This window comes from Microbacterium sp. W1-4-2, assembly GCF_058349885.2.
This window is the reverse complement of sequence record NZ_JBYRJC020000001.1, coordinates 799985-913519: the sequence shown is the minus strand read 5'-3', so window position 1 is coordinate 913519 and position 113535 is coordinate 799985. Positions and strand designations below refer to the sequence as shown.

The 113535-nt window shown below is 71.2% G+C and carries 103 protein-coding genes, 1 tRNA gene and 2 riboswitches (2 of these 106 only partly in view); of the genes, 40 read left to right on the top strand and 64 right to left on the bottom strand.

The window, feature by feature from the left end; genetic code table 11:
* Both AC3RX0_RS04070 and AC3RX0_RS04065 read right to left on the bottom strand, forming a co-directional pair.
* Window positions 1-802: the 5' portion of a CDP-glycerol glycerophosphotransferase family protein gene (locus AC3RX0_RS04070; protein WP_491504652.1), read on the bottom strand. The gene continues 491 nt to the left of window position 1, outside the view; only the first 802 of its 1293 coding nucleotides appear in the window; it begins with the start codon at window positions 800-802; its stop codon lies beyond the left edge, outside the window.
* A gap of 40 nt (window positions 803-842) precedes the next feature.
* On the bottom strand, window positions 843-2312 hold the full coding sequence (locus tag AC3RX0_RS04065; protein WP_491504651.1) for a S1C family serine protease: 1470 nt from the start codon (window positions 2310-2312) through the stop codon (window positions 843-845).
* A gap of 117 nt (window positions 2313-2429) precedes the next feature.
* On the opposite strand from AC3RX0_RS04065, the gene AC3RX0_RS04060 reads away from it, so the two are divergent.
* On the top strand, window positions 2430-3650 hold the full coding sequence (locus AC3RX0_RS04060) for a pyridoxal phosphate-dependent aminotransferase (RefSeq protein ID WP_491504650.1): 1221 nt from the start codon (window positions 2430-2432) through the stop codon (window positions 3648-3650).
* Here the strand turns inward: AC3RX0_RS04060 and AC3RX0_RS04055 are convergent.
* Window positions 3629-4447 carry a carbon-nitrogen hydrolase family protein gene (locus tag AC3RX0_RS04055; protein WP_491504649.1) on the bottom strand — a complete coding sequence of 273 codons (819 nt, stop codon included), beginning with the start codon at window positions 4445-4447 and terminating at the stop codon, window positions 3629-3631. The genes AC3RX0_RS04060 and AC3RX0_RS04055 overlap by 22 nt on opposite strands.
* An 84-nt stretch (window positions 4448-4531) precedes the next feature.
* On the opposite strand from AC3RX0_RS04055, the gene AC3RX0_RS04050 reads away from it, so the two are divergent.
* Complete coding sequence (locus AC3RX0_RS04050) at window positions 4532-4879, top strand: carboxymuconolactone decarboxylase family protein (RefSeq protein ID WP_491504648.1); 348 nt, start codon at window positions 4532-4534, stop codon at window positions 4877-4879.
* A complete protein-coding gene (locus AC3RX0_RS04045; RefSeq protein WP_491504647.1) occupies window positions 4879-5436 on the top strand; it encodes a flavin reductase family protein in 558 nt (185 codons plus the stop codon). Before AC3RX0_RS04050 ends, AC3RX0_RS04045 begins: the two co-directional genes overlap by 1 nt.
* A gap of 51 nt (window positions 5437-5487) precedes the next feature.
* On the opposite strand, the gene AC3RX0_RS04040 is transcribed toward AC3RX0_RS04045, so the two are convergent.
* From AC3RX0_RS04040 to AC3RX0_RS04030, 3 genes are all read right to left on the bottom strand, one after another.
* Window positions 5488-5564 (bottom strand) — tRNA-Met (locus AC3RX0_RS04040).
* Between the two features lie 159 nt (window positions 5565-5723).
* Window positions 5724-8627, bottom strand: coding sequence for a UPF0182 family membrane protein (locus tag AC3RX0_RS04035; protein WP_491504646.1), 2904 nt, complete (start codon window positions 8625-8627; stop codon window positions 5724-5726).
* A 45-nt stretch (window positions 8628-8672) separates the two neighbouring features.
* Complete coding sequence (locus tag AC3RX0_RS04030; RefSeq protein WP_491504645.1) at window positions 8673-9797, bottom strand: YlbL family protein; 1125 nt, start codon at window positions 9795-9797, stop codon at window positions 8673-8675.
* A 122-nt stretch (window positions 9798-9919) separates the two neighbouring features.
* On the opposite strand from AC3RX0_RS04030, the gene AC3RX0_RS04025 reads away from it, so the two are divergent.
* Window positions 9920-11320, top strand: a complete 1401-nt coding sequence (locus tag AC3RX0_RS04025; RefSeq protein WP_491504644.1) for a zinc-dependent metalloprotease — start codon at window positions 9920-9922, stop codon at window positions 11318-11320.
* Between the two features lie 750 nt (window positions 11321-12070).
* Here AC3RX0_RS04025 and AC3RX0_RS04020 read toward each other — a convergent pair.
* Both AC3RX0_RS04020 and nudC read right to left on the bottom strand, forming a co-directional pair.
* Complete coding sequence (locus AC3RX0_RS04020; protein WP_491504643.1) at window positions 12071-13858, bottom strand: ATP-dependent helicase; 1788 nt, start codon at window positions 13856-13858, stop codon at window positions 12071-12073.
* Window positions 13855-14811: an NAD(+) diphosphatase gene (gene nudC / locus AC3RX0_RS04015; RefSeq protein ID WP_491504642.1), complete on the bottom strand. Its 957-nt coding sequence runs from the start codon at window positions 14809-14811 to the stop codon at window positions 13855-13857. Before nudC ends, AC3RX0_RS04020 begins: the two co-directional genes overlap by 4 nt.
* A gap of 96 nt (window positions 14812-14907) precedes the next feature.
* Between nudC and AC3RX0_RS04010 the strand changes: the two genes are divergently transcribed.
* Window positions 14908-16095 (top strand): protein kinase family protein, encoded by a 1188-nt coding sequence (locus AC3RX0_RS04010; RefSeq protein WP_491504641.1) that lies wholly within the window; start codon window positions 14908-14910, stop codon window positions 16093-16095.
* A 16-nt stretch (window positions 16096-16111) separates the two neighbouring features.
* Here the strand turns inward: AC3RX0_RS04010 and AC3RX0_RS04005 are convergent, their stop codons facing one another.
* On the bottom strand, window positions 16112-19387 hold the full coding sequence (locus AC3RX0_RS04005; protein WP_491504640.1) for an ATP-dependent DNA helicase: 3276 nt from the start codon (window positions 19385-19387) through the stop codon (window positions 16112-16114).
* Window positions 19384-22611 carry an ATP-dependent helicase gene (locus AC3RX0_RS04000; RefSeq protein WP_491504639.1) on the bottom strand — a complete coding sequence of 1076 codons (3228 nt, stop codon included), beginning with the start codon at window positions 22609-22611 and terminating at the stop codon, window positions 19384-19386. The genes AC3RX0_RS04005 and AC3RX0_RS04000 overlap by 4 nt, the downstream gene beginning before the upstream one ends.
* 141 nt (window positions 22612-22752) lie before the next feature.
* Here AC3RX0_RS04000 and AC3RX0_RS03995 point away from each other — a divergent pair, with 141 nt between their 5' ends.
* Together AC3RX0_RS03995 and AC3RX0_RS03990 are read left to right on the top strand one after the other, a co-directional pair.
* Entirely contained in the window at window positions 22753-22977 is a 225-nt protein-coding gene (locus AC3RX0_RS03995) for a DUF3107 domain-containing protein (protein WP_491504638.1), read from the top strand.
* Window positions 22977-23267 (top strand): GlsB/YeaQ/YmgE family stress response membrane protein, encoded by a 291-nt coding sequence (locus AC3RX0_RS03990; RefSeq protein WP_491504637.1) that lies wholly within the window; start codon window positions 22977-22979, stop codon window positions 23265-23267. The genes AC3RX0_RS03995 and AC3RX0_RS03990 overlap by 1 nt, the downstream gene beginning before the upstream one ends.
* Window positions 23268-23299: 32 nt before the next feature.
* Here AC3RX0_RS03990 and AC3RX0_RS03985 read toward each other — a convergent pair whose 3' ends face one another.
* Window positions 23300-24013 (bottom strand): ferritin-like fold-containing protein, encoded by a 714-nt coding sequence (locus tag AC3RX0_RS03985; protein WP_491504636.1) that lies wholly within the window; start codon window positions 24011-24013, stop codon window positions 23300-23302.
* 234 nt (window positions 24014-24247) lie between these two features.
* Between AC3RX0_RS03985 and AC3RX0_RS03980 the strand changes: the two genes are divergently transcribed.
* Entirely contained in the window at window positions 24248-25789 is a 1542-nt protein-coding gene (locus tag AC3RX0_RS03980; protein ID WP_491504635.1) for a DEAD/DEAH box helicase, read from the top strand.
* Between the two features lie 38 nt (window positions 25790-25827).
* On the opposite strand, the gene AC3RX0_RS03975 is transcribed toward AC3RX0_RS03980, so the two are convergent.
* Complete coding sequence (locus tag AC3RX0_RS03975; RefSeq protein ID WP_491504634.1) at window positions 25828-26724, bottom strand: PHP domain-containing protein; 897 nt, start codon at window positions 26722-26724, stop codon at window positions 25828-25830.
* Between the two features lie 61 nt (window positions 26725-26785).
* Here AC3RX0_RS03975 and AC3RX0_RS03970 point away from each other — a divergent pair, with 61 nt between their 5' ends.
* Window positions 26786-27805 carry an endonuclease/exonuclease/phosphatase family protein gene (locus AC3RX0_RS03970; RefSeq protein ID WP_491504633.1) on the top strand — a complete coding sequence of 340 codons (1020 nt, stop codon included), beginning with the start codon at window positions 26786-26788 and terminating at the stop codon, window positions 27803-27805.
* Between the two features lie 43 nt (window positions 27806-27848).
* Window positions 27849-29255 carry an aminopeptidase P family protein gene (locus AC3RX0_RS03965; RefSeq protein ID WP_491504632.1) on the top strand — a complete coding sequence of 469 codons (1407 nt, stop codon included), beginning with the start codon at window positions 27849-27851 and terminating at the stop codon, window positions 29253-29255.
* Window positions 29256-29271: 16 nt separating this feature from the next.
* On the opposite strand, the gene AC3RX0_RS03960 is transcribed toward AC3RX0_RS03965, so the two are convergent.
* Entirely contained in the window at window positions 29272-29958 is a 687-nt protein-coding gene (locus tag AC3RX0_RS03960) for an alpha/beta hydrolase family protein (RefSeq protein ID WP_491504631.1), read from the bottom strand.
* Window positions 29936-30814 (bottom strand): YflT domain-containing protein, encoded by an 879-nt coding sequence (locus tag AC3RX0_RS03955; RefSeq protein ID WP_491504630.1) that lies wholly within the window; start codon window positions 30812-30814, stop codon window positions 29936-29938. The genes AC3RX0_RS03960 and AC3RX0_RS03955 overlap by 23 nt, the downstream gene beginning before the upstream one ends.
* Before the next feature lie 68 nt (window positions 30815-30882).
* On the opposite strand from AC3RX0_RS03955, the gene AC3RX0_RS03950 reads away from it, so the two are divergent.
* From AC3RX0_RS03950 to AC3RX0_RS03940, 3 genes are read left to right on the top strand one after another with little or no spacing between them, the layout of a single operon-like run.
* Window positions 30883-32175, top strand: a complete 1293-nt coding sequence (locus tag AC3RX0_RS03950; protein WP_491504629.1) for a magnesium transporter MgtE N-terminal domain-containing protein — start codon at window positions 30883-30885, stop codon at window positions 32173-32175.
* Entirely contained in the window at window positions 32175-32684 is a 510-nt protein-coding gene (locus tag AC3RX0_RS03945; RefSeq protein WP_491504628.1) for a DUF1003 domain-containing protein, read from the top strand. Before AC3RX0_RS03950 ends, AC3RX0_RS03945 begins: the two co-directional genes overlap by 1 nt.
* On the top strand, window positions 32681-33856 hold the full coding sequence (locus tag AC3RX0_RS03940; RefSeq protein WP_491504627.1) for an Mrp/NBP35 family ATP-binding protein: 1176 nt from the start codon (window positions 32681-32683) through the stop codon (window positions 33854-33856). The genes AC3RX0_RS03945 and AC3RX0_RS03940 overlap by 4 nt, the downstream gene beginning before the upstream one ends.
* Before the next feature lie 29 nt (window positions 33857-33885).
* On the opposite strand, the gene AC3RX0_RS03935 is transcribed toward AC3RX0_RS03940, so the two are convergent.
* From AC3RX0_RS03935 to AC3RX0_RS03925, 3 genes are all read right to left on the bottom strand, one after another.
* Window positions 33886-35472, bottom strand: coding sequence for an amidohydrolase (locus AC3RX0_RS03935; protein ID WP_491504626.1), 1587 nt, complete (start codon window positions 35470-35472; stop codon window positions 33886-33888).
* Between the two features lie 52 nt (window positions 35473-35524).
* Complete coding sequence (locus tag AC3RX0_RS03930) at window positions 35525-35971, bottom strand: hypothetical protein (RefSeq protein ID WP_491504625.1); 447 nt, start codon at window positions 35969-35971, stop codon at window positions 35525-35527.
* 97 nt (window positions 35972-36068) lie between these two features.
* Complete coding sequence (locus AC3RX0_RS03925) at window positions 36069-36425, bottom strand: twin-arginine translocase TatA/TatE family subunit (RefSeq protein WP_491504624.1); 357 nt, start codon at window positions 36423-36425, stop codon at window positions 36069-36071.
* A 74-nt stretch (window positions 36426-36499) separates the two neighbouring features.
* Here AC3RX0_RS03925 and AC3RX0_RS03920 point away from each other — a divergent pair, with 74 nt between their 5' ends.
* A complete protein-coding gene (locus AC3RX0_RS03920) occupies window positions 36500-37177 on the top strand; it encodes an O-methyltransferase (RefSeq protein WP_491504623.1) in 678 nt (225 codons plus the stop codon).
* A gap of 21 nt (window positions 37178-37198) precedes the next feature.
* Here the strand turns inward: AC3RX0_RS03920 and AC3RX0_RS03915 are convergent, their stop codons facing one another.
* From AC3RX0_RS03915 to dapE, 3 genes are all read right to left on the bottom strand, one after another.
* Window positions 37199-37369: a DUF3117 domain-containing protein gene (locus tag AC3RX0_RS03915; RefSeq protein ID WP_084515728.1), complete on the bottom strand. Its 171-nt coding sequence runs from the start codon at window positions 37367-37369 to the stop codon at window positions 37199-37201.
* A gap of 83 nt (window positions 37370-37452) precedes the next feature.
* Entirely contained in the window at window positions 37453-38682 is a 1230-nt protein-coding gene (locus AC3RX0_RS03910; protein ID WP_491504622.1) for a putative hexosyltransferase, read from the bottom strand.
* Window positions 38664-39740, bottom strand: coding sequence for a succinyl-diaminopimelate desuccinylase (gene dapE / locus AC3RX0_RS03905; protein ID WP_491504621.1), 1077 nt, complete (start codon window positions 39738-39740; stop codon window positions 38664-38666). The genes AC3RX0_RS03910 and dapE overlap by 19 nt, the downstream gene beginning before the upstream one ends.
* 74 nt (window positions 39741-39814) lie before the next feature.
* Between dapE and dapD the strand changes: the two genes are divergently transcribed.
* A complete protein-coding gene (gene dapD / locus AC3RX0_RS03900) occupies window positions 39815-40768 on the top strand; it encodes a 2,3,4,5-tetrahydropyridine-2,6-dicarboxylate N-succinyltransferase (RefSeq protein WP_491504620.1) in 954 nt (317 codons plus the stop codon).
* A 22-nt stretch (window positions 40769-40790) separates the two neighbouring features.
* Here dapD and AC3RX0_RS03895 read toward each other — a convergent pair whose 3' ends face one another.
* Window positions 40791-41360, bottom strand: a complete 570-nt coding sequence (locus tag AC3RX0_RS03895; RefSeq protein WP_491504619.1) for a TetR/AcrR family transcriptional regulator — start codon at window positions 41358-41360, stop codon at window positions 40791-40793.
* 176 nt (window positions 41361-41536) lie between these two features.
* Between AC3RX0_RS03895 and AC3RX0_RS03890 the strand changes: the two genes are divergently transcribed.
* The 3 genes from AC3RX0_RS03890 to AC3RX0_RS03880 are packed head-to-tail and all read left to right on the top strand — an operon-like array spanning window position 41537 to window position 47317.
* Window positions 41537-42997, top strand: coding sequence for an MFS transporter (locus AC3RX0_RS03890; RefSeq protein ID WP_491504618.1), 1461 nt, complete (start codon window positions 41537-41539; stop codon window positions 42995-42997).
* A 28-nt stretch (window positions 42998-43025) separates the two neighbouring features.
* On the top strand, window positions 43026-43472 hold the full coding sequence (locus tag AC3RX0_RS03885; RefSeq protein WP_491504617.1) for a MarR family winged helix-turn-helix transcriptional regulator: 447 nt from the start codon (window positions 43026-43028) through the stop codon (window positions 43470-43472).
* Window positions 43469-47317 (top strand): ABC transporter ATP-binding protein, encoded by a 3849-nt coding sequence (locus AC3RX0_RS03880; protein WP_491504616.1) that lies wholly within the window; start codon window positions 43469-43471, stop codon window positions 47315-47317. The genes AC3RX0_RS03885 and AC3RX0_RS03880 overlap by 4 nt, the downstream gene beginning before the upstream one ends.
* Before the next feature lie 220 nt (window positions 47318-47537).
* Here AC3RX0_RS03880 and AC3RX0_RS03875 read toward each other — a convergent pair whose 3' ends face one another.
* The 6 genes from AC3RX0_RS03875 to AC3RX0_RS03850 all read right to left on the bottom strand — a co-directional run bounded on the left by AC3RX0_RS03875 (window position 47538) and on the right by AC3RX0_RS03850 (window position 51892).
* Window positions 47538-48827, bottom strand: coding sequence for a citrate synthase (locus AC3RX0_RS03875; protein ID WP_491504615.1), 1290 nt, complete (start codon window positions 48825-48827; stop codon window positions 47538-47540).
* A 107-nt stretch (window positions 48828-48934) separates the two neighbouring features.
* A complete protein-coding gene (dapC, locus tag AC3RX0_RS03870) occupies window positions 48935-50038 on the bottom strand; it encodes a succinyldiaminopimelate transaminase (RefSeq protein ID WP_491504614.1) in 1104 nt (367 codons plus the stop codon).
* A gap of 3 nt (window positions 50039-50041) precedes the next feature.
* On the bottom strand, window positions 50042-50362 hold the full coding sequence (fdxA, locus tag AC3RX0_RS03865; protein ID WP_491504613.1) for a ferredoxin: 321 nt from the start codon (window positions 50360-50362) through the stop codon (window positions 50042-50044).
* A 9-nt stretch (window positions 50363-50371) separates the two neighbouring features.
* Window positions 50372-50770: a histidinol dehydrogenase gene (locus tag AC3RX0_RS03860; RefSeq protein WP_491504612.1), complete on the bottom strand. Its 399-nt coding sequence runs from the start codon at window positions 50768-50770 to the stop codon at window positions 50372-50374.
* Window positions 50771-50843: 73 nt separating this feature from the next.
* Window positions 50844-51158, bottom strand: a complete 315-nt coding sequence (locus tag AC3RX0_RS03855) for an AzlD domain-containing protein (protein ID WP_491504611.1) — start codon at window positions 51156-51158, stop codon at window positions 50844-50846.
* On the bottom strand, window positions 51155-51892 hold the full coding sequence (locus tag AC3RX0_RS03850; RefSeq protein WP_491504610.1) for an AzlC family ABC transporter permease: 738 nt from the start codon (window positions 51890-51892) through the stop codon (window positions 51155-51157). Before AC3RX0_RS03850 ends, AC3RX0_RS03855 begins: the two co-directional genes overlap by 4 nt.
* 106 nt (window positions 51893-51998) lie before the next feature.
* Here AC3RX0_RS03850 and AC3RX0_RS03845 point away from each other — a divergent pair, with 106 nt between their 5' ends.
* Entirely contained in the window at window positions 51999-52556 is a 558-nt protein-coding gene (locus tag AC3RX0_RS03845) for a helix-turn-helix domain-containing protein (RefSeq protein ID WP_491504609.1), read from the top strand.
* Window positions 52557-52577: 21 nt separating this feature from the next.
* Here AC3RX0_RS03845 and typA read toward each other — a convergent pair whose 3' ends face one another.
* From typA to AC3RX0_RS03790, 11 genes are all read right to left on the bottom strand, one after another.
* Window positions 52578-54491, bottom strand: a complete 1914-nt coding sequence (gene typA / locus AC3RX0_RS03840) for a translational GTPase TypA (RefSeq protein ID WP_491504608.1) — start codon at window positions 54489-54491, stop codon at window positions 52578-52580.
* 140 nt (window positions 54492-54631) lie between these two features.
* Entirely contained in the window at window positions 54632-56317 is a 1686-nt protein-coding gene (locus tag AC3RX0_RS03835; protein ID WP_491504607.1) for an ABC transporter family substrate-binding protein, read from the bottom strand.
* 53 nt (window positions 56318-56370) lie between these two features.
* Window positions 56371-58482 carry a dipeptide ABC transporter ATP-binding protein gene (locus AC3RX0_RS03830; RefSeq protein WP_491505377.1) on the bottom strand — a complete coding sequence of 704 codons (2112 nt, stop codon included), beginning with the start codon at window positions 58480-58482 and terminating at the stop codon, window positions 56371-56373.
* 7 nt (window positions 58483-58489) lie between these two features.
* Entirely contained in the window at window positions 58490-59428 is a 939-nt protein-coding gene (locus AC3RX0_RS03825; RefSeq protein WP_491504606.1) for an ABC transporter permease, read from the bottom strand.
* A 1-nt stretch (window position 59429) separates the two neighbouring features.
* Complete coding sequence (locus AC3RX0_RS03820) at window positions 59430-60410, bottom strand: ABC transporter permease (RefSeq protein ID WP_491504605.1); 981 nt, start codon at window positions 60408-60410, stop codon at window positions 59430-59432.
* A 265-nt stretch (window positions 60411-60675) separates the two neighbouring features.
* Window positions 60676-61296 carry a PH domain-containing protein gene (locus tag AC3RX0_RS03815; protein WP_491504604.1) on the bottom strand — a complete coding sequence of 207 codons (621 nt, stop codon included), beginning with the start codon at window positions 61294-61296 and terminating at the stop codon, window positions 60676-60678.
* Window positions 61293-61829, bottom strand: coding sequence for a PH domain-containing protein (locus tag AC3RX0_RS03810; RefSeq protein WP_491504603.1), 537 nt, complete (start codon window positions 61827-61829; stop codon window positions 61293-61295). Before AC3RX0_RS03810 ends, AC3RX0_RS03815 begins: the two co-directional genes overlap by 4 nt.
* A gap of 23 nt (window positions 61830-61852) precedes the next feature.
* Complete coding sequence (locus AC3RX0_RS03805) at window positions 61853-63538, bottom strand: dipeptide ABC transporter ATP-binding protein (RefSeq protein ID WP_491504602.1); 1686 nt, start codon at window positions 63536-63538, stop codon at window positions 61853-61855.
* The gene (locus AC3RX0_RS03800; RefSeq protein ID WP_491504601.1) at window positions 63535-64476 is read right to left on the bottom strand and encodes an ABC transporter permease; all 942 of its coding nucleotides are present in this window, start codon (window positions 64474-64476) and stop codon (window positions 63535-63537) included. The genes AC3RX0_RS03805 and AC3RX0_RS03800 overlap by 4 nt, the downstream gene beginning before the upstream one ends.
* Window positions 64466-65395, bottom strand: coding sequence for an ABC transporter permease (locus AC3RX0_RS03795; protein WP_491504600.1), 930 nt, complete (start codon window positions 65393-65395; stop codon window positions 64466-64468). Before AC3RX0_RS03795 ends, AC3RX0_RS03800 begins: the two co-directional genes overlap by 11 nt.
* 86 nt (window positions 65396-65481) lie before the next feature.
* Window positions 65482-67113 carry a peptide ABC transporter substrate-binding protein gene (locus tag AC3RX0_RS03790; protein ID WP_491504599.1) on the bottom strand — a complete coding sequence of 544 codons (1632 nt, stop codon included), beginning with the start codon at window positions 67111-67113 and terminating at the stop codon, window positions 65482-65484.
* A gap of 165 nt (window positions 67114-67278) precedes the next feature.
* On the opposite strand from AC3RX0_RS03790, the gene AC3RX0_RS03785 reads away from it, so the two are divergent.
* Complete coding sequence (locus AC3RX0_RS03785; protein ID WP_491505376.1) at window positions 67279-68100, top strand: CPBP family intramembrane glutamic endopeptidase; 822 nt, start codon at window positions 67279-67281, stop codon at window positions 68098-68100.
* A gap of 111 nt (window positions 68101-68211) precedes the next feature.
* Here the strand turns inward: AC3RX0_RS03785 and gcvP are convergent, their stop codons facing one another.
* The 5 genes from gcvP to AC3RX0_RS03760 form a co-directional block, all read right to left on the bottom strand.
* Entirely contained in the window at window positions 68212-71034 is a 2823-nt protein-coding gene (gene gcvP / locus AC3RX0_RS03780; RefSeq protein WP_491505375.1) for an aminomethyl-transferring glycine dehydrogenase, read from the bottom strand.
* A gap of 53 nt (window positions 71035-71087) precedes the next feature.
* Window positions 71088-71465, bottom strand: coding sequence for a glycine cleavage system protein GcvH (gcvH, locus tag AC3RX0_RS03775; RefSeq protein WP_491504598.1), 378 nt, complete (start codon window positions 71463-71465; stop codon window positions 71088-71090).
* The gene (gene gcvT, locus AC3RX0_RS03770; RefSeq protein WP_491504597.1) at window positions 71462-72565 is read right to left on the bottom strand and encodes a glycine cleavage system aminomethyltransferase GcvT; all 1104 of its coding nucleotides are present in this window, start codon (window positions 72563-72565) and stop codon (window positions 71462-71464) included. The genes gcvH and gcvT overlap by 4 nt, the downstream gene beginning before the upstream one ends.
* A 45-nt stretch (window positions 72566-72610) precedes the next feature.
* Window positions 72611-72720: riboswitch (glycine riboswitch) on the bottom strand.
* A gap of 1 nt (window position 72721) precedes the next feature.
* Window positions 72722-72811, bottom strand: a riboswitch (glycine riboswitch).
* A gap of 43 nt (window positions 72812-72854) precedes the next feature.
* Window positions 72855-74027: a MarP family serine protease gene (locus AC3RX0_RS03765; protein ID WP_491504596.1), complete on the bottom strand. Its 1173-nt coding sequence runs from the start codon at window positions 74025-74027 to the stop codon at window positions 72855-72857.
* A 99-nt stretch (window positions 74028-74126) separates the two neighbouring features.
* Window positions 74127-76079: a glycosyltransferase family 2 protein gene (locus AC3RX0_RS03760; RefSeq protein WP_491504595.1), complete on the bottom strand. Its 1953-nt coding sequence runs from the start codon at window positions 76077-76079 to the stop codon at window positions 74127-74129.
* Between the two features lie 205 nt (window positions 76080-76284).
* Here AC3RX0_RS03760 and AC3RX0_RS03755 point away from each other — a divergent pair, with 205 nt between their 5' ends.
* Genes AC3RX0_RS03755 through AC3RX0_RS03735 form a run of 5 tightly spaced genes read left to right on the top strand, consistent with a single transcriptional unit; the run spans window position 76285 to window position 81846 of the window.
* On the top strand, window positions 76285-76983 hold the full coding sequence (locus AC3RX0_RS03755) for an NUDIX hydrolase (RefSeq protein ID WP_491504594.1): 699 nt from the start codon (window positions 76285-76287) through the stop codon (window positions 76981-76983).
* 11 nt (window positions 76984-76994) lie between these two features.
* Window positions 76995-78332: a quinolinate synthase NadA gene (gene nadA / locus AC3RX0_RS03750; protein WP_491505374.1), complete on the top strand. Its 1338-nt coding sequence runs from the start codon at window positions 76995-76997 to the stop codon at window positions 78330-78332.
* Window positions 78329-79843 (top strand): L-aspartate oxidase, encoded by a 1515-nt coding sequence (gene nadB / locus AC3RX0_RS03745; RefSeq protein ID WP_491504593.1) that lies wholly within the window; start codon window positions 78329-78331, stop codon window positions 79841-79843. The genes nadA and nadB overlap by 4 nt, the downstream gene beginning before the upstream one ends.
* On the top strand, window positions 79843-80697 hold the full coding sequence (gene nadC / locus AC3RX0_RS03740; RefSeq protein ID WP_491504592.1) for a carboxylating nicotinate-nucleotide diphosphorylase: 855 nt from the start codon (window positions 79843-79845) through the stop codon (window positions 80695-80697). The genes nadB and nadC overlap by 1 nt, the downstream gene beginning before the upstream one ends.
* A gap of 3 nt (window positions 80698-80700) precedes the next feature.
* Complete coding sequence (locus AC3RX0_RS03735; RefSeq protein WP_491504591.1) at window positions 80701-81846, top strand: cysteine desulfurase family protein; 1146 nt, start codon at window positions 80701-80703, stop codon at window positions 81844-81846.
* Window positions 81847-81859: 13 nt separating this feature from the next.
* Here the strand turns inward: AC3RX0_RS03735 and AC3RX0_RS03730 are convergent, their stop codons facing one another.
* Together AC3RX0_RS03730 and AC3RX0_RS03725 are read right to left on the bottom strand one after the other, a co-directional pair.
* On the bottom strand, window positions 81860-83818 hold the full coding sequence (locus tag AC3RX0_RS03730) for an ABC transporter ATP-binding protein (RefSeq protein WP_491505373.1): 1959 nt from the start codon (window positions 83816-83818) through the stop codon (window positions 81860-81862).
* A gap of 59 nt (window positions 83819-83877) precedes the next feature.
* Window positions 83878-84507, bottom strand: coding sequence for a DUF1345 domain-containing protein (locus AC3RX0_RS03725; RefSeq protein ID WP_491504590.1), 630 nt, complete (start codon window positions 84505-84507; stop codon window positions 83878-83880).
* Between the two features lie 204 nt (window positions 84508-84711).
* Between AC3RX0_RS03725 and AC3RX0_RS03720 the strand changes: the two genes are divergently transcribed.
* Complete coding sequence (locus AC3RX0_RS03720; protein WP_491504589.1) at window positions 84712-86178, top strand: MDR family MFS transporter; 1467 nt, start codon at window positions 84712-84714, stop codon at window positions 86176-86178.
* Window positions 86179-86233: 55 nt separating this feature from the next.
* Entirely contained in the window at window positions 86234-86866 is a 633-nt protein-coding gene (locus tag AC3RX0_RS03715) for a hypothetical protein (protein WP_491504588.1), read from the top strand.
* 195 nt (window positions 86867-87061) lie between these two features.
* Here AC3RX0_RS03715 and AC3RX0_RS03710 read toward each other — a convergent pair whose 3' ends face one another.
* Window positions 87062-87529 (bottom strand): methyltransferase family protein, encoded by a 468-nt coding sequence (locus AC3RX0_RS03710; protein ID WP_491504587.1) that lies wholly within the window; start codon window positions 87527-87529, stop codon window positions 87062-87064.
* A 291-nt stretch (window positions 87530-87820) separates the two neighbouring features.
* Window positions 87821-88570 (bottom strand): ABC transporter permease, encoded by a 750-nt coding sequence (locus tag AC3RX0_RS03705; protein ID WP_491505372.1) that lies wholly within the window; start codon window positions 88568-88570, stop codon window positions 87821-87823.
* Window positions 88571-88629: 59 nt separating this feature from the next.
* Between AC3RX0_RS03705 and AC3RX0_RS03700 the strand changes: the two genes are divergently transcribed.
* Window positions 88630-89007, top strand: coding sequence for a VOC family protein (locus tag AC3RX0_RS03700; RefSeq protein WP_491504586.1), 378 nt, complete (start codon window positions 88630-88632; stop codon window positions 89005-89007).
* Between the two features lie 4 nt (window positions 89008-89011).
* Here the strand turns inward: AC3RX0_RS03700 and AC3RX0_RS03695 are convergent, their stop codons facing one another.
* From AC3RX0_RS03695 to AC3RX0_RS03685, 3 genes are read right to left on the bottom strand one after another with little or no spacing between them, the layout of a single operon-like run.
* Window positions 89012-89818 carry a DUF1206 domain-containing protein gene (locus AC3RX0_RS03695; protein ID WP_491504585.1) on the bottom strand — a complete coding sequence of 269 codons (807 nt, stop codon included), beginning with the start codon at window positions 89816-89818 and terminating at the stop codon, window positions 89012-89014.
* 49 nt (window positions 89819-89867) lie between these two features.
* Window positions 89868-90707 (bottom strand): DNA-formamidopyrimidine glycosylase family protein, encoded by an 840-nt coding sequence (locus tag AC3RX0_RS03690; RefSeq protein ID WP_491504584.1) that lies wholly within the window; start codon window positions 90705-90707, stop codon window positions 89868-89870.
* 34 nt (window positions 90708-90741) lie between these two features.
* The gene (locus AC3RX0_RS03685; protein ID WP_491504583.1) at window positions 90742-91065 is read right to left on the bottom strand and encodes a YchJ family protein; all 324 of its coding nucleotides are present in this window, start codon (window positions 91063-91065) and stop codon (window positions 90742-90744) included.
* A gap of 137 nt (window positions 91066-91202) precedes the next feature.
* On the opposite strand from AC3RX0_RS03685, the gene AC3RX0_RS03680 reads away from it, so the two are divergent.
* A complete protein-coding gene (locus AC3RX0_RS03680; RefSeq protein WP_491504582.1) occupies window positions 91203-92549 on the top strand; it encodes a serine/threonine-protein kinase in 1347 nt (448 codons plus the stop codon).
* Between the two features lie 114 nt (window positions 92550-92663).
* Here AC3RX0_RS03680 and AC3RX0_RS03675 read toward each other — a convergent pair whose 3' ends face one another.
* The 3 genes from AC3RX0_RS03675 to AC3RX0_RS03665 all read right to left on the bottom strand — a co-directional run bounded on the left by AC3RX0_RS03675 (window position 92664) and on the right by AC3RX0_RS03665 (window position 94865).
* Window positions 92664-93245 (bottom strand): carboxymuconolactone decarboxylase family protein, encoded by a 582-nt coding sequence (locus AC3RX0_RS03675; protein ID WP_491504581.1) that lies wholly within the window; start codon window positions 93243-93245, stop codon window positions 92664-92666.
* Complete coding sequence (locus AC3RX0_RS03670; RefSeq protein ID WP_491504580.1) at window positions 93232-93564, bottom strand: hypothetical protein; 333 nt, start codon at window positions 93562-93564, stop codon at window positions 93232-93234. The genes AC3RX0_RS03675 and AC3RX0_RS03670 overlap by 14 nt, the downstream gene beginning before the upstream one ends.
* 77 nt (window positions 93565-93641) lie before the next feature.
* Window positions 93642-94865, bottom strand: a complete 1224-nt coding sequence (locus AC3RX0_RS03665) for an MFS transporter (RefSeq protein WP_491504579.1) — start codon at window positions 94863-94865, stop codon at window positions 93642-93644.
* A gap of 72 nt (window positions 94866-94937) precedes the next feature.
* Between AC3RX0_RS03665 and AC3RX0_RS03660 the strand changes: the two genes are divergently transcribed.
* Window positions 94938-95528 (top strand): CGNR zinc finger domain-containing protein, encoded by a 591-nt coding sequence (locus tag AC3RX0_RS03660; protein ID WP_491504578.1) that lies wholly within the window; start codon window positions 94938-94940, stop codon window positions 95526-95528.
* A 10-nt stretch (window positions 95529-95538) separates the two neighbouring features.
* On the opposite strand, the gene AC3RX0_RS03655 is transcribed toward AC3RX0_RS03660, so the two are convergent.
* Window positions 95539-96237 (bottom strand): alpha/beta fold hydrolase, encoded by a 699-nt coding sequence (locus AC3RX0_RS03655; protein ID WP_491504577.1) that lies wholly within the window; start codon window positions 96235-96237, stop codon window positions 95539-95541.
* Between the two features lie 118 nt (window positions 96238-96355).
* On the opposite strand from AC3RX0_RS03655, the gene AC3RX0_RS03650 reads away from it, so the two are divergent.
* Complete coding sequence (locus AC3RX0_RS03650; RefSeq protein WP_491504576.1) at window positions 96356-96793, top strand: VOC family protein; 438 nt, start codon at window positions 96356-96358, stop codon at window positions 96791-96793.
* A 171-nt stretch (window positions 96794-96964) separates the two neighbouring features.
* Window positions 96965-98332 (top strand): NRAMP family divalent metal transporter, encoded by a 1368-nt coding sequence (locus tag AC3RX0_RS03645; protein WP_491504575.1) that lies wholly within the window; start codon window positions 96965-96967, stop codon window positions 98330-98332.
* A 62-nt stretch (window positions 98333-98394) separates the two neighbouring features.
* Here AC3RX0_RS03645 and ychF read toward each other — a convergent pair whose 3' ends face one another.
* Window positions 98395-99468: a redox-regulated ATPase YchF gene (gene ychF / locus AC3RX0_RS03640; RefSeq protein WP_491504574.1), complete on the bottom strand. Its 1074-nt coding sequence runs from the start codon at window positions 99466-99468 to the stop codon at window positions 98395-98397.
* A 123-nt stretch (window positions 99469-99591) separates the two neighbouring features.
* Here ychF and AC3RX0_RS03635 point away from each other — a divergent pair, with 123 nt between their 5' ends.
* Window positions 99592-101142, top strand: a complete 1551-nt coding sequence (locus AC3RX0_RS03635; protein WP_491504573.1) for an HNH endonuclease signature motif containing protein — start codon at window positions 99592-99594, stop codon at window positions 101140-101142.
* 55 nt (window positions 101143-101197) lie between these two features.
* On the opposite strand, the gene AC3RX0_RS03630 is transcribed toward AC3RX0_RS03635, so the two are convergent.
* Entirely contained in the window at window positions 101198-101947 is a 750-nt protein-coding gene (locus AC3RX0_RS03630; protein WP_491504572.1) for a class I SAM-dependent methyltransferase, read from the bottom strand.
* Between the two features lie 73 nt (window positions 101948-102020).
* On the opposite strand from AC3RX0_RS03630, the gene AC3RX0_RS03625 reads away from it, so the two are divergent.
* Window positions 102021-102626, top strand: a complete 606-nt coding sequence (locus AC3RX0_RS03625) for an exonuclease domain-containing protein (protein ID WP_491504571.1) — start codon at window positions 102021-102023, stop codon at window positions 102624-102626.
* Window positions 102627-102678: 52 nt separating this feature from the next.
* On the opposite strand, the gene AC3RX0_RS03620 is transcribed toward AC3RX0_RS03625, so the two are convergent.
* Window positions 102679-103305, bottom strand: coding sequence for a LysE family transporter (locus AC3RX0_RS03620; RefSeq protein ID WP_491504570.1), 627 nt, complete (start codon window positions 103303-103305; stop codon window positions 102679-102681).
* A 33-nt stretch (window positions 103306-103338) separates the two neighbouring features.
* On the opposite strand from AC3RX0_RS03620, the gene AC3RX0_RS03615 reads away from it, so the two are divergent.
* Window positions 103339-104646: a DNA recombination protein RmuC gene (locus tag AC3RX0_RS03615; protein ID WP_491504569.1), complete on the top strand. Its 1308-nt coding sequence runs from the start codon at window positions 103339-103341 to the stop codon at window positions 104644-104646.
* A 97-nt stretch (window positions 104647-104743) separates the two neighbouring features.
* Here the strand turns inward: AC3RX0_RS03615 and AC3RX0_RS03610 are convergent, their stop codons facing one another.
* Together AC3RX0_RS03610 and glpX are read right to left on the bottom strand one after the other, a co-directional pair.
* Window positions 104744-104986, bottom strand: coding sequence for a UDP-N-acetylmuramyl pentapeptide phosphotransferase (locus AC3RX0_RS03610; RefSeq protein WP_491504568.1), 243 nt, complete (start codon window positions 104984-104986; stop codon window positions 104744-104746).
* A gap of 148 nt (window positions 104987-105134) precedes the next feature.
* On the bottom strand, window positions 105135-106145 hold the full coding sequence (gene glpX, locus AC3RX0_RS03605; RefSeq protein WP_491504567.1) for a class II fructose-bisphosphatase: 1011 nt from the start codon (window positions 106143-106145) through the stop codon (window positions 105135-105137).
* A 188-nt stretch (window positions 106146-106333) separates the two neighbouring features.
* Here glpX and fbaA point away from each other — a divergent pair, with 188 nt between their 5' ends.
* Window positions 106334-107362: a class II fructose-bisphosphate aldolase gene (gene fbaA, locus AC3RX0_RS03600; RefSeq protein WP_491504566.1), complete on the top strand. Its 1029-nt coding sequence runs from the start codon at window positions 106334-106336 to the stop codon at window positions 107360-107362.
* An 88-nt stretch (window positions 107363-107450) separates the two neighbouring features.
* On the opposite strand, the gene AC3RX0_RS03595 is transcribed toward fbaA, so the two are convergent.
* The 5 genes from AC3RX0_RS03595 to AC3RX0_RS03575 form a co-directional block, all read right to left on the bottom strand.
* Window positions 107451-107909, bottom strand: coding sequence for a COG4315 family predicted lipoprotein (locus AC3RX0_RS03595; RefSeq protein ID WP_491504565.1), 459 nt, complete (start codon window positions 107907-107909; stop codon window positions 107451-107453).
* 77 nt (window positions 107910-107986) lie between these two features.
* Window positions 107987-108772: a zf-HC2 domain-containing protein gene (locus AC3RX0_RS03590; RefSeq protein WP_491504564.1), complete on the bottom strand. Its 786-nt coding sequence runs from the start codon at window positions 108770-108772 to the stop codon at window positions 107987-107989.
* A complete protein-coding gene (locus AC3RX0_RS03585; protein ID WP_491504563.1) occupies window positions 108769-109293 on the bottom strand; it encodes a sigma-70 family RNA polymerase sigma factor in 525 nt (174 codons plus the stop codon). Before AC3RX0_RS03585 ends, AC3RX0_RS03590 begins: the two co-directional genes overlap by 4 nt.
* Before the next feature lie 100 nt (window positions 109294-109393).
* Complete coding sequence (locus AC3RX0_RS03580; RefSeq protein WP_491504562.1) at window positions 109394-109969, bottom strand: DUF6264 family protein; 576 nt, start codon at window positions 109967-109969, stop codon at window positions 109394-109396.
* Window positions 109966-111024, bottom strand: coding sequence for a 4-hydroxy-3-methylbut-2-enyl diphosphate reductase (locus AC3RX0_RS03575; RefSeq protein ID WP_491504561.1), 1059 nt, complete (start codon window positions 111022-111024; stop codon window positions 109966-109968). The genes AC3RX0_RS03580 and AC3RX0_RS03575 overlap by 4 nt, the downstream gene beginning before the upstream one ends.
* Before the next feature lie 99 nt (window positions 111025-111123).
* On the opposite strand from AC3RX0_RS03575, the gene xseA reads away from it, so the two are divergent.
* The 4 genes in view from xseA to AC3RX0_RS03555 are tightly spaced (each overlapping or abutting the next) and all read left to right on the top strand, a layout consistent with a single transcriptional unit that may run on beyond the window.
* Window positions 111124-112428, top strand: a complete 1305-nt coding sequence (xseA, locus tag AC3RX0_RS03570; protein ID WP_491504560.1) for an exodeoxyribonuclease VII large subunit — start codon at window positions 111124-111126, stop codon at window positions 112426-112428.
* Window positions 112425-112682 carry an exodeoxyribonuclease VII small subunit gene (locus AC3RX0_RS03565; protein WP_491504559.1) on the top strand — a complete coding sequence of 86 codons (258 nt, stop codon included), beginning with the start codon at window positions 112425-112427 and terminating at the stop codon, window positions 112680-112682. Before xseA ends, AC3RX0_RS03565 begins: the two co-directional genes overlap by 4 nt.
* Window positions 112682-113323: a DUF4245 family protein gene (locus AC3RX0_RS03560; RefSeq protein WP_491504558.1), complete on the top strand. Its 642-nt coding sequence runs from the start codon at window positions 112682-112684 to the stop codon at window positions 113321-113323. The genes AC3RX0_RS03565 and AC3RX0_RS03560 overlap by 1 nt, the downstream gene beginning before the upstream one ends.
* Window positions 113320-113535, top strand: the beginning of a protein-coding gene (locus AC3RX0_RS03555) for a carbonic anhydrase (protein ID WP_491504557.1). It continues 441 nt past the right edge of the window; the window shows 216 of its 657 coding nt (coding positions 1-216); its start codon is at window positions 113320-113322; its stop codon lies off the right edge, out of view. Before AC3RX0_RS03560 ends, AC3RX0_RS03555 begins: the two co-directional genes overlap by 4 nt.

Below are 113535 nucleotides of genomic sequence, written 5' to 3'. Positions count from 1 at the left end.
CGTCGCGACGCTCCAGCATGTCGCCGATCCGTTCCCATTCCGCGGCGGTCGGCACGGCGGGGTCCGCTTCCCCATCGCGCCATGTCGGCGCGTACAGCACGAGACGGGCCGCGCCCACGTCGCCCACGGCGGTGCGCACCGCGTCGCGCGCCCGTTCGCGCCGGGTCGCGGCATCCCCCTGCGAGAGCACGTCCACGCGCGGCTCGCCGGTCACCGGCACCGAGCGGTCGGGCAGCGAGAACGCCGACTCCAGTCTTGCGCGCACGAGGTGCGACGCCGCGGGGATGAGGTCGATCCTGCGGGTCGCCCGCCGGTAGAGCGCGGCGATGAGCCGCCGCACGAGCCGGGCCCCCGGCATCCGCTGCAGCCGCGCGGGCACGCGCACCGTCTCGGGCGAGTCGATGCCGATGCGCTTGAGCGGGATGCCGTGCCACAGCTGCACCACGAACGCGCCGTCCACGGCGTACCGGTTCACGTCGCCGAACCCGTGCGTGACGACGACGACGCGTGCCCGCGCGGTGCGCCAGAAGCCGCGGACGGAGTGCTTGGGCAGGGTCGGGATGCCGTGGGCTGCCGCGTCGCGCTCCTCGCGCGCCGATCCGGTCAGCCACACGGCCCGCCGACCCTCGGGCGCCGTGTGGCGCCACAGCGCCAGGGCGCCGTCGCCGATGCCGGCCCCGCACCCGAACACCCAGTCATCCGCCGTGCGCGGAATCAGGACGGTCGCCAGGCGACCGGCGGCGTACAGCGGGATCCGCAACAGCTTGGCCGCGTTGCCCGTGCTGAACGAAAAGGACGCCACCCCGCGAGCCTATCGCGGGGTGGCGTCCTGTTCCTGACGTCTACTTCAGGGTGCCGAGCGTCACCTCGACCGTGTTCGTCCGGCCGTCGCGCACGTAGCTGAGCTTGGCGCTGGAGCCGGCCGCGTCGGCGCGGACCTGGGCGGTGAGGTCCACCGCGCCGGTGACCGGAACGCCGTTGAACGACGTGATGATGTCGCCCTGCTGGAGCCCTGCCTTGGCCGCTCCCCCGCCGGGGCTGACGTCCACGACGTAGGCGCCGGTGATCGTCGCGCCCTGCACGCCCGAGGCGTCGCGCACGCTGGCGCCGAGCAGTCCGTGGCTCGCCTTGCCGCTCTTCATCAGCTCGTTCGCGATGCGGTGGGCGACGTCGGACGGGATCGAGAAGCCCACCCCGATCGAGCCCGACTGCGCCGACGACGACGTGCTGCCGGTCGAGGCGATCGCCACGTTGATGCCGACCAGCCGGCCCTGGCTGTCGACCAGCGCGCCGCCGGAGTTGCCCGGGTTGATCGGCGCATCGGTCTGGATCACGGCGATCTTGATCGACTCGTTCGCCTGCTGGTTCTGCTGGCCCTGGCCGAAGTCGAAGAAGAACGGGCTGCCGCCGTTCTGGCCGTTGTCGCCGTTGCTGTCGCCGTTGCCCTTGGGCGCCGCCGACGAGGCGATCTCGATGGAGCGGTTCAGGGCGCTGACGATGCCGGTGGTGACGGTGTTCGACAGCCCCAGCGGGGCGCCGATCGCGACGGTCTGGTCCCCGACGTTCAGCGCCGACGAGTCGCCCCAGCTGATCGGGGTGAGGTCCGTGGCGCCCTTGAGCTTGATCACGGCCAGGTCGTAGACCGGATCGGTGCCGACGATCGAGGCTTGGTAGATGTGCCCGTCCGAGGTCGTGACCGAGATCGAGGGGTCGCCGCTCTGGCCGTCCAGGGTCACCACGTGGGTGTTGGTCAGGATGTAGCCGTCCTTGCTGAGCACCACGCCCGACCCGGTCCCACCGTTGTTGCCGGACGAGACGTTGATCGTCACGACGCTGGGCACGACCTTGGTCGCGATCGCCGCCGTCGCGTTCACGCTGTCGGTGTTGTTGACGGTGACCACGCTCGGGCCTGCCGCGGACGAGTTGTCGGCCGGGCCCCACAGGTTGAAGCCTGCCCAGGCGCCGCCGAGCCCCACGGCGCCGCCGACGACCGCCGCGGCGACGATGAGCGCCGTGATCCGGCCCGCGCCGGTCTTCGGCTTGGCGGGTGCGGCCGCCGCGGCCGGCTCCTGCGGCTGGGCGGGTGCGAGGATCCCGAAGCCCGCACCCGGGTATGGCTGGGTCTGCTGGTTCGGCTGCGCGGACGCCGCCGGCGGAACCGGCGCGGTCGGCTGGGATGCCGCTGCCGCTGCGGGTGCGGGCGGGCGCGGCGGGATCCGGTCGTCGCCGCCCGACCCCGCCACGGGCGGCACCGGAGGCACGGCGGACGTGGCGTTGTCGTCCTCGGGACGGAGGTCCGGGTTGTCGCTCATGGTTGCTCCTTCACGCTGATGGGAACAGCTTGCCGAGAGATCCTGTGTTTTCCTTATGGCGAGTCTCCGCCGTAGCTATGCGACTCGCGTGTGCGCTGTGCGAGTAGCGTGGACGCCGTGCAAGAGCTTCACGGTGCCTGGCGCCGCACCGCCGACGGCGCGGGGCTGCTCGACGCCGACGGCCGCGGCATCCCTACTATTTTCGCAGAGATGAGCGCCCTGGCGGCGCGCACGGGTGCGATCAATCTGGGGCAGGGCTTCCCCGACGAGGACGGTCCGGCCGAGGTGCTCGAGGCGGCGCGCGCGGCGATCGCCGACGGGGTCAACCAGTACCCGCCGGGCCGCGGCATCCCGGATCTGCGCACGGCGATCGCCGAGCATCAGCACCGGTTCTACGGGCTGCGTCCCGACCCGGAGCGCGACGTCGTGGTGACCGCGGGCGCGACCGAGGCGATCGCCGCAGCGCTGCTGGCGCTGACCGGTGAGCCCGGTGACGAGGTGGTCGTCTTCGAGCCGTACTACGACTCCTACGCCGCCTGCATCGCGCTGGCGGGCGCGCGGTTGGTGCCCGTTCCGCTGCGGGCGCCCGACTTCCAGCCCGACCTCGACGACCTGCGCGCGGCGGTGAGCGAGCGCACCCGCGTGATCCTCGTCAACGATCCGCACAACCCCACCGGGACGGTGTTCACGGCCGACGTGCGCACTGAGATCGTGCGGCTCGCCGAGCGTCACGACGCGATCGTGCTCACCGACGAAGTGTACGAGCATCTGGTGTTCGGCGACGTCCATGTGCCGATCGCGACGCTGCCGGGCGCGTGGGAGCGCACGCTGTCGATCTCGTCGGCGGGCAAGACGTTCTCGGTGACCGGCTGGAAGATCGGCTGGATCACCGGTCCCGCCCATCTGGTGGACGCGGTGCTGGCGGTCAAGCAGTTCCTCACCTACGTGAACGGCGCCCCGTTCCAGCCGGCGGTCGCCACCGCGCTGCGGCTGCCCGATGCGTACTTCGCCGGGGCCGCGGCGGCGCTGCACGCCAAGAGCGTGCTGCTGGGCGAGGGGCTGGTGGGCGCCGGCTTCACCGTGCTGCGCCCGCAGGGCACGTACTTCACGGTCGTCGACGCGGCACCCCTCGGGGTGCGGGACGCCGCGCGGTTCTGCCGCGAGCTGCCCGAGCGCGCCGGAGTGGTCGGCATTCCCCTGACGGCGTTCGTCACCCCCGGCAGGCGCGCCGAGTACGCCTCGTTCGTCCGGTTCGCCGCGTGCAAGCGCGTGGACGTGATCGAGGATGCCTCGAAGCGGCTGCAGCGTCTGCGCGCTCAGTCCGCGACCACCCGGTAGCGGCGCAGCTGCAGAGACGGGTTGACGCGGCGGACGGCCGCGATCGCCGTCGGCTCGAGGTGCGCGACGGCGACATCGGTGGCGGTGCCCACGGTCGCGACCGCGACCCCCTGCGGATCGACGATCATCGAATGTCCGACGCCGAGCGGCGGCGGGTGGTCTGCACCCGCGACGAACACCGTGTTCTCGATGGCACGGGCGAGGATGAGCGTGCGCCAGTGGTGCTCTTTGAGCGGTCCGCGCACCCATTCGGCGGGGATCAGCACGACGTCTGCGCCCGCGTCGGCGAGCGTGCGCGTCACCTCGGGGAAGCGCAGATCGTAGCAGGTCTGCATGCCGAAGCGCAGTCCACCGACCTGGAACGTCTCGGGCGGTACGAGCGTGCCGGGCTCGATCCAGTCGGACTCGCGCTGCCCGAACGCGTCGTACAGGTGCGTCTTGCGGTAGCGCGCGCGGACGCCGCCGGCGTCGACGGCCACCACGGTGTTGTGTACGCGTACGCCGTGGGCGCGCTCGAGCAGCCCGGCGACGACGAGGACGCCGTGTTCGGCCGCCAGCGCCGAAAGACCCGCGGTGAACGGGCCGTCGAGATCCTGCGCGAGTGTGGCCAGGGTCTCGTCGAACGGGTCGACGAAGGCGCTGGAGTACTCGGGGAAGACCACCACGTCGGCTCCCCGCCCCGCCGCGAGCGCCGTCAGCCGCCCGATCTCGTCGAGGTTGGCTGCGGCATCCGCCGTCGGCGCGAACTGCGCGACGGCCACGGCGACCGGAGCGTCGGACGGGATCGGCTCGGTCATGGCTCCATCCTCCCCGCGCTGCGCGCACCGGGCAACCCGTGTCGCGACGGGCATAGCCTGAGATCGACAGACGAAAGGAACGTCATGACCGACTCCATGTATCCCAAGCGCACCCCTGAGATGGCCCGCAGGCGCCGTGAACTCGCCCCGGAGACCGCGGCGGCGTTCGAGGCGTTCAGCGCACAGGTGTTCGCCGCCGGCGCCTTGGACGAGAAGACGAAGCAGCTGATCGCGGTGGCCGTCGCGCACACCACGCAGTGCCCGTACTGCATCGACGGGCACACGAAACTGGCCGCACGCAAGGGGGCGTCGGACGAGGAGATCATGGAGGCGATCTGGGTCGCGGCCGAGATGCGCGCAGGTGGGGCGTACGCGCACTCGGTCATCGCTCTGAACGCGCTGGACGCCGTCCACGGCCACGCGCACGTCTGATGCCCGATCGGTCCGCGGCCGCGGCATCCACTCCCCCTCCGCACGCCGCACGCGTGCTGGCGGCGGTGCCCACGGCCGCCGACCAGGACGCGTACAAGGTCGCCTCCACGCAGGCGGCCAAGGGCGTCGCGGTCGTCACCGCCCGCACGGGACGGTGGGATCACGCCGTGACTGTCACCGACTTCCTGTCGGTGTCGTACGACCCGCCGACGATGCTCGTGAGCCTCTACGAGCTGTCGCGGATCGCGGATGTCGTGGCCGAGGAGGGCCGGTTCGCGGTGAGTCTGCTCGCCGACGGGCAGTCTCAGGTCGCCGACCGGCTCGGCTGGAGCGGCGCTCCCCTGGTGGGTCTGCTCGACCAGGTGCCGTTCTTCCGGCGTGAGCCGGAGGGACCTGCGCTGCTGACGGGCGCGCTGGCGTGGTTCGAGCTGCGGGTGACCGAGGTGCACGATGTGGCCACGCACCGGCTGGTGGTCGGGCGCGTGGTCGCGATGGGCTCGGATGCGCCAGCCGGCGCCCGCCCGCTCGTGCGCTGGCGCTCGGATTATCGGCGCTGAGAAGGCCTCGGCGCAAAGCAGAAGGCCCTCGCTTTCGCGAGGGCCTTCTTCTGGTTGCGGGGGCAGGATTTGAACCTACGACCTCTGGGTTATGAGCCCAGCGAGCTACCGAGCTGCTCCACCCCGCGGCACGTAGAAAAGCCTAACATGCTCAGCCGCAGGGGGCGAATCGAGCGAGGTACCGATCGGGGTCGAGCCACTCGACCTCGTCGACGATGTTCGCTGAGCCGATCACATCTTCGGTGGTACCGGGCACCTCCGACGTCGATGCGTGACGCGACTGACGGTCAGGGCTGCTGACCCTCCAGGCGCAGCAGGGTGTCGATCGCCTGCGTGAGCTCGGCGTCCGCCTTGCCGTAGGCAGCCCAGTCGCCCTTCTCGAGGGCGGCCTGACGGGCGGTCATGGCGGCCTTCGCCTGCTGCAGCGCGGCCTGGAACTGGACCGAGGTGCCCGGGTTGGTCTGGCCCCCGCCGCCGGGCTTGCTCGTCGGCGTTCCCGACGGTGTCGGGGTCGGCGTCACGTTCTCGTCGCCCGTGGAGGCGCCGGAGTCACCGCCGAACAGGGAGTTCAGCGCGTCGGCCAGCGTGTCTTCGAACGCCACCTGGTCGCCGAACGCGACGAGCACCCGTTGCAGGGTCGGCACCTTGGTCTCACCGGACGATTGCACGAACACCGGCTGCACGTACAGGAATCCGCCGCCGACCGGCAGGGTCAGGAGATTGCCGGACAGCACCTGGGACTGCCCCTGTTTGAGCAGGTTGATGTACTGCGAGACGTCCGGCTGCGCGTCGAAGTTGGCCTGCACCTGGCCGGGACCGGGCACGGGCGTCTCGGCGCTGATCTCGAGCATGCGCAGCTTGCCGTAGTCCGCGCGCTTGGTGCCCGCCTTGTCGCCGGCGTTCGAGTCGACGGACAGATAGCCCATCAGCACGTTGCGCGAGGTCTCGCTGGATCCCTCGGGGATGTAGCTCGTGAACATCGAGTACTGCGGAGCATCCTGGCCGGGCATCGCCATCGTCAGGTAGTACGGCGGCTGCAGCTCGTCGCGGTTCTGCGGGTCGTTCGGGGTGATCCACTTGTTGTCGCCGCGGTAGAACGACTGCGGGTCACTGACGTGGTACGTGCCGAGGATCGACCGCTGCACCTTGAACAGGTCCGTCGGGTAGCGCACGTGGCTCATCAGCTCGCCCGACATGTCCGACAGCGGCTTGACCGTGTTCGGATACACCTTCTGCCATGCCTTCAGCACCGGATCCTGGTCATCCCACGCGTACAGGGTGACCTTTCCGTCGTACGCGTCCACGGTCGCCTTGACCGAGTTGCGGATGTAGTTGATGTCGTCCATCGCGATCGTGGGCGTCGGGTTCGACGAGTCGGCGATGGCCTTCGAGAAGCTGGTCGTGTGCGAGTACGGGTAGTCCGCGCTGGTTGTGTAGCCGTCCACGACCCACACGATGCGCCCGTTCACCACGGTGGGGTACGCGTCGTTGTCGAGCGTCAGGTACGGCGCCGCCTTCTTCACCCGCAGAGACGGGTCGCGATCGTAGAGGATCTGGGAATCGGGGTTGATGCTGTCGGAGAACAGGATCTGCTCGGACTGGAACTTCAGCGCGTACACGAGCCGGTTGAACCAGCTGCCGATGTTCGGCCCGCCGTTGCCGTCGAACGTCGTCTTCACCTCTTTGTCGGTGCCGGACAGATAGTCCAGCTCGATGGGCGACGAGCCCTTCGGTGCACCGACGATGGAATACGTCGGCGAGCTCTCGCCGAAGTAGACGCGGGGCTGGAAATCCTTGCCGCCGGACAGGAACCCGCTGGCGGGGATGCCCCGCTCGAGGAAGACCGGCTTGCCGTCGGTGGTGCGGGCGTTGCCCTTGGCGATCACGATGCCGTAGCCGTGCGTGTAGATCTGCGTCGAGTTCTGCCACGACGCCTGGGCGCCGAGCGCCGACAGGTTCAACTCGCGGACCGAGACCACGGCGTCCTGCGAGCTGCCGTTCAGCTGGTACCGGTCGACGTCCAGCGGGTTCTTGAACTGGTAGTACGAGCGGTACTGCTCGAGCTGCTGCACCGTCGGCCCGATGATCGCGGGATCCATGATGCGGATCTGCGCGGTCGTCTGCGCGTCCGAGCGCAGCTGCCCCTTCGTGACGTCGGTCTTGGCGGCGAAGTCCGTGGTCTGCATCCCGTCCAGGCCGTAGGCGACATCGGTGGCCTGCATGTTGCGCTGGTAGTACTTCGGCTGAAGGCTCAGCTGGTTCGGCCGGACCTGCACCGCGTTGACCACCCACGGGTAGGCCATCCCCAGCACGATCGCCGAGACGATCAGCAGGGCCGTCGCGATCAGCGGGTACCGCCAGTGGCCCACCACGGCGGTGACGAAGAACAGGATCGCCACGATCGCGGCGATGACCGCGAGGATCATCTGCCCGGGGATCACCGCGTTCACGGTGGTGTAGTCGGGGCCGGTGATCTGCCCGTTGTCGCTGACCATCGTCTTGTACCGGTCCAGCCACAGGCTCGCCGCCTGCAGCATCAGGTAGACGCCGGCGAGCACCGCGAACTGGATGCGCGCGGCCTTCGAGATGCGCAGCTCGCGCTGGGCGATGCGGACCGAGCCGTACAGGTACGACACCACGGCCGAGACGAGAAGGCAGATCAGCAGCACCGCCGAGCTGAAGCCGAGCACCGCGCTGTAGAACGGCATGGCGAACATGTAGAAGCCGGTGTCGAGGTGGAACTGCGGATCGGTGACCTTCGTGGTCACGCCGTTGACCCACAGTGCCGTCGTGTCCCACTGGGTGGATGCCGCGAACCCGGCGAAGAACCCGAAGAAGGTCGGAATGCCCCACATGGCGAGCCGGCGCAGCGGCTCGACGACCTCCTGGTAGCGGTCCAGCTGGGAGCTCAACCGCGCGTACACCGGTCGCAGCCGGTAGGCCAGCTGGATGCAAAGCCACACCGGCACGGCCATCCCGAGGAACCCGACGGCGAACATGCCCAGGCGCCAGCCCCAGCCGGCCAGGAGTACCCCCTCGAAGCCCAGCTGGCCGTACCACAGCCAGTCGGTGTACAGGTTCGCGAAGACGAAGAACGCCACCACCAGCACGGCGATGATGGCGAGGGAGATCGCGACGACGCGACGCGAACGACGGGGTGTGGCCGGTGCGGGCGAGGGGGTGGAGGTCACCCCCTCATCCTAGGAGTCCTCGCGACAAGTGCCAGCCGGAAGCGCTCAGGCCCCGTGACACGTGGGAAGCGCGTTCAGGTCGCCGCCGGATTTCACCGTGTCCAGCACCCGCAGCGAGTCGTGCAGCGTCTTGACCGAGAACACGCGCAGCCCCGCCGGGATGTGTCCCACGACCTCGTCGCAGTTCGACGCCGGCGCCAGGAAGTAGCGTGCGCCCGCACCGACCGCACCGTACATCTTCTGCCGGATGCCCCCGATCGGGCCGACCTCTCCCTTGGCGTCGATCGTGCCGGTGCCCGCAACCCGCTTGCCGCCGTTGAGGCTGCCCGGGGTCATCGTGTCGATGATGCCCAGTGCGAACATCATGCCCGCCGAGGGGCCGCCGACGTTGTCCAGCTGCAGCGTCACGTCGATCGGGAAGTCGAAGTCGGTGATGAGAGTGACTCCGATCAGCCACGTGGCCTTGCCGTCGACGGTGGCCTGCTTGGGCGTCACCGACACGTGCTCGGTCTTGCCGTCACGCGTGATCGTCAGTGCGACCGGGGTGCCGGCTGCCTTGGCGATCACGTCGCGCAGGGTGTCGGCATCCGTGATCTTCGTGCCGTCGGCCCCTGTGATCACGTCGCCCTTCTGCAGGATGCCGGTGGCCGCCGATGCATCGACCAGCGAGTACACCGTGATCTTGGGGGTCACCGTGTAGCCGAGCTCGATCAGGGCGGCGGCGGTGGCCTCCTTCTGCGAATCGACCATCATCTCGGCCGACTCCTGATCGCGCTGCTGGGAGCTCTGCCCCTGCGGGAACACCGCGTCGATGGGCACGACCGCTCGCGACGGGTCGAACCAGGCGCCGGCCAGCTGCAGCCATGAGGGCGTCTGTTCGCGGTTGCCGACCACCTGGACGGTGAGCAGGTCGAGGGCGCCGGTGGTGGGGTAGGTCTTGGCGCCGGCGACCGTGATCAACGGCACCTCTTTGCCGTCCTGGTTCGGAGCGCTGCCGAGCGTGTCGAACACGGGGCCCGGGCGCTGGATCACGTATGCCGTCGGCAGGAAGGTGAGGATCAGCAGCACGATCACGGCCACGCTGATCGCCCAGACGCCGATCACCATGCCGCGGGGGCGATGCCGGCGCGGCGCAGGCGTGACCGTCACGTTCTCGTCGAACAGTGCCACAGGGTTCCTCTCCAGCTCGTTCGCGACCGGCGTACATGCGAGGAGCCCTCGGCCGCAGATCACGGGGATCCGTGCGACTAGCGTAGAACCACACGCGGACACCCTGCTGAAAGGCGACTGAAGTGGCAGACGACGACCGCTCCCCCGAAGACGATTTCGCCGAACTCATGCGGCAGCTGTTCGGCGAATCGGGCATGCCCGATCCTGAGCAGCTCGAGCAGCTGCGCGCGCTGGGCGTCGACCCGGCGATGATGCAGGGCATCATGCAGCAGATGCAGCAGGCGTTCCGCGACGCACCCGCCGGCGGGATCTCGTGGGAGCTCGCCAAGCGGCAGGCGCTGCACATCGCCAACCAGAGCGACCTCGGCATCACGGCCGGCCAGCGCGGCGAATTCGACCAGGCGTTCGCCCTGGCCGCCCTATGGCTGAGCGAGGCCACGGCGATCTCGGACCTCGGGTCGGCGCCGCGCGCCCTCACCCGCGGCCAGTGGGTCGAGGCGACCCTGCCCGTGTGGCAGGAGCTGGCCGAGCCCGTCGCCACGAGCATCGCCGACGCCCTCACCGAGGCGCTGCGCACGCAGGCGCCCGAAGAGATGCAGCAGCTCGTGCAGGGGGCGGGCCAGGTGATGCGCACCCTCGGCGGCAGCATGTTCGCCACGCAGCTCGGCCAGGTGCTGGGCCAGCTGTCGCTGCAGGTGGTCTCGGGCGGCGACGTCGGGATCCCCGTGATGCCCGCGGGCGACGCCGCGATCCTGCCGCAGAACTTCGCCGACTTCGGCCGGGACCTCGAGGTGCCCGAAGACCAGCTCGCCCTGTATCTGTCCACGCGCGAGCTCGCCCACGCGCGCCTGTTCCGGCACGCGCGGTGGCTGCGCCTGCACGTGATCGCACAGGTGACCGAGTTCGCCCGCGGCGTACACGTCGACACCGAGGCGCTCGAGGACATGGCCGGCCGCTTCAACCCGAACAATCCGCAGGAGCTTCGCGAGGCGCTCGAGAGCGGAGCGCTGCTGCCCGCCCGGTCCGAGGCGCAGACGGCGGCGCTGACCCGGCTCGAGAACCTGCTGGCCACCATCGAGGGCTGGGTCGAGGTCGTCACCTCGGACGCGACCGAGCGCCTGCCCTCGGCCGACCGGATCGCTGAGGCCGTGCGCCGGCGGCGGGCGGTGGGCGGTCCCGCAGAGAAGGCGCTGGGATCGCTCGTGGGCCTCGAGCTGCGACCGCGCCGCATGCGCGAGGCGGCGGCCATGTGGCGCGCCGTGACCGACGCGGTCGGGGTCGCCGACCGCGATGCGCTGTGGGACTACTCCGACCTGATGCCGACGTCGGACGATATCGACGACCCGTCCGACCTGATCACCCGGCTGCAGGCGCGCTCTCGGGGCGAGCAGGCCCCCCGCGACGAGATGGACGACGCCCTGGACGCGCTGCTGCGCGGCGAGTTCCCGCCGCACGAGCCCGAGGGCCCGGACGCGTCCGAGGGTCCGGACGCCGAGGACCCGCAGGGACCGCGTCCGGTCTGACCCTTCGTCGCCGCCTCCTCCCCAGGCGGCCCCCGAACGCACGATTGCGGCCCGTGCCTGTGGACAGCGGACACGGGGTGCGCGCGCAGGCGCACAATCGGTGGATGCTGGTACTCGATCCGTCCCGTCCTCCGGTGTGGCGCACGCCCGATGTCCTTCAGTTCGGGCCCGACGGCAGTGTGCGGCTGGAGCATCCCGCCCCGTGGCAGGAGCGCATGGTCGCAGAGCTCGCACGCGGCCTGCCGGAGACGGCCCTCGAACCGGTCGCGATCGCCCTGGGCGGCACCGCCCCCGGCGCGCATGCGCTCGTCGCGCGGCTCGCGCCGGTGCTCGCCCCACCGAGCGTCGCAGAGACCGACCGGATCGCCGTCGAGGCGGACGGGGAACCGCTCGAGGGCGCCCGCGCCCAGGCCGCGGCGGCGCTGCGGGTGCAGGGGGCGGCGATCGCATCGAGCCGTGATCAGGCCGACGCCGTCGTCATCGTCGCCGCGCACGTGGTCGACCCGTGGCACGCGGCGCAGCTCGTGCGCGCCGACATCCGGCACCTGCCGATCGTGCTGCACGGCGACACCGTGACGATCGGCCCGGTGATCGAGCCGGGGACGACGCCCTGTCTCATGTGCATCGAGGCCGAGCACAGTCTCGCCGACCCGACGTGGCCGGTCGTGGCGGCCCAGCTGCTCCACGCGGCGCCGCCGCCCGCCCCGGCCGGGCTGGTCGCCGAGGCCGGGCTGGTGGCGGGGCGGATGCTCAGCGACCGGAGCCGCGGGGACGTCGCGCGCTCGATGACGCTGTCCGCGGGCTCCCACCGCCGCGCGTGGCGGACGCATCGACCGCACGCAGCGTGCGGCTGCCGATCTCTCGCAGGAACCGCGACGGCTGACGCTCCCGCATCCCGTCGCCGCCGCGCGACCACGACAACGACAGCGTTCGCGCAGCCCGCGTGACGCCGACATAGGCCAGGCGGCGCTCCTCGTCGATCTGCTCGAACGTCGAGGCGTACGAGATCGGCAGCAGCCCCTCGGACATGCCGACGATGTGCACGTGCCGCCACTCCAGACCCTTCGCGGCGTGCAACGTCGCGAGGGTCACCGTCCGCATGCCCGGTTCGTGCTGATCCTTCGCGCGCGCCATGAGATCATCGGTGAACGTGCGCAGCGTCGCATCCGCCGGGGCCTCCTCGGCGAGCCGCAGCAGGGCGCGCCGCGCCTCCCAGGCGTCGCGCACAGCCCTGCCCGCCGGCGGCGGGTCGTCGCTGAGCCCGAGCGAACGCAGCACGTCGCGCACGGCATCCACCAGTCCGCCGCTGCTCGGGGCGACCGAGGCGCCGCGCAGCGCAAGCACGGCCTGACGCACCTCGGGCATGTCGAAGAACCGACGGCCGCCGAGAACCGTCGCCGGGATCTGCTCAGCCGCCAGCGCTTGCAGCAGCGCCGCGGACTGCGCGTGCGCACGGTACAGCACGGCGACCTCGCGCGGATCCACGCCCTCGCGCAGCCGAGCCGCGATGGTGGATGCCACGCCCGCCGCCTCTGCGGCGTCGTCGCCGTACGCGATCACGGTCGGCTGCGCGGCAGCTCCCGCGGGGAAGGCAGCCGAGGGAGCGCCAGACGGGACGGCAGCGGTCAGGTGCAGCGCGCCGGGGCGGCCGCGCATGAGGTCGTTGGCCACCCCGAGCACCGGCTCGGCGCACCGATAGCTGGTCGAGAGGCGCACCACGGTCGCGTCCGGGTAGCGGGTGCCGAAGTCGCGCAGGTACGACGCATCGGCGCCGGCGAACGAATAGATCGTCTGACTCGCGTCGCCCACCACGCACAGGTCCCGGCGCTGGCCGAGCCACAGCTCCAGCAGGCGGTTCTGCAGCGGCGATACGTCCTGGTACTCGTCCACCGTGAAGTGCCGGTACTGCTCGCGGACGGCCGCGGCCACCCGCGGCTCGGCCTCGATCATTCCCGAGCAGGCCAGCAGCACGTCCTCGAAGTCGAGCTGGCGGCGCTCGTCCTTGAGCTTCTCGTACGCGCGCTGCAGATCGACGAGACGCTCGATGCCGAGCCCGGTGACCCCCGCAGGCCGGTCTGCCGCATAGCGTTCGATCGAGCGCATCGTCACCTTGCGCCATTCGATCTCGGCGGCCGCGTCGCGCAGGATCGGCGTGTCCAGCGACAGGCCGATGCCGTCGGCGGCGTGCGCGAGCAGGCGCACCTTGTTGTCGACGATCGCGGGCGCCGTGTCGCCGGCCACCGTGGGCCAGAAGAAGTTCAGCTGCGCGAGCGCCGCAGCGTGGAACGTGCGGGCGGCCACTCCCCCCACGCCCAGTCTGCGCAGCCGCCCGCGCATCTCGCCCGCGGCCTTCGCCGTGAACGTCACGGCCATCACCCGGTTCGGTGAATAGGCGCCGGTGTCGACGCCGTGCGCGATGCGGTGGGTGATCACCCGGGTCTTGCCGGCGCCGGCGCCGGCAAGCACGCACACCGGCCCGCGCAGCGCCTTCGCGGCCTCGAGCTGCTGCGGGTCGAGGCCGTCCAGCGGGCCGTTCACTCGGTCTCCGCGTACCACTCGGCGATCAGCCGGTGCGCGATCGAGGCCGGGCCGGGAAGCCGGATGCCGTCGCCGCCCGCCTCGTCGCCCCAGGCCTCCCGCTGCAGGGCCTCGCCGATCTCGGCGCGCGTGAACCAGCGCAGTGCCGCGATCTCGTCGCCGTCCGGCTGCGCTTCGTCGTCGGCGACGGCGCGGGCGCGGAACCCGAGCATGAGCGAGCGCGGATACGGCCACGCCTGCGACGAGCGGTAGCGCACGTCGTGCACGCGGATGCCCGCCTCTTCGCGCAGCTCGCGCTCGACCGCCGCCTCGGCCGACTCGCCGGCCTCGACGAACCCGGCGAAGCACGAGAAGCGGTCCGCGCCCCACAGCACGTTCGAGCCCAGCAGCAGCCGGGCGGGGCCCGCCGCGCTCTCGACGGCCATGATCACGGCCGGGTCCGTGCGCGGGAAGTGCTCGCGTCCGCAGTCGTCGCACATGCGCGCCCAGCCGGAGGCATGCACCCGCGTGGCCGCCCCGCACGACGGGCAGAACGAGGATTCGCGCAGCCAGCGGCCGAGAGCCACGGCGGTGACGAACGCATCGGCCTCCGGCGCCGACAGGTTCGCGCCGGCCTGGCGCAGCGACACCCACGCCCCGTCGTCGCCGCCCGGCGCCTCGGGGTCGAGCACGGCCCCCAGCAGCGGCGCGCCCTCGGCCGTCCGGCCGAGGAACGCCCATTGCGCTTCGCCGGGCACCTCGTCGGGACGGCGGTGGCGCAGTCGCCCGTCGGCATCGACCTCGACCCGGTCCGCACGGACGACCAGCGTGCGGGTCGAGGCATCCGCCCGCAATCGCGAGACGAGCTCGGCGTCTGCACGCTCGTGCGCGCTGCGGTCGAAACCGGGGCGACCGAGCGCCGGCCCCGCCTCGGGCGATCGGTCGTGCAGCTGGTCGCGCGATTGTGCGGTCATCGATCCCTCCGTGCCGGGCGTGGCGATCCCTCCGGCAGCCGCCGCCGACCTACCCTGGGGGGCATGGCACGCTCTCCACTCACTCTAGCGGCGGCTGTGACATCCGCCGTCCCGCGGGCGTCGGTCGTCGGGGTCAGCGCGCTCACCGAGCACGGCGCCGGTCGCTTCGACTCGGCGCTGGCCGAGCTGTCGGACGGGCGGCGCGTCGTGGTCCGTGCGGCCACCGACGACGACAGTGCCGCCGAGATCGTCGCCGAGGCACGGGCGCTGCGCGCCCTGACCTCGGGGGTGCGCGCCCTGCTGCCGTTCGAGGCGCCCGCCCTGCTCGGCCAGGCGCGGCTGGGCGGTGCCCCCGCCGTCGTGGTCGGGCACGTGCGCGGCTACCGGGTCGATGCCGCCAACGTCCCGGCCGGACGGGGACCTGCCACGATGCTCGGGGCGGCCATCGCCGCCGTGCACGCGCTGCCCGACTCGGTGGCCCGCGCCGTGTCGCTGCCCGAGCTGTCGGCCGGCCAGGTCCGCGCCGAGGTCGAGCGGCTGCTGGACCGGGTGGCGGCGAGCCACCGGGTGCCCGTGTCGCTGCTCGCGCGCTGGAGCCGGGCGGTCGCGGCCGACCGCATCTGGCAGTTCGAGCCGACCCTGACCCTGGGCGGGACCGCGACCGACGCCTTCGTCTTCGAGGACCGCGGCGGAGTGCCGACGATCACGGGGCTGCTCGCCTGGCACGGCCTGTGCGTGGGCGACCCGGCCGCCGACCTGCGCTGGGTCGCGTCGACACCCGAAGCCGCGCGCGACGTGTTCGACGCCTACATCGAGGCGAGCGTGCGCACACCCGACGTCTGGCTGCGCACCCGCGCGCGGCTGTACGCCGAGCTCGAGTTCGCCCGCTGGCTCGTACACGGGCACGACGAGGGCCGCGACGACATCGTCGACGACGCCGTGGATCTGCTGACCACGCTGGCCGACTCCGTCGTCGACGACGACCTGCTCGCCGACGACGCCGTCGACGTCGACGACGCGATCGCGCTGCTCGGGCGAGTGCCGGGCGCGCACGAGTCCGGTATCGATACGTCGATGCAGACCGATGCGTTCGACCCCGACGACACCGCGTACTTCAGCGACGCGATCGGCGGCGAGACCCGGCCGGTCGCCTCGGACGATCCCGATGCGACCGCGCCGATCGACGTCGGCGAGTGGGTCGGACGCGACGGCGACGAGGACGCCGTGGCCGACGCCGACCGTGCCAGCGAGGCGGCGCTGCGCCGCTGGGCCGCCTCCTCCTGACCGCCCGTCGCGCGGATCAGCCGCGCAGCACGACGTCGTGCGCGACGTAGTAGAGCACCACGTCGATCCGATCCGTCGGCACGCCGTGCTTCTCGTGGTATGCGCGCCGGTACAGCTCGAGCTGCAGCATCCGCTCCTCGCGCTCGACGGCGCTGTGCGGCGGCGCCCCGGTCTTCCAGTCGACGATCTCGATGCGCTCGCCCCGCCGGTAGACGGCGTCGAGCTTGCAGATCGCCAGGTGCGGCTGCCCGTCCAGCCCGGTGAAGCGGAAGTCGATCTCGGTCTCGACGGCGATCGGCTGCAGCGGCGCCCACTCTGAGCGCGCGAACGCGTCCTTCAGACGCGAAAGCTCGGCCTCGTCGGCGGGTGCGAGATCCTGCGGGTCGTCGTCGCTCTCCCACAGCGCGTCGTCGAGCGAGCCCGCCGACCCGACGAGCCCCGATCTATGCTCCACCCAGGTGTGGAACAGGGTGCCCAGCCGGGTTTGACGGAACGGACGCTCGGGCATCGGCCGGGCGAGGGCAGCGACGGTGCCCGCATAGTCGGCGACGAAATCCTTGTATCGCGACGCGGGGATGCGCACGGGGGCACGAGTGGATGCCGGGGCCTGCCGCTCGGCGCGTTCGGCCAGCAGCAGCGCGAGGTCGGCGTCGGCGTCGAGGCGGGGCGCCCCGAGTGCCGAGCGCACGGCGGCCGCGGCATCCGTCACCCGCGCGCGCCGCGCACCCAGCGGGTCGATCGGCCAGCTCAGCAGCCGCCGTTCGCCGTCGTAAGGGTTCTCGCCCGGATCGGCGTCGGGCAGCATCACCCCCGCCGCCTGCGCGATCTCGACGAGGAACGGGCTGTGCAGGCGTGGCCGGGCCGTCCCCGACCAGGCACTGCCGCTCAGCAGCAGGTGGTCGCGCGCGCGGGTCACCGCCACGTACGCGAGCCGGCGGTCCTCGTCGATCTGGCGGGCCTTGTTCGCGGCGACGAAGTCGTCGATCGCGGCCTTGATCTCCTGCTGGGTCTGGGCGCCGCGCCAGGCCAGGGCGGGCAGCCAGGGCGCATCGCCGCGGAACTCGTACGGCAGCACGCCGAAGCCGAGCCATGCCTTCGTGTCCTTGGCTCCGGTGGGCAGCTCTCCGTCGACCATGCGCACGACGGCCACGGCATCCCACTCGAGCCCCTTCGACCCGTGGATCGTCAGCAGCTGCACGACGTCGTCCTCGGCGGGCTCGGTGCGCGGCGCGAACTCGTCGAGCTGCTCGGCGTGATCGAGCCACGCCAGCAGGCTCGTCAGCGACCCCGACTCGTCGGCCGCCAGGAACGCGTGCACCTCGTCGGTGAACGCCCGCAGCTGTGCGGAGGCCACCCGCGCCGGGCCCCGGGCCTCGTTGGCGGCCAGCTCGACGTCCAGCCGCAGCTCGCGCTCGATCAGGCGCACGAGCTCGACCACCGGGGCGGCGGCGGACTGTCGGAGGGCTGCGAACACCGTCCCCGCCTCGCGCAGCCGCTCGCGCGCCGCGGGCGTGAAGCCGGCCAGCCAGGTGTGCTCGTCGGGTACCCGCAGCACGAAGTCCAGGGCGTCCACGAGCGAGCCGGCATCGTCGCCGCCCGAGCGGATGCGCTCGGCCAGCGCGGGCTCGAGCCGCTGCAGCGTCGCGTCGTGCTGGGCGATGCGCCGCGACAGCGCTGCGAGCTCGCGCAGGTCGGCCAGGCCGATCGACCAGCGGGGGCCGGCCAGCAGCCGGATCAGCGCCGAACCCGCCCGCGGATCGCTGATGACCCGCAGGGCGCTGACGACGTCGACGACCTCGGGGGTGGACAGCAGGCCGCCCAGGCCCAGGATGCGGTGCGGGATGCCGCGGGCGGCCAGCGCATCGGCGAAGCGGACCATGTGCTTCTTGGTGCGGAACAGGATCGCACCGGTCGTGGACCGCCCGGCCGCCGCCCGTTCGTCCCGGACGGCCTGGAACCAGGCGGCGACCCGCGCGGTCTCGGCGTCGAGGTCGTCGTCGACGGCGATCTCGACAGCGCCGGCGGGCGCGTCCGCGCGCGGGAGCAGCGCCCCCACCGGCACCGGGGCCGACGCCGCAAGCGGAGCCAGCACCGCCTCTGCCGCGCGCAGCACGGCCCGGCTGTTGCGCCAGCTGGTCATCAGCGCGAACGAGCCGCAGTCCGTCTCGCGCGCGAACGCGGCGGCGAACCCGCCGAGGTTGCCCGAGCTCGCACCGCGCCAGCCGTAGATCGCCTGATGCGGGTCGCCCACGGCCATCACCGCCCGATCAGCGAACAGCGCCGAGAGCAGCTCGGTCTGCGCGACCGACGTGTCCTGATACTCGTCCAACAGCACGACGCTGAAGCGTGCGCGCAGTTCGGCGGTCACGGTCGGGTGGCCGCGCACGATGTGCAGGGCCCCGGCGACCTGGTCCGAGAAGTCGAGCACGCCCAGACGCCGCTTCTGGTCGTTGTAGTCGCGGGCCAGCGCCACCAGCAGCTCGAGCGCGTCGACGCACCCGACCGCCTTCGCGACGTCGGCGTAGACGGTGGTGCCGCGGCGGGTGGAGGGGAGGTCTGCCACCGTGCGGAACCGCTTCGGGAAGGCGGCGAGCTCGTCGAGGTCGACGAGGTGGTCGACGCCGTCGCGGGCGATCCGCAGGGCGGCATCGATCAGGGTGCGCGGGGCGCGCTCCACGGTCTCGAGCCGCGGGTCGTCTGCGGCGTACACGACCCGGCGCATGAGCAGCCACGCCGCCGATTCGCTGAGCACCGCCGCCTCGGGGTCGCGCCCGATCCGCACCGCGTGCTCACGCACGATCGCGTCGGCGAAGCTGTTGTAGGTCGACACCGTGGGACGGTGCAGCAAGGTCTCGGCATCCTGGCCCTGCGGCCGTGCGCCGGTGCGCGCCACGAGCCCCGCCAGCGCCGCGGCCCGTTCGCGTGCGCCGGCGCCGGTGCGCTCGATCGTGCCGAACACGTCGAGCCCGCCCGCGGCGTGCAGGGCCGGCAGGTGCTCGAGCAGGCCCGCACGCTCGAACTCGGCCAGGCGCGCCAGGCGCCGCTGGATGCGCTCGGCGAGCTCCCCCGCCGCCTTGCGGGTGAAGGTGAGCCCCAGGATCTCGTCACGGCGGACGATGCCGTTGGCGACGAGCCACACCACCCGGGCCGCCATCGTCTCGGTCTTGCCGCTGCCGGCGCCGGCGACCACGAGGGCCGGCGCCAGCGGCGAGGCGATCACCGCGCTCTGCTCGGCGGTGGGCGCGAACTGTCCGAGCGCGGCGGCGATCACCTCGGGCGTCAGCGCCGTCACGAGGCGCTCACCGGCCCGATCGTGTGGATGCGGCACAGCCCGTAGGTGTGCTCGTCGCGGCAGTGCTCCTCGAACGGAGCGGTGAACCGGGTGCCGCGCATCACCTCGACGGCGTCACGCACCCGCACGACGAACCGTCCGCGCGCCTCGTCGTCGAACGGCGGCTGCCACGGCTCGGCATAATCCTTGCCCTTCGCGCTCGGACGCAGCACCAGCAGCTTCGCTCCCCCCGGCGCGTGCCCGTCCACCCCCGGGATCGCCCCTTCGTCGAAGGCGAGCTGATACGCGGCCAGCTGCGGATTGTCGGCGACCTTCGGGTCGGTCTGCGGCTCGTTCTTGCCGGTCTTCAGATCGACGATGACGACCTTTCCGTCGGGGTGCAGCTCGACCCGGTCGATGTAGCCGCTGAGGATCGCGCCGTGCGCGGCCTCCTGCTCGGTCGCTTGCTCGGGCTCGGCGTCGCCCGCGGCAGCGATCGGGATGGGCACCTCGAAGTGCGGCTCGGCGTCGACGAGTCTGCCGCCGGCGGCCTCGAACCGGCGCAGGTACAGGTGCAGGCGGTGGACGAGGTCGCGCGCCTGCGTCTCGGTGGCGCGTTCGATCCATCCCGCCTCGAACTCGAGCTCGCCCCAGCGCGAGGCCACCTCGTCCCACAGCGCGGTCTCGTCGCTGCCGACGGCGTGCTCGAGGGCGGCGTGGATGATCGTGCCCAGCCCCGCCGTGGTACCGCCCGGGTCGCCGCCCAGGTCGCCGATGACCCAGTTGAGCTGACAGGTCTCAAGCGCCTCCAGCCGCGACGGCGAGACCCGCACGTCTTCGCGGGCGAGGTCGCGCAGGGGCCCGGTCGAGGTGGGGCCGACTACGCCGTACCACTCCTGCGGATCCGCTCCCCCGATCCCGGCGTCGGCGAGCAGTGCGAGCTGGCCGGCGGCGTGCGCGCGACGTTCGGCGACGGGGTGCCCGGCCGACGGCGGGCGGCCCGGGGCCGACGTGAGTGTCAGCGTGCGGCGGTGTGCGGCGACCAGACCGCGCAGCGACAGCGGGTGCGCGGCGAACGCGTCGGCGGGCACCGGGTCGGGCAGGAGCTCGAAGAACGGGCTCGGGCCGTTGTCGTCGTCGTCGACGGCCGTGATCACGACCCGCTCGCGGGCACGCGAGAGCGCCCGGGCGAACAGCCGCAGCTCGTCGTGCATCGCGGCCCGCCGGCGGTCGAGCACATCCGGCACGCCGGTGTCGCCCGCCGCCCGGGTGATCGCGTCGGCGAGCCGCCAGGTGTCCAGCAGGCTGCCGCGCAGCCGGGTGTTCGGCCACACACCGTCCTGCACGCCCGCGACCACGACGGTGTCGAACTCCCGCCCGAGGGCGCCCGCCGGGGTCAGCACCGAGACGCACGCCCCCGCCGGCGACTCGAAGCGGTCCTCGGCGACATCGCTGTGCAGGATGCCCCGCACGAACTCCATCGCGGTGCCCGCCGTGGCATCCTGACGCTCGCCGAACCGCTTCGCAGCCTGGAACAGCGCGACCACCGCGTCCAGGTCCCGGTTCGCCTGGTCCGCGATCGGCCCGGTGCCGCGTGCGGCCTGCGCCCAGGCCGTCTCGAGGCCCGAGCCGTGCCAGATCGTCCACAGCAGCTCGTGGGCCGTCGCGCCCCGGGCGAGCGCGTCGCCCACTTCGCCGAGCACGCGGGCGAGTTTCGCGGCCCGGCGCGCCTCGCGGGTGTCGACCGCATCGAACTCGACCGGGTGCCGGCAGGCGTCGGCCAACAGCTGGGACGCGGGTCGTTCGCCCCCGGAGCGCAGCTCTTCGTGCCGCAGCGCGGTGCGCAGGCGCCGCAGCTGCACCGGGTCGAAGCCGCCGATGACGCCCTGCAGGACGCCGGCGAGCTCGTCGGGCGTCCACGCGGACGCCTCCGCGGCCGCCAGCTCGACCACCGCGAGCAGGTCGCGCACCGGCCGCAGGGTGCCCAGCGCCCGGCCCGCTCCGGGTGAGCGGGCGGGCACCTCGCGGGCCGAGAGCTCCGACTCGAACGCGGCCACCTGACGCGTGTCGTGGGCGATCACGGCGCACCGCTCCCAGGCGACGCCGTCCCGCACGTGGCGTTCGCGCAGCAGCCGCGCGACGACGTCGTACTGCTCGGCGGCCGACCGCAGCAGCATCGTGCGCACGGTCTCGTCCCCGGCATCGGGGGCGTCGTCGCCGGTCGCGGCGCGCGGGGCACGACGGTGGGCGACGCCTGCGGCGGTGCCGATGTGCGCCGTGACGGCGCGGACGGCGTCGATGTTCGCAGCCGATCCCCGGTGCGGCTCGGCGAGCACGTGCACCGCGCCGAGCCGGGCGGTCAGTCGGGCGAAGTTCTCGGGCGTCGCTCCGCGAAAGACGCCGGATGCGACGTCGGGGTCGCCGAACGCCAGGACCGCAATGCCCCGGCTCAGGCACGCCTCGAGCAGGTCGACGCCCCCCGCCGTGAGCTCCTGCGCGTCGTCGACGACGATGGCCCGCACGTGCGCAAGCGCGCCCAGGTCGGCGGCCTCGGCGGTGCGCACGAGCGCGGCCGCCTCGCGGATCAGGCCTGCGGCGTCGCGGTGCGCACCGCGCATCTCGTCGCGCACGTGCAGGTAGTCGGCGAAGAACGAGGCGGCGGGGTGCCACACTTCGACCCCCGTGCTCTCGGCGAGCGCCGCCAGTCGCGACGGCTCGATGCCCAACGTGATGCACTCGGCCAGGAACGCCCGCATCTCGCTGCGGAACCCCGCCGTCGCGCGGATCTCGACCCCGAGCCAGTGCGGCCACCGGGGGCTTCCGGATGCCTCGTCCAGGGCGTCGCCCTCGAGCAGGTCCTGGATGATCCGGTCCTCGTCGCCGCCGGTGAGCAGGCGCGGCGGCTCGCCGCCGACCCGCACCTCGGCGCCGCGGATCACGCCGAACGCCAGCGCGGCCACCGACTGGGCCATCGCGCCCGACGTCGCCGCGCCCACGGCCAGTCCCAGCCGATCGCGCAGCGCGGTCGCCGTCTGCCGACTGGGCGTCAGCACACGCAGGTGATCGGCATCCATCCCCTCGCCGATCACCCGCTGCACCCGGGCGATCAGCGCCGCGGTCTTGCCGGTGCCCGGCGCGCCCACCACCACGCCGGTGGCGTCGACGGGAAGACCGACGACGGCCCGCTGGGCGTCGTCGAGGTCGAACGGCGGTCGGTCGGGTACCGCGGTCTGTGGCGCGTGCATCGCCTGCCACGGTAGCGCCCACCGCCGACATGTCCTCGCCGCCGACGTTCGCGCACAGCGTTCGCCGCAGCGCCGCCGGGCCGTGCGGGCGTGTCGTAGAGTGGCCGTACCAATGACCCCCGCCAGGAAAGGCAGTGCTCCGTGGAGATCCGCATCGGCATCGTGAACAACGGACGTGAGTTGAACTTCGAGAGCGCCGACTCCGCCGACACCGTGCGCGAGACGGTCACCGCTGCCCTCGAGTCGGGCGCGCCGCACGTGTCGTTCACCGATGACAAGGGCAACACGTTCATCGTGCCCACCGCGGGTCTGGCGTACGTCGAGTTGGGCACCGAGGACGTGCGTCGGGTCGGGTTCGTGGCCTGATGGAGATCCTGCTCGCCGTGATCTACGGCGCGGCGATCGGTGCCGTGGCGCACTTCACGATGCCCGGCCGCGACTCGCGCGGCGCGGGCCTGCCCCCGATGGCGGGCGCCGTGGCCGCAGGGGCGATCTGGACGATCCTGACCTGGGCGGGCTCGACCACCGGCAGCGCCTGGCTGTGGCTGGCCGGCTTCGCCGTGCCGACGATCATCGCTTTCGGCGGCCTCGCCGCCCTGACCGCGCTGCGCCGCGCACACGACACGCGTGCGCGGCAGCGGCTCGGCATCGCCTGACCCGTCGGCGCCGATCCGACAGACGGGGGTGATCAGGCCGCGAGCCCCATCGCCGCCATGCGGCGGGCGTGCGCACCCAGCAGTTCGGTGAACACCGGCTCCATCTGCTCGGTCTCGGCCGCGTCCAGCGTCGTGGTGCGCAGCGCCGCACGGGCGATCAGGATCGTGTCGCCGACCAGGCGCCGGCCCCACATCGCCAGGAGCGAGCGCAGTTCGTCGTCGCCCTCGATCGCGCGGGCGATGAGCTCGACGATCGCCTGACGCGCGTCGTCGCCCTGCAGGATCTTCGCGACCCGCTCCCCCGTGTCGCCGTAGCTGTGCGACAGCGCGTCGTAGAAGTCGTCGAGCATGCCCGCGGTGATGTGCACCGACAGCATCGTCTCGGCGGGGCGCACGCCGTGCGTCGCCGCGCGGAACGCGTCCAGGGGCTCGCGGAACGGCAGCATCAGCGTCGTCGGGTCGGCGTCGCGCCGGCGGATCAGCTCCACCAGCTCTTCGTGCTTGGTCAGCGCCGCACCCGCCGCACGCGAGAGCGCCTCTTTCTCGGCGAGCTCGGGCGTCGCCGCGATGAGCTCGCTCAGCGTCTCGAAATAGCCCAGCTGAAGATAGGCAGCCTGGCCGAGGAACGTGTCGACGTCGGGCGCGAGCGCCTCGAACGCGACGCGCGTGGCGTCGCCGACGTCGTCGCGCGAGCGCAGGCGCAGGGTGCGCACCGCGGGCCGGCGCCGTTTGAACCAGTCGAACACGCCGTCCAGCCTACGGCCCGGCCCCCTCTGCGGCCGGAACCGTCCGACGTCGTGTCCGTCCCGCCGGCCGCCCGGAGGCCGCCACGCGCGGCCGAATCCAGCGCCGGTGAGCGCGACGGGTAGACTCGACGTGTCCCGGCGACGGATCGGGACCCCCGCGCCTGTGGAATCGAAAGGGCGTGGATCACCGCCCGGCGGCCGACGCGCCGCCTCGTTCACAAAGGCCACATCATCGTGACGACTTTCGCCGACCTCGGCGTCGATCAGGACATCATCGACGCGCTCTCCGCCCGCGGCATCACCGACGCCTTCCCCATCCAGGAGCAGACGATCCCGCTGAGCCTTCCCGGACAGGACATCATCGGGCAGGCCAAGACCGGCACCGGAAAGACCTTCGGCTTCGGCATCCCCGTGGTCCAGCGGCTGGGCTCCGATCCCGCCCCCGGGGTACAGGCCCTCATCGTCGTGCCCACCCGAGAGCTCGCCGTCCAGGTGTACGAAGACATCGACATGCTCACCGCCAACCGCTCCACGAGCGTCGTCGCCATCTACGGCGGCAAGGCGTACGAGGGGCAGATCGAGCAGCTGAAGGCGGGCGCGCAGATCGTGGTCGGCACGCCCGGCCGTCTCATCGACCTGGCCGGCCAGCGCCTGCTGGACCTGTCGCACGCGGTCGAGGTCGTGCTCGACGAGGCCGACAAGATGCTCGACCTCGGATTCCTGCCCGACATCGAGAAGATCTTCCAGAAGCTTCCGGCCGTCCGGCACACGCAGCTGTTCAGCGCGACGATGCCCGGCCCGATCGTCGCCCTCGCGCGCCGGTTCATGTCCGGCCCGATCCACATCCGCGCCTCCGACCCCGACGAGGGGCTGGCCCAGGCCAACATCCGCCACCTGGTCTATCGCGCGCACTCGCTCGACAAAGACGAGGTGATCGCCCGCATCCTGCAGGCCGAGGGCCGGGGCAAGACCGTCATCTTCACGCGCACCAAGCGCGCGGCGCAGAAGCTCGTCGACGAACTCGGCGACCGCGGCTTCAACGCGGGCGCCGTGCACGGCGACATGAGCCAGGAGTCGCGCGAGCGCTCGATGGCCGCGTTCAAGGCGGGCCGCAAGGACGTGCTGATCGCGACCGACGTCGCCGCCCGCGGCATCGACGTCGACGACGTGACCCACGTCATCAACCACACCGTGCCCGACGACGAGAAGAACTACCTGCACCGGGTCGGTCGCACCGGGCGCGCCGGCAAGACGGGTATCGCGGTCACGTTCGTGGACTGGGAGGACCTGCACAAGTGGGCCCTGATCAACCGGGCTCTCGACTTCGGCATGCCCGATCCCGCCGAGACGTACTCGTCGAGCCCGCACCTGTACGCCGACCTCGACATCCCCGAGGGGACGAAGGGCCGTATCACCACGGCCCCGCGCACGCAGACGGTCAAGACGCGCACGCGCACACCGGAGCGGGCAGCGGATGCCGCAGCCGACGCGGGCGACGGTGCGACGACCAAGCGCCGCCGTCGTCGGCGCCGCGCGAGCGGTGCCGAGCAGGTCGGGGCGACCTTCCACGACGGCACCCCGAACGCGGAGTCGGGCGGCGAGCCGGGCTCCGACGGCTCGGCGCCGCCCGCCCGCATCACGGCTGCCGACGCCGCGGACGGCACAGGGACCCACGACGGAGGCGGCGCCGAGCACCGTGACGGCAAGCCCGCCGCGGCACGCCGTCGCCGGCGCCGCCGCCGCTCGGGCGCCGGATCGCCGACGCCGGGCGCCTGACCGGCGGGTCCCCTGACCGGCCCCGTCGCCCGGCCCCGTCACGGGTAGACGGGGGCGCTTCCCGTGCCGCGCTCGATGATGCGCTGCACCATCTCGTCGCCGGTCGTGTGCTCCCCTGGCAGGTTGGGCTTTCCGGCCCCGTGATAGTCGCTGGACCCCGTCACGATGAGATCACGGTCCGCGACCAGCCGGCGCAGGATCCGCACCCCGGGCTCGAGGTTCTCGCGGTGGTCCAGTTCGAAACCGGCCAGGCCCGCATCGAGCATCGCGTACAGCAGCGCGTGCGGCAGCACGCCGGCACGGCCGGCGGGGTGCGCGATGACCGGCACGCCGCCGGCGTCGTGGATGAGCCCGACCGCCATCACCGGGTCGGGCGCGTACAGGTCGACGTAGTAGTCGCCGCGCGGGCTGAGGATGCCCGCGAACGCCTCGTGCCGGTCGCGCACGTGCCCGCGGGCGACGAGGGCGTCGGCGATGTGCGGGCGCCCCACGGTCGCTCCGTCGCTGGTCTGCGCGACGATGTCGTCCCAGGTGAGGTCGTAGTCGCGCGCGATGCGGTCGGCCATCATCCGCGCGCGGTCCCGCCGGGAGACGCGCACCTTCTCGGTCATGCGCCGCAGGGCCTCGTCGTCGGGGTCGAGCAGGTAGGCCAGCACGTGGACGCTGCGCCATTCGTACTTGGCCGACATCTCCATGCCCGGGATGAACGTCATCCCGAGCGACGTCGCCGCCTGCGCGGCCTCGGCCCATCCCGACGTCGTGTCGTGGTCGGTCAGGGCCACCGTGCGCAACCCGTGCTCATGCGCGGAACGCATCACCTCGGCCGGCGGCTGCGTCCCGTCGGACCGGTCCGAATGCAGGTGCAGATCGCTCGGGCCCCGGAATCTGTCCGCCCCATGGACCGGGTCTGCTCCACGGACAGAGTGCAACGCCATTCCCCGAGAGTAGCGTGGCGCTGCGCGCCGATCTCTCAGGCTGACGACATAGAGTCGCCTGGTGCTTCGCCTTCTCGGGATCCTGGTGGCCGTGCTGTGCGCGATCGCAGCCGCGATCCTGACCTGGCCGGAGTTCTTCCACCTCGAGCGCATGTATCCGATCGCCCAGATCGTCGCCTTCCGGGGCCTCGTCGCGGCCGGGTTCGCCGCACTCATGATCCTCTTGCTGCTGCTCGCGCTGATCCGTCCGATCCGCCTGTTCGCGGCATCCCTCGCTCTCATCATGCTGCTGGGCGCAGTGGCCAACGCCGGCATCGTCGTCGTGCGCGGCACCGGCAGCGACGCCCTGCCGGCCAAGAAGGACGGCAGCGTGCGGGTGATGACGTGGAACACGGCCGGTGAGGCGACGTCGCCGAACGCGATCGCCCGGACGGCGGTCGCGATGGACGCCGACATCGTCACGCTGCCCGAGACCACGATCTCGACCGGCGAGAAGGTCGCCGTCGCGATGCGCGACCTCGGGCACCGGATGTGGGCGTACCACACGCAGTACGGCGCACACGGGTGGGACGCGAGCTCGACGACGGTGCTCATCTCGCCGCGGCTCGGCACCTACTCGGTGATCGAGTCCTCGGCCGACGGCTCGAGCAACACCTCCACGGTGCCGTCGGCGGTGGCGATGCCGGTGGACGGGAAAGGGCCGATCGTGGTCGCCGCGCACGCGGTGGCGCCCCGCGCGGACTACATGGGCGCGTGGCGGCACGACCTGCAGTGGATCGCCGATCAGTGCGCGACCGACGACGTGATCATGGCCGGCGACTTCAACGCCACGGTCGATCACATGGCGGGACTCGGCGTGGGCGGGGGCACGCTCGGCCGCTGCCGGGACGCCGAGAACGCCACCGGCAACGGCGCAGTGGGCACGTGGCCGACCTCGCTGCCCCCGCTGGCCGGCGCCCCGATCGACCATGTGATGGCGACGGATGCCTGGACCGCGGTCGGTTCGGTCGTCCTCACGTCGATGGACGGCGGCGGCAGCGACCATCGTCCGCTCGTGGTGCAGCTCGATCCCGCGCGCTGACCCCGCAGACGGCCGGCATCGGCGTGCGTGCGAGACTGGAGGCATGACCACGTCAGCCGATTCCACCGCGAGCACCGCCGCCAAGAGCACGAGCGAGAACCGCCGGCAGCCCTTCCCCCAGGGCTTCCTCGACACGATCTCGACCGGGTGGGCCGCCCGGCCCCAGACGCTGCCCGTGGCGCGCGAGCAAGCGCCCTATGCCGCGGCGCGACGCGCACGGCTTTCGGCGCAGTTCCCCGGGCGGCGCCTGGTGATCCCCGCCGGGGACGCCAAGCAGCGCAGCAACGACACCGACTATCCGTTCCGCCCGCACTCGGCGTTCTCGCACTTGACCGGGTGGGGAGCCGACGCCGAGCCGGGCTCGATGCTCGTGCTCGAGCCGGCCGCATCCGGCCATGACGCGACCCTGTACTTCCGCGAGCGCGCCGACCGCACGACCCCGGAGTTCTACGGCGACGCCTCGGTCGGCGAGTTCTGGATCGGGCCGCGCCCGTCGCTTCAGGCCGTCGCCGCCGAGCTCGGCATCGCCACCGCGCACATCGACGACTACGCCGATCGCGACGGTCAGCTGGTCGCCGGCGCCGACGCCGAGCTGACCCGCGTCGTCTCGGAGCTGCGCCTGATCAAGGACGCGTACGAGATCGCGCAGCTGCGCGCCGCCGTCGCCGTCACCGCCGACGGGTTCGACGACATCGTCCGCGAGCTGCCGGCCATCGTCGCGCACCCCAAGGGCGAGCGCATCGTCGAGGGCGTGTTCCACCGCCGTGCGCGCAGCGACGGCAACTGGGAGGGCTACGACACGATCGCGGCCGCCGGCCCGCACGCCTGCTACCTGCACTGGACCCGCAACGACGGCGCCGTCGTGCCCGGAGATCTGATGCTGGTGGATGCCGGTGCCGAGCTGGACAGCCTGTACACGGCCGACATCACCCGCACGATCCCGGTGGCGGGCACGTTCACCGACGTCCAGCGCAAGATCTACGAGACCGTGCGCGAGGCCGCCGACGCGGCCTTCGCAGCAGCCCGGCCGGGCGTGACGTTCCGCTCCGTGCACGAGACCGCGATGGGCGTGATCGCCCGCCGCACCGCCGAATGGGGTCTGCTGCCGGTCAGCGCCGACGAGGCGCTGGATGCCGATCGGGGCGGCCAGCACCGCCGGTACATGGTGCACGGCACGAGCCACCATCTCGGCCTCGACGTGCACGACTGCGCGCAGGCGCGCCGTGAGATGTACTACGACGGCCTGCTCGAGCCGGGCATGGTGTTCACGATCGAGCCGGGCCTGTACTTCCAGATCGACGACGAGACCGTGCCGGCCGAATACCGCGGCATCGGCGTGCGCATCGAGGACGACATCCTCGTCACCGCCGATGGGGTAGAGAACCTGTCGGCGGCGCTCCCCCGCACCGCCGACGAGGTCGAGGCCTGGGTCGCGCGCCTGCGGGGCTGACCGGCACCGCGCGCCGTCAGCGCACGTGCGCGAGCAGCCAGGGCAGGACGCGAGCGGCGATCTCGGCGCCGATCTGATCGCCCGGGCGCTTGCGGCCGGCGACCTCGAAGCCGTGACCGCCGCCGTCGACCCAGTCGAGGGTCGCGTCGCGGCAGGAGCCGACGGCGTGCTCGAGCTGGTCGTGCGGGTCGACGAACGGGTCGCGCGTGCCCGAGACGAACAGCTGCGGGGCCGCGATCTGCGGCAGGTGGGCGATGCGCGGGGCGTCGGGCTTTCCGGGCGGATGCAGCGGATACCCGAGGTAGACGAGCCCTGCCGGCGCGATCAGTCCCTCGGCGGCCGCCATCGAGGCCATCCGTCCGCCGTAGGACCGGCCGGCCGCGAACCACGGCACGTCGGCATCGATGCCGCCGGCAAGGCCGGCCATCGCCCGCCACGCGGCGATCGCGTGGGCCGCGGGCCCCGGCATGCGCCGCCCGGCCTGCGAGTACGCGAAGTTGAACCGCACCGCGCGCAGCCCCGCCCGCGCGAGCGCCTCGGCGAAGCCGACCAGGAACGGGTGGTCCAGCCGCGTGCCGGCGCCGTGCGCCACGATCACCGTCGCCGTGGCCTCGGCCGGCTCGTGCACGGCGGCGTCGACCTCGACGGTCGCGGACGGCAGCGCGACCGGGACGGTCAGCTCACGCCTGACGATCGCCGTCATGCGGCCGGTCGTCGTCGTGCCGCCCGTTGCCGGATCCGGACTCCGCGTCATCGGCGGGAGCCGCGTCGGCCTTCTCGGGCGCTTCGGCACCGGCGGCCGGTTGCGCCTCCTCGGCCGCTTGCGCATCCTCGGGGGGATCGGCGATCCGTTCGCCGTAGCGCGGCGGCTCCGGCCGCTCCCGCTGCGGTTCCTCGTGCTGCGGTTCCTCGTGCTGCGGCTCCGCCTGCTGCGGCTGCTCGTGGTCTGCCGCGTCACGTCGCGGAGCCTGCTCGCCGTAGGCGGGCGGCGTGATCCGCTCGCCGTACCGGGGCGGCGGGGATGCGGCATCCGGATTCGCCGGCGGGGGCGCCGAGACCGTCTGCGACGCCGTCGGCCGGTGCGGGACCTGCCCGGGCGCGGAGCCGATGATCTCGCGTGCACGATGGATGCTGCCGGCCAGCACGGTCACGTCGTAATGGTCGGCGACCACCTGCATCACCGAGGCGAAATCCCGGCGACGCCGGACGACGGCATATGCCCCGATGCTCATGAGCATGCCCAGCGCCACGCCGATGAACAGGACGCCGATGAACACCGGCACGGAGACGGTGGGGCTGCCGAGCAGGAAGATCGCGGAGAAGAACAGGCCCAGCAGCAGGCCGTTGATGGCGCCGGTGCGGGCGGCGGTGGCATACCCGAGCTTGCCGGTGACCCGCTCGATCGAGCGCAGTCCGAAGCCGACGATCGCGATATCGCGCGCCGGGACGTCCCCTGCGATCAGCGTGGACACGGCCTTCTGCGCGGCCTCGTACGTCGGGAAGCTCGCGACCGTGTCGCCGACCTCGGCTCGTCCCTGCGGAACCCGCGGCATGCTCATCTGACCATCTTGTCACGCCCCGGGCGGCGCTCTGCCGAGCGCGCCCGGCGGGCGGCTACGCTGGGACCGTGAGCACGCAGAGGGTATTCGTCGCCCGCCTCGCGGGCTGCACGGTCTTCGATCCCGCGGGTGATCGCGTCGGGCGCGTGCGCGATGTGGTCGTGATCTACCGCAAGGACGATCCGCCGCGCGTCGTCGGGCTGGTCGTCGAGATCCGCGGGCGCCGCAACGTGTTCCTCTCCATCGGCCGGGTCACCTCGATCGCCACCGGACAGGTCATCACCACGGGCCTGATCAACGTGCGCCGTTTCCAGCAGCGCGGCGGCGAGGTGCGGGTCATGGTGGAGCTGCTCGGCCGCAAGGTGTACTTCCGCGACGGATCGGGTCACGCGGTCATCGAGGACGTCGCGATCGAGCAGGACCGGCTGGGCATGTGGAACGTCGGCCAGCTGTTCCTGCGCAAGCCGAAGACGAGCGCGTCGCCGTTCGCGAAGGGGCCCACGACGTTCGCGAACTGGAGCGAGGTGCGCGAGAACCAGGCGCCCGGCGAGGCGCAGTCCGCCGAGCAGCTGGTTGCCACCTACTCCGAGCTCAAGCCGGCCGATCTCGCCAACACCCTGCTCGACCTGCCCGACGACCGCCTGCTCGAGGTCGCCGAAGAGCTGCCCGACGACCGGCTCGCCGACGCCCTCGAAGAGATGCCGGAGGGCGAGCAGGTGCACATCCTCGAGCAGCTGGGCGACGAGCGCGCCGCCGACATCCTCGACGCGATGGAGCCGGACGACGCCGCGGACGTTCTCGGTCAGCTGCCCGAGAACCGGCTCGAGAAGCTGCTGGACCTCATGGAGCCCGAAGAGGCCGAGGATGTGCGGGCCCTCCTCAAGTACGGGCCCGACACCGCGGGCGGCCTCATGACCAGCGAGCCGATCGTGCTGCCTGCCGACGCGACGGTGGCCGAGGCGCTCGCCCTGATCCGCCGGCACGAGCTGCACCCGGCCCTGGCCGCGGCGGTGTTCGTGACGCTGCCGCCGTACGAGACGCCCACCGGGCGGCTGCTGGGCACGGTGCACTTCCAGCGGATGCTGCGCTACCCGCCGCACGAGCGGCTGGGCGCCATCATCGACGACACCGTGGACGCGGTGCCCGTGACGGCCTCGGCGACCGAGGTGGCGCGGCTGCTGGCCAGCTACAACCTCGTGTCGATGCCGGTCGTGGACCCCGCGCAGCGCCTGGTGGGCGCCGTCAGCGTCGACGACGTGCTCGACTATCTGCTGCCCGAGGACTGGCGGTCGCAGGACGCCGATGACAACGCCGGCCCGGTCGTCCCCACCCCGACCGCGAGCATCCCGAGGCGGCGTTGATGGCGCGCGCGACGAGCCTGGACGCGCCGCGAGGTCTCAGCGGCATGCGCGCGCGCACCGCGCAGCCCTCGCGCGACCGCTTCGGCCGGTTCACCGAGTGGGTGGCGCGCGCGATGGGCACGCCGGCGTTCCTGGCGAGCCTGACGATCTTCTGCGCCGCCTGGATCGCGTGGAACACGCTCATGCCCGCCGCGGTGCGCTTCGACTCCGCGGCGAACGGCTTCACGGCGCTCACCCTCATGCTCTCGCTGCAGGCGTCGTACGCCGCGCCCCTCATCCTGCTCGCGCAGAACCGTCAGGACGACCGTGACCGCGTGCAGATCGAGCAGGACCGCCAGCGCGCCGAGCGCAACCTCGCCGACACCGAGTACCTCGCCCGCGAGATCGTCGCGCTGCGGATGGCGATGACCGAGCTGTCGGGCGAGATCATGACGCGCGAGACGCTGCGCCAGGAGCTGAAGGCCATGATCGAGCAGCTGGACGCGCGCGGCGACGGCGCGACGTCGTGACCGCGCCGGACCCGCTGGACGCGCTGGGCGAGGCGGTCCGCGCGGCCGTCGGCGCGGTGGTCGACCCCGAACTGCGCCAGCCGATAGCGACCATGGACATGCTGCGCGAGATCCGGGTGGACGAGGATGCCACGGCCCACGTGGGCATCGCGCTCACGGTGGTCGGCTGCCCGATGTCGGAGAAGATCACCGCCGACGTGGACGCCGCCGCCCGCGCTGTGCCGGGCGTGCGCGACGTCGCCGTCGAGGTGGCGGTGATGACCCCCGACGAGCGGATGGCCCTGGTCGCCCGGCTGCGCGGCAGCCGCGCGTCGCACGCGGTGGGATTCGGCCAGGGCAGTCGCACCCGCGTGATCGCGGTGACCAGCGGCAAGGGCGGGGTCGGCAAGTCGACGCTGACGGCGAACCTGGCCGTCGCCCTCGCCCGGCTCGGCCTGCGGGTGGGCCTGGTCGACGTCGACGTGCACGGCTTCTCGATCCCCGGCCTCATGGGACTGACCGACGCCGCCGGGCGGGCGCCGCATCCCACCCGCATCGACGACATGATCCTGCCGCCGGTCGCACACGATGTGAAGACGATCTCGATCGGCATGTTCCTGCGCGACCAGGACGCCGGGCGCGCGGTGGCCTGGCGCGGTCCCCTGCTGCACCGTACCGTCCAGCAGTTCCTCACCGACGTGCATTTCGGCGATCTGGACGTGCTGCTGCTGGACATGCCGCCGGGCACCGGCGACATCGCCATCACGGTCGGCCAGCTGCTGCCGACCGCCGGTGTGCTCGTGGTGACGACTCCGCAGCCGGCGGCCGTGGACGTCGCCGTGCGCAGCGGGCAGGTCGCGCGCCAGACCGGCCAGCACGTGATCGGCGTCGTGGAGAACATGGCGCCCATGGCGATGCCCGACGGCACCGTGCTCGACCTGTTCGGCGCCGGCGGCGGGCAGCGTGCGGCCGACGCCCTGTCGCTCGACGGCGAGCCCGTGCCGCTGCTCGCATCGGTCCCGCTGAGCCCCAGGCTGCGCGCCGCCGGCGACGCCGGCACGCCGATCGTCGTCGCCGACCCCGCCGACCCCGCCGCCGTGCGGATCACCGCCCTCGCCGAGGCGCTGGCACCGCGGCGCCGGGGCGCGGTCAACCTCGGCAGCACCGGACTTCCGGCCTCCCCCGATCGTTGAGAAGGCCGGGCGCTGCGCGACGCCATCGCTCAGCCACCGCTGGGGGCCCGATACGCCACCGTTCCGCCGACGACGGTCGCCGCGACCTCGATCGCCTCGATGTCGCCGACGGGCGTCGTGACCGGGTCCTCGCCGAGGGCGGCCAGATCTGCGACGCAGCCGGCCGCGATCCGTCCGAAACGGTCCTCGAGCCCCGCAGCATACGCGGCGCCGGCGGCGTACGCGGCCAGGGCGTCGCCCACGCCGAACGGCGGCACCGCGCCGATCGCACCCGCAGACCCGCTGCGCTGCACGGCCGCCTGGATGCCCCGCAGCGGCGTCACCGGCTCGACCGGCGCGTCCGATCCGAACGCGATGCGGGCACCGTGGGCGCGCAGGCGCGACCAGCCGTACCCGACGAGATCGTGCCCGGGCAGCATGCGTTCGATCAGCGGACGATCGCTGGCCCAGTGCGACGGCTGCTGCGAGGCGATCACGCCCAGCGCGGCGAATCGCGGCACGTCGGCCGGGCGCAGCAGCTGCGCGTGCTCGATGCGCAGTCGCAGACCCGCCGCGCGGGCGTACGGCATCCATCGCTCATACGCGTCGAGGACGGCGGTGTTCGCCGCATCGCCGATGGCGTGGGTGGCCACCGCGATCCCCGCGCGCACGGCGCGGCCGACCAGGTCGTCCAGCCGAGCCGCATCCAGCACCTCGACGCCGCGGTTGGCCGGGTCATCGGCGAACCCCTCGCTCATGTGTGCGGTGTGCGATCCGAGCGCGCCGTCCGAGAAGAGCTTGACCGGACCGGTGGTGAGCCGGTCGTCGCCGGCGTACGTGCGGCACCCCTCGGCGATCGCGGCATCCAGTCGCTCCATCGGGATGCCCTTGTGCACCCGCACGCGCAGGCGCCCCTCGCGATGCAGCCGGGCGATCGCGGCCGCGGCGTCGGCGCCGTCGAAGTCGGTGATGTGCGTGATTCCAACGGCCAGCAGCACCCGCTGCACATGCTCGACGGGTTCAGTGATATCGCTGCCCGCCGCCCGCTCGGCCGCCCCGGTCAACAGCGACACCGCGGCCTCGCGCACCACGCCCGACGGCTCGGTCGAGCCGGGCTCGCGTTCGATGCGGCCGCCTTCGGGATCGGCGGTGGCCGCGTCGATGCCGACCGCGCGCAGTGCGGCGGTGTTCGCCCATACGGTGTGACCGTCGATGCTCGACAGGCATACCGGCCTCGCCGGGCTGATCGCGTCCAGCGCATGGCGTGTGGGCGTCTCGGGCCCGGACCAGCGGTTCGCATCCCACCGCCCGCCGGTGATCCACGCCGTCCCCCGTGGTCGGCTCGCGACGTACGCCCGGATCAGCGCGAGGGCCTCGTCGAGGGTGCGTGCCGGGCGCAGGTCGACCGCGTCCTGCTCGCGGGCCAGATGCGACACATGCACGTGCGCGTCGTGGAAGCCGGCCACCACGACGGCCCCGGGCAGCTCGACCTCGCGCGCGCCGCCCGGTGCGAGCTCGCGCACGTCGCCGCGCGTGCCTGCGGCTCGGATCACCCCGTCGATCACGAGCAGGGCCTGCGCCCGGCCGCCGTCGGCCAGCACGATGTTCGGGTGGACGAGGATTGCCGGCGCACTCATGCGGTCCACGATACGACCGCGCCCACGGCCCACCCGCGCCCGCGGGCGCCGCTCAGAGGTAGTCATCGGGCGCCAGCACGCGCACCCCGCGGTCGTGCAGCAGGAACTGCCCGCGCACGCGCACCCCGCCCGCCGCGCAGGCCGCCCCCAGCTCGCGCGCCCAGGTGCGCTCGTCGTCGCCGATCCGCGGTCCGCCGCGCCGCTCCCACACGAACACGGCCTGGGCCAGGTCGAACTCGCGCATCACCATGCCCACCCGGGCGGCCAGCAGCTGCGCGCACGTGCAGGTGCCGAGATCCTCGGTGTCGTTCTCGCCCAAGGGATCGAACGGCAGATCGTCGCACGGCATCAGCGGTCCCTTCTCGAGATCGTCGCCGTCGAGGAACAGCATCCAGAACTGCCGTCGGATCGCGCCCTGCAGGAGGAACTCGAGGCGCTCGGTCAGTAGCGTGTCGTCGGAGAGTCGTGCCGGCTGGTCGGCGGCGGTCGGTGTACTCATGACACCAGCCTGGCTGCCGGCGGCATCCGATGGGAGCGCGCGGGCCGATCCGTGGAGAACCCGCCCACCGGTTCCCGCCTGTGCAGGAGGCGGTGGGTCAGGTGGCCTCGGTGTCGTAGGGCACCGGCGCCCCGGGCGTGAACGCCTGCCGAGCCGCGGCGGCCGCTGCGGGAGGCGCGACCTGGGGCGCTGCCGGGTGCGAGGGTGTGTCGTCGAGCAGCGCCTCGCGGATGATGCGCCGCGGGTCGTACTGGCGCGGGTCGAGGCTGCGCCAGTCGACGTCGTCGCCGAGCTCGTCCTGCATCCGCTCCTTCGCGCTGCCGAGCAGCTCACGTCCCCGCTTGACGGCCTGCGCGAGCATCGCAGCGTAGCGGGGCAGGCGCTCGGGGCCGAGAATGAGCGCGGCGATCACTCCGATCACCACGAGCTTCTCGATCGTGAGCCCGAAGATCATGGATTCAGATTACCCGTCGTGGCGGGTCGGAAGCCCCCAGCCGCTCACGTAGGCTGTCGGGCGGAGGACAGCGCATGACAGAGCACGACGCGAACCAGCGGTTCGTCCAAGAGGCCACGAACGAGCCCGAGCACATCGCCCGTGCCCGCGCGCACGCCCTCGAGCTCGGCGCCGCCCCGATCAGCCCCGCCGTCGGCGCCCAGTGCGCGGTGATCGCCGCCGCGACCAATGCCCAGAGCATGATCGAGGTCGGCACCGGCGCCGGCGTGTCGGGACTGTGGCTGCTGCACGGCGCCCCGCGTGCGATCCTGACCACGATCGACAGCGAGCCCGAGCACCTCGGGGTTGCCCGGCAGTCGTTCGCCGAGGCGCGCATCCCCGCCGCGCGCGCACGTTTCATCGCCGGTCGCGCCGCCGAAGTGCTGCCCCGCATGAACGAGGGCTCGTACGACGTCGTGCTGGTCGACGCCGATCCCGAGGGCGTGATCGAGTACGTCGAGCACGGTCTGCGCCTGGTCCGCCCGGGCGGCACGGTGCTCGTGCCCCGGGTGCTGGCCGGCGGTGCCGTGGCCGATCCGGTGCGACGGGATGCCGTGACCAGTGCGTTCCGTTCGCTGATCCAAGAGACCCAGGCCTCGCCGGCGGTCATCGGCGCCCTCTCGATCACCGGCGAAGGGCTGCTGCAGCTGACCACGATCCGCGAGAACGACGCCGTACACACGTCAGCGGCCGGTCTGCCGACCGGCCGCTGACGCTGCATCGCTGATGGTGAACTACGCGTTCACGACACCGCCGAGCACGTCGTAGAGCTCTTTCGCTTCTGCGTCGTTCACGGAGACGACGAGGCGTCCGCCACCTTCGAGCGGAACGCGCACGATGATCAGGCGCCCCTCCTTCACGGCCTCCATCGGCCCGTCTCCGGTTCTCGGCTTCATGGCTGCCATCGTGGCTCCTGTTCGTCGTGGTCTGGAAGACAAGTCTATCGTGCGGTCCGGACCCCGCAGAATCACGCATCTACCCGCGTTGATCATGGGATCTGCCAGAACGTGTTGCCAAGGCCGTACATGTTGTAGATCCACCACCACTGACCCGCCAGGCACACGATCAGCACGCCCGCACGCCAGATCCGTGAGCGGGGCACGGCCGCCGCGCCCCACAGCGGCGACATCGGCACGAGCAGACGGAAGACGCTGGACTGCGGGAAGAACACGGCCAGCAGGTACACGAGGTACGACGCCGACCACAGGCGGATCTCGGGCCCGACCCGACGCACCCGGGGCCCGAAGGCGAGCGCGGCCGCGAAGGCTGCGATCACGACGGCCAGCACGACGTATCCCGTCACCTCGCCGAGCCCCCACGTGCGGAACCAGAACGCCGCAGCCTGCCAGAACGCCGCGAACGGTGCGAACGCCCCATCGTCCCCCGGGAGCCAGCCCCGCCGCCAGCTGAGCTCGGTGAGCATGTAGGCATCGGGCACGCCGGTGACCGCCCCGGCGATCACCGGCCACGAGAAGCCGGCGGCCAGCGTGAGCAGCCCGAGCGCGACGATGTGGAGCGCCTCGGCGCGTCGCAGCGGCTCGATGCGCCGGGTGAACCAGCGCTGCACACCGTGCAGGCAGAGGAACAGCGCGAAGGCCAGCACGCCGGGTCGGGTGAACGCCATGAGCAGGACGAGCGGGTACAGCCAGCCGTACCGGCGGTGCGCCACGCACCACAGTGCGAGGAACAGCCACAGCATAAACAGCGACTCGGCGTACCCGATCTGGAAGATCGCGGCCAGCGGCGCGCAGGCGAAGAACACGACCGCCCAGGTCGCGGCATCCTGGTCCAGCCGCGGGCGCAGCAGAAGGTAGAGCACGAGACAGGCGAGGTAACCCGCCACCAGCGAGATGCCGATCGCCGCCGGCTGCCACCCGGCGCCCTCGCCGCCGAGCAGGCGTGCAAGGTACGGGTACACCGGCATGAACGCCCACTGGTTCTGCACCACGGCGCCTGTCGAATCGGTCGGCAGCGCCGTCGGATAGCCGTGCACCGCGATGAACCAGTACCACTGGGCGTCCCAGCCCATCAGAAGGGTCCCGATGCTCGGCCGCGGGCCGAATCGCGAGCCGAACGTCGACAACTGGGCGGCGCCCCAGAAGAACGCCATCGTGACGGCCCGCGCCGCCACGTACAGGATGGCGATACGTGCCGCCGCCGGCACTCGGTGCCAGCCGCGGGCGCCGGCGCCCGCCCGGGTCAGCTCGGCGAGAGCCACGCGCGCAGCCCCCGCTCGACCGCCTCGATCTGGGCCACGGCCACGCGCTCCTCGTCGTGGTGCGCCAGGTGCGGGTCTCCGGGGCCGTAGTTCACGGCCGGGATGCCGAGGGCCGAGAACCGTGCCACATCGGTCCAGCCGTACTTCGGCTGCGGCACGGCGCCGACCGCCTCGACGAACTCCTGCGCGAGCGGGGCGTCCAGCCCCGGTCGCGCGCCGGCCGAGGCATCCGTCACCTCGACCTCGAAGCCCTCGAAGACATTGCGCACGTGCGAGACGGCCTTCTCGATCGAGCGGCTCGGCGCGAAACGGTAGTTGACCTCGACCTCGCACACGTCGGGAATGACGTTGCCGGCGATCCCGCCGCCGATCCGCACGGCGTTCAGCCCCTCGCGGTACACGAGCCCCTCGACCGCGACGTCGCGCGGGCGGTACTCGGCGAGCCGCTCGAGCACGGGCGCCGCCGCGTGGATCGCGTTCTCGCCGATCCACGAGCGCGCGCTGTGCGCCCGGACGCCGTGCGTGCGCACGATGACGCGGAGGGTGCCGTTGCAGCCCCCTTCGACCTCGCCGTCCGACGGCTCACCGAGGATCGCGAAGTCGCCCGCGAAAAGATCGGGCCGATTCTGCGAGAGCCGGTTCAATCCGTTGCGGGCCGCGTCCACCTCTTCGTGGTCGTACCACATCCACGTGATGTCGACACGGGGATCGGTGAGCTCTGCTGCCAGCTTCAGCTGCACGGCGACGCCGGCCTTCATGTCGACGGTGCCGCGGCCCCAGATGTAGGGCTCGCCGTCGATGTCGATGTCACGCGTGGGCACGTTGCCGTTGATCGGGACGGTGTCGATGTGCCCCGCGATCACGACCCGTCGATCGCGTCCGAGGTTCGTGCGCGCGACGATCGTGTCGCCGTCGCGGAACAGCTCGAGATGGGAGCAGTGATCGAGCGCCGCGTGGATGGCGTCGGCCAGCGCCGTCTCGTCGTCGGACACGCTCGGTATGTCGCACACGGCCCGGGTCAGATCGACGGAGGACTGAGACAGGTCGAGCTGCGGCATCCTCCGAGTCTAGTCAGGGGTCATATGACGCCGCCCGGAGCGCGAGCGGGCGGCCACGGCGATACCGTGGAGGCATGAGCGACGCGCGCTGGATCTTCGGAACGGGCCTGACTACGATCGCGGGCGACGGCTCCGTGCTGGATGCCTGGTACCCGACGCCGCGGGTCGGACGCGCCGACGGCACCACCGTGGCCACGCGCGCGGCCGATCTGCAGTCGTCGACCGGGGAGGACGCGCGCCGTGGCGTGCGCGTGGAGATCGTGGAGCTGCAGATCGATCTCGACGCGGCTCCGGCATCCACCGCCGACGCGTATCTGCGCCTGCACGCGCTCTCGCACCGGCTGGCCGTGCCCAACACCGTGAACCTGGACGGAATCTTCCGCTTCCTTCCGACGGTCGCATGGACGAACGCGGGGCCGGTGCTGCCGGACGATCTGGACAGGCTGCGGCCCGGGCTGCGCGCCGCCGGGATCCAGGTGCAGGGCATCGACAAGTTCCCGCGGCTGACCGACTACGTGACCCCGCCGGGCGTGCGTATCGCCGACGCCGCGCGGGTCCGGCTGGGCGCCCACCTCGCCCCGGGCACGACCGTCATGCACGAGGGCTTCGTGAACTTCAACGCCGGGACGCTCGGCGCCTCGATGGTCGAGGGGCGCATCTCGCAGGGGGTCGTCGTCGGCGACGGCAGCGACATCGGCGGCGGCGCCTCGATCATGGGGACGCTGTCGGGCGGCGGTACGCACCGCGTGTCGATCGGCGCCCGGTGCCTGCTGGGTGCGAACGCGGGCGTCGGCATCTCGCTCGGCGACGACTGCGTCGTCGAGGCGGGGCTGTACCTGACCGGCGGCACGAAGGTCGTGCTGGCCGCCGAGCCCGCCCGCGCCGACGGCAGCCGGCCGACCGTGAAGGCCGCCGAGCTCTCGGGGCGGGGCGGGGTGCTGTACCGCCGCAACTCGCTGACCGGCGCGGTCGAGGCGCTCCCCCGCGCCGGCGTCGGGGTCACACTGAACGAGGCGCTGCACGCCTGACCGCATCGCGTGAGCGCGGGCGTCAGCGCCGGATCGCGTTGATCGCGAGGCCGAGCACCCGCTCGCGCTGGGCTTCGTCGTCGAAGGATGCCACGGCAGCGACGCCCGAGACGAGCTTGACCACGTCGCCGATGGTGACGGCCGGGTCGACCTCACCCGCCGCCTGCGCGCGCGCCAGCAGCGGCTCGCCTGCGGCGAGCATGATCGTGCGGCACTCGGTGAGCACCTCCGACCGTCGGTTGAGACCGTCCAGCAGCGCGTGCTTCGTGCCCACGTACGAGACGAACCGGTCGAGCCAGGCGCGCAGCGCGTCCCACGGCCCCAGGTCGGCGACCTCGTCGGCGGCGTCGGCCAGCGCGTCGACCTCGCCGAGGTAGAGCGTCTCGATCAGGTCGTCGCGGGTCGGGAAGTTGCGGTACAGCGTGCCGATGCCGACGCCGGCCCGACGGGCGATGTCTTCCAGCGATGCCGACGAGCCCTCTTCGGCGAACGCGGCGCGGCCCGCCGCCACGAGGGCGTCGAAGTTGCGTGCGGCGTCGGCGCGCCGAGGGCGCCTCGCATCGAGCGCGGGTACTCGTGCGACGACCGGCATGGCTGCGAATCCTTCCGCCGACCGGACGCATGCGGCGTCCGGAAAAAATCTTGACACAGATCTTGCGATCCGGAGGCATCCTCCGCTAATCTCTAAACGGAGGCTTCCTCCGTTCGGAGACCTCCTTCCACTTTACTCCGCATTCACCGGATCCGCATCCCTCGGAAGGCCTGTCGATGCCCACTTCCTCCTCCCCCTCCTACCGCTCCGCGTTCCTCGCCATCGCGGTCAGCGTCGCCTCCCTGGCACTGCTGCAGAACCTCGTCATCCCCGTGATCCCCCTCATCGCCGGCGACTATGGTGTGACGGCGGACGCGGCATCCTGGACCATCACCTCGTGGCTCATCGCCGCAGCCGTGGCCACCCCCGTGCTCGGACGCCTCGGCGATCTGCGCGGCCGCCGCAACACGTTCCTCGCGGTCCTGGCCGTCGTGGCCGTGGGCGACATCGTCGCCGCGGTCGCGCCGAGTCTTGCCGCCCTCATCGCCGGGCGGGTGCTGCAAGGCGTCGGCGGGGCGCTCTTCCCTCTCGCGTTCGGGCTGCTGCGCGACGTCATGCCGCGCGAGCGGCTGACCGGTGCCATCGGCGCGACGAGCGCCATCATCGGCATCGGAGGCGCCGCCGGCAGCGTCCTGGCGGGGCCGCTGGCAGAGCTCCTCGGCTGGCACGGCATCTTCGCCGTCCCGTTCGTGACGGCCGTCGCCGGCATCCTGCTCATCCTGACGCTGGTGCCGCGCTCGGGACTGCGGGCCGTCGGCCGCGTGAACACGCTCTCGGCGTCGCTGCTGTCGGGCTGGCTCATCGCACTGCTCGTGCCGCTGAGCTCCGGCGCGCGCTGGGGCTGGGCATCGCCCCTGACGATCGGTCTGTTCGTCGTCGCCGCGGCACTGCTCGCCGCGTGGGTCGTCGCGGAACTGCACGCGCGCGAGCCGCTCGTGGACCTGCGGCTCATGGCAGGTCGTGCGATCTGGCCCGTGAATGCGGCGTCACTGCTGATCGGCGCCGCCGCATTCGGCTTCTGGGGCTACCTGCCGCAGTTCCTCGAGACACCGGTCGCGTCCGGATGGGGCCTCGGCCTGGACGTCCAGGGCGCCGGCCTCGCACTCCTTCCCCTGCTGGTGGGCATGTCCAGCGTCGGGTTCGCAACCGGCGCGATCGCGCGCCTCATCCCGCTGCGGATCATGCTGGCCCTCGGCGCCCTGTCGATGGCGGCGGGCGTCGTGTTCGCGGTCGCAGACCACGACGCCCTGTGGAAGCTGGCGATCGCCGGCGGCGTGTTCGGGCTCGGCATCGGGCTCGCCTACGCCGCGGCCGCGAGCATCGTGGTCGAATCGGTTCCGGCCGACCGCACCGGCATCGCCACCGGTGTGAACGCGAACCTCCGCACGATCGGCTCGGCCATCGGGTCGGCGTTCACGACGGCCGTCGTGTTCGGCACCGTGCGCCCTGGCGCCACGCCGGCGCTGGACGGGTACACGCTCGCGTGGCTGTCGCTGGCCGCCGCCGCCGTCGCCGGCGCGGTGATCATGCTCGTCGTGCGGCCGCGTCGTGTGCGGGGTGCTGCGGTCCCGGTCATATCGTCTCCCGGTGCCGATGCATCCGACGCGTCCAGCGAGGACCTCGTCGACGCGGCGTGACACCCCACGACGGGTGCAGAATGGTTCAGTGATCGAACCATTGGAGCACGAGCGGGCGGCCGTGGTCGCGCTGGCGCGCGTGGCGCGGATGCTGGAGCGCACACTGTCGCAGCAGACGCCGCCGACGGTCAGCCTGTCGGACTATCGGATGCTCTCGGCCGTCGCGGACGGCGAGGCGCGCGCCTCGCGCCTCGCCCGGCGGCTGGCCCTCGGCAAGCCCGCCGTGAGCGCGTCGGTCGACTCGCTCGTGCGACGAGGCCTGCTTGCCCGCAGGGACGGCGGCGGCGACCTGCGCGCGATCGACCTGTGCATCACGACCGACGGCGAGCGCGTGCGCGCCGACGCGGAGCGCACGCTGGGCGCTCTCGTCCGCGACATCGCGGGCCGCACCGCCGACCCCGGCGCGACCATCGCCGCCCTGGCGGCGTTCGGCACGGCCCTTGAGCAGCGACAGGTCGAGGCATCCACCCGATGAGCACCGCCCGCGACACCAGGAGCGCCGTCGACGACTCGGCGCCCGAGACGCCCGGCTGGATGCGCCGCCTCGGCACGTACCTGCTGCGCCATCGCCGCAATCTCGTCATCGCGGTGACCGCCGCCGTCCTCGGCGCGGCGTGCCAGGTGGTCACTCCCCTGGTCGCCCGCCGGATCGTCGACGACGTCATCGTCGCCCGCGACGCGCCGCTGCTGCCCTGGCTGGGGCTGCTGATCGTGCTGGCCGTGCTCGCGTTCGGGTTCTCGTACCTGCGGCGGTATCGCGGCGGACGCATCGGCCTGGACGTGCAGAACGACCTGCGCAACGACATGCACGACCACCTGCAGCGCCTCGACGCCGCGGCCCTGGACACCATGCCCACCGGGCAGCTGGTGGCCCGTTCCAGCTCCGACACCGCGCTCGTGCAGGGGCTGCTCAACTTTCTGCCGCTGGTGGGCGGCAATCTCCTGATGATGCTGCTCTCGCTCGCGGTCATGTTCGTGCTCTCGCCCGTGCTGGCCCTGGTGAGCCTCGCGATCGTGCCCGCCCTGGTCGCGATCAGCTACCGCATGCGCACGCGGGTGTTCCCGGCCAGCTGGGACGGCCAGCAGAAGGAGGGCGTCGTCGCCGGCATCGTCGACGAGGACGTCGCGGGGGTGCGGGTCGTGAAGGCGTTCGGGCAGGAGGGCCGCGAGCTGCGGCGCCTGGCCGACGCCGCTGTCGATCTGTACGGCTCGCAGATGCGAGTGGTGCGTATCCAGTCGCGGTACCAGCCGCTGCTCGAAGCGGTGCCGGTGCTCGGCCAGGTCGGCATCCTCGCCCTCGGGGGCTGGCTGACCCTGAACGGCGCCATCACGCTCGGCACGTTCCTGGCCTTCTCGACATACGTCGCGCAGCTGATGGCCCCGTCTCGGCAGCTGGCCGGCATGCTCACGATCGCGCAGCAGGCTCGCGCCGGGGTCGAGCGCATCTTCCAGCTGCTGGATCTGCGTCCCGCCGTCGCGGACGCCGAGGATGCCGTGGACCTGCCGGCGACGCCCGGTGAGATCGTGTTCGACCGGGTGTCGTTCGCGTACCCGGGCGGTGCGCCGGTGCTCGAGGGCCTGTCGCTGACCGTGCGTCCCGGTGAGCGCGTGGCGCTCGTGGGCGCCAGCGGCAGCGGCAAGTCGACGGTGGCCCGGCTGCTCGTGCGGACCTATGAACCGACCGGCGGAGCGGTGATGATCGGCGGCACCGACATCGAGAAGGTCCGCCTGGCGTCGCTGCGCCACCGGATCGGCATGGCGTTCGAGGACGCGTTCCTGTTCTCGGTGTCGGTGCGTGACAACATCGCGTACGGGGCGCCGCAGGCCACCGACGAGCAGATCGAGCACGCCGCCCGGCTCGCCCAGGCGCACACGTTCATCGAAGCGCTGCCGGCGGGGTATGACACCGTCGTGGGCGAACGGGGCCTGAGCCTGTCGGGCGGGCAGCGGCAGCGCATCGCGCTGGCCCGGGCGATCCTGCGCGACCCCGCGGTGCTCGTGCTCGACGACGCGACCAGCGCGATCGACGCCCGCACCGAGCAGAGCATCCACGACGCGCTGCGGGACGTCTCGGCCGGGCGTACCGTGCTGCTGATCGCGCACCGCCACTCCACGCTGCACCTGGCCGACCGGATCGTCGTGCTCGAAGACGGGCGGATCGCCGCCGAGGGCACGCATGACGAGCTGGTCGAGGCCAGCGCGACCTATCGCGCCCTGTTCGGCGATGGCCAGGTGCCCGACGACGACGCCGCAGGGCCGACGGGATCGGCTGCGGACGGCGCGGCGGTCCCCCGGTCGCTGAGCGAGGCCGCGCGCAGCGCGAACCAGGCGAAGCGAGCGCCCGTACCCCGTTCCGCGGGCGTCCCGTCGGCGCCGAACCTCGGCATGGGCCTGGGCGGTTCGGGCGGCGGACGCGGCATCCGCGGAAGCCTCGCCCCCACCCCGCAGCTGCTCGCCCGCGTCGCCGCGCTGCCGCCGATCGCCGACCGCGTCCAGCCCGACCTCGAACGCGAGGGACGGCACCAGCGGGATTTCGGTCTCGGCATGATCCTGCGCGAGTTCCGCCGTCCGCTGCTGTTCGCGCTCGTGTTCGTGGTGATCGACGCCGTCGCGGGCCTGCTCGGACCCGCCATCGTGAAGGCCGGCATCGACGAGGGCGTCACCCAGGGCATGCTCGGCGTGCTGCTGGCCGCCTCGGCCGCCTACCTGGTCATCGCGGTCGCCGACATGTTCACCGGCATGGCCGAGTCGTTGGTCACCGGACGGACGGCGCAGCGCATCATGCTGTCGCTGCGCATCCGCGTGTTCGCCCAGCTGCAGCGCCTGTCGCTGGACTACTACGAGCGCGAGATGGCCGGCCGCATCATGACCCGCATGACCACCGACATCGACCAGTTCGAGTCGCTGCTGCAGAACGGTCTGCTCGGCGCCCTCGTGGCCGGCGTCACGTTCGTCGGCGTCTCGGTGGCCCTCGTGGTCGTCGACGTGCCGCTGGGTCTGGCCGTGCTGAGCGTGATCGTGCCGCTGGCCGTGGCCACCGTGTGGTTCCGCCGCCGGGCGACCCGGCTGTACGACGTGTCGCGCGAGCGCATCGCGATCGTCAACGCCGCGTTCCAGGAGTCGCTGTCGGGCGTGCGCGAGTCGCAGGCGTTCACGCACGAAGAAGAGACCATGCGCGTCTTCCACGGCCACGGCGCAGCATACCTGCGCTCCCGGGTCGCCGCCCAGCGACTGGTGGCCGTCTACTTCCCGTTCGTGCAGTTGCTCGCCGCGATCGCGGACGTGATCGTGCTGGGCCTGGGCGCCGCCCTCATCGCGCACGGGCAGCTGACCGCGGGCGCCCTGATCGCGTTCCTCCTCTACATCGACATGTTCTTCTCCCCCATCCAGCAGCTCTCGCAGGTGTTCGACGCGTGGCAGCAGACCCGGGTCTCGGTCGCCCGCATCGCCGAGCTCATGCGCCTGGGGACCCTCACGCCGCCGGCGCGGCATCCCCATCCCGTCACCGGACTGGACGGCGACGTGCGCGTGGACGACGTGCACTTCGCGTACCCCACCGGACCGGTCTCGTCACGCCTGCGCGGCCCCCGCGACGCGCGGGGAATGGATGCCGTGGCCCGGCGCACGACCGAGGCCCTGGCGGGAATCGACATCGCGATCGACGCCGGCGAGACCGTGGCCCTCGTGGGCGAGACCGGCGCGGGCAAGTCCACCGTGATGAAGCTCGTCGCCCGCTTCTACGACCCCGACCGCGGCGAGGTGCGCGCCGACGGGCACGATCTGCGCGCGCTGGAGCTCGGCGACTACCGTGCACACCTGGGCTACGTGCCGCAGGAGTCGTTCCTGTTCACCGGCACGATCGGCCAGAACATCGCCTACGGCCGTCCGGGCGCGCCTGCCGACGCGATCGAGGCGGCGGCCCGCGCCGTCGGCGCGCACCGGATGATCCAGGCCCTCCCGGCCGGGTACGACACGATCGTCTCCGAGCGCGGAACGTCGCTGTCGTCGGGCCAGCGGCAGCTGATCGCCCTGGCGCGGGCTCAACTGGTCGACCCGGCGATCCTCCTGCTGGACGAGGCCACCTCGAACCTCGACCTCGCGACCGAGGCGCGCGTCACCCGCGCGATGCATCGCCTCGCTCGGGGCCGTACGACCGTGCTGATCGCCCACCGCCTGCAGACGGCCATGGCGGCCGACCGCATCGTGCTGCTCGACCATGGCCGCGTCGCCGAGACCGGCACGCACGACGAGCTGCTGGCCGCCGACGGCGGGTACGCGGCGATGTGGCGCGCGTTCGAGCTGTCCGCGACCCGGTCCTGAGTCCGCACGTCCCACCCGGCCCGCTCGGCCCGCTCGGCCCATCCGCTCGCTCGGCCCGCGGCATCCGAATGCTACAGCCTGCCGCTGATGCGCCAATCCTTCCCCCCAGCGCTACAGTTCCCTGCTGATGCGCCAGTGTTTTCCTACAGCATCAGCAGGAGAGTGTAGCGCCAGCCGAGCTGTCGCCCCAGGGCCGCCGCGCGGGCAGACCAGGCCGGGGTCAGATGCCCGGGTACTGCCGCTCGGGCGCGCCGACGTACAGCTGCTGCGGGCGACCGATCTTGGTCTGCGGGTCGTTCACGGCCTCGCGCCACTGGGCGAGCCAGCCGGGCAGGCGCCCGATGGCGAACAGCACCGTGAACATGCGCGTGGGGAAGCCCATCGCCTTGTAGATCACGCCGGTATAGAAGTCGACGTTCGGATACAGCTTGCGCTCGACGAAGTACTCGTCGGCCAGTGCGATCTCTTCGAGCTCCTTGGCCAGGTCCAGCAGTGGGTCCTGCACACCGAGCTCGGCGAGCACTTCGTCGGCCGACTCCTTGACGAGCTTCGCGCGCGGGTCGTAGTTCTTGTAGACGCGGTGCCCGAAGCCCATGAGCTTCACGCCCTGTTCTTTGTTCTTCACCCGCTCGACGAAGCGCTCGACGCTCTCGCCCGAGTCGCGGATGCGGGCGAGCATCGACAGCACCGCCTCGTTCGCGCCGCCGTGCAGCGGGCCCGACAGCGCCTGGATGCCCGCCGAGATCGATGCGAACTGGTTCGCGCCGGTCGAGCCCACCAGCCGCACGGTCGAGGTCGACGCGTTCTGCTCGTGGTCCTCGTGCAGGATCAGCAACAGCTCGAGGGCCCTCGACATCACGGGGTTGACGACATAGTCCTCGCTGAGCACACCGAAGTTGAGCTTGAGGAAATTGTCGACGAAACTCAGCGAGTTGTCGGGGTACAGGAAGGCCTGCCCGACGCTCTTCTTGTGCGCGTAGGCCGCGATCACCGGCAGCTTGGCGAGCATGCGCACGATGTTCAGCTCGACGTGCTCGGGGTTGTGCGGGTCTGTCTGCCCCTCGTAATAGGTCGACAGGGCCGCGACCGCCGACGAGAGCACCGACATCGGGTGCGCGGTGTGCGGCAGGGCCGAGAAGAAGCGCTTGAGGTCCTCGTGCAGCAGCGTGTGCCGCCGGATGCGCTCGTCGAAGTCGGCCAGCTCGGACGCGGTGGGCAGCTCGCCGTACAGCAGCAGCCACGCCACCTCGAGGTACGAGCTGTTCTTGGCGAGCTGCTCGATCGGGTAGCCCCGGTAGCGCAGGATGCCCTTGTCGCCGTCGATGTACGTGATCGCCGACTTCGTGGCCGCAGTGTTGACGAACCCGTAGTCCAGGGCGGTGTGCCCGGTCTGACGGGTCAGCGTCGAGACGTCGACGCTCGGGTTGCCGTTCACGCCCGCCAGCACCGGCAGCTGCGCCGTACGGTCTGCGATCGTGAGAGTGGCAATATCCGGCTGTGCGTCCGTCACGACGCCTCCTTGCGAATGCTCGTCGGCCTGGGTCGGCTTACAGCCTATCCCCCGCATCGGCCTACTGAGACATCGGCCAAACGATGCCGCTTCCCACTGGATGAGAGCTACGAACGCAGGCGCGCGGCCGCGGCATCCACCCGTTCATCCGGCGCCGTGAGCGACAGCCGGACGTGCTGCGGGAAGTGCGTTCCATAGAAGTGACCGGGCCCGGCGAGGATGCCGAGATCGGCCAGACGCCCCATGCTCTCCCACGCGTCGCGGCCCTCGGTCGCCCAGAGGTACAGCCCCGCCTCGCTGCCGTCGATGCGGAATCCTGCAGCCTCGACGGCAGGCTTCAGGATGCCGCGACGGCGGCGGTAGGTCTCCTTCTGTGCGACCACGTGGGCGTCGTCGCCGAGGGCGGCGACCATCGCGTGCTGCACGGGGGCCGGCACCATGAGTCCCAGGTGCTTGCGGGCCGTGAGCAGCCGCCCGACCAGCGCCGCATCCCCGGCGAGGAAGGCCGCCCGGTACCCGGCGAGGTTCGACTGCTTGCTCAGGGAGTACACCGACAGCACGCCGGCGGCGTCAGGGCCCGTCACGCGCGGGTCGAGGATCGACGGCACCGGCTCGGCATCCCACGGCGCGTCCCAGCCGAGCTCGGCGTAGCACTCGTCGCCGGCGATGACCGCGCCCAGTTGCCGCGCGCGGGCGACGTCGGCCTGCAGCTGCAGGATGCCGCGCACCCGCCCGTCGGGATTGCCTGGGCTGTTCACCCACACCAGGCGCGTGCCGACCGGCCATTCGGCCGGCTCGTCGGCGGCCACCGCCGTCGCGCCCACCAGGCGCGCGCCGACCTCGTAGGTCGGGTACGCGGCGCGGGGATGCACGACCACGTCGCCGGGCCCGAGGCCCAGCAGCAGCGGCAGCAGTGCCACCAGCTCCTTGGACCCGACCGTGGGCAGGACCTGCGCCGGGGTCAGTCCGGGAACGCCGCGGCGCCGGGCGAACCAGGCGGCGATCGCCTCGCGCAGCGCGGGGCTGCCCACCGTCTGCGGGTAGGCGTGCGCGTCGGTCGCGGCCGTCAGCGCGTCGCGCACCACAGCAGGCGTGGCATCCACCGGCGACCCGATGGACAGGTCGACGATCCCGTCCGGATGGGCGCGGGCCCGCTCGGCATAGGGTGCGACGGCGTCCCAGGGATAGTCGGCGAGGTCGGCGACGCCCATAGGTCAGGCGACCTGGGGCGGAAGGGCGGCCACGATGGGGTGGTCCTTGTGGATCACGCCGATCTTCGCGGCCCCGCCGGGCGACCCGATGTCGTCGAAGAACTCGACGTTGGCCTTGTAGTAGTCGGCCCATTCCTCGGGCAGATCGTCCTCGTAGTAGATCGCCTCGACCGGACACACCGGCTCGCACGCGCCGCAGTCCACGCACTCGTCCGGGTGGATGTACAGCGAGCGATCACCCTCGTAGATGCAGTCGACCGGGCACTCGTCGACGCATGCGCGGTCCTTGACGTCCACACACGGAAGGGCGATCACATAAGTCACGGGCTCAGTCTATCGATCCGAACCTCGGCGGGACCGGGACAGGTCCGGCCAGGCGACCACGAGCGTCGCCGCCAGCGCGACCCCGATGGCCCACACGATGCCGAGGTTCACCCCGCCCAGCTCGTCCAGGGTACCGCCGGGCACGATCACCGATCCGCCGGGACCGGCGCCAGAGAACACGACGGTCGCAGCCAGGGCCCCGACTCCGCCGGCCAGAGCCGTCCAGCGGTCGGCCGTCAGGGCGCGCATCGCGATCAGCAGCGCCGCGATGCCGATCAGCGACAGCACGAGGCCCACCGGGAACCAGCCCAGCCGGTAGGCGTGCGAGATGGTGCCGGCCACGCCGTACACGGCGCCGACGACGAACGCGAGCAGCAGCGTCAGCAGCTGGGTGACCGTGGATCTCACCGGGTCAGTCTACGTCGGGCAGCACAGGCCACCCGCCGCGCAGGACGGCGCCGCCGTCCAGCCCCACCGGCGGCTACGCCGCCCAGCCCCACAGGCGCAGGAGGGCGGCCACCACGGCGGCGGCGGCCACCACGACCAGGAAGGGCGCGCGCACCATCAGCAGGCCCGCCGCCACCAGCACCGCCGGCACCCGGGCGTCGACCGTGATCGCCTGGCCGACGCCGAGCGTCTGCACGGCCACGAGCGCCGCGAGCAGCGCGACCGTCAGCAGGTCGGCGATGCGGGCGGGACGCGGCGCGTCCATGACGCGCGCCGGCACGAGGTAGCCGAGGGTCTTCAGCGCCACGCAGATGATGGCGGCGATGAGCACCGCGTTCCACAGCGTCACGGCAGACCCTCCCGCTCGGGGACGTCGTCGGGCTCGCCGGCCGGCTCGCCCCGGCCGAGCCAGTTGAACCAGCCGACGGCGACCGCCACGAGCGCCGCGACCAGCACGGGCAGGCCCGGCAGCAGCACCGGGGTGAGCACGGTCGCCACCGCCGCGGCGGCGATGCCCACCGCGATGGCCTGGCGCTTGCGCAGGCGCGGCCACAGCAGGGCGAGGAAAGCGGCGGCGGCCGCGGCATCCAACCCGTACGCGCGGGGATCTCCCAGCACGTCCCCCAGGAGTGCCCCGGCGAGGGTCGTCAGGTTCCAGCCGACGTAGACACCCAGCCCCGTGATCCAGAACCCCATGCGCTGCGCGTGCGTCGTGGACTGGCCGAGCGCGACAGCCGTGGACTCGTCGATCGTGAACTGCGCGGCCGCCGCACGCGTGAATACGCCGCCGCCCAGCAGCGGCGCCATGCGCATGCCGTACGCGATGTTGCGCACGCCCAGCAGCGCCGCCGACGCGATCGCCGCGGGCGCCGCGGCCAGTCCCCCACTTCCGATCACGCCGATGAAGGCGAACTGCGATCCACCGGTGAACATGAGAAGGCTGAGCACGCACGTCTGCCAGACATCGAATCCGGATGCCGTGGCAAGAGCCCCGAACGAGATGCCGTACGCGCTCGTGGCCACCGCCACGCCCAGTCCGTCGCGCACGGCCTTGCGGCGCGCGGCGCTCTCGTCGGTGATCATGATCCGCCTCGTACGCCTGGTGTTCGTTTGAATGAACGCACGATCATCATCATGAACGCTCGTGAGAGGGATATCAAGTCGAACGACCGTTTGACATACTGAACAGATGGAGCAACCCGGGCAACTCGGCACGCGCATCGCGCACGCTCTCCGCCGCGAGCGGGAGTCCGCGGGCCTGTCGGTGTCGGAACTCGCACGGCGAGCCGGCATCTCGAAGGCGACCGTGTCGCAGCTCGAGGGCGGAACGGGCAACCCCAGCGTCGAGACGCTGTGGGCGATCGCCACGACCCTCGGCGTCCCCTTCGCCGTGTTCGTCGACGACGATGCGCCGGCGACCACGCTGATCCGCGCGTCGACCGGCTCGCCCGTGCCGTCGTCGGTCGCGCCGTATTCGGCGACGCTGCTGACCGCGAGCCCGCCGCAGGCGCGGCGGGATCTCTACCTGCTGCGCGCCGAGCCCGGCGGGGTGCGCGAGTCCGCACCGCACACCCGCGGCACGATCGAGTACGTCGTACTCATGACCGGCGAGGCGAACGTCGGGCCGGCCGAGGCGCCGGTGCGCATGGCGCCCGGCGACTTCCTGTCGTACCGCGGCGACGCCGCGCACGTCTTCGAGGCCCTCGAGCCGGGCACGTCGGCCGTCCTCGTCTCCGAACTGCGCTGACACCCGGCCGGCGGCTGCGGATCAGGCGTTCGCGTCCTGGCGCTTCAGACGCGCGGTCGCGCGGGCGCGGTCGTGCTGGTCGAGCACCACCTTGCGGATGCGCACCGTCTCGGGCGTGACCTCGACGCATTCGTCGTCACGGGCGAACTCGAGGCTCTCCTCGAGCGACAGGATGCGCGGCGGGGTCATCGACTCGAACGTGTCGGCCGTCGAGGACCGCATGTTCGTGAGCTTCTTCTCCTTCGTGATGTTCACGTCCATGTCGTCGTTGCGCGAGTTCTCGCCGATGACCATGCCCTCGTAGACCTCGTCGCCGGGGTTCACGAAGAACGACATGCGCTCCTGCAGCGCGATGATCGCGAACGGCGTCACGACCCCGGAGCGGTCGGCGATGATCGAGCCGTTCTGCCGCGTGACGATGTGACCGGCCCAGTCCTCGTACCCCGCGGCGATCGCGTTGGCGATGCCGGTGCCGCGGGTGGTCGTCAGGAACTCGGTGCGGAAGCCGATGAGGCCGCGCGAGGGCACCACGAACTCCATCCGCACCCAGCCGGTGCCGTGGTTGTGCATCGTCTCCATGCGACCCTTGCGCGCCGCCAGCAGCTGGGTGATCGCACCGAGGTACTCCTCCGGCGCGTCGATCGTGAGGTGCTCGAACGGCTCCTGCACCTGCCCGCGCTCGCCCTTGCGGGTGACGACCTGGGGCTTTCCGACCGTCAGCTCGAAGCCCTCGCGGCGCATGTTCTCGACGAGGATGGCCAGGGCCAGCTCGCCGCGGCCCTGCACCTCCCACGCGTCGGGGCGGCCGATCTCGACGACCTTCAGCGACACGTTGCCCACGAGCTCGCGGTCCAGGCGGTCCTTGACCATGCGGGCGGTCAGGCGATGGCCCTTGACCTTGCCGACCAGCGGCGACGTGTTCGTGCCGATCGTCATCGAGATCGCCGGGCCGTCGACGTGGATGGCAGGCAGCGGCCGCACGTCCTCGGGATCGGCGATCGTCTCGCCGATCGTGATCTCCTCGATGCCGGCGATCGCGACGATGTCGCCGGGCCCGGCCGATTCGGCGGGGTACCGCTCGAGGGCGCGGGTCTTCAGCAGCTCGGTGATGCGGGCGTTCGAGTGCGAACCGTCGTGGCGCACCCAGGCGACGGTCTGGCCCTTGCGCAGCGTGCCGTTGAACACGCGCAGCAGCGCCAGACGCCCGAGGAACGGCGACGAGTCGAGGTTCGTGACCCACGCCTGAAGCGGCGCCGCGTCGTCGTAGGACGGAGCCGGCACGTGCTCGAGGATCGCTGCGAACAGCGGCTCGAGGTCGGCGTTGTCGGGCAGCTCGCCGTTGGCGGGACGGTTTCGGGATGCCGCGCCCGCGCGCCCCGAGGCGTAGACCACCGGCACGTCCAGCAGGGCGTCGACGTCCAGGTCGGGCACGTCGTCGACGAGGTCCGAGGCCAGGCCCAGCAGCAGGTCGTGCGCCTCCTCCTCGACCTCGGCGATGCGCGCATCGGGACGGTCGGTCTTGTTCACCAGCAGGATGACCGGCAGCTTCGCCTCGAGCGCCTTGCGCAGCACGAACCGGGTCTGCGGGAGCGGTCCCTCCGAGGCATCCACCAGCAGCACCACGCCGTCGACCATCGACAGACCGCGCTCGACCTCGCCGCCGAAATCGGCGTGACCCGGAGTGTCGATCACGTTGATCGTCACCGGGGTGTCGGTGTGCGCGCCGTTGTAGGTGATCGCCGTGTTCTTGGCGAGGATCGTGATGCCCTTCTCGCGCTCGAGGTCGTTCGAGTCCATGGCGCGCTCTTCGACGTGCGCGTGGTCGCCGAACGACCCGGTCTGGCGGAGCATCGCGTCGACGAGCGTGGTCTTGCCGTGGTCGACGTGCGCGACGATCGCGACGTTGCGCAGATCTGTGCGGTGGGCTTCAGACATGGCCGAAAGCACCTTTCGGTGAAGATGAGAGAGGATGCGGGGGCGATGTCGGAAAGCGGCAGAAACGCAAGAGGGCGCCCGCCCCGCATCCGATTCTATCGGTGCGGGACGGGCGCCCTGTTCAGCAGGCGCTCAGGCGCTTACTTGGTGAAGCCCACCGTGGTCCAGTCGACCGACATGAACGTCGCCGGACCGTAGTTGGCGAGGTTCTTGTCGACGACCGTGACGTTCGGGTAGGGGTAGATCGGCAGCATCGGCATGTAGCCGGCGATGACGTCGTTGATCTGGTTGGCCAGGTCCAGGCGCTTGGCCGGGTCGAGCTCGCTGTTTGCCTGCTTCCACAGGTCGCCCAGCTTCTCGTCCGTCACGAACGCGTAGTTCTGCCCGCTGCCGCCCGGCTTCATGGCCGGGTAGTACAGCGACTCGCTCGACGAGATCGGGAACAGCGTGCCCTGCCAGCCGAAGGTGGCCATCTCGTACTTGCCGCTCTGGATGTTCGTGAAGTAGTCGGCGCTCGGGACCTCGTCGAGGGTGACCGGGACGTCGATCTTCTTCAGCGACGACTGGATCTGCTGTGCACGCAGCTCGTTCGACTTCGTGCCCTGCGGAACGATGACCGACAGCTTCAGCTGCTTGCCGTCCTTCGTCCACTGGCCGTTGTCGTGCTTGTAGCCGGCTGCCTCCAGGCCCTTCTCGGCCGCGGCGGTGTCGTACGGCAGCTTCTCGCTGACCGTGTCGACGTAGCCCTTCTGGCCGGGCATGAAGATCCAGTTGCCGTCCGTGGTCGCCTTCACGCCCAGCGGCTCGTTGGCCGTCTTGGCGATCAGGTTGCGGTCGATCGCCTGCGCGATCGCCTTGCGGACGTTGGCGTCGTCCAGCGGTGCCTGCAGACCGTTGAACGTCACCTGCGAGTAGGTCACGCCACCGGAGTTGAGCGCCTTGGCGCCCGACTTCTTCAGCGCGGCCGTGTACGTGTCGACGTCCTGGGCCTCGACGGCGTTGATCTCGTTGTTCGCGAAGGCCTGCGCCTGCGCGCCCTGGTCGATGACCGTCCAGGTGATCGTGTCGAGCTTGGGCTTGTCACCCCACCACTTCGGGTTCACCGTCTCGGTGTACACCTTGGCGTTGTTGTCGATCTTCGACATGATGAACGGACCGCTCGAGGGCATCGGCTTCGTGGTGAAGCTCGCCCACTTGGCCGGGTCGCTGGCGATGTCGGCCGGGACGGCTGCCGTCGTCAGCAGCGCCTGCCAGTCGGCGTAGGTGGTGCCGAACGTGAACTTGAACTCGTAGTCGCTGACGACCTCGAACTTCGAGACCTGGTCGAAGCCGGCCGACGAAGCGATGTTGAACTTGGTGTTCTTGCCGCTGAGCGCGGCGAACGTCGCCTCGTAGTCCTTGGACGTGATCGGCTTGCCGTCCTCCCACACCGCCTTGTCGTTGAGCTTGACGTCGACCGTCTGGGGCGAGTCGCTCTCGAGCTTGATGTCGGTGGCGTAGTTGGGGTCGACCTCGACCTGACCGTCCTTGGTGGCCTTGTAGGGCGCGCCCATGAGCGGCGCCTGCATGTCGACGACCGGCACGTTGGCGCCCTGGGTCGTGTTGATGTTCCAGTTGCCCTCGTCGGTGCCGCTGGACAGGACCGCCAGGCTCAGGGTGCCGCCCTGCTGCAGGTCGGATGCCGCGACCGGCGTCCAGCCCATGAGCGGGAGCTGCGGGGGCTCGCTGCTGGTCGGTTTGGCGTTGGGCTGCGCGCAGCCGGCCAGCGCGAGGCCGGCAGCGCTGAGCACAGCGACAGCCGCGAGTGCTGTGGTTCTGCGGTTCATGTGCTTCCTCTTCTTCTGTGTCACCCGCCGACGTCGGCGGGAGTCTGGGATCGTCAGCCGACGACCAGGGTGTTCCGGTCGACGTGGTGGCACGCCACCAGGTCGCCGTCATGATCGACCAGTTCTGGATCCTGCGCGTCGCACAGCGCACGCTGCGGCTCGCCCAGGATCTTGTACAGCGGGCACCGGGTGCGGAACCGGCAGCCGTCGATGCGCTCGGCGGGGCTGGGCAGGTCACCCTGCAGCAGCACCCGCTCGCGGGTGCGCTCGATCTCGGGATCCGGGATCGGAGCCGCCGACATGAGCGCCTGCGTGTAGGGATGCTTGGGGTGATCGAACACCTCGGCGATGTCGCCGTACTCCACGATCTTGCCCAGATACATCACCGCGACGTCGTCCGCGATCTGGCGGACCACGGCCAGGTCGTGGGCCACGAAGATCAGCGACAGGCCCAGCTGGTCGCGCAGGTCCTGCAGCAGGTTGATGACACCGGCCTGGATCGACACGTCCAGCGCCGAGACCGGCTCGTCCAGCACGAGGATCTTCGGGTCGGTCGCCAGGCCCCGGGCGATGCCGATGCGCTGGCGCTGACCGCCCGAGAACTCGTGGGGATACCGGTCGAGCATGGTCGGGTCGAGCCCGACAAGGTCCAGCAGCTCCGACACGCGCTCGTTGCGCTTGTCGCGCGGCACGCCCTGGGCCAGCAGCGGCTCCCCGACCACGTCGGCGATCGGCAGGCGCGGGTCGACCGCGGCGGCCGGATCCTGGAACACGATCTGGATCTCGCTGCGCAGCTCGCGTCGCGAGTGCGGCGTGAGCTTGGCGACATCCTTGCCGACGACCTCGATCGTTCCGCTTTGGGGCTTGATCAGCTCCATGAGCTCGAGGATCGTCGTCGTCTTGCCGCAGCCGGACTCGCCGACGATCGCAAGTGTGCGGCCGGCCTCGAGCTGGAACGAGACGCCGTCCACGGCGCGCACCGTGCCCACCTGACGGCGGAACACGCCGCCCTTCATGAGCGGGAAGTGCTTGACGAGGTCCTTGACCACGAGCACCGGCGGCTTGCCCTCGTCGACCTTCACCCGGTTCACGAGAGCCTCGGGACGAGGGAAGATCTGCGGACGTGTCAGCTCGCCGGACAGGATCTCGCCGGCGCGGTGGCACGCGGACAGGTGCCCGTCGGGACCGCCGTGCTCCACGAGCGCGGGCTCCTCGGTGCGGCACAGGTCGATCGCGGCGGGGCAGCGCGCGGCGAACGGGCAGCCCACCGGCAGCTTCGCCAGCGACGGCGGACGTCCCTCCAACGGCACGAGCCGGCTCGTGCCGGCGGTGCGGATATTGGGCACGGAACGCAGCAGGCCCACCGTGTACGGCATGGTCGGCTCATTGAACACCTGGTCGACCGTGCCGGACTCGACGAGCTTGCCGGCGTACATCACCGCGACCCGGTCGGCCTGGCCGGCGACGACGCCCAGGTCGTGCGTGATCAGCGACACGGCCGCGCCCGTGAGGCGCTTGGCCTCTTGCAGCACCTCGAGGATCTGCGCCTGGATCGTCACGTCGAGCGCCGTGGTCGGCTCGTCGGCGATGATCAGTCGCGGATCGTTCGCGATCGCCATCGCGATCATGGCGCGCTGGCGCATGCCGCCCGAGTACTCGTGCGGGAATGCGAGCGCGCGGCGGGACGGGTCGGGGATGCCGACGATCTTCAGCAGCTCGACCGCGCGCGCCGCGGCGGCCTTCTTGCTCAGGGCGCTGTCGTGCAGGTGCAGCGCCTCGGCGATCTGGTCGCCCACCGTGTACACGGGCGTCAGCGCCGACAGCGGGTCCTGGAAGACCATCGCGATCTCGCTGCCGCGCACGCGTGAGAGCTGCTTGTCGCCCATCGTCAGCAGCGACTTGCCGTTGTAGAGGATCTCGCCCTCGATCTTGGCCGTGCCCGGCAGCAGGCCCATGATCGCCAGCGACGAGACGGACTTGCCCGAGCCGGACTCGCCGACGATCCCGAGGAACTCGCCCTCGTCGATCGTGTAGCTGATGTCGCGGACGGCGCGCACGTCGCCGGAGCGCTGCGGGAACGTGACCGAGAGGTTCTTGACCTCCAGCAGCGGCCGTCCGTTGCGGGTGGCCCCGGCCGGTTTCGGGTGCTCGAACAGGTCGGGCATCGTGGTCTCAGGCACGGTTCACCCCTGAGGTCGGGTCGATGGCGTCGCGCAGGGCGTCGCCGACGAGGCTGATGGCCAGCAGCAGGATGATCAGGGTGCCGGCGGGGAACATGAACAGCCACGGACGCGTGGTCGCGGCGGACTGGCCGTTCGCGATCAGGACGCCCAGCGACACGTCCGGCGGCTGCACGCCGAAGCCGAAGAAGCTCAGGCTCGTCTCGGCGAGGATCATCGCGGCGATGCCGAGGGTGGCGTCGATGATCAGCAGCGACGCGACGTTCGGGATGACGTGGCGGCGCACGACCGACCACGTGCCGAAGCCCATGTAGCGCGCCGCCTTGACGAACTCCCGGTCGCGCAGTGATCTCGTCTGATTGCGTATGACTTGGGCCATGATCATCCAGCCCGTGATGGCGAGGAAGATCATCATCACGATCCAGCTGCCGTGCGTGAACGGGTACAGCAGCACCAGGATGAAGAACGCAGGCAGCACCAGCAGCAGGTCGATGAGCCAGGCGATCATCTTCTCGCCCCAGCCGCCCAGGTAGCCTGCCGTGGCGCCGAGAATGCCGGCGATCAGCGTGGCCGCGGGCCCGGCGATGAAGCCGATGATGAGCGACTTCTGCAGGCCCGACACGATCTGCGAGAACAGGTCGTGGCCGAGGATGTCGGTGCCGAACCAGTGCAGCACCGTCGGCGGGTAGTTCATGTTGTCGACGTCCTGGTCGGTGGGCGACCACGGCGTCAGCAGCTGGCCGAAGATCGCCAGCAGGATGAACAGCACGACCACCGAGCCGCCGATCCAAAAGCGCGGAGTGTGCTGCAGGCGGCGCCAGATGACGCGGGCGCGCGACGCGGGCTTGGCGGCCAGGGTCGTGGTGACCGGCTCGAGGTCGGGGGTGGGCACCTCGGTCTGGCTGAGCAGCTCGGTTTCGGGGATCGCCATGTCAGCGCCTCACTCTCGGGTCGAGGGCCGCGTACAGGATCTCTGACAGGGTCGACGAGCACAGGATCAGGACCGCGATGAAGAGGGTGGAGCCCGCGAGGGAGTTGATGTCGTTCTGCTGCACGGACTGGATCGTCATCTCGCCCATGCCGTGCCAGCTGAAGACGATTTCGAGCATCGCGGAGCCGGCGACCAGCGTCCCGAAGCTGTACGCGAAGAACGTCGACATCGGGATGAGCGCGATGCGCACGCCGTGGCGCACAAGCGCCGACCCGCGGGTGCGGCCCTTGGATCGTGCGGTGCGGATGTAGTCCGCGCCGAGGACGTCGAGCATCGCATTGCGCTGGTAGCGGCTGTACGAGGCGGCGCCCAGCAGGATGAGCACAAGGGTCGGCAGCAGCGCGTGCGAGATCCGATCGCCGAACTGACTCCAGAAGTCCGGTGGCGTCGTCGCCGAATACTGACCGCTGAAGGTGATCAGCTGCGTGCCGATCAGGTTGTTGAAGTTGACGGCCAGGATCATGAGCAGGATGCCCATGACGAACGTGGGGGTCGCGAAGATGATGTACGAGATGACGGTGACGACCTGGTCGCTCATCTTGTACTGGCGCACCGCGCCCCATACGCCGAGGACGACGCCGAGGATTGCGCCGATGATGGAGCCGACCAGCAGCAGCTGAAGGCTCACGCCGGCGCGGATGGCGATCTGCTGGGTGACCGGCTGGTTGCCCACCGTCAGGCCCAGGTCGCCGTGGAAGATGTTCGTGAACCACGTCCAGGTGCGCTCGATCAGCGGCACACTCGGGTTCACGCCCCACGCGTTCAGCAGCTGGTCGATCGAGGACTGCGGCACCGGGGGGTTGCGATTCGCGAACTCCCAGACCGGGTTCAGGCCGATGCTGGCCAGGACGTAGGCCAGCGACGAGGCGACGGCGGTGAGGATCAGGTAGTTGATGATCCGGCGGACGATGTACACGGTCACGGGCGTTCACCCGTGCTTCCCGCTCGGGATGTCTGCGGAGGTCTCGCGACGCAAGACGTGCGCGCGCCCCAGACGGTCTTCTCAGTGATCACGTTCGTGAACATTTCCTTGCTAGTCGAGCGCCGACTCTTGACCGACGACGATGTCGATGCCGATTGTCCGTCGGCGAGCGTCCGGATGGGACCGCGCACCACTCTAACCGACATCCCGTGTCTTTCCGGTTCTCCCGCCGTTTCTTTATCAGGGTGTTAGCTACACGTGTCACTCACACGAGCAGCGCGAGAATCGCGACCACCAGGCAGACGCCGCCGGCGGTCAGTGCCGGCACGTCCCACCCGCGTGTCACCGGGCCCTCGGTGTGCCTTCCGGAGAGCCAGACCGCGCGCACCGCCTCCAGTGCGCCGTCGGCGGCGGGGCCCCCGCGCATCCCGGCGAGGCTGCCCACCGGCGGACCGTACGGGTTGTTCATGGCCGTGATCGTCCCGGCGGGCGCCCGTCCGGTTCCGCGCGGCCTTCCCGCGCCGCCGCGCGGTGCGAACGGACTCCCCCAGCACGACACCGAGGTGCCGTCGTCCACGAGGACGGTCAGCTGCGCACGACGCTCGACCTCGGCCACCCGCGCCCACGGGATGCGGATCCAGCGCAGGAGATTGCGTGCCGTCAGGGCCGAGGCATCCATGTGCACGCTCATCCGGATGAGGAACACCCACGCACACCAGACCACGAACAGCGCCACCCCGGCCGTGCGCAGTGCGACGTCCACACGGCCGCGCAGGGCCGCGTCGGCGACGAACAGCCCCGCCAGCCCCGCCAGCGCCCAGAACGCGAACTGCGACGACAGCGCACGCAGGACGACCGAACCCCCGTCGGCGAGGTCCTTGCTCACGACAGCCCTCCGGTCACCAGTACGGAGATCACCGCCCACACGACCAGCACGGCGAGGGCGATCAGCGCCGGCACGTCCCAGCCGCGGCGGACGGGTTCGTCGGATGCCGCAGCCGCCCGCGTCTGCTCCCACGCGCGCTCGATCGCCGCGTACTGGGCGCGGGTCCCGACCGGCGTCTGCTCGGGATTGCCCGGCCGGCGACCCGGCCGGCCCTGCAACGGGCCGCCGATCGCCCGCACGTGCCCGCCGTCGTCGGTCTCGATCTCGATCTGCCAGCGCCACTGCAGGTCCGCGACACGCGCCCACGGCACGCGCACGATCTGCAGCAGGTTCTGCACCGTCAGCCCGTCGTCGTCCATCGCCAGCGACGAGGCGAACGCGGCCGTGTACACGCCCCACAACGCCAGCAGCGGCCACGGAGCGAGCAGCAGTGTCTCGACCCACCCGCCGCGGATGACCGCATCGCCGAGCAGGAACAGCACGATCGCCGCCGAGATCACCAGCAGCGGCCACGCCGACCCGGGGCGGAACACATGCCGCCCCGGGTGCCGTGCGATCAGCGTGACCCACCTCCCGCGGAGCCGACCCCCAGAGGGATCGACGCGCCGGGGATGGCGTCCAGCAGCCGCTGCGTGTACTCCTGCGTCGGGTTCGCGAAGATCTCGTCGACGGTGCCGTGTTCGACGACCTTGCCCTTCTCCATCACACAGACCTCGTCGGCGACGACGCGCACGACGGCGAGGTCGTGGGTGATGAACAGATAGGTGAGGTCGAGCTCGCTCTGCAGCTCGGCCAGCAGCTTCAGGATCTGGTCCTGCACGAGCACGTCGAGGGCCGACACGGCCTCGTCGAGCACGACGATGTCGGGCTTGAGCGCGAGCGCCCGCGCGATCGCGACACGCTGACGCTGACCGCCCGACAGCTCGTTCGGGTACCGGCTGGCCAGCTCCTGCGGCAGCGACACCTGGTCGAGCAGTTCGACGACGCGCGCACGGCGCGAGGCCTGGTCGCCCACGCCATGGATGTGCAGCGGCTCGGCGATCGTGTTGCCGATGTTGCGCAGCGGGTCCAACGATCCGTAGGGGTCTTGGAACACCGGCTGCATCTTGCGGCGCAGCGCCAGCACCTCGCGCCCCGACAGGCTGGCGGAGTTCTTGCCGGCGATCTCGATCGTGCCCGCCGTGGGCTCCTCGATCTTGAGCACCATCTTGGCCACCGTCGACTTGCCCGATCCGGACTCGCCGACCAGGGCCAGCGTCTTGCCGCGCGGGATGTCGAAGCTCACCGCATCCACCGCGCGGAACGGCACCGAGCCGAACCCGCCGGTGCGGATCTTGTAGTCCTTCGTGAGCTCTCGCACCGAGACCGCGGGCACCGTCTCGGTGTCGCCGACGTGCTCGATGCCGCGGCGCTCGGCCTGGGCCTGGATTCGCTGGGACGCGATGCTGGGGGCCGCGGCCACGAGCTTCTGCGTGTACGGGTGCAGCGGGTTCTCGAGGATCTCGCGGCTGGGACCTGCCTCGACGATGTGCCCCTGCTGCATCACGACGATCTTCTCAGCACGCTCGGCGGCAAGGCCCAGGTCGTGCGTGATCAGCAGCACTGCGGTGCCCTTCTCGCGCGTGAGGCTCGCCATGTGGTCGAGGATCACGCGCTGAACGGTCACGTCGAGGGCGCTCGTGGGCTCGTCGGCGATCAGCAGCTTGGGGTCGGCCGCCAGGCCCATGCTGATCAGGGCGCGCTGCCGCATGCCGCCCGAGAACTGGTGCGGGTATTGGTGCAGGCGCCGCTCGGCGTCGGCCAGGCCCGCCTGCTTGAGCACCTCGACCGTGCGCTGCTTGATGGCGTGGCGACCGCGCGCGATGCCGTTGGCCCGGACGGCCTCCTTCACCTGGAACCCGATGGACCACACCGGGTTCAGGTTCGACATCGGGTCCTGCGGGACGTACCCGATCTCGCGGCCGCGGATGCGCTCCATCTGGCTGCGGCTGAGCGAGGTCAGCTCGCGGCCGTCCAGCATGATGCTGCCCGCGGTCACGTGCCCGGTGCCGGGCAGCAGGTTCACGATGGCCGAGGCCGTCGTGGACTTGCCCGAGCCCGACTCCCCCACGATGGCGAGGGTCTCGCCGGGGTAGAGGTCGAGGTTGACCCCGTGCAGCACCTCGCGCACGGTCTTCTGCCCGCGGAAGGCGACCTTCAGGTCGCGGATGCTCAGCAGCGGTGTGTCGACGGACGCGCTCATCGCTGTGCCCTCGCTCTCGGGTCGAGGGCGTCGCGGATCAGCTCGCCCAGCATGATGAACGCCAGCACCGTGACGGTCAGGAAGATCGACGGGTAGATCAGCGACATCGGCGCGTTGCGGATCTGCGACTGCGCGTTGCTGATCTCGATGCCCCACGATATGGTCGTGCCGCCCAGGCCCACGCCCAGGAACGCCAGGGTCGCCTCGGCCACGATCGCGCCGGCGAGGCTCAGCGTCGACACGACCAGCAGCGGCGCGATCGCGTTCGGGATCACGTGTGAGAGCAGTGTGCCGAAGTTCGACTTGCCCAGGGCCCGCGAGGCCGTGACGAAGTCGGACTGCCGCACGCGCAGCACTTCGGCCCGCACGACGCGCGCTGTGGACGCCCAGGCGAACCCGCCGATCGCGACCGACAGCGTCAGGACGTTGCGGAACTCCGCGAACACCGTCATGACGACCACGGCCGCCAGGATGTAGGGGATCGAGAAGAAGATGTCGCCGACACGCGACAGGAACGAGTCGAGCCATCCGCCGTAGTAGCCGGCGAGGGCCCCCATGACCAGGCCGATGACCGATCCGATGATGGTCGCCAGGAGGCCGACCGCCACCGACACCCGGGTGCCCCACACGATGCGGGCGTAGATGTCGCAGCCCTGGAACGTGTAGCCGAGCGGGTGGCCCTTGGCGGGTCCGCCGTTCGAGTACGTCAGATCGCAGCTGCGCGGATCGGTGTGCGTGAACAGCGTCGGCCAGAAGACCATCAGCAGCACCCAGAGCACGATCGCGACCGAGACCCAGAACGTCGGGCGGCGACGGATGTCGCGCCAGGCGTCGGACCAGAGGCTGCTGGGCTTGGCGGCCACCTTGACCGCGTCGACGGTGATCGTCGTGGTCTCGGCGGGGGCGACGTAGTGCGTCGCGGTGGAATCACTTGACATAGCGGATCCTCGGGTCCAGAAGACCGTACAGCAGGTCGACGAACAGGTTCACGAGCACGTAGAGGATCACGAAGATCGTGACGAACGACACGATCGTCGGCCCCTCGTGGCGGATCGTGGCCTGGAACATGGTGTTGCCGACGCCGGGGATGTTGAACACGGCCTCGGTCACCACGGCGCCGACCAGCAGCACGCCGAAGTTCGTGGCGGAGTTCGTGATCATGGGGATGAGCGAGTTGCGCATCACGTGCACGGGAAGCACGCGGCCGCGCGACAGGCCCTTCGAGTACGCGGTGCGCACCCAGTCCTGGTTGCGGGTCTCGATCACCGAGCCGCGCATGAGGCGCATGCTGGTCGCGAACAGGCTCACGCCCAGCACGAGCGCCGGCAGCCACAAGCCGCCCCAGTCGTTGTTGGCGCCCACGGTGGGGTTGAACCAGCCGAGCTTGATCGCCAGGAAGTACTGCGCGACGAAGCCGAGCACGAACACCGGCACCGACAGGAAGATCAGGCCGACGATCAGCGCGGTGTGGTCGAACAGCTTGCCCTTGCGCAGCGCCGAGATCGTGCCGATGACGATCGACAGGCAGAACTCGATGGCGATCGACATGACCGCGAGCCGCGCGGTCACGGGAAGCGTGCGGGCCAGGACCTCGTTGACGGACTGACCCGAGAAGGTCGTGCCGAGGTTGCCCTGGAAGATGCCGGACAGGTAGTACCAGTACTGCACGATGAACGGGTCGTTCAGGTGGTATTGGTTCCGCAGTTCCTGCAGAAGCTGCGGGCTGGGCTGCTTGTCGCCGAACAGCGCCGCGATCGGGTCGCCGGGCATGGCGAACACGAGGAAATAGATGAGCAGCGTCGCGCCGAGAAAGACGGGAATCAGCTGCAGCAGGCGCCTCACGATGTATGCGAGCACGCGCCCTCCCTTCGGGTGAGGATGGCACGCCACGAGGCGGTGACGCTGATGGTCACCGCCTCGTGGGTGGAAGATCCCTCAGGCGGTCAGCCCTTGGTGATCTGGTAGTACAGCGGAACCGAGTTCCAGCCGAAGGTGACGTTCTTCACGCCCTCGGCGTAGCCGCCGGTGACGTTCGAGTACCACAGCGGGATGGACGGCAGGTCCTTGAACAGGATCTCCTGCGCCTTCTGGTAGTCAGCGGTGGCCGCGGCCGGGTCGGCCGACGAGGCACCCTGTGCGAGCAGCGCGTCGAAGTCCTTGTTCGAGTAGTCGCTGTCGTTCGAGCTGGCCTTGGTGCCGTACAGCGGCTGCAGGAAGTTGTACTGACCGGGGTAGTCGGCCTGCCAACCGGTGCGGAACGCCGTCTTGATCTTGCGGTCGTTGACGTCCTGACGCAGCGTCGCGAAGTCGACGTACGACTTGCCCGACGCGTCGATGCCCAGCGTGTTCTTGATCGAGTTCGCCACGGCGTCGACCCACTCCTTGTGGCCGCCGTCCGCGTTGTAGGCGATCTGGAACGAACCGCTCCACTTCGAGATGCCGTCGGCCTGGGCCCACAGCTGCTTGGCCTTGGCGGCGTCGTACTTCAGGACCTCGGAGCCCGGGATCGAGTCCGACCAGCCGTTGATGACCGGCGAGGTGAAGTCGCTGGCCGGGGTGCGCGTGCCGTTGAAGATCGTCTTGGTGATCTGGTCGCGGTTGATCGCCATCGAGAGGGCTTCCTTGCGCAGCGTGCCCTCTTCACCGGTGAAGTGCGCCATGTCGCCCGGCAGTGTGAACGACTGGAAGATCGCGGCCGGCTGGTTGACGGCGCGGTCGCCCAGGTCGGACTCGAACGAGGCGAACGCCGACGGCGGGATCGCGTCCAGCACGTCGAGGTTGCCGCCCTGCAGGTCGGCGTAGGCCGAGTCCTGCGAGGCGTAGAACTTGATCGTCACGCCCCCGTTCTTCACCTGGCGTCCGCCGGTGTAGCCGTCGTTCTTGACGAGGTCGATCTGCACGTCGTGCTGCCACGCCGAGTCGCTGGCCAGCTTGTAGGGGCCGTTGCCGATCGGGTGCTCGCCGAACGCCTTCATGTCGTCGAATGCGACGTCGGGCAGCGGGTAGTACGCCGAGTAGCCAAGGCGCTGTGCCCAGTCGGCGGCGACCGGCGAGCTGAGCTTGACGGTGAAGGTGTAGTCGTCGACCTTCTTCAGGCCGGTCAGCTCCGAGTCCTTGTCGGCGCTGAAGCCGTCGATGTCGGCGAACCACGAGGAGTTCAGCTGCTTGTTCGAGAACTTGGCGCCGTACTGCCAGGCCTTGATGAAGCTGTCGGCGGTCAGTTCCTGACCGTTCGTGAACTTCTCGCCCTTCTTGAGCTTGATCGTCACGTTGCTGGGGTCGTCGACCGTGATCGACTCGGCCATGTCGTTGACGAGCTTGCCCTTGGCGTCGTAGTAGGCCAGGCCGGCGAAGATCGAGTCGAGGATCTTGCCGCCGCCGGTCTCGTTCGTGTTCGTGGGTACCAGCGGGTTCTCGGGCTCGGAGCCGTTGACCGTGATGATCGACTTGCTGCTGCTGTTGCCGGTGTTGCCCTTGTCGCCCGTGTTTCCGCCGCCGCTCGCGCAGCCGCTGAGCGTGATCACGCCCGCGGTCAGCAATGCGAGCCCGGTGAGGGCGATCTTCGTACGCTTCACGTGTAGTCCTCCAGTGAAAGGGATTCATGCCGCGCCTCACGCACGCACCATTGCGTGCGGCGCTGTTCGCGGCGATGGGGCAACCATAAGCATACTGACAGCTCTGCTCCAAACATCGGCCAAAACCGTTACACACCTTTTACCGATGAGGCTCCGCATGTGACAATCTGTCGGGTGACCGCCTCCGCTCCCCCGCTCGCGCCGTCGTCCCGCGCCCGGCTGTGGTGGGAGGTCGGGCTGGTCATGGCCTGCACGCTCGGCCAATCGGCCGTGTACTCGATGCTCGCCTTCATCCGGCTCGTGCTCGCCCGCGTGCCGGTGGGCGACCAGTCCACGGCGCTGAACCCGCCACAGGCGACGCAGGCCTTCTGGGACATCCTGTATCAGCTCCTCGACGTCGGGTTCTCGCTCTGCCTCGTGGCCCTGGTGGTGTACCTGCTGTGGGATGCCGGCACCAGCCCGTTCCGGCGCATCGGGCTGGATCCCGGCCGGCCGGGCCGAGACCTCGGCGGGGGTGTGGTGCTGGCGCTCGTGATCGGCGTGCCGGGCCTCGGCCTCTACACGATCGGACGCCTGCTGGGCTGGACCGTGCAGGTCCAGGCATCCCCTCTCGACGCGGCCTGGTGGACGATCCCCCTGCTGGTCCTGTCGGCTGTGCGCGCGGGGCTGCAGGAGGAGGTGGTCATGATCGGCTATCTGTTCACCCGGCTGCGCAAGGCCGGATGGAACGACTGGACGATCATCCTCGTGTCGGCCGCCGTGCGCGGCTCGTACCACCTGTACCAGGGCGCGCCGCAGGCCCTCGGCAATTTCGTGATGGGCGTCGTGTTCGGCTGGTGCTACCGCCGCTGGGGCCGAGTCATGCCGCTGGTGGTGGCCCACAGCATCCTCGACATCGTCTCATTCGTCGGCTACCCCTTGGCCGCCGCCCTCTGGCCGGGCGTGTTCGCCCCCACCCCGTCGCCGTCCCCGTCCGCCTCCGGCTGATCCCCGATCCCGCGGCCCCACGCCATGTCGGCGAGGGTGGGCCCGCGCGGATCGAGGGTGGGCCCGCGCGGATCGAGGCGACCGGCCGATCGAGCCCGGCCGGCGCGGCGGCTAGGCGAAGGCCTCGACGGGTGGGCAGGCGCAGACGAGGTTGCGGTCGCCCCACGCGTTGTCGATGCGGCGCACGGGCGGCCAGTACTTCGTGCGCACGAGCGTGTGCACGGGGTACACGGCCGTCTCGCGCGAGTAGGGGCGGTTCCACTCCCCTGCGATGACGGATGCCGCGGTGTGCGGCGCGTTCACGAGGGGGTTGTCGTCTGCGGGCCACTCTCCTGCGGCGACGGCCACGGCCTCGGCCTTGATCGCGATCATGGCCTCGATGAACCGCTCGAGCTCGCCCAGGTCCTCGGACTCGGTCGGCTCGACCATGAGCGTGCCCGCCACCGGGAACGACATCGTCGGGGCGTGGAATCCGTAGTCGATCAGCCGCTTGGCGACGTCGTCGACCGTGACGCCGGTCTGCTCGCGCAGCGGACGCAGATCGAGGATGCACTCGTGCGCGACCAGCCCGCCCTCACCGGTGTACAGCACCGGGAAGTGCTCGCGCAGACGAGCGGCCAGGTAGTTGGCCGCCAGCACGGCGGCTCCGGTCGCGTCGGCCAGTCCTTCGGCACCCATCATCCGCACATACGCCCACGAGATCGGCAGGATGCCGGCCGAGCCGTACGGCGCCGCCGACACCGGCCCGCCGTCGAACCGCACGCCCCCGGCGTGGTCGGCCCTCTGGGCGAGCGGGTGCGACGGCAGGAACCGCGCGAGGTGCGCTTTCGCGGCCACCGGCCCGACGCCGGGTCCGCCCCCGCCGTGCGGGATCGCGAACGTCTTGTGCAGGTTCAGGTGCGACACGTCGCCGCCGAGATCGCCGAACCGGGCGAAGCCCAGCAGCGCGTTGAGGTTCGCGCCGTCGACGTACACCTGGCCGCCGGCGTCGTGCACGGCCTGGGTGATCGCGACCACGTCCTGCTCGTACACGCCGTGGGTCGACGGGTAGGTGATCATGAGCGCAGCGAGCTCCGCCTCGTGCGCGGCGATCTTGGCCCGCAGGTCGTCGAGGTCGACGTTGCCGGCGTCGTCGCACGCGACGACCACGACCCGCATGCCGGCCAGCACCGCCGACGCGGCGTTGGTCCCGTGCGCCGACGACGGGATCAGACACACGCGCCGCTGGTCGTCGCCGTTCGCGTCATGATAGCCGCGGATCGCGAGCAGCCCTGCGAGCTCGCCCTGCGAGCCGGCGTTGGGCTGCAGTGACACGCTGTCGTAGCCGGTGACCTCGGCGAGCCAGCTCTCGAGCTGCTCGATCATGGCGAGGTAGCCGTGCACGTCGGCCTCGGGTGCGAACGGGTGCACGCGCGAGAACTCCGGCCACGACACGGCCGCCATCTCGGTCGCCGCGTTCAGCTTCATCGTGCACGAGCCGAGCGGGATCATGCCGCGATCCAGCGCGTAGTCGCGGTCGGCGAGCAGCTTCAGGTAGCGCATCATCGCCGTCTCGGACCGGTGGTCGTGGAACACCGGGTGCGTGAGGTACTCGTCCTCGCGGTGCAGCACGGCATCCACCCCCGCCAGCGGGGTGAACGCGCCGGAGTCGAGAGAACGGTCGCCGTGCGCGTCGGCTTCGGGCGCGCCGAAGGCGGATGCCACGGCCGCGAGGTCCGCGTCGGTCGTGGTCTCGTCGACCGAGATGCCGACGGTCGCCTCGTCGGCCCAGAACAGCTGGTAGCCCTTGGCGCGGGCGCGCTCGACGACGTTCTTCGCCGTGCCGGGCACAGTGACCCGGATCGTGTCGAAGAAGGCGTCGTGATGCACGCTCTGGCCGTCCTCGCGCAGACGCTGCGCGAGCGCCTCGGTCCTGCGCGAGACGTCCTCGGCGATCGCCCGCAGGCCCTCGGGCCCGTGGTACACGACGTACATCGCGGCCATCACGGCCAGCAGCACCTGGGCGGTGCAGATGTTCGACGTGGCCTTCTCGCGCCGGATGTGCTGCTCGCGGGTCTGCAGCGCGAGCCGGTAGGCGGGGTGGCCGTCGGCGTCCTGCGAGACGCCGACCAGACGCCCGGGCAGCTGACGCTCCAGGCCCTGGCGCACGGCCATGTACCCGGCGTGCGGACCGCCGAAGCCCATCGGCACGCCGAAGCGCTGGGTCGTGCCCACCGCGACGTCGGCCCCGAGCGAGCCCGGCGAGCGCAGCAGCGTGAGCGCGAGCAGGTCGGCGGCGACGACCGCGAGGCCCCCGCCCACGTGCACGGCGTCGATGACCCCGGACGGATCCCAGACCCGCCCGGACGCGCCCGGGTACTGCACGAAGACGCCGAACAGCTCGTCGGGCAGCGCAGCGCCGTCGGCGAGGTCGAGCTCGACCAGGCGGATGCCGACCGCCGCGGCACGGTGGCGCAGCAGCGCCTTGGTCTGTGGCAGCGCGTCGGCGTCCACGACGAACACGTCGGTCTTGGACTTCGAGGCACGGCGGGCCAGCAGCATCCCCTCGGCGACGGCCGTGGACTCGTCGAGCATCGACGCGTTCGCGGTGGTCAGGCCCGTGAGGTCGGTCACCATCGTCTGGAAGTTGATCAGCGCCTCGAGGCGCCCCTGCGAGATCTCGGGCTGGTACGGCGTGTACGCCGTGTACCAGGACGGATTCTCGAGCACGTTGCGCGCGATCACGCTCGGCGTGAACGTGTCGTAGTAGCCGAGCCCGATCATCGACCGGGCGGACCGGTTCTGCGCGGCGAGCTCGCGCAGCTCGGCGAGTGCCTCGGCCTCGGTGGCCGCGGCCGGGATGTCGCTGCTCACCCTCGGGGCGGCGTGGATGGATGCCGGGACGGCAGCCTTCACGAGAGCCTCGACCGAGTCGTATCCGACGGCGTGGAGCATCTGCCGCTGCGCGGCCTCGCCGGTCCCGATGTGGCGGGAGGAGAACGCGCCGCTCACGCGTCGCCGTCCGTGAGCGCCTCGTAGGCGGCACGGTCGAGCAGCTCGACCGACTCGGTGCCGCGGATCTTCACAAGCCAGCCGTCGCCGAACGCGTCGGAGTTGATGACCGACGGGTCGTCGTCGAGGGCGGTGTTGACCTCGACGACCTCGCCGGTGATCGGCGCGTACAGTTCGCCGACCGACTTGGTGGACTCGATCTCGCCGCAGACCTCGCCGGCGGTCACGGACTGGCCGACGGCGGGCAGGTCGACGTAGACGACGTCACCGAGCTTGTCGGCGGCGAAGTCTGTGATCCCGACCGTGGCGAGGTCGCCGTCACGGGCGATCCACTCGTGCTCGGCGGTGTAGGACAGGGTGGTCAGGTCGGTCATTTCGTCCTCCGGTAGAAAGGCAGGGTGGTGACGGTGGCAGGGATGCCGGTGCCGCGCACGTCGATCGACAGCACGGTGCCCGTCTCGGCGAAGGCCGGCGGGACGAAGGCCATCGCGATCGGATGGCCGAGCGTGGGCGACAGGGCGCCGCTGGTGATCTCGCCGACGGCGACGCCGTCGGGGCCGAGCACGGGGTAGCCGGCACGGCCGGCACGGCGGCCCTCGGCGACGAGGCCCACGAGCACCGGGGCATCGGCCAGGTCGCGGGCGGCCAGGCCGGCCTTGCCGACGAAGTCGTCCTTGGCCGCCACGACGACACGGCCGAGGCCCGCCTGCGCGGGCGCGATCTCGAGGCCCAGCTCGTGGCCGTACAGCGGCATGCCGGCCTCGAGGCGCAGCGTGTCGCGGGCGGCCAGGCCGCACGGGATGAGGCCGTGCGGGTCGCCTGCCGCCAGCAGCGCGTCCCACAGGGCGCCGGCCGCATCGTTCGGGATCAGCAGCTCGAAGCCGTCCTCGCCCGTGTAGCCCGTGCGGGCCACGAGCACCGGGACGCCGCCGAACGTGCCGTCGCGCCAGGCGTAGTACCCGAGCCCCGTCAGGTCCTCGGCGTCGAACCCGGCCGTGGACAGCACGATCTCCTCCGCACGCGGGCCCTGCACGGCGATGAGGGCGTAGTCGTCGGTGACGTCCTCGACGTCGGCACCGTCCTGCGCACGCTGCGCGAACGCGTCGGCCACCGCATCCCGGTTCCCGGCGTTGGCGACCACGAGGTACCGCTCGTCGGCGAGGCGGTAGACGATGACGTCGTCGATGATGCCGCCGTCGTCGGCGAGCACCAATGAGTACTTCGCCTTGCCGATCGCCAGGGCCGACAGGCGTCCGGCCAGGGCGTAGTCGAGGAACGCGCCCGCGCCGCGGCCCGACACGAGGAACTCCGCCATATGCGAGATGTCGAACAGGCCGGCCGCCTCGCGCACGGCGCGGTGCTCGGTCAGATCGGAGGTGTAGCGGACGGGCATGGACCAGCCGCCGAAGTCGGTGAACGAGGCGCCGAGCGCTTCGTGCCGCGCATTCAGCGGGGTCTGACGAAGGTGAGACATGGGATCTTCCGAGTCGGACAGGACGCCCTGCGGCGTCGTGCGGACTCCCCCTCTGTCATGGGCCTGAGAGCTTCACCGCGACATCGATGGATGCCGCGACTTTCACCGTCGGCGGATCTCGGGCGCCGTGTGCTCGAGATCGCTTTTCAGAGTGGCCGGGCGTGCGCGGTATGCGGACCTGAGAGATTGGCGGGGAGGCTTGCTCCTTCGGTGTCCGATCGGATCGGACTCTCCCGCGGACGTCGTGCGGCCGATGGTGTTCAGTTTGAATCCAGCATACCGGTCGGCGTCAGCCCGTGCAGTGTCCCGACGACACCGGCGCGGTCAGCGACCCGGACCGCGCGAGCAGATCCTTCAGAGCACTGTCGATGATCGCGTAACCCCGGTCGGGGGCGCCTTCCACACGGGCGAAGACGATCCCGGCGACGGTGCCCTGCGCCGTGAGCAGCGGGCCGCCGGAGTTGCCGGGCCGTACCGCGGCCGCGAGGCTGTAGATGGGCCGCGGGGCGGGGCTGCTGCCGTAGATGTCGGGCACGGGGACGGTCCCCGAGGCGAGCACCCGCGCGTCGCCGACGGTCAGCGGTCCGCCGTACGGGTAGCCGGCGACGACCGCGGACGCACCCGCCGGCAGCGTGGAGCTCATCCGCAGGGGCGTCGCGTGCAGGCCCGGCGCGCGGATGACCGCCAGGTCGAGCTTCGGATCGAACGCGACGATCCGCCCCTGCTGTGCGCTGCCGTCGGGCAGCTGCACGGTCGGGTTCTTGACGCCGGCCACGACGTGCGCGTTCGTGACGATGGTGTCGGCGCCGATCGCGAATCCCGATCCGGTCTGGCTGACGCCGCAGGCGTAGGCGACGCCGGTGATGCGGGCCACCGAGCGCACCGCCTTCGTCACCGCCGGCGTGTCCAGAGCGATCGCCGGCTGGGGCGAGGCCGACGGGTGGTCCAGCAGCGAGCCGAGGGCGGGCAGCCCGTCGGCGGCCAGGGTGCCGCGCAGCTGCGCGAGCGCCTGCTGGATCGGCGGCGGGATGAGCGCGTCGATCGTGCGCACGACGCGAGAGGATGCCGCGTCCGCCGAGATTCCCGGGATCCCGCTCGCCGCGATGCCGGTCGCCGCCAGCGACACGACAAGCGCCGTCACGACGAGCGAGACGACACCCCCGGCGATCCGGTCGATGATCCGCAGCGGCGTGCGGTCGACCCCGCGGCGAAGCCACGCGCCGATCGCACCGCCGATCGACGCCCCGATCGACAGGAGCACGATCCAGGTGACGAGCTCGGCGATCGGCCGCCACACCGGTTCGGAGACGAGCCGCCCGATCGAGGGCGCCGCCCACAGCGCCGCGATGCCGCCGGCGACCAGGCCCGCCAGCGTGCCGGCGCTGGCCACGAACCCGCGCGCGAAGCCCGCCACGGTCGCCACCGCCAGGATCAGCAGCAGCACGATCTCGAACAGAACCATGTCACCTCCGGATCAGTCAGGGTACGGGCCGCGTCTGTGTCTCTGCTCGACGGGCCCCGGACGGCACAGCGGGAGCGGGTCATGCGTGCCGGACCGTGGTCAGCGTCGCCGGTGGCGCCAGTACCACAGGCGCCGCCGGAAGCTCGTCGGCAGCCGGCTCCACGCGCCCCTGGCCGCTCGGCGCGGGCTCCACCGGGGACCGGCGCCGACGGTCACACGCACCGCGCCGCCGGAGCGCACGCGCAGTCGCAGCCGCGAGCGCGTCGTCCCGAACACGACCCGCAGGCTCGCCGCGTGTGCGGGGACGGTCGCCTCGATGACGGCGCGGCCCTCGCCGGCGACGAGCAGGCAGGATGCCACGGTCCGGCCGCGCTCGTCGATCAGGCGCCCCGGCAGCTCGAGCGACGAGTACACGGCCACATGCGGCAGGTCGATGCGCAGGCGCACCCGGTCGCCGTCCCGCTCCGCGACCGCGCGGGTGCGGGGGTCGTCGACCACGCTGAACAGCGTCTGCCCCACGTCGATGCTGAGGCAGTCGTTCTGGGTCCGGTAGGCGACAGCGAGCCGCCCGCGCACCACGGCCCAGCTGCGGCCGGTCCACGTCGTGCGCACCTGCGGGACCACGCGCGTGCGCATCGCGATCGTGCGCACGTACAGGTCCCACGGGCCGTCGTGCAGGCGCTCGTGCGAACCGCCCTCCTCCTCGAAGTCCCACCGGACGCTCGTGCGCGCCCGCAGTTCGGCCGAGTCGGGCGCGCCCGGCCCGGCCGTCGTCACCAGCTCGGCGCCCGATCCGTGCTCAAGCAGCCAGTCGATCTTCTCGGTGCGCGAGCGCCGGTCCACCGAGTACGTCACCGCGCGGACGTCGTCGGTCACATCGGTGGGCAGCCCCCGCTCGCGAGCGAACGCGGCCACCGCGGGGTCGAGCGCGAGCACCGCCCGGTCTCCCTCGCGGCGCACGGTCGCGGCATCCACCCCCTCGGCGTTCTTGCGCGCGAACCGCCACACGAGATCGACGTCCAGGCGCAGTCCGTCGGCGCTCCACTGCGGGCCGGGGGTCGTCGGCACGCACGGCAGACCCGGGAACGTGCGCTCGTGCGCGTCGATCAGGTCGTAGCGGCCCGCCCGCAGCAGCGCCGTCTTGATCCGCCGCCACGGATCGAGGTACCGGTCGGCGTCGTCCGGGATCGTCGGCAGGATCGCGGCGGTGAACACGCGGATGCGGTCGCGCTGGGCGGGCGTGCGCTCCTTCCAGCGGAACAGCGGCAGGATCCGCATGTGCAGCTGATAGGCGCGGAACCGTGGCAGCAGCTCGGCGAAGCGCGGCTGGTCGAGCTCCTCGTCGATCCACCGGAACACGCGGGCCACGGCGTCCAGATACTCGTCCAGATCGTCGTGGAACGTGCCGCTCGTCGTGCGGTGCTCGGGCCGGTTCCAGTAATAGAAGGGCGTCGAGACCATGAGCGAGACGACGTCGGCGCGGGCGTGGGCGGCGATGTCGAAGTGGATGTCCTCCCAGATCTGCCGCCCGCCCTCGGGAAAGCGCACCCCCTTCTCGCGCAGGAACGTCGTGCGGAACATCTTGTGCGGGTTCATGGGCAGCAGCGGATGCGGCTCGACCCAGTCGATCGCGTTGTCGACGTCGACGGCGACGTCGCGCATCGCCCAGCCGGGGGTGTCGCTCTTGGACTCCTTGCCGTCGAGCACGTCCGCGTGCGTGCGCGAGGCCAGCGCGAACGCGGCGCGCAGCGCGTCGGGGAACAGCCGATCGTCGTGGTCGATGAACACGACGTACTCGCCGCGGGCCTGGTCGATGCCGTGGTTGCGGGGGCGCGAGGGCCAGCCGGACGGCTCCAGCCGGAACGCGCGATAGTTCGGACGGGTGCGCGCGTAGCCCTCGAGCCGGGCGAACGTGTCGTCGGGCGATCCGTCGTCCACGAGCACGACCTCGAACTCGTCCTGCGGCATCGTCTGCGCGTCCAGGCTCGCCACGAGCTCATCGAGGTGGGACGTCGATCGATAGGTCGGCACCACGACGGTCACTGCGATCACGATCGGCCCTTCATTCTGGCCCCGCCGCCCATCCGGCGGCGACGGTGGTCCGGCGCTCCACAGTACTGCCGGGCGGTGACGCCGGAGCGTCACCCGTCCCGCGAACGCGATTGTGTCGTCTGCGTGTCGTCCGCGGGTTGCACTTCTTGTCACGGTGACCCTAAGATCGGTCCCGTACTTAGAGTCATCCAGACCTGAACCCGACATGAGCGCCCCATCGATCCGTGTCGCCGTCTCGACGGTGATCTTCACGCTCCGCCCGGCCCCCGGCGGCGCGATCCTCGCGCTGCCCCTCGTGCGCCGCACCCGCGAGCCGTACGAAGGGCTGTGGGCGCTGCCCGGCGGCTGGCTCGACGCGGCCGAGGGGCTGGATGCCGCGGCCTCGCGGACACTCGCCTCCACGACCGGGCTCGCCCCGAGCTACCTCGAGCAGCTGTACGCGTTCGGCGACGTGGACCGCTCGCCCGGCCGGGTCGTCTCGATCGTGTACTGGGCGCTGCTGCGGCAGGACGAGGTCGACGCGCAGCGCGCCGCCCACGATGCCGCAGGCGACGGGCCCGAGAACGTGCGGTGGTTCGACGCCGACGCGCTGCCGCCGCTCGCGTTCGACCACACAGACATCGTCGCCTACGCGCTGTGGCGCCTGCGCAACAAGGTCGGCTACTCGCGCATCGCGCACGGTCTGCTGGCCGACGAGTTCACCCTCGCCGACCTGCGCGAGGCCTACGAGTCCATCCTCGGCCGGCGCCTGGACCCGGCGAACTTCCGCCGGCAGGCCGAGGCATCCGGCACCCTGATCCCCACCGACCGCTTCCGCACCGGCAGCCACCGGCCGGCGCGCCTGTACCGATACGACCGCGACGTCGAGCTCGCCCAGCGCGGGCCCGGTTCGGACACCCGATGAATCGAGGCATGATGGCCACCTCTCCCCTGACCCTGACCGACGCATCCGTCGACCACGCCCTGCAGGCGATCGCCGCCGGCACATCCGCGCAGGAGGCGTGCACGATGGACCTCGTCGCCGCGCCCTGGGACTTCGACCCGGTTCCGGGATACGGCCCGGGCGCCTCGATGGGCGACGTCATCCCCACGGGCGCGCCCGTGCAGGGCGGGCTGCCGCAGGAGTACCGGGATGCCTCGGCCGACGAGCTCGCCGCACGCGTGCGCGCGGCGAAGCAGGCCCTCGGCGACCGGGTCGTGATCCTCGGCCACTTCTACCAGCGCGAAGAGGTCGTCGTGCACGCCGACTACGTGGGCGACTCGTTCCAGCTCGCGAACGCCGCCAAGACGCACCCCGAGGCCGAGGCGATCGTGTTCTGCGGCGTGCACTTCATGGCCGAGACCGCCGACCTGCTGTCGGGCCCCGATCAGGCCGTCATCCTGCCCAACCTCGCCGCCGGATGCTCGATGGCCGACATGGCCTCGATCGACGAGGTCGAGGAGTGCTGGGAGCAGCTGACCGACCTGTACGGCGACCTCGACACGCCCGACGCCGACGGTCTCGTGCCGATCGTGCCCGTCACGTACATGAACTCGTCGGCGGCCATCAAGGGCTTCGTCGGTCGGCACGGCGGCATCGTGTGCACGTCGTCGAACGCGCGCACGGTGCTCGAGTGGGCGTTCGCCCGCGGACGCCGGGTGCTCTTCTTCCCCGACCAGCACCTGGGCCGCAACACGGCCAAGGCCATGGGCGTGGCCGAGGAGCACATGCCGATGTGGAACCCGCGGCGCCCGCTCGGCGGGGCCGAGCCCGACGCGCTGCGCGAGGCCCGCGTGATCCTGTGGCACGGGTTCTGCTCGGTGCACAAGCGCTTCACGGTCGACCAGATCGCCAAGGCCCGCGCCGAGCACCCGGGGGTGCGCGTGATCGTGCACCCGGAGTGTCCCGCGCCCGTGGTGGACGCCGCCGACGAGTCCGGGTCGACCGATTACATCCGCCGGGCGATCGAAGGCGCCACCGAGCCCACTGTGTTCGCGATCGGCACCGAGATCAACCTCGTGCAGCGGCTGGCCGCCGCGAACCCGCAGCACACGATCTTCTGCCTCGACCCGGTCGTGTGCCCGTGCTCGACGATGTACCGCATCCATCCCGGCTATATGGCGTGGGTGCTCGAGGGCCTGCTCGACGGCGAGGTGCGCAACCGCGTCCAGGTGCCCGCCGACGTCGCCGAACCCGCCCGCGTCGCCCTCGAGCGGATGCTCGCGGCAAAGCCCCCGGCCGCGCCCGCGGGCGCGTGGGAGAACGCCTCATGACCCACGTCATCGTGGTCGGCAGCGGCATCGCGGGCATCACCGCCGCGCTGCACGCCGCCGCGTCGTGCACGGTGACCCTCGTCACGAAGGGGACGATGGATGCCGCGAACACGACGTTCGCGCAGGGGGGCGTCGCCGCGGCCCTGTTCGAGGATGACAGTCCCGCTGCACATGCGCGGGACACGCTGGCCGCCGGCGCCGGGATCGGCGACCGTGCGGCGATCGACGTGCTGACCCGCCAGGCGCCTGCCCGGATTGCCGAGCTCATCGCCCGCGGCGTCTCGTTCGACCGCGACGGATCCGGGGACTTCGCCCGGGGGCTGGAGGCTGCGCACTCGTACCCCCGCGTCGTCCACGCCGGCGGCGACGCGACCGGCCGCACGATCGAAGACGCCCTGATCGCGGCGCTGCGCGCAAGTGGTGTGCGGGTGGTCGAGTATGCCTTCCTGATCGATCTCGTCGTCACGGCACGGCGGGTGACCGGCGTCGAGCTGCTCACCTCGGGGCGGCGCGACCTCCTTCCCGCGGATGCCGTGATCCTCGCGACCGGAGGCGCCGGGCAGCTGTACGCGCACACCACGAATCCGGCGGTCGCCACCGGCGACGGCATCGCCGCGGCGCAGCGCGCGGGGGCCGCGGTCGCCGACCTGGAGTTCGTGCAGTTCCATCCCACGGTGCTCGCCGGTGAGGCGTTCCTGGTGTCCGAGGCGGTGCGCGGCGAAGGCGCGGCGATCGTCGACGACGAGGGCCGCCGGTTCCTGTTCGACACGCACCCCGACGGCGAGCTCGCGCCGCGAGACGTCGTCGCACGGGCGATCGCCGAGCGCATGGACGAGCAGGGCGGCCGCCCCGTGCGGCTGGACGCGACCGGCATGGATGCCGCGTTCCTCGCCCGGCGCTTTCCCACGATCGACGCCGCCGTGCGCGCGCGGGGGCTCGACTGGGCGCGCGACCCGATCCCGGTGACCCCGGCCGCGCACTACCTGATGGGCGGCATCGCCACCGACCTGCACGGCCGCACGAGCATCGCCGGGCTGTACGCGGTCGGCGAGTGCGCCCGCACCGGGGTGCACGGGGCCAACCGGCTGGCCTCGAACTCGCTGCTGGAGGGCGCCGTGTTCGGCGCCCGCACGGGCGACGTCGTCGCGCGAGACACGGCATCCACTCTCCGGCCCGTGACCCCGGCGACGCCGCCCACCGCGATCACGCCCGCCGATGCGTCGCCGACGGCCGGTGCCCCGACGTTCTCTCGCGCGGCCCTGCAGCGACTGATGTGGGAACATGCCGGGCTCGCGCGGAGTGCCGCGGGCCTCGCCCGGGCCGCCGACATCCTCGCGGCGTGGGCCGCCGAAGCGGGCAGCGCGCACACGGTCGCCGAGCACGAGGACCACAACCTACTGCAGCTGGCCCGCGCCGTGGTGGCCGCAGCGGCGGCGCGCACGACGTCGATCGGCGCCCATTTCCGCACCGATGACACGCTCTCGCTCCCCGCCCGCCTGGAGGCCTCCTGATGCTGACCCGCGCCCAGATCGACACGGCCGTCGCCGCCGCTCTCGCCGAAGACGCCCCGTGGGGCGACGCGACCAGCGAGGCACTGATTCCGGAGACCGCGATCGCCCGCGCCGACCTCGTCGCCCGCGAGCCCGGCGTGTTCGCCGGCGGTGACGCGTTCGCAGCCGCTTTCACGCTGACCGATCCGCGGGTCGACGTCGTACGGCACGCGGCCGACGGTGACGCGTTCGCACCCGGCGACGTGCTGGCGACGGTCAGCGGGCCCGCCCGCGCGGTGCTCACCGCCGAACGGGTCGGACTGAACTTCGTGCAGCGGATGTCGGGCATCGCCACCCTCACCGCCCGCTACGTCGCCGAGGTCGCCCACACCGGGGCACGCATCGTCGACACCCGCAAGACCACGCCGGGCCTGCGCGCGTTCGAGAAGCACGCGGTGCGCTGCGGCGGCGGGAACAATCATCGCCATTCGCTGTCGGATGCCGTGATGGCCAAAGACAATCACCTCGGCGTGCTCACCGCGCAGGGGCTCAGCGTCACCGAGGCGCTGCGCCGCGCGATCGGCCGGCTGCCGCACACGACCCACGTCGAGGTCGAGGTCGACCGGCTCGATCAGATCGAGCCTGTGCTCGCCGCGGGGATCGGCACGATCATGCTCGACAACTTCTCGCTCGACGATCTGCGCGCGGGCATCGCCCAGGTGGCCGGACGCGCGATCGTCGAGGCGTCCGGCGGGGTGAGCCTCGAGACCGTGCGGTCGATCGCCGAGACCGGCGTCGACGTGATCTCGGTGGGCGCGCTCACGCACGGCGCCCGGGCGGTCGACCTCGGCCTGGATCTGCGCATCGAGGCATAGCCGATGCTCTATCTCGACAACGCCGCGACCACCCCGGTGCGCCGCGAAGTGCTCGAGGCGATGACGCCGTTCCTCACCCGCGCGTTCGGCAACCCGTCGAGCCACCACACCGTGGGCGAGGCGGCGGCCGACGCGCTCGACGACGCCCGCGCCCGCGTCGCACGCGTGCTCGGGATGCGCGCGAGCGAGGTCGTGTTCACCTCGGGCGGCACCGAGGCCGACAATCTCGCGGTGAAGGGCATCGCGATCGCCGCGGCGCTGGCCCGTGGGGCGCGGCACGTCGTGACGCTGCCCATCGAGCACGAGGCGATCCTCGAATCGGTCGGCTACCTGCAGCGGGTGCACGGGTTCGAGGCGACCCTGGTCGCGGTCGGCGCCGACGGGCGGGTGGATCCCGCCGCCGTCGACGCGGCGATCCGCGACGACACCGCCCTCGTGAGCGTCGGGTACGCGAACAACGAGGTCGGCACGGTGCAGGACGTGGCATCCCTCGCCGCCGTCTGCCGCGCCCGCACCGTGCCGCTGCACCTCGACGCCGTGCAGGCCGCCGGGTGGCTGCCGCTGTCGGGTACGGGGGCCGCTGCGATCGCGATCGCCGGCCACAAGATCGGAGCCCCCAAGGGCACGGGCGCACTCGCGGTCGCCGGGCGCGTGCCGGTCGAACCGCTGCTGCACGGCGGCGGACAGGAACGCGGCCGGCGCAGCGGCACGCAGGACGTCGCCGGGGCCGTGGGGCTGGCGCGGGCGCTCGAACTCGCCGAGAGCGAGAGGGAAGAGGATGCCGCAGCCCTCGCTCCGCTGCGCGACGCGTTCATCGCCCAGGTGCTGGGCCGCGTGCCGCAGGCGCGCTTGACCGGCGATCCGGTGCGCCGGCTGCCGGCGACCGCGTCGTTCACGTTCGCGGGGACCAGCGGCGAGGCCGTGCTGCTCGAGCTCGAACGGCGCGGCGTGGTCTCATCGTCGGGCTCGGCGTGCGCGGCCGGCGCCGACGAGCCCTCGCACGTCCTGCTCGCGATGGGCATCGACGGCGAGACGGCGCAGACGGCGATCCGGTTCACGTTCCCGCACGGGCTGCGCCGGGGTCTGGATGCCGTGGCCGACGCGGTCGCGGCATCCGTCGCCGCCGTCACCGGCGCATCAGCCCCATGACGCAAAGCTGCCACTACCCGCCGCGCATGCCGTCCGGCGGCTGGTCCGCACGACGCTCGGGGTACGCGGGCGCCGCGGCCGCAGCATCCACCTCCTCCGCCTCCTCTTCCGCCTCGAGGACCCGGCTCGCCGCCAGCTGCTGCGCGGCGAGCTGGGCGTACAGCCCGCCGCGGGCGAGCAGCTGGGCGTGCGTGCCGGTCTCGACGATGCGTCCGGCGTCGACGACGTGGATGACGTCGGCGCCGATCACGGTCGACAGGCGATGCGCGATCGACAGCGTCGTCCGCCCGCGGGCCGCGGTCTCGAGCGCGGACTGCACGACGCGCTCCGACACGGTGTCGAGGGCGGAGGTGGCCTCGTCGAGCAGCAACACCGGCGGGTCCTTCAGCAGTACGCGGGCGATCGCGATGCGCTGCTTCTCGCCGCCCGACAGGCGGTAGCCACGCTCGCCGACCACGGTGTCGTAGCCCTGCGCGAAGCCGGCGATGATGTGGTGGATGTTCGCGGCCCGGCACGCCGCGAACAGCTCTTCGTCGCTCGCATCGGGCTTCGCGTAGCGCAGGTTCTCGCGGATCGTGGCGTGGAACAGATACGTCTCCTGCGACACGATGCCGACGTTGTCGATGATCGACTCGTACGCGAGCGTGCGCACGTCGCTGCCGGCGAACAGGACGGCCCCGCCGGATGCCTCGTACATGCGCGGCGTGAGATACAGGATCGTCGTCTTGCCGGCGCCGGAGGGCCCGACGAACGCCACGTGCTGTCCGGGCTCGGCCGTGAACGACACCCGGTCGAGGGTGGGCCGCGAATCGGATGCCGCGTCCGGGTAGCGGAACACGACGTCCCGGAACTCGACCCGGCCCACCGGTCCGCCGCCGGAGGAGACGTCGACCGCCCCCGGCGCATCGGCGATCGCAGGCACGAGGTCGAGGTACTCGAAGATGCGGGCGAACACCGCCGACGAGGTCTGCAGGTCGAGCGCGACGCGCATGAGACCCATGAGCGGCTGCAGCAGACGCGCCTGCACGGTGGTGAACGCGACGATCGTGCCGGCGGTGATCTCGCCGGCCCCGCCGGCGACGAGGTAGCCGGCGACCAGGTAGATGATCGCCGGCACGCTCGCCATCAGCACGCTCACGAGGGCGAAGAACCCTTGCCCGCTCATGGCCTGGCGCACCTGCAGCCGGATCTGGTTGCCGTTCTCCTCCGCGTAGCGCCCCGATTCGGTCCGCTGCCGGTTGAACGACTTCGACAGCAGGATCCCCGACACGCTGAGGGTCTCTTGGGTGATGGCCGTCAGCTCCGACAGCGACTCCTGGGTCTGGCTGGCGATCCGCGCCCGCACCTGCCCGACGCGACGCTGCACGACCGCGAGGATCGGCATCAGGATCACCGCGATGATCGTCAGGCGCCAGTCGATCAGGATCATCGCCACCAGCGACGCGATCACCGTGACGGCGTTGCCGAGGATGCTCGTGATCGTGTTGGTGAGCACGCTCGAGACCGCGCCGACGTCGTTCTGCAGGCGGGACTGGATCACGCCGGTCTTCGTCCGGGTGAAAAAGCCCAGCTCCATGGCCTGCAGGTGGTCGAACAGGCGCACGCGCAGGTCGCCGGTCACGCGGTTGCCGACGGTCGCGGTCAGCCAGGTCTGGGTGAGCCCGAGCCCCGCCGAGACCAGGAACAGCACGATCATGGCCGCGACGAGCCGGATCAGGAGGGCGATGTCGGGGCCGCCGCCACGGAGCGGGAACAGCGCGTCGTCGAACACGCGCTGGACGATCAGCGGCGGGATCACGGCGACCCCCGCGCCCACGACGACGAGCACGACCGTGGCCGCCAGCCGGGCGAGATAGGGCCGGAACAGCACCGCCACGCGCCCCCCGAGATGCGCCACGCGGGGCGCCTGCGCGTTCAGCCGCCGCTGCGCGTCGATGTCGACCCCGCGGAATCCGCCGCCGCGCCCGCCCATGCTCACGCGGTCAGCCTAGCCGGGGGCTCCCCCACGATCCGGGGCCGCGCGAGGGGCCATCACAGTCCCGCGATGAGGTTGATCACGGCGCCGAGGATGATCGCGGTGAACATGAAGCCCAGCAGCGACTGCGCCATGATCACCCGGCGCACCGTACTGCTCGTGACGTTCGTGTCGGCCACCTGATAAGTCAGCCCGACGCCGAACGCGACGTAGGCGAAGTCGGGGTAGGCGGGGTCCTCGTCCTGGTTGAACACGATCCCGCCGACGGGCTCGGTGTAGTAGACGTCCGCCAGGCGCAGCAGGTACGAGGTCTGAATGAGCAGCCAGGATGCCGCGACGCTGGCCAGCGCGATCCCGGCGAGCACGAACGCCTTCACGCCGTGCGACTGATGGGTCTGGGTCAGCACCACGATGACGGCCGCGATGCTGATGATGCTGCCGAACACCGAGATGACCCGGGTGGCGCGCCGGCCCGGGTCCTCGGCGGTGGCGTGCGCCCGGGTCTGCGCGGCATCCATCCGCCACACCGCCAGCAGGCTCCATACGGAGCCGGTGAGCGCCGTGATCGTCCATCCGCCGAGCAGGCCTGCGGCGGTCCCCAGCAGCGGCATCAGCACGACCGCCACGATCGCCCCGGCCGCCAGCGCGACGATGCCGCGCAGGATGACCCTCGAATGCCACACCATGCGCCCATCGTGGCATGCTCCGCGGGAATGCGATGTCGGACGCCGCCGTTATCCTTGGAGTTCGCTTTCGGGCGTACTCGTTCTCCCTTCGACGCCGACCCCGTCGACGGCCCACGCACGGTCTCACGTGCGCCGACGGCATCCCGCTCGTCCCTCATCTCCCTTCGACACGACCTCACCGTCCAGACCATCCAGGAGACCGCCATGGCCGCCACCGACACCCGTCAGACGGATTCCGTCCCCGTCGTGCGCGACGATTCCCGTGTGATCTGGCTGCTGCTGGCGGCCGCCTTCGTCGCGATCCTGAACGAGACCACGATGGGGGTCGCGATCCCGCACCTGATCGTCGATCTGCACATCACCGCGGTCGCCGCCCAGTGGCTGACCACGGCGTTCATGCTCACCATGGCCGTCGTCATCCCGATCACCGGATTCCTGCTGCAGCGGTTCACGACGCGCGGGATGTTCATCACCGCGATGTCGCTGTTCTCGCTGGGCACGCTGCTGGCCCTCGTCTCACCCGGGTTCGGGATGCTGGTGGTCGCCCGCGTCGTGCAGGCCTCGGGCACCGCGATCATGATGCCGCTGCTGATGACCACGCTCATGACGGTGGTCGCGCCGGCGGCCCGAGGGCGCATGATGGGTCGCGTGAGCGTCGTGATAGCGCTCGCCCCGGCGATCGGCCCGTCGCTGTCGGGCTTCCTGCTCGACAACTTCACGTGGCGCTGGAACTTCGGCGTGGTGCTGCCGATCGCCCTGATCGCCCTCGGAATCGGCGCGAAGTGGATCCACAACGTTGGCGAGCAGACGCGTGCGCCCATCGACCCGTTCTCGATCGTGCTGTCGGCCTTCGGCTTCGGCGGGCTGGTGTACGGGCTGAGCCAGATCGGCGCGGTCGGCAATGCGGGCGGCACCGCGCGCCTGTGGATGATCAGCGCCCTGGTCGTCGGCGTCGTCGCCCTCGCCGCATTCCTGTGGCGCCAGGTGCGCCTGCAGCGCGACGACGATGCGCTGCTCGACCTGCGCGTGTTCCGCTCAGCGAACTTCTCGCTGTCGATCGGGCAGATGGCCCTGCTCTCGTTCGCGTTCTTCGGGGCGATCACCGCGCTGCCGCTGTACCTGCAGGACGTGCACGGTCTGAAGGCCGTCGACTCGGGCCTGATCCTGCTGCCGGGATCGCTCGCGATGGGTCTGCTCGGCCCCGTGATCGGGCGGATCTACGACGCGCGCGGCACGCGGGTGCTGCTGATCCCCGGCTCGATCATCGCCGCCGGGGTCCTGTGGCTGTACACGACCCTGAACGCGACCACTCCGGTGTGGCTGATCGTCGCGGCGCAGACGGCGCTGTCGATCGGGCTCGCGCTGTCGTTCACACCGCTGTTCACGGCATCCCTCGCCTCGCTGACCCGCAAGTTCTACTCATACGGCAGCGCGGTGCTGGGCACCGTCCAGCAGGTCGCCGGGGCGGCCGGCGTCGCGGTGATGATCGCCGCGATGGCGGCGGTGTCGACGGCGCAGGGCGCCGAGCCCGGCCACGTCACGGCCGCGGGCACGCAGGCCGCATTCCTGATCGCGGCGATCGTCGCGCTGCCGATCATCGTGGGCTCGTTCTTCATCCGCAAGCCGGCGGACGAGCCCGACGAGGCGCCCGCGACCGACGTCACGGTCTGATCACGAGGGCGGGCAGCCGCTCACAGCTCACCGATCCCGGGCGATACCGTGAGCCATGCGCGTGCCCCGTCTCGCCGTTCCGGCTCTGGCCGTCTCGCTGCTGCTGACCGGATGCGCATCGACCGCCGCGCCGGGTGCGACCTCGAGCACGCCCCCGGTGGTGCCGGCGGCGTCCGCAGCCACGCCGACGTCGGCGCCCGAGATCGTGATCGCACTGGACGGCGCCACGTACGCCGACGGCGCTCGCACCGCCGTCGTGGCCTACGACGACCCCGACGCCGTCGTGGCGTTCTGGAAGACGCACACCGCGGTCGCCGATCCGAAGGTCACGAAGGACGACGAGTACGACTTCACGTCGTACGCGTTCGGTGCCGTGACGGTGTCGGTGATGGGCGGCCGGGCTTCGCTCACGATCCTGCAGCCGACGGCCAACGGCGTCCCGCTGCGCACCGACACGGGGGTCGCCGTCGGATCGACACGCGCGCAGGCGATGGCCGCGGGGGCGTTCACGGTGTGGAAGGCGCAGGACGACCTTCCCGAGCAGCTCGGCGTGGGAGCGCGAGACGTGCCCGGGACCGCATCGTTGGCGCGGCCCGGCGAGGTCGGGCGCGAGTACGCCCTGTTGGTCATGACCGGCGACACGGTGTCGCAGATCCAGATCGCGGGCAACGACTTCAGCGACCTCTGAGCAGTCCGCCGGCGTCGCCCGACGCGTCACTCGACCGAGCAGCAGCCCCCGCCGCAGCACGATGCGCCGTCCTCGACGACGGTGAGCAGGTCCGCCCCGTCGGGGACGGGCTGAAGCGTGGGAGTGGGGAGGTTCGAGGTCGCCATGCCTCCATGGTAGACGGGATGTCGCAGCCCGGCCGCGGGCCCGCAGACATCAGGCGTCCGGGGCCCCCAGCCAGCGCGGCACGGCGGCGCGGTAACGCCGGTAGCGCGCACCGAAGCGCTTGGCCAGCGCGCGCTCCTCGTACGGGATCTGCATCCGGTCGATGAGCCGGACGAACGCGACCGCAGGAAGGAGGGCGAACATCGAACGCCGGTACACGGCGTGCGCGACCAGCAGCCCGGCCAGGGCGAGATAGATGGGGTTGCGGGTGCGCGCGAAGGGTCCGCTGGTGACCAGACGCCGGGTGCGCTCGGGATGTTCGGGCGTGATCGCCGTGTCGTTGCGGCGCAGCGCGGCGACGGCAGAGCCGGCCAGGATCGCGCTGGCGCCGGCGATCAACCCTGCGAAGGCGGTGGAGCGCGCGGTCGGCGTGCAGCGGCGGGTGATCACGACCTGCGCGGCGCCCGCGGCGGCGAGGATCACGGGCGGGGGCATCGCCGGGGCGTTCTTCGTGCTCATGGGCCCACGCTACGCCCGCATCAGACGAACGCGAAGACCGGCGGGAACACGACGACGACGACGGCGAGATCGAGTACAGCAGCAGGGTCACGACCACCAGCAGCACGAGATCGAACACGATCAGCAGGGTCCGCCCGTCGTCGACCATGCTGCCCTGCACCGCGGCGACCACGATGAACGCGATCAGCAGCAGCGCGACCATCGGCGTGAAGATGCGGGTGAGCGAGGTATCAACGACGCGGCGGCACGGCAAGGACCGTGAAAAGACTCACTGCGATCGGTCCGTCGCACTCAGCCCAGGGGGACGGGCTTGACGCGCACCGGACCCATCCATGAGACGACCAGGGCGGCCGTCACCGAGCCGGCCGCCAGGATCGCGGCGAGCACGACGAGCTGGAAGCGTCCGGCCTCGATCGGCGAGATGCCGCCGAAGATCGCCCCGACGAACGCGCCGGGCAGCACGACGAGACCCGTGGTGCGGGTCTGATCGATCGTGGGGACCAGCGCCTCGCGCACCGCGCGCCGCGCGAGGTGGATCGTCGACGCACGCGGCGGGGCGCCCAGGGCGAGCCATCCCTCCACTTCGTCCCAGTGGTCGACGACGCCCGACGTGAACATGCGACCGGTGAGCGTGGCGATGCTCATCGCATTGCCGATGATGATCGCGCCGATCGCCAGCGCATAGCGCGAGGTGAACTCGAGGGCGCCGGTCGCGAACACGGTGCCGCCGGCGATGAGCACACCGGCGACGATCGAGGTCGACATCGTGAGCGCGGCCCGCCGCGACCACCCGATCCGGCCGGTGGCGACGGAGGCGGCGATGCACAGCATGACGACGAGGGCCACGCCGATCCACACGGGGCTCGTGATGATGCCCGACAGGATCACGCTGATCACGGCGAGCTGCACCGCGCCGCGGGCGATCGCCCGCAGAGGCGCCCACACGTGCGGCACGTGGAACACCGTGAGCACGATCGTGGTGATCGCTGCGAGGATCGCCACGCCCACGACCGACGGCAGCACGTCGGGCGGCACATCCACCCACGCGGTCACGATCACACTGAGACTCTATGCCGCGGGTCGCGCAGTAGCGTGGAGGGATGCTGGTCGTCGGATCGATCGTCTTGCGCGTGTCGGACCTCGCCCGTCAGATCGCGTTCTGGTCCCAGGCGCTCGACTATGCGGCGCGCGAGCCGATCGACGACGACTTCGCCCTGTTGCACCCGCGCACCGGAGTGGGGCCGAACGTGTCGTTGGATGCGCATGCCTCGGAGCGGACCGTACCTCCGCGCATCCACCTCGACCTGTATGCCGAGGATCAGGATGCCGAGGTACGACGGCTGACCGACCTCGGCGCCCGCGTGGTGCACTGGGACCGCAGGCCCGCAGACGCCGACTACATCATTCTGGAAGACCCCGAAGGCAACCGGTTCTGCGTGATCGACGCCGCCGGATGGCCGGGATGGAGTGCGCGCTGAGGTCTCACAGCTTCGCGAACCACGCCCGGAGCACGCAGAACACGCCGTACACGACGAAGCCGACGCCGACGGCCGTGGTCAGAACGTGCCCGAACGGGACGGCCAGCAGCGCCGACATCGCGGCATCCAATCCACCCACCGCGGTCGGATCGAAACGCACGGCCGCCACGACCACGACGACACCGACGATGACCAGCGCCACCCCCTTGGCGACATAGCCGACCGCCCCCAGCGCCACGACGAGCCGGCCGGGCTCGCCGGCCGGCAGCGCGAGCTTCTTGCGAAAGCCGCGGCGGATGCCGATGACGGCGAAGGCGATGCCGGCGGCGCCGATGCCGAGCCCGGTGGCGGCCAGCAGGAACACCCCGCCGGGCAGCGCCAGCAGGGTGCGGCTGATGTCTTGGCCCGACCGCTTGGGGTTCGGCCGCGATCCGAGAGCCACGGCCGCGGCGATGCCGCCGAGCACGAGGTAGACGAGCGCTCGAGACCACTGCGAGATGCGTCGCCGCCACCTGCGCTCGGGTTCTCCGCGCTCGAGGATGCCGTCGAGCACCTCACGGATCGCGAGACACCACAGGGTGATCGCGAGCACCCAGAGGACGATGAATCCTGCCGGTGCGCCGGCGATCGCCTTCAGCGCGCCGGATTCGCTGCTGTCGGCCGGCGCCCCGAACACGACCGCGATGACCAGGATGCCGAGCAGGATGTGGATCGTGCCCACGGCCGCGAATCCCGCTCGCGCGAGCCATTCGAGAGCCGGCGCGGAGTCGGCCCTGCGAGCGGCGCCCCTCGCCTCTTCCCCGAGTCCCATTCTCAGAACAGTAGAACCAGCGAGCCGTCAGGGCATCCCCCTTGCGCGATCAGGCCAGGACCTCCCCACCGATCTGACACGTCGGGCAGTACTGGGCTGTCGTCCCGCCGAATGCGAGATCCTGGACGATCCCGCCGCAGACCGGGCAGGCGTCTCCCCCGCGCCCGTGCACCCGCATCGCGTCGGTCTTCGCCTGCTTGAGCGCGTCGATCCGGATGCCGCGGCGAGCGCTCGTCGCTTCGGAGAGCTCGTCGCGCATCGCCTCGAAGAGGCGCTCGAGCTCGTCGCCTGTCAGGGTGTCGCCGTGCACGACCGGCGACAGCCGGGCCCGGTGCAGGATCTCGTCGGAGTACGCGTTGCCGATGCCGGCGAACGACTCCTGCTCCTGCAGGATCGCCTTCAGCTGCTTGCGGCGGCGGGCGACGGCACGATCGACGGCGTCTCGCGAGAATCCGGGGTCGAGGGGGTCCGGGCCGAGTTTCGCGATGCCCGGCACGTCCGTGGGCTCGTCCACGAGCCACAGCCCGAGCGACACCCACGATCCGGCGTCGGTGAACTCGATCGCACCGCCGTCGACGGCGAGCACGGCCAGCGCCGGCGGCGCGTCACCCGGCGGTGCGTCGTGCGGCGAGGCGGCATCCGCGTCGGTCCACCGGATCCAGCCGTGCCGGCCGAGCGAGACCACCAGATGCCCGTCGCCCAGCCGCAGGTCGACGAACTTGCCGAACCGGCCCACCCCTTCGATCGTCCGCCCGACGACCGACGTCAACGGACGTGCGCGCGTCTTGAGAGCGCGGAACTCGATGAGATCGGCGCCGTGGATGCGGCATCCGGTCAACCGCCCGTCGAGCCACTCGACGAGCGCCTGCACCTCCGGCGACTCGGGCATACCGCCATCCTGTCACCGACCGCGGACGCCGCGCTCACGTCGGGACTGTGACCTCGCCGTCCACGTAGAACCATCGTCCGTTCTCGCGCACGAAGCGCGAGCGTTCGTGCAGGATGCCGATGCCGCCGTCGTCGGTCAGATAGGTCGCCCGGAACTCGACGACGCCGGTGTCGTCGCCCGCTCCGCCCGCGACCGTGTCGACGATCTGCAGCCCTCGCCACCGGGGGTTCTCGGCGAGGTCGAGCTGTAAGGGCCGCGTGGAGGGATGCCACGTGCGCAGCAGCCAGGCGGCGTCCCCGCGGCGGAAGGCGTCGAACCGCGAACGCATCAGCTGCTGTGCGGTCACGGGTTCGTCCATGTCCCCACGATACGGCGTCGCGGGCGCGCGGCCCCGCGCTTTTCGCACGCCGTTCGCACGATGTCAAGAGGGAAGACCGAAGTCATCTCCAGGACATAGCGTCACACTGTCACTGCACCCCAGCGGAGGAGGCGATCGTGAGCGAACCGCACGATCCGGAACCCACTTCGGTCATGCTCGACGGTCGCTACCAGCTGCACGAGCGTGTGGGCGAAGGCGGGATGGCCGAGGTCTATCGTGCCGAGGATGTCGTGCTCGGACGCACCGTGGCCGTGAAGATGATGCGCACCGGCTCGGACGTGCTCACCTCGCCCGAGCGGGCGCGCAACGAGGCCAGCGCTTTGGCGACGCTCAACCACCCGTCGCTGGTCACCCTGCTGGACGCACGGCTGGTTCCCGGGCGCACCGGCTATCTCGTGATGGAGTTCATCGCCGGGACGACGCTCGCGCAGAGGCTTCTGACCGGGCCGCTCTCGGCCGACGAGTGCGCGCACCTGGCCGGGGATGTGGCTGCGGGCCTGGCCGCCGCGCATGCCGCCGGCATCGTGCACCGCGATGTGAAGCCCTCGAACGTGCTGCTGGCTCCGGCGTCGCAGCCGGGCCGGCCCTTCCAAGCCAAGCTCGCGGATTTCGGCGTCGCGTCCCTGCTCGACGGCGCACGATTGACCTCTCCCGGCACCGTGGTGGGAACGGCGGTGTATCTCTCCCCCGAGCAGCTGCACGGTGAGGCCGCCGCTCCGGCCGCCGACATCTACGCCCTCGGTCTGGTGCTGCTCGAAGCGCTCACCGGTCAGCGGGCGTTCCCGCAGGCCTCCGGCATCTCGGCCGTGCTGGCCCGACTGCTCGAGCCGCCGCGCGTGCCCGACGAGGTCGGGCCGCACTGGTCGGCGCTCCTGAAGCAGATGACGGATTCCGACCCCGCACGGCGTCCCACCGCGTCGGAGGTCGCACAGACGGTCGCGGACGTCGCCGGACGCACCGGAGAGCGGGCGGTGCAGCTTCCGGTGGCCCTGCCTCCTCCCGTTCCGGCGCGGCGCCATGCCACGGCACCGGTGCAGGAACCGGCCGCGGGTCTCGGTGCCGTGGGCACCGCCCCGGCGGCCGCGCACGCCCGCCGCCGGCCGCGCAGCCGATGGCTGACGTCCGCCATCGCCGCGGGCGCGACGGCTCTGATCACGGTCCCCGCGATGCTCTGGATGACCGCGGCCGATCCCGGGGTCTCCGCCGACAACTCCCAGCCTCCACGCGTGGTGGTCCTCCCTGCCCCCGCGCCGGCGGCGCCGACGACGCCCGCCGCCGATACCTCGACGCACGCGGTCTCCGACCGCTCTGGCACGAACACAGCTCCTCGGCAGCCGTCCGCCCAGCCGACGGCTGCCACCAGCAGCACGAGTCCCGGGTGGGTCAAGAACGCCACGAAGCGATCCGAGAACAACGGCCGGGCACAGCACACGCCCCGGGCATCGGCCGGTCCGCAAGGATGACGCCGGCAAGCAGCGCTGTCATCGTCGGCGCAGCCGATCGTTCACCTGACGCAGTTGCACATGCACGACCGGACTCCTGCGCAATCCGACCAGGCCGATGGCTCGGTGCGCGGTTCACGAATACCCGCGCTTGAGCAGCATGTCGGCGGCACGGTCGAAGTCGGCGGCATCCGGGATCTCGAAGTCCAGCGCGTTCGCATTCCGGGTGATGACGGCGAACACGGCGCCGACGGCCGCCGCGTCCGTCAGGTCCTGCACGGTCAGCCCTGCCGCCATGGCCGTCTCGGCGTCGCGCGCATCCAGTCGATCGGGATCGTTCGTCATCCTGTCGAGGAACGTCAACGCCGCCCGCAGACGATCGGAGATCGGCGCCGCGGTGTAATCCGACAGCACGGCGTCGACGAGCGCGCGGTCGATGCCTTTCACCGCGATCGCCCCGTGGGCGCCGACGCAGAACGGGCACGAGTTCCATGCCGCGACCTGCGCAGCCATCAGTTCGCGCTCCGACACCGACCACGTGCTGGGTCCTCGCATCGCGTGCTGCGTCCATGCGCCGAGCGCCGGCCCCACGAACGCCTTGTCGTAGAAGGCGACGCGGGCGGCATCCGGCAGCCGGTAACCGGCAAGCCGCGAGATCATCCGGATCATCGTGCGGTGCATGACGGTGTCGCCGCGCTCGACGTCAGGAAGACGCATCCGCGGCCTCTCGGATCGCGAGGGACGCGGCATCCCACCGACGAAGTCCCGCACCGACGCTCGCAGCGATCACGACCTCGAACGCGGCCCTGTCCGAACCGGCCGCCTGCCGGACAGCGGCGACCTGCTCGTCGGTCACGCGGTACGACGCATGGGCGATCGTGTGCGCGAGGTCACGGTAAGGCTCGGGCAGTTCGCTGGACTCGCTGGCTGCCGCGTCGACGAGTCCGGTGCGCAGTCGGGGGTCGATCACGCCCGAGTCGTGCACCCGTCGCCTCAGCGCATCCGCGAGGTGCGCGTGCGTCTGCTCGCCGCTCATCCTGCGAACCTACTCCAACCGCCGGGACGCCGGCCCGGACGACCCGTGCCCGACGACGCGACCCGCCCGTCCGCGGGTCAGACGAGTTCGGCACGGCGCAGAGCCCGAGTGGTGACCCGCGGGGCGAGGAACACCGCGGCCACGGCGAGGCCCGCGCCCGCCGCGGCGAACGTCTGCGGGACGCCCCAGACCGAGCCGAGGACTCCGCCGAGCAGGCCGCCGAGCGGGACGACGCCGAGCACCACCAGGCGGTATGCGGCCGTGACGCGCCCGAGCAGCGCATCGGGCACGGCGGCCTGGCGAAGCGTCGAGACGACGACCTGGTTGCACGCGGTCGCGATCGCAGCCAGGAACATGCCGGCGAGCACCACCACGATCCCGGCGCCGAGTCCCAGCAGCGCGTAGCTGGCCGCCGGCACGAGCGCGGCCATCCAGGTCACGGGGCCGCCGCCGATGAGCGGAATCACCCGCTCGGCGATCAGAGAACCCAGGATCGCCCCGGCCGCCGGAACCGCGATGAACACGCCGTACAACGCGTCGGGAACGCCGAGCGGCCCGGTGGCGAGCAGCACGAGGAGCGCGCCGGTCATGGTTCCGAAGAGATTGATCGCGGCCGAGATGAACGCCACACGACGCAGCAGCTCGTGGTCCCAGAAATGGCGCCAGCCGGCTCTGATGTCGGCGGCGACCGAGCTCGCGGCGGTGGGGGCGGATGCCTCGTCCCCGGCCGTCGGCAGCAGCCGGGGAAGCAGCAGCGCGGCCAGGCCCGCGACCGCGAACAGGCCGGCGCTGCTGAAGAAGGCGAGAGTGCCCGCGATCGCCATGAGTGACGAGCCGAGCGGCGGACCGATGAACGTGTTCACGACCGACTGGGTCGCGAAGAGCCTGCCGTTCGCGCGTTCGAGCCGATGCCGCGGCACGAGGCGGGGCGGGACGGTGAGGGCGGCGTTGTCGACGAGCGTCTCTGCGGCCCCGGCGACGAAGACCGCGGCGTAGAGGAGCCAGACGCTCTGCCACCCGAGCGCGATCGACGCGGCGAGCAAGGCGAACCCGGCCGTGCGCAGCAGATTGCCGCCGACCAGGATGTGGCGGCGATCGGCACGGTCCGCGAGCGCGCCGGCGGGCAGGGTGAACAGCAGCCAGGGAAGGAACTGGACGACGGTCATGCCGGCGACGGCCAGCGGATCCCGGGTGAACGATGCCATCAGCAGTGGTGCCCCCGCGGCGAGGATGCCGTCGGCCGTGTTCGATGTCGCCTGCGACGCCCACAGCACGGCGAACCCCGACGGCCGTCTCATCATCTAACTCCTCTGTTCGGGCATGCCCATTACGCACTCACGCTAACATGTCAGCAGGCGGAAGGGAGTTAGATCATGCGGCTGCCGGAGCTCTCACCGGTCAGGATCGGCGGAGACGTCGCCGTCGACTTCTTCAACACGGTCGGCTGGCGCCTCGACCCGACCCGATGCAACGAGGGGCTGCCCGACTACGCGCACGTTCTCGCCTGGATGGCGCAGTCCGGTCTGATTCCGGCGAGCGAAGCGGAAGCGCTGGCGCGGACGGCGCGAGCGCAGCACGGGCGCGCCTCCGTCGAACACGAGCGCATCCTCGCCCTGCGGGACGACACCTACGACGCGCTCGTCGACGGCCGGAGCCCCGAGCGCCTCCCGCGCGATCTCGTCTCAGCGCACGCCGAGAGCCGGCTCGTGCGCGACACGGAGGGGCGCTGGCACTGGTCGCCCGTGACCGTCGACCTGTCGGCGCCGCGGCATCTTCTCGCGCTCGAGTTCGCCCGGCTGCTGACATCTGATGCCATCGCCCGGTTCCACCGGTGCGAGGACCGATTCTGCGGATGGGTCTTCCTCGACACGTCGCGACAGCACAACCGGCGCTGGTGCAGCTCGGCCGATTGCGGCAACCGCAATCGCGTGCGCGCCCACTACGAGCGCGCGAAGTCCACGTGACGGCGCGGTCTCAATCCCAGTCGAGGTAGTCCTCGATGGCCCAGGCGGTGGCGCCGGCGTGAGTGCCCGGGAAGAGGTGCCCCCCGCCCTCGACGCTGACGACGCTCACCCGGTCGGGCGCCGAGGCCTGCAGAGCCTGGCCGTTCGCCGGCGGCGTGACCCGGTCGTGCGTGGCCTGGATCACGAGCACCGGAACGTGGGCCGCCGGGGTCGCCCACTCCACTTCGGGCGTGGCCGCGAGCGCGGCGTCCTGCAGCGGGCCGGCCTCGGTGTCGCGCGCGAAGTCGAGGACCTGTGAGATCTCGGCATCCATCTCGCGTGCCACGTCGTCGGTTACCGCAGCCGCCGTCTCGACACCGAGCAGCAGCACGCCGTTCACTCGATCGGTGTGGTCGAGAGCGACCGTGCGCGCGACCGATCCGCCGAACGCATGCCCGCCCACCCACGCGTGCTCGAGGCCGACGTGATCCATCACGTCGACGACGTCCTGAGCGACATCGTGCATCGTCAGGCCGTCCGCATCCGGCGACGGCCGGCGCGAGCCGATGAGCACGAGGCGGTGATCGGCCTCGACGAGCATGCTGGCCAGCGTGCCGAGATAGTCGGTGTTCAGCCCGCGGCCCGGCAGCAGCACGACGCCGGGGCCGGTCCCCTCGTCCACATACGGGATGGCACGGCCGTCGGGCTCGAAGATGCGGGTCTGGCTCATCGTCGTGAGTCCTCTCGTCGCGGTCGCGTTCGGCGAACAGTCCCATCCATTGAACCCGAAGGCGGGCGACTTCAGAAACCGAGGGGCCCCGGCATCCCACCCCTCCTAGGATGACGCCATGACCGTGAGGATGGACAACGTCGGCATCGTCGTCGAGGACCTCGCCGCGGCGATCGCGTTCTTCGAAGAGCTCGGGCTCGAGCTCGAAGGGCAGGCGGCGGTGGAGGGCGAATGGGCCGGGCGTGTCACGGGCCTGCGCGATCAGCGCGTCGAGATCGCGATGATGCGCACTCCCGACGGGCACAGCCGCATCGAGCTCTCGCGGTTCATCGAGCCGGCCGTGGTCGCCGATCACCGGACCGCCCCGGTGAACGCCCTCGGCTACCTGCGCGTCATGTTCGCGGTGGACGACCTCGACGGCACCCTCGCTCGTCTGCGCGATCATGGAGTCGCGCTCGTCGGCGACGATGTGGTCCGATACGAAGACGCGTATCGCCTGTGCTACATACGCGGGCCCGAAGGCATCCTCATCGGTCTCGCCGAAGAGCTGGCCTGAAGGCCGGAGGCACGGATGCCCGATCGGAGGGGATGAGCTCGTGTCAATCCCCTGGATGCAGCCGGACTCGCCTGGATAACCTGCGACCGATCCCGCAGCCGAAGGCCGATCACCGCCTGCTCCGGGGCCCGTTCGGCGCAAGGCCGACGAGTGACGAGAGTGGGGCGCGGCGTGAGCAAGCAGGACACACCGGATTCCTCGGGCGCGACCGGCACGAAGACCGAGAGCGGCGGGGAACCTGAGGGCAAGCACCGGGGACCGATCGCGACCTTCTTCCGGGCGCTCGGTCCGGGACTGGTCACGGGTGCCGCCGACGACGACCCCTCCGGCATCGCGACGTACGCACAGGCCGGAGCAACCTACAGCGCCGGTGCGCTGTGGACGGTGCCGGTCAGCCTCCCGCTGATGATGGCGACGCAGGAGATCTGCGACCGGATGGCCTTGGCGACCGGCGACAGCTTCGGCAAGCTCATCCGCCGTCGGTTCTCGCACGGCGCCCGAACGGTGATCGGGATTCTGATCGCCGCGTTGATCGTCGCCAACACCCTGAACCTCGCCGCCGACCTGATGGCGATCGGCCAAGGCGTACAGCTGCTGCACGCGGGACCCGCCCCGCTCTGGTCGGCGATCGCCGGTGTCGGCATCGGAGTGGCGGTCGTCGCAGGGTCGTTCGAGTGGATCGGGCGGATCTTCAAATGGCTGTGCCTCGCGCTGCTCGTGTACGTCGGAGTGCTGTTCGTCAGTCACGTCCAATGGGGCGAGGTGCTTCAGGGGCTGGTGGGCATGCGGGTGAAGTGGAGCACCGCGTATTGGAGCCTCATCGTCGCTGTGCTGGGCACGACCATCAGTCCGTACATGTTCTTCTGGCAGACCGCCCAACGCGTCGAAGAGCTGCGCTCCGAAGACCTGAACGGAGAAGACGCCCCGGACCTGGATGACCGCTCCCCGCGCCAGGCCCGACGTCGCTTGAAGACCGGCCGGCTGGACGTGTTCACGGGGATGACGTTCTCCGTGCTCATCATGTTCGCGATCATGGTGGCCAGCGCCGCGACGCTCGGTGCTCATCACAAACGGATCGGCAGCGCCGCCGAGGCCGCTCAGGCATTGCAGCCGATTGCGGGCACCTCCGCAAGTCTGCTGTTCGCCGTCGGATTCATCGGCTCGGGCATCCTCGCGGTACCCGTGCTCGCCGCCGCCGGCGCCGCGGGCATGTCGGGTCTGCTCGACAAGCCGTGGGGACTGGAGGATTCGCCCCGGCGGGCACCGCTCTTCTACATCCTGCTGGCCGTCGGCCTGATCGCCGGGATCCTGCTGTCCGTCGTCGTCCACAACCCGATCCAGATCCTGGTGCTGTCGGCGACCGTCAACGGGATCGCTGCCGGTCCCTTCCTGATCATCATGATGATCATCTCCGCCGACCGGAGGCTGATGGGGAAGTACCGCAACGGTCACCTCGCGCGGACGCTCGGCTGGATCGTGACGGGTGTGATGTGCGCGGCCGGCGTCTACGGCACGTGGTACACGATCACGGGTGGGTGACCGGGCACGGCCGTCAGGATGCGCGTGTCGTCTCGCTTCGCCCGCTCAACGACCGGAGGCGGTCACACGTTGAAGCGGAACTCCACCACGTCGCCGTCCTGCATGACGTAGTCCTTGCCCTCCAGGCGCGCCTTGCCGTGCGCACGGGCCTCGACGACCGAGCCGAGCTCGACGAGATCCTCGAACGAGATGACCTCGGCCTTGATGAAGCCCTTCTCGAAGTCGGTGTGGATGACCCCCGCCGCCTGCGGCGCCTTCCAGCCCTTGCCGATCGTCCAGGCACGGGCCTCCTTGGGCCCCGCGGTCAGGTACGTCTGCAGGCCCAGCGTGTCGAAGCCGATGCGGGCCAGCTGATCCAGGCCCGACTCCTCCTGCCCGGTCGACGCGAGCAGCTCGGCCGCATCCTCCGGGTCGAGGTCGATGAGCTCCGACTCGATCTTCGCGTCCAGGAAGACGGCGTGGGCGGGGGCGACCAGACCTTCGAGCTCGGCTTTGCGCGCGGCATCCGTCAACACCGCCTCGTCGACGTTGAACACGAAGATGAAGGGCTTCGCGGTCAGCAGCCCCAACTCCCGGATCGGGCCGAGGTCGACGCCCGACGCCGACAGCAGCACGCCGCGCTCAAGCGCATCCTTCGCGGCCAGCGCCGCCTCGAGCACGGCCCTGTCGGTCTTCTTGCCCTTGACTTCCTTGTCGTAGCGCGGGATCGCCTTCTCGAGCGTCTGCAAGTCGGCGAGCATGAGCTCGGCGCCGATCGTCTCGAGGTCGGCCTGCGGGTTGACCTCGCCCTCGACGTGCACGACGTCGGAATCGGCGAAGCCGCGCACGACCTGCGCGATCGCGTCGGCCTCGCGGATGTTCGCCAGGAACTGGTTGCCCAGCCCCTCCCCCTCGGATGCGCCGCGCACGATACCGGCGATGTCGACGAACGACACGGACGCCGGCACCAGCCGCTCGCTGTGGAACACCTCGGCGAGGCGGCCGAGCCGCTCATCGGGCAGGTTCACGACCCCGATGTTCGGCTCGATCGTCGCGAACGGATAGTTCGCCGCGAGCACCTGGTTCTTGGTCAGGGCATTGAAGAGGGTGGACTTGCCGACGTTGGGCAGTCCGACGATTCCGATGGTGAGAGCCACGGGCGACCAGTCTACCGGGGGTGGATGCCGCAGCCCGGCCCGCGGCTTCCACCGGACCCCTCGAGATCGGCGCAGAGTGCGTACATCAATTCGAGTGTCGGAGGCTCATGGCAGGCTTTGAGTATGGCAATCTTCACCGACATCGCGGCGCACGTCGAAGCGCTGCGGCGCGTGGTGGGGATGGATGCCGAGCCCGATCGGATGCCGTCGGTAGTGGCAGGTCTGGGCGATGAGCAGATCGTCGAGTTGATCACCGAGTCGTCGGCGGCGATCCGCGCGTTGGAGTCCCTGCAGGTGGCGGCGACCGGGGTCGTCGCGGCCCGCTCGACGCGCGAAGCGGGGCATTCGGGCCTGTCGCAGAAGCGCGGGCATCGCTCACCCGTGTCGCTGGTGCAGCAGATCACGGGTGCGACCCGCGCGGATGCGACGAAGCAGGTGCGCACCGGTGAGACGCTGCTGGCCGGCGCCGTCTGCACACACGACGACGGTGAGGATGCCCCACCCGACGACGGTGACGGCGTGCCCGCCACGAAGCCATGGCACGCTCCGCTGGGTGCGGCACTGCTGGATGGCCGGATCACGACAGCGCAGCACGATGCGATCTTGCGCAACCTCGGCGAACCACCAATGGTCGATGCGGGCTCGATCTGCACGGACGCCGAATCCTGCGACCCGACGGCGTTGGACGAGCTGGTTGCGGCGGCGCGGGAAGAAGCTCGGGCGGCATGGGAGACGGCGGCGGCGCAACTGGTGGGTGAGGCGGCGTGCCGGACGGTCGAGGATCTGGCCGCCCAGGCCCGGGCGATCCGAGACCTGCTCGACCCCGCCGGCGCGCAGCAACGGTTCGAGCAACGGTACGAGAACCGGTCGTTCCGCAGCTGGGTGGATCGGGACGGTGTGCGACACGGATCGTTCGTCTTCGACGACGAAGGCGGGCTGTGGGCGCAGACCATCATGGACTCGGCGCTGGCGCCGCGTCGAGGGGTTCGGTTCGTCGACGACGACGAGCGGGCACGCGCCGACGAACTGGCCGCCGATCCGCGCACGACCGAGCAGCTCGCGTACGACCTGATGATCGACCTGCTGCGGGCCGGTGCGCTGGCCGAGTCCGACACCGTGTTCGGAACGCGGCAGGCCGGGATCCGGATCCTCATCACCGAGGACGCTGCGGATGCCGAGAAGCGGGATGTGCCTTCGCTCGCCTCCGCTCAGGACGACAGCACGCCTCTTCCAGCGTGGTTGGCGGCCCAGCACGCATGCGACACCGGGGCGACCGAGTGTCTGCTCGATGCGAACGGCAATCCGCTCGACCTGGGCCGCGAGGCGCGACTGTTCACCCCGAAGCAGAAGCTCGCGCTCGCGATCCGCGACGGCGGATGTCGGTGGCCGGGCTGCGACCGCCCTGCGCACTACTGCGAAGCCCACCACATCGACGGATGGGCGACCGGCGGCAGAACCGATATCGACAGAGGCATTCTGCTGTGCCGGTTCCACCATATGAACCTGCACCACGGCCGCTGGTGGATCACCCGCGATGGAAAGGGCGACTTCGTCCTCCATCCGCCCGACGGCGCCGAACCCATCGTCCTCACCACCAGACTCGCCCGCAGATACCTCTGGCGAACACCACCACCGGAACCCCGATTCCGGTCTGCGAGCCGAGCTGCCGCGTGACACCCGCAGCGATGAAAGCCGGCGTTCGGCCGAGTCTGCCAGGCCGGAGGTCGCTCTACGGCCGACGAGCGCGGAACGCGTGCGTGACGTACGGCAGGTCGACGACGGCATCGCCGACCGCGCCGATCCGATCGAAGACGGCCTCGAGCTCGCGCTCGACGCGCTCCTTCTCGGCGGGCTCGGCGGTGATGATGTAGCTGCGCGAACGCACCATGTCCCACAGCTGCACGCGGGTCATCGGGCGCACCCAGTCCCACGTGCGCGTCTCGGGCTCGCCGAAGGGCGCCGCGACCTCGGGGCCGCCCGAGGCCATCATGATCTCGGCGTTGCTGCCGTGCATGATCCCGGTCATCTCGGCGACCCACTCGACGCTCTCGTCGCGGATGTTCCAGATCAGCCCCAGCATGCCGCCGGGCCGCAGCACACGCGCGACCTCGGCCGACGCCGGTGCCGGGTCGACCCAGTGCCAGGCCTGGCCGAACACGACCGCGTCGAGCGCGCCGTCCGGCAGCGGCAGCCGCTCCGCCGATCCCACGAACGTCGGCACGCCCGGAACGACCTGACGCAGGCTCTCGAGCATGACGGCATCAGGCTCGACCGCGATCACCTCGGCGCCGCGGGCGACCAGTGCGCGCGTGAGCTTGCCTGTGCCGGCCCCGACGTCGGCCACGCGCACCCGGGCCTCTCCCCCGGCGACGGGCTGCAGCATCCACTCCACCGCCTCGGCGGGGTACTCGGGCCGTCCCGCCTCGTACTCTGCAGCGGCAGAACCGAACGACTGCGACATCTCTTCGCGTGAGGCCATGCCTCGAGCATATGTCGAGCGCTCCACGGCGCGCCTGGCCGCTCCGGCCGCGCCCGCGGGTGAGAGTTGAGGCGTGCCACTGGATTTCACCGCGATCGACTTCGAGACGGCGAATTCCAGCAGTGCCTCGGCATGCGCGGTCGGACTCGCCCGCGTCCGCGACGGCCAGGTCGTGGCGACGGCCGGGTGGCTGATCCGCCCCCCGGCGGGCCATGATCGCTTCTTCGACCTGAACGTCCAGATCCACGGCATCCACCCCGAAGACGTGCGCGACGCACCCACATGGTCCGAGCAGCTGGACGATCTCGGCGCCTTCGCCGGCGCCGACGTGCTGGCCGCACACAATGCGGGGTTCGACATGTCGGTGCTGCGCCGCGCCTGCGAGGCGACGGGCGAGTCGTGCCCGCCGTACCGCTACTTCTGCAGCCTGCAGCTGGCGCGCAAGGCGTACGACCTGCCCTCGTACCGACTGCCGTCGGCCGCGGCCGCCGCGGGGTTCACCGGCTTCGCGCATCACGACGCCGCCGCCGACGCCCTGGCCTGCGCGCACATCGTGATCGACGCCGCCCACCGCTGCCGGGCCGACGACGTCGACGCGCTCGCCCGCACGCACGCGCTGCGCGTCAGGACGATCGATCCCGCCGTGCCGGCCACAGAGCCGGTGTTCGCCGTCGCCTGACGGCCGCGGGACGCTCCCGGACCGCGCGCAGTCAGTGCCGACCGCGAGCGGCTCAATGCACGAGCAGCAGCAGCCCCGCGACCGCGATGAACAGTGACCCGAACACGATGTTCATAACCTTCTGCCCTCGCGGTCTGCGCACGACCCGCCGGAACGGCTTTGCCGCCGCGGCGAAGAAGGACCACATCACGAGCACGTCGACCACGACCACGGTCGTGATCAGGATCAGATACTGCTCGAGCGGTGGGCGGTCGAGGCGGATGAACTGCGGCACGAACGCGAGGAAGAACACGATCGCCTTCGGGTTGAGCATGTTCACCCAGAAGCCGCGCCGGATCATCGACCAGGCGCTCTCGCGCGTGCGCGCGCCGGCGTCGACGTCCTCGGTGACCGCCGGACGCAGCACGATCATGCGGATGCCGAGGAACACGAGGTAGGCGGCGCCGAGGTAGCGGATCGTCTCGAACAGGATGTGCGAGCGGGACACCAGCAGTCCGACGCCGGCGGCGACGATCACGACGTGCACGATCAGGGCAAGCTGCTGACCCAGCACGCCCCAGATCGAGCGCCGCCATCCCTCGTTGAGCGCGTTCGACATCGTGTTGATGGCGCCGGCGCCGGGGGTGAGGCTGATGACGACGCAGGCGGCGAGCAGCGAGAACCAGACCGTGAGCGTCACTCGCACATCTTACGGACCGCGCGGCGCGCACCGATGTCGGAGGCTCCCGGCAAGCTGAAGGACATGGATGCCGGGACCTTCGCCTTCGTGGCCGTGATCATGCTCGCCATCGGCTTCGTCGCCGGCTGGGCGGTGCGCGCGATGCGCGCTGCCGGCGCCGCGACCGACCTCGCCGCGCGCGTCGCCACGGCCGAGACGGTCGCCGCCGCGCTGCGCGATCAGCTCGATCAGCAGGAACGCCGCTACGACGAGACCATGGATCGCGCACGCTTCGACGAGGCCGCCCGCGCCCAGCGCGAGCAGCGCGAGCATGCCGTGCTGCGGGCGCTCGCACCGGTGCAGGAGACTCTGCAGGCGATGCAGCGCAAGGTCGACGCGCTCGAGCACGACCGTCACGAGCAGTACGGGTCGCTGACCGAGCAGCTGCGCCGCTCGCACGAGGCGGGCGAAGCGCTGCGCACGACGACAGAATCCCTGGCCGGCGCGTTGCGCTCGGGCAGCACCCGGGGTGTCTGGGGCGAGACGCAGCTGCGGCGCGTCGTCGAAGCGGCGGGGCTGACCCGGCACGTGGACTTCGACCTGCAGGCGTCGATCACGACGGACGCGGGCGCCGGTCGGCCCGACATGATCATCCGCCTTCCGGGCGGCAAGGCCCTGGCCGTGGATGCGAAGGTGCCGCTGGACGCGTATCTCGAGGCCACGGCCATCCCGTTCACGGCCCACGGCGCCGAGGGCGAGCGGCGGCGCGGGCTGCTCGAGAAGCACGCGAAGGCGGTGCGGGCGCACGTGGACGCGCTCGCGAAGAAGACGTACTGGGCGGGACTGGAATCCAGCCCAGAGTTCGTCATCTGCTTCCTGCCCAGCGAATCGCTGCTGGCAGCGGCGCTCGACGAGGACGCCGCGCTCCTGGACTACGCGTTCGGCAAGCGGGTCGCCCTCGCGTCGCCGGTCAACCTGTGGGCCGTGCTGAAGACCATCGCGTACACCTGGACGCAGCAGGACGTCTCGCAAGAGGCGCGACGGCTGTTCGACCTGGGCAACGAGCTGTACAGCCGGTTGACCTCGCTCGCATCGCACGCCGACGACCTGCGCCGGGCGATCGAGCGCACCGTCGACAGCTACAACCGGTTCGCGGGCTCGCTCGAATCGCGGGTGCTGGTCAGCGCGCGCCGATTCCCCGGTATCGATCAGACGAAGCTCGACGCGCTTCCCGAGCCGAAGGCTGTGGAGTCGGCGACGCGGCGACTGACGGCGCCCGAGCTGCTAGCTGCAGCCGACCACGAGCAGCCGGTCGTAGCCGCGGACCTGGGAACGCTGCGCGAGCGGATCGACGGTCCGTGACCGCCGGGGATCAGGACGGTCAGTGACCGCCGGGAACCAGGACAGTCGGTGACCGCCGGGAACCAGGACAGTCGGTGACCGCCGGGAACCAGGACAGTCAGTGACCGCCGGGGATCAGGCTGAGCAGGGCGATCGCGGCGCCGGAGACGGCCACGAACGCGCCGATCATCCACCACGCACTGATCTGCTCGCCTTCTTCGTGACGCACTCGGAACAGCACATCGGGACGCCGCGCAGGATCCATCTCGACTTTCGCGTGAGACCCGGTGCGCGAGAGGGCGTCGGCGACGACGGCCTGCGCTCCGGTCCGCTTCTGCGATGCCCCGGTGTCTGCAGCCATGTCCGTCTCCTCCACGCGTGCGGCGATCGAGACGATCGCGGCGCACCGGGTCGATTCTGCCATGGCCGGGCAGGGTTACCGCGCATTCACAGCGACTTCTGTCGCACGCGTCACACGCGTCTCACGCCACTCCGTGTGCGAGCGGAACTCACAGCCACTTCGACGTGAGGTGCTCCGACGAGATGCGGCGCAGCGTGCCTGACGCGCCCCGCAGGACGACGCTCTCGGTGTAGACGTAGCCGCCTTCGCGGCGCACGCCCGCGACCAGTTCGCCGTTCGTGACGCCGGTCGCGACGAACAGCGTGTTGTTGCCGTGCACCAGGTCGTCCGCCTCGTACACGTGCCCGTCGAGCTTGAGCCCGGCGTCGACGCCGCGCTGCTTCTCGTCATCGTCGCGCGGCCACAGCCGCCCTTGGATGTGCCCGCCGAGCGCCTTGATCGCGCAGGCGGTGACGATGCCCTCAGGGCTGCCGCCGACGCCGACGCACATGTCGGTGCGCGCGTTGTGGCGGGCGGCGTTGATGCCGCCGGCGACGTCTCCGTCGCTCATCAGCCGGGTGCCGGCCCCGGCCTCACGGATGTCGTCGATGAGCTGCTCGTGGCGCGGACGGTGCAGCACCGAGACCACCATCTCCGACACCGGCTTGCCCAGCGCCTTGGCCAGGCGGTGGATGTTCTCGGCGATCGGCAGGCGGATGTCGACGACGCCCACACCGGCCGGCCCGGTGACCAGCTTGTCCATGTAGAAGACGCTCGACGCGTCCAGCATGGTGCCCGAGTCCGACACGGCGATGACCGACAGCGCGTTGTTGCGACCCGCCGCCGTCAGCGACGTGCCGTCGATCGGGTCGACGGCGACGTCGCACTGCGGACCCGTGCCGTTGCCCACGTGCTCGCCGTTGAACAGCATCGGGGCGTTGTCCTTCTCGCCTTCGCCGATCACGATCGTCCCGTCGAAGCTCACGGTCGTGAGGAACGCGCGCATCGCGTCGACCGCGGCGCCGTCGGCGGCCTCCTTTCGCCCGCGGCCGATGAACGGCACGGCCCGGATCGCGGCCGCCTCGGTGGCCCGCACCAGCTCGAGCGCCATGTTGCGATCCGGTCGCAGCGGCGTCGAATGATCGAGAGGGGCGTTCGGATCAACCGTGAGACTCACCATGCGGCCAACGATAACCGCCCGCCTGCAGGAACAACAGCGATTACGCCCATGTGAACAAGAAGGAATGACGGTTCTTTCGTACGGGGCATCTCGGACCCGCCTTGGCAGCCCGACCGACTCGTCCGTGGCGACAGGGGCGCTCTTCGCTAGAGTTGGGTGCAATCCACCTCGACCAAGGAGCGCACGCCATGCCCGTCGCCACCCCCGATCAGTACGCCGAGATGCTCGACCGCGCGAAGGCCGGCGGCTTCGCCTATCCCGCGATCAACGTGTCCAGCTCTCAGACGATCAACGCGGTCCTGCAGGGCCTGACCGAGGCGGGCTCGGACGGCATCATCCAGGTCACCACCGGCGGCGCCGACTACTTCGCCGGCCACACGGTGAAGGCCCGCGCCACCGGCGCGCTGGCGTTCGCGCGATACGCCACCGAGGTCGCGAAGAACTACCCGATCACGGTCGCGCTGCACACCGACCACTGCCCGAAGCCTGCGCTCGAGGACTTCGTGCTGCCGCTGATCGCCGCCAGCGAAGAAGAGGTCAAGGCCGGGCGCAACCCGATCTTCCAGTCCCACATGTGGGACGGCTCGGCCGTGCCGCTCGATGAGAACATCGAGATCGCCAAGGAACTGCTGCCCCGTATGAAGAACATCAACGCGATCCTCGAGGTCGAGATCGGGGTCGTCGGCGGCGAAGAGGACGGCGTCAAGCACGAGGGCACCAACGAGGCGCTCTACACGACCGTGGGCGACGTCGCCAAGGCGGTCGAGGCGCTGGGCCTGGGCGAGAACGGCCGCTACATCGCCGCGCTGACGTTCGGCAACGTGCACGGCGTCTACAAGCCGGGCAACGTGAAGCTGCGCCCGGAGCTCCTGGGCGAGATCCAGGCGGGCATCGCCGAGCGGTTCGGCCACGGCCCGAAGCCGCTCGAGCTCGTCTTCCACGGCGGCTCGGGCTCGTCCGATGCGGAGATCGCGCTCGCGGTCTCCAACGGCGTCGTGAAGATGAACGTCGACACCGACACCCAGTACGCCTTCACCCGCGCGGTCGCCGGCTACATGCTCTCCAACTACGACGGAGTGCTCAAGGTCGACGGCGAAGTAGGCAACAAGAAGCAGTATGACCCCCGCGCGTGGGGCAAGATCGCCGAGTCGGCGATGGCCGCGCGCGTCGTCGAGTCCACCCAGCAGCTCGGATCGTACGGCAAGAGCCAGTCGTAACCCGCGCACACGACAGTGGATGCCTCGGCCCGCCGGGTCGAGGCATCCACTGTCTGCGCGTCCATCGTCGCAGTGACGAAAGGGGCGCTCAGCGTCCGATGGAGGTCACGCGCGTGCCGTCGGGGGCCAGCAGCCACCACACGTCGCCGATGCCCTGCCCCTTGATCATGCCGGCGGTCGTGTCGCCGTCGAAGTAGTACAGCGGCCACCCGTCCAGCGTCAGCTGGTGCCCGCCGTCGGGGGCGGGGATCTCGCCGACGGGTGCGGTGATCCCCTCCGCCTTCGGCTGCGTCGAGGTGGTGGTCACCGGCGGCCAGGCCGCCAGACAGTTCGCGTCGCATGTCGTGCTCTTCGCGTTCTGCCGGTCGCCCGCGTACAGATACACGGCGCGGCCCGAGGCATCCGCCACGACCGTCCCGGCGGTCGTGTGCACGGTCTTGAGCACGACGCGCGGACCGGTGTCGGCCGTGCAGCCGGTGACCGCCACGGCGGACAGGGCGAGGCAGGCGGGGACGGCGAGTGCGGTGAGCACGCGGGGAATGCGCATGACTCCAGTCTGCTCCCCTCCCCGGCTCGTCTCGTCCTCGCAGGCCGGTTCGCCGTCATGCGAGGACCGCAGGCCGCTCAGCTGGTGCGCACCTGCAGGTCGTGGCGCATGATCACGGCGCCACCCGACGAGCGGATCTCGACGGCGCCGATGGATGCCACATTCAGCGCGGTCCCCGCGGTCACCCGGGCCCGTTCGCCCGGCAGCGCCCGCCAGGTCGACACCGTGGTGGCCGTGCCGTCCCTGCCGACGACGGCGAGTTCGTAGGTCGCACCGTCCGCCGGGCCGTTGTGGTAGCCGCCGCCGGGGTACAGACAATCCAGATCGATGCGGGTGCCCCAGGCGACGGTCGTCAGCCGCACCGAGGCCTGCAGGGACGCTCCGCCGACGTCCTGCAGTGAGAACGCCGCCGCCGGTTGCGGTGCCAGCTGCACCGAGACCGGCACCGCGATCGCCAGCACGGCGACGATCGCGGCGGCCACGGCGATCACCCACCGGGTGCGCAGGCGCCGACGCGAGCGCCGGCGGTGCAGCGAGGCGATCGCACGCCGTGCGGCCAGCTCGTCCCCGGCGTCGAATGCGCGATCGCCGGCGACGCCGGTGTCCGCGGTGGCGACGGCCGTCACGTCGTCGGCCACGACGTCGGGCGCCGTCGACACGTCGTCGACCTCGCCGCCGCGCACCGCCGAGCCCGCGCCGACCCGGGCGAGCAGTCCCACGGCCGGGGCCAGCTCGAGCACAGCCGCACGGCAGGCGTCGCAGTCCTCCAGGTGCCGCTCGAACGCGGCCCGGTCGGCGGGCGAGAGAGCGCCCAGGACGTATGCCGCGTCCCATTCCGCGTAGATCGCGTGCTCTGCGTTCATCGGGTCACTCCCCTCTCTTGCAGGGCGAGCCGCAGGGCTCGCAGTCCGTAGTGCAGGCGCGACTTGACGGTGCCGTCCGGAATGCCCAGGTCGGCGGCGATCTGGGCGACGCTGCATCCGCGGTAGTAGGCGGCCACGATCACCGCGCGGTGGTCCTCGCTCAGGTCGCGCAGCGCCTCTTCGACCAGCAGCGCCTCGAACAAGCGGTCGGTGTCGTCCTCCACGCCATGGTCGGGAGGGTCCGCGACCGCGTGCTCGTGGCGTCGGCGCGCGCTGCGCGCATCGTCGATCACGAGGTGCCGGGCGACGGTGATCATCCACGCCCGGGTCGTCGACGGATCCTGCTCCAGGATGCGCGGCGTCCGCCACGCGCGCAGCAGCGTCTCCTGCACGACGTCGTCGGCGCCGGCACGATCGCCCGTCAGCGACACGACGTAGCGCCACACCGGCCGCGCATGCGCGTCGTACAGCGCGGTGAGCTGCGCGTCGACGCGTGACGCTTCGTTCTCGCGCGGTGGCATCCGTCACCTCCTCGAAGAGAGCACGAGACCGCGGCCCGATCGGTTCACGTCATGCCGGAGCGCACCGTGGCCGGGTCCGTTCCTCCCGAGTATGCGCCGATCAGGAGGAACTGTGCGTCAACGTGGACAGATAGTGCACGTACGCCGGATCGGCCATCAGGGGGGTCAGCAGGATGAATGCCACCGCGAAGCCCGTGATCACCGCTCCGACGATCGGGATCCACCACGAGACGCGGCCGCGCCGCAGCACCAGCAGCGAGATCGCCAGGGTCAGCAGGTAGCCGACGGCGAGCACGACCGCGGCGATGTTCCCCCACATCTGGGCCTCGGGCGTCGCGGCGAACGTGCCCGATACGCCCATCATCTTGTACTCGGCGTTCATGAACACCGGCAGGTCCAGCAGCGCGAACACTCCCATCGCGACGTTGAGGGCCCCGAAGGCCAGCAGCACGACCGTGACGATGCGGTTGACCATCGCGCCCGGCCGCACGGTCTGCGTCGGGGGCGCGGCGGGCGAACCCGGCAGGACGGGGGCGACGGGCGGTGCCGACGTCGGCGGCGACGGGTGCTGGATGCGCGCGCGCTGCTCGGCCGGGGTCGCATACTCGCCGTACTGCGGCCGCGGCCGCGGGTCGGGCGCCCGATCATGGCCGTGCTCGCGACGGGACTCGGTCATCGACGGCCTCCTCGAGCGTGGTCGTCCGCGGCTCCCGGGGTGCGCAGCTCCTTCGGCAGCGAGAACATCAGATCCTCCTCGGCCGTGCGCACCTCGTCCACGTCGCCGTACCCGGCCTCGGCCAGAGCCGCGAGCACGCCGCGCACGAGGTCGTCCGGCACCGAGGCGCCGCTCGTGACGCCGACGGTCGCAACACCCTCCAGCCACTCCTGCCGGATCTCGTCGGCGTCGTCGATGCGGTGCGCCGCCCTCGCGCCGTGCTGCAGCGCCACCTCGGCGAGTCGCACCGTGTTCGACGAGTTCGCCGAGCCCACCACGAGCACCAGCTCGGCGTCGCGGGCGATCTTCTTCACCGCCACCTGACGGTTCTGCGTGGCATAGCAGATGTCGTCCGTGGGCGGGTCCTGCAGATGCGGGAACCGCTCGCGCAGCCGGCGCACGGTCTGCATCGTCTCGTCCACCGACAGCGTCGTCTGCGACAGCCACACGACCTTCTCGGGGTCGCGGACCTGCACCGTGTCGGCCTCCTCGGGCGAGTTCACCACGGTCACGTGCGCGGGCGCCTCGCCGGCGGTGCCCTCGACCTCTTCGTGCCCGGTGTGCCCGATCAGCAGGATCTCGTAGTCGTCGCGGGCGAAGCGCACGGCCTCGCGATGCACCTTCGTCACGAGCGGGCAGGTCGCGTCGATCGCCTGCAGACCGCGCAGGGCCGCGGCATCCTTCACCGCCGGTGCCACCCCGTGTGCGCTGAAGACGACGTGCGCGCCCTCGGGCACCTCGTCGACCTCGTCGACGAAGACCGCTCCCTTGCCCTCGAGCTCGGTGACGACGTGGATGTTGTGCACGATCTGCTTGCGCACGTACACGGGGGCGCCGTAGCGCTCCAGCGCCCGCTCGACCGTGATCACCGCGCGGTCCACACCGGCGCAGTATCCCCGGGGCGCTGCCAGCAGCACCCGCTTGTGTCCGTGCGCCGGGATATCCTGGAGCGGCTCGGTGCGCGCCGTGCGGCCGGGAACGCGGGGCACGGGCAGGCGGACGGCGGTGTTGCTCACCCTTCCGATTCTAGGGACCGAGGCCTGCGAAAGGCCTCAGTGCGAACCGGCCCGGCCGACCCGCTGTGCGCGGGAGCGGATCCGCGACGGAAGGACCACATGACCACGTTCCGCCCCGACGAGGGCCCCGGGCAGCCGCCCGCCGACAGCGTGCATCCGCGCGAGTCCCGCCCCGACGCGCCGACCTCGGTGTCGCGGCTGAACGAGACCATCCACGGATTCGTCGAGCGCTGGGGCTCGGTGTGGGTCGAGGGCGAGCTCACGTCGTGGAACGTGCGCGCCGGCGCCGTGTACGGGCGGTTGAAGGATATCGGCGTCGACGCGACGCTGTCGTTCCGGCTGTGGTCGAGCACGCGTGCGCGCCTGACCGACGATCTGAAGGTCGGCGACCGGGTCGTCGCATGTGTGAAGGCCGATTACTACGCGAAGGGCGGCGACTTCACGTTCGCGGTGTCGCAGATGCGCCGCGCCGGCCTGGGCGACCAGCTCGAACGGCTCGAGCGGCTGCGCGTCCAGCTGCGCTCCGAGGGCCTGTTCGACCCCGCGCGCAAGAAGCGGATCCCGTTTCTGCCGCATTGCATCGGCCTGATCACGGGCGAGCGCTCCGACGCCGAGAAGGACGTGCACCGCAACGCCGAGCTGCGCTGGCCGCACGTGCGGTTCCGCACCGTGCACGCGGCGGTGCAGGGCGATCGGTGCGTTCCCGAGACGCTCGCGGCGTTGAAGACGCTGGATGCCGACCCCGAGGTCGACGTGATCGTGATCGCGCGCGGGGGCGGCGATCCGCAGACCCTGCTCGGGTTCAGCGACGAGCGACTGCTGCGGGCTGTGGCCGCGGCATCCACCCCCGTCGTCAGCGCCATCGGACATGAGAACGACCATCCGCTGCTGGACGACGTGGCCGACCTGCGCGCGTCCACCCCGACCGACGCCGCCAAACGCGTGGTGCCCGACGTCGGCGAGCAACGAGCGCTGATCGCCCAGCTGCGGGCGCGGCTGACCATGCGCCTGACCACCCGGGTGACGCACGACATCGAGCGACTCGAGCAGCTGCGCACGAGACCCGTGCTGCGCGACCCCGAGTCGATGCTCGCCGGGCGCTCGCAGGACGTCTGGCTGCTCACCGCGCGCGGCCGCGACCTGGTCGACCGCCGGATCCATGCGGGCGAGGGGCGTGTGGCCGAGCTGCGCGCGACGCTGCGGGCGCTCTCCCCCGCCGCGACCCTGGCCCGCGGCTACGCGATCGCGCACCTGGGCGACGGCACGATCGTGCGCGACGCGGCGCAGGCGCCGGCCGGTACGGCGCTGACGGTGACGGTCGACCGGGGCAGCGTCGCGGCCACGTCCGACGGCGAAGTGCCCGAATCGGCGGCGCCGGCAACCGGAACTAAGCTGGACGTATGACCGAGCCGAGCGGATCCGCCGTCGACGTCGCCTCGCTGACCTTCGAGCAGGCGCGCGACGAGCTCGTCGCGGTGGTCGCCGAGCTCGAGCAGGGCGCACCGACCCTCGAGCACTCGCTCGCCCTGTGGGAGCGGGGCGAGGCCCTGGCCGCGCGCTGCGAGCAGTGGCTGCGCGGCGCGAAGGAGCGCCTCGACAGTGCTCGTTCCGACAGCGCTCGTTCCGACGGTGCCCGCTCTCAGACCGAGGCGGACTGATGGCCTCGTCCCCGCGCGTCGTCGCCGAACTCGGCCGCCCCGAGACCGCCGACGAGGCCGCCGCGCGCAAGGCCGAGTCGTCGCGCGTCTACCGCTCCAGCCAGACCGCGCGCAACCTCGTCGCCGCGCTCCTGGCGACGCTGGCGGTCGTGGCCGTCATCGTCATGATCGTCCCCCGCGGCGCGTCGACGCCGCCGCCTGCGGTCGATGTCACGGCGGTCGCCCAGCAGGCGGAGCAGGCGACCGGCGAGACCGTGCTCGTCCCCGACGTCCCCGCAGGCTGGCGAGCCAACGACGCCTCGTTCTCGGCATCCGCGAACCCCACCTGGACCGTCGTGTACGCGACGGGCAAGGATGCCGGATTCCTGCGCGTGGCGCAGGGCTTCGGCGCCGACAGCGCCTGGGACGCGCAGCTGCTGTCCGGCGCAGCCCCTGACGGCACCGTCACGATCGACGGCATCGGCTGGACGCGGTATGCGATCCCCGACCCGTCGCAGGCCGGCAACGTGAGCTACGCGATCGGCACGACCGCCGGCGCCGACCGCATCCTGGTCTACGGCGCGACCGACGCGAAGACCGCGGCCGTCGCCGCGCACGGGCTCACCGACCAGATCACCGCCCTGCGACAGGAGAAGAAGTGACAGAGACCCGCACGCGACTCACCCCACAGGCTGCCTGGGACCGACTCGCCGCCGGCAACGGCCGGTTCGTCGAAGGCACCGTGCTGCACCCGCGCCAGAGCGCGGACCGCCGCCGCGAGCTGACCGACGGACAGCACCCGCACGCGGTGGTCTTCGGCTGCTCCGACTCGCGCCCGGCGTCCGAGATCGTCTTCGACGAGGGCCTGGGCGAC

What these genes read in the sequence shown, in the direction of transcription:
- AC3RX0_RS03610 (WP_491504568.1), bottom strand. Translation starts at nt 104,986, where the DNA reads ATGGCTGCAGACACCGGGGCATCGCAGAAGCGGACCGGAGCGCAGGCC.
- nadC (WP_491504592.1), top strand. Translation starts at nt 79,843, where the DNA reads ATGCTGACCCGCGCCCAGATCGACACGGCCGTCGCCGCCGCTCTCGCC.
- nadA (WP_491505374.1), top strand. Translation starts at nt 76,995, where the DNA reads ATGGCCACCTCTCCCCTGACCCTGACCGACGCATCCGTCGACCACGCC.
- dapC (WP_491504614.1), bottom strand. Translation starts at nt 50,038, where the DNA reads ATGGGCGTCGCCGACCTCGCCGACTATCCCTGGGACGCCGTCGCACCC.
- AC3RX0_RS03880 (WP_491504616.1), top strand. Translation starts at nt 43,469, where the DNA reads ATGAGCACCGCCCGCGACACCAGGAGCGCCGTCGACGACTCGGCGCCC.
- nadB (WP_491504593.1), top strand. Translation starts at nt 78,329, where the DNA reads ATGACCCACGTCATCGTGGTCGGCAGCGGCATCGCGGGCATCACCGCC.
- AC3RX0_RS03700 (WP_491504586.1), top strand. Translation starts at nt 88,630, where the DNA reads ATGCTGGTCGTCGGATCGATCGTCTTGCGCGTGTCGGACCTCGCCCGT.
- AC3RX0_RS04065 (WP_491504651.1), bottom strand. Translation starts at nt 2,312, where the DNA reads ATGAGCGACAACCCGGACCTCCGTCCCGAGGACGACAACGCCACGTCC.
- typA (WP_491504608.1), bottom strand. Translation starts at nt 54,491, where the DNA reads ATGTCTGAAGCCCACCGCACAGATCTGCGCAACGTCGCGATCGTCGCG.
- AC3RX0_RS03755 (WP_491504594.1), top strand. Translation starts at nt 76,285, where the DNA reads ATGAGCGCCCCATCGATCCGTGTCGCCGTCTCGACGGTGATCTTCACG.
- AC3RX0_RS03635 (WP_491504573.1), top strand. Translation starts at nt 99,592, where the DNA reads ATGGCAATCTTCACCGACATCGCGGCGCACGTCGAAGCGCTGCGGCGC.
- nudC (WP_491504642.1), bottom strand. Translation starts at nt 14,811, where the DNA reads ATGACCGCACAATCGCGCGACCAGCTGCACGACCGATCGCCCGAGGCG.
- AC3RX0_RS03845 (WP_491504609.1), top strand. Translation starts at nt 51,999, where the DNA reads ATGGAGCAACCCGGGCAACTCGGCACGCGCATCGCGCACGCTCTCCGC.
- AC3RX0_RS03930 (WP_491504625.1), bottom strand. Translation starts at nt 35,971, where the DNA reads ATGAGTACACCGACCGCCGCCGACCAGCCGGCACGACTCTCCGACGAC.
- gcvT (WP_491504597.1), bottom strand. Translation starts at nt 72,565, where the DNA reads ATGTCTCACCTTCGTCAGACCCCGCTGAATGCGCGGCACGAAGCGCTC.
- dapE (WP_491504621.1), bottom strand. Translation starts at nt 39,740, where the DNA reads ATGCCGCAGCTCGACCTGTCTCAGTCCTCCGTCGATCTGACCCGGGCC.
- AC3RX0_RS03805 (WP_491504602.1), bottom strand. Translation starts at nt 63,538, where the DNA reads ATGAGCGCGTCCGTCGACACACCGCTGCTGAGCATCCGCGACCTGAAG.
- AC3RX0_RS04045 (WP_491504647.1), top strand. Translation starts at nt 4,879, where the DNA reads ATGCCCGATCGGTCCGCGGCCGCGGCATCCACTCCCCCTCCGCACGCC.
- AC3RX0_RS03590 (WP_491504564.1), bottom strand. Translation starts at nt 108,772, where the DNA reads ATGAACGCAGAGCACGCGATCTACGCGGAATGGGACGCGGCATACGTC.
- AC3RX0_RS03915 (WP_084515728.1), bottom strand. Translation starts at nt 37,369, where the DNA reads ATGGCAGCCATGAAGCCGAGAACCGGAGACGGGCCGATGGAGGCCGTG.
- dapD (WP_491504620.1), top strand. Translation starts at nt 39,815, where the DNA reads ATGAGCGACGCGCGCTGGATCTTCGGAACGGGCCTGACTACGATCGCG.
- AC3RX0_RS03825 (WP_491504606.1), bottom strand. Translation starts at nt 59,428, where the DNA reads ATGGCGATCCCCGAAACCGAGCTGCTCAGCCAGACCGAGGTGCCCACC.
- AC3RX0_RS03630 (WP_491504572.1), bottom strand. Translation starts at nt 101,947, where the DNA reads ATGGCCTCACGCGAAGAGATGTCGCAGTCGTTCGGTTCTGCCGCTGCA.
- AC3RX0_RS03945 (WP_491504628.1), top strand. Translation starts at nt 32,175, where the DNA reads ATGGCGCGCGCGACGAGCCTGGACGCGCCGCGAGGTCTCAGCGGCATG.
- AC3RX0_RS03990 (WP_491504637.1), top strand. Translation starts at nt 22,977, where the DNA reads ATGGAGATCCTGCTCGCCGTGATCTACGGCGCGGCGATCGGTGCCGTG.
- AC3RX0_RS03665 (WP_491504579.1), bottom strand. Translation starts at nt 94,865, where the DNA reads ATGATGAGACGGCCGTCGGGGTTCGCCGTGCTGTGGGCGTCGCAGGCG.
- AC3RX0_RS03895 (WP_491504619.1), bottom strand. Translation starts at nt 41,360, where the DNA reads ATGCCGGTCGTCGCACGAGTACCCGCGCTCGATGCGAGGCGCCCTCGG.
- AC3RX0_RS03560 (WP_491504558.1), top strand. Translation starts at nt 112,682, where the DNA reads ATGGCCTCGTCCCCGCGCGTCGTCGCCGAACTCGGCCGCCCCGAGACC.
- AC3RX0_RS03890 (WP_491504618.1), top strand. Translation starts at nt 41,537, where the DNA reads ATGCCCACTTCCTCCTCCCCCTCCTACCGCTCCGCGTTCCTCGCCATC.
- AC3RX0_RS03675 (WP_491504581.1), bottom strand. Translation starts at nt 93,245, where the DNA reads ATGCGTCTTCCTGACGTCGAGCGCGGCGACACCGTCATGCACCGCACG.
- AC3RX0_RS03690 (WP_491504584.1), bottom strand. Translation starts at nt 90,707, where the DNA reads ATGCCCGAGTCGCCGGAGGTGCAGGCGCTCGTCGAGTGGCTCGACGGG.
- AC3RX0_RS03710 (WP_491504587.1), bottom strand. Translation starts at nt 87,529, where the DNA reads ATGAGCACGAAGAACGCCCCGGCGATGCCCCCGCCCGTGATCCTCGCC.
- glpX (WP_491504567.1), bottom strand. Translation starts at nt 106,145, where the DNA reads ATGGTGAGTCTCACGGTTGATCCGAACGCCCCTCTCGATCATTCGACG.
- AC3RX0_RS03685 (WP_491504583.1), bottom strand. Translation starts at nt 91,065, where the DNA reads ATGGACGAACCCGTGACCGCACAGCAGCTGATGCGTTCGCGGTTCGAC.
- AC3RX0_RS03920 (WP_491504623.1), top strand. Translation starts at nt 36,500, where the DNA reads ATGACAGAGCACGACGCGAACCAGCGGTTCGTCCAAGAGGCCACGAAC.
- AC3RX0_RS03925 (WP_491504624.1), bottom strand. Translation starts at nt 36,425, where the DNA reads ATGATCTTCGGGCTCACGATCGAGAAGCTCGTGGTGATCGGAGTGATC.
- AC3RX0_RS03835 (WP_491504607.1), bottom strand. Translation starts at nt 56,317, where the DNA reads ATGAACCGCAGAACCACAGCACTCGCGGCTGTCGCTGTGCTCAGCGCT.
- xseA (WP_491504560.1), top strand. Translation starts at nt 111,124, where the DNA reads ATGACCACGTTCCGCCCCGACGAGGGCCCCGGGCAGCCGCCCGCCGAC.
- gcvH (WP_491504598.1), bottom strand. Translation starts at nt 71,465, where the DNA reads ATGACCGACCTGACCACCCTGTCCTACACCGCCGAGCACGAGTGGATC.
- AC3RX0_RS03595 (WP_491504565.1), bottom strand. Translation starts at nt 107,909, where the DNA reads ATGCGCATTCCCCGCGTGCTCACCGCACTCGCCGTCCCCGCCTGCCTC.
- AC3RX0_RS04055 (WP_491504649.1), bottom strand. Translation starts at nt 4,447, where the DNA reads ATGACCGAGCCGATCCCGTCCGACGCTCCGGTCGCCGTGGCCGTCGCG.
- AC3RX0_RS03695 (WP_491504585.1), bottom strand. Translation starts at nt 89,818, where the DNA reads ATGGGACTCGGGGAAGAGGCGAGGGGCGCCGCTCGCAGGGCCGACTCC.
- AC3RX0_RS04000 (WP_491504639.1), bottom strand. Translation starts at nt 22,611, where the DNA reads ATGCACGCGCCACAGACCGCGGTACCCGACCGACCGCCGTTCGACCTC.
- AC3RX0_RS03830 (WP_491505377.1), bottom strand. Translation starts at nt 58,482, where the DNA reads ATGCCCGACCTGTTCGAGCACCCGAAACCGGCCGGGGCCACCCGCAAC.
- gcvP (WP_491505375.1), bottom strand. Translation starts at nt 71,034, where the DNA reads ATGCTCCACGCCGTCGGATACGACTCGGTCGAGGCTCTCGTGAAGGCT.
- AC3RX0_RS03655 (WP_491504577.1), bottom strand. Translation starts at nt 96,237, where the DNA reads ATGAGCCAGACCCGCATCTTCGAGCCCGACGGCCGTGCCATCCCGTAT.
- AC3RX0_RS04050 (WP_491504648.1), top strand. Translation starts at nt 4,532, where the DNA reads ATGACCGACTCCATGTATCCCAAGCGCACCCCTGAGATGGCCCGCAGG.
- AC3RX0_RS03850 (WP_491504610.1), bottom strand. Translation starts at nt 51,892, where the DNA reads ATGATCACCGACGAGAGCGCCGCGCGCCGCAAGGCCGTGCGCGACGGA.
- AC3RX0_RS03730 (WP_491505373.1), bottom strand. Translation starts at nt 83,818, where the DNA reads ATGGGCGGGCGCGGCGGCGGATTCCGCGGGGTCGACATCGACGCGCAG.
- AC3RX0_RS03955 (WP_491504630.1), bottom strand. Translation starts at nt 30,814, where the DNA reads ATGAGCATGCCGCGGGTTCCGCAGGGACGAGCCGAGGTCGGCGACACG.
- AC3RX0_RS03765 (WP_491504596.1), bottom strand. Translation starts at nt 74,027, where the DNA reads ATGGTTCTGTTCGAGATCGTGCTGCTGCTGATCCTGGCGGTGGCGACC.
- AC3RX0_RS03585 (WP_491504563.1), bottom strand. Translation starts at nt 109,293, where the DNA reads ATGCCACCGCGCGAGAACGAAGCGTCACGCGTCGACGCGCAGCTCACC.
- AC3RX0_RS03975 (WP_491504634.1), bottom strand. Translation starts at nt 26,724, where the DNA reads ATGGCGTTGCACTCTGTCCGTGGAGCAGACCCGGTCCATGGGGCGGAC.
- AC3RX0_RS03670 (WP_491504580.1), bottom strand. Translation starts at nt 93,564, where the DNA reads ATGAGCGGCGAGCAGACGCACGCGCACCTCGCGGATGCGCTGAGGCGA.
- AC3RX0_RS03580 (WP_491504562.1), bottom strand. Translation starts at nt 109,969, where the DNA reads ATGACCGAGTCCCGTCGCGAGCACGGCCATGATCGGGCGCCCGACCCG.
- AC3RX0_RS03660 (WP_491504578.1), top strand. Translation starts at nt 94,938, where the DNA reads ATGCGGCTGCCGGAGCTCTCACCGGTCAGGATCGGCGGAGACGTCGCC.
- AC3RX0_RS03650 (WP_491504576.1), top strand. Translation starts at nt 96,356, where the DNA reads ATGACCGTGAGGATGGACAACGTCGGCATCGTCGTCGAGGACCTCGCC.
- AC3RX0_RS03725 (WP_491504590.1), bottom strand. Translation starts at nt 84,507, where the DNA reads ATGGTGTGGCATTCGAGGGTCATCCTGCGCGGCATCGTCGCGCTGGCG.
- AC3RX0_RS03965 (WP_491504632.1), top strand. Translation starts at nt 27,849, where the DNA reads ATGACCACGTCAGCCGATTCCACCGCGAGCACCGCCGCCAAGAGCACG.
- AC3RX0_RS03565 (WP_491504559.1), top strand. Translation starts at nt 112,425, where the DNA reads ATGACCGAGCCGAGCGGATCCGCCGTCGACGTCGCCTCGCTGACCTTC.
- fbaA (WP_491504566.1), top strand. Translation starts at nt 106,334, where the DNA reads ATGCCCGTCGCCACCCCCGATCAGTACGCCGAGATGCTCGACCGCGCG.
- AC3RX0_RS03720 (WP_491504589.1), top strand. Translation starts at nt 84,712, where the DNA reads ATGGCCGCCACCGACACCCGTCAGACGGATTCCGTCCCCGTCGTGCGC.
- AC3RX0_RS03615 (WP_491504569.1), top strand. Translation starts at nt 103,339, where the DNA reads ATGTCGGAGGCTCCCGGCAAGCTGAAGGACATGGATGCCGGGACCTTC.
- AC3RX0_RS03715 (WP_491504588.1), top strand. Translation starts at nt 86,234, where the DNA reads ATGCGCGTGCCCCGTCTCGCCGTTCCGGCTCTGGCCGTCTCGCTGCTG.
- AC3RX0_RS03960 (WP_491504631.1), bottom strand. Translation starts at nt 29,958, where the DNA reads ATGACGGCGATCGTCAGGCGTGAGCTGACCGTCCCGGTCGCGCTGCCG.
- AC3RX0_RS03935 (WP_491504626.1), bottom strand. Translation starts at nt 35,472, where the DNA reads ATGAGTGCGCCGGCAATCCTCGTCCACCCGAACATCGTGCTGGCCGAC.
- AC3RX0_RS03800 (WP_491504601.1), bottom strand. Translation starts at nt 64,476, where the DNA reads ATGTCAAGTGATTCCACCGCGACGCACTACGTCGCCCCCGCCGAGACC.
- AC3RX0_RS03735 (WP_491504591.1), top strand. Translation starts at nt 80,701, where the DNA reads ATGCTCTATCTCGACAACGCCGCGACCACCCCGGTGCGCCGCGAAGTG.